The sequence below is a fragment of the Flavobacterium ginsengiterrae genome, from assembly GCF_039539785.1.
GTDB lineage: Bacteria > Bacteroidota > Bacteroidia > Flavobacteriales > Flavobacteriaceae > Flavobacterium > Flavobacterium ginsengiterrae.
On sequence record NZ_BAABDU010000006.1, the window covers coordinates 288,357 to 403,699 of the forward strand.

93 protein-coding genes, 4 tRNA genes and 1 other RNA gene (1 of these 98 only partly in view) are annotated in these 115,343 nt (G+C 33.7%); 57 read left to right on the forward strand and 41 right to left on the reverse strand.

Features of this window, described 5'->3' with window-relative positions:
- A protein-coding gene (locus ABD859_RS17450; protein ID WP_345145870.1) for a SusC/RagA family TonB-linked outer membrane protein crosses the window boundary here: on the reverse strand, positions 1 to 2,146 show its 5' portion. 1,142 nt of this gene lie to the left of the window's left edge; 2,146 of the gene's 3,288 nt are visible here — the first part of the coding sequence; its start codon is at positions 2,144 to 2,146; its stop codon lies beyond the left edge, outside the window.
- 243 nt (positions 2,147 to 2,389) lie between these two features.
- Between ABD859_RS17450 and ABD859_RS17455 the strand changes: the two genes are divergently transcribed.
- The 11 genes from ABD859_RS17455 to ABD859_RS17505 all read left to right on the forward strand — a co-directional run bounded on the left by ABD859_RS17455 (position 2,390) and on the right by ABD859_RS17505 (position 18,637).
- A complete protein-coding gene (locus tag ABD859_RS17455) occupies positions 2,390 to 3,139 on the forward strand; it encodes a DeoR/GlpR family DNA-binding transcription regulator (RefSeq protein ID WP_345145871.1) in 750 nt (249 codons plus the stop codon).
- Between the two features lie 137 nt (positions 3,140 to 3,276).
- Entirely contained in the window at positions 3,277 to 5,205 is a 1,929-nt protein-coding gene (gene nagB / locus ABD859_RS17460) for a glucosamine-6-phosphate deaminase (protein ID WP_345145872.1), read from the forward strand.
- A gap of 96 nt (positions 5,206 to 5,301) precedes the next feature.
- Positions 5,302 to 8,217, forward strand: coding sequence for an FAD-binding and (Fe-S)-binding domain-containing protein (locus ABD859_RS17465; protein WP_345145873.1), 2,916 nt, complete (start codon positions 5,302 to 5,304; stop codon positions 8,215 to 8,217).
- Positions 8,218 to 8,259: 42 nt separating this feature from the next.
- Positions 8,260 to 9,081, forward strand: a complete 822-nt coding sequence (locus ABD859_RS17470; RefSeq protein WP_345145874.1) for an alpha/beta hydrolase — start codon at positions 8,260 to 8,262, stop codon at positions 9,079 to 9,081.
- Positions 9,082 to 9,339: 258 nt separating this feature from the next.
- Complete coding sequence (locus ABD859_RS17475; RefSeq protein ID WP_345145875.1) at positions 9,340 to 10,821, forward strand: glycoside hydrolase family 10-like protein; 1,482 nt, start codon at positions 9,340 to 9,342, stop codon at positions 10,819 to 10,821.
- Between the two features lie 12 nt (positions 10,822 to 10,833).
- Complete coding sequence (locus ABD859_RS17480; RefSeq protein WP_345145876.1) at positions 10,834 to 13,338, forward strand: beta-N-acetylhexosaminidase; 2,505 nt, start codon at positions 10,834 to 10,836, stop codon at positions 13,336 to 13,338.
- 3 nt (positions 13,339 to 13,341) lie between these two features.
- Positions 13,342 to 13,977, forward strand: coding sequence for a serine hydrolase domain-containing protein (locus tag ABD859_RS17485; RefSeq protein WP_345145877.1), 636 nt, complete (start codon positions 13,342 to 13,344; stop codon positions 13,975 to 13,977).
- Complete coding sequence (locus ABD859_RS17490; protein ID WP_345145878.1) at positions 13,968 to 14,654, forward strand: serine hydrolase domain-containing protein; 687 nt, start codon at positions 13,968 to 13,970, stop codon at positions 14,652 to 14,654. Before ABD859_RS17485 ends, ABD859_RS17490 begins: the two co-directional genes overlap by 10 nt.
- A gap of 151 nt (positions 14,655 to 14,805) precedes the next feature.
- Entirely contained in the window at positions 14,806 to 15,945 is a 1,140-nt protein-coding gene (locus tag ABD859_RS17495; RefSeq protein ID WP_345145879.1) for an exo-beta-N-acetylmuramidase NamZ family protein, read from the forward strand.
- Between the two features lie 146 nt (positions 15,946 to 16,091).
- Complete coding sequence (locus tag ABD859_RS17500; RefSeq protein ID WP_345145880.1) at positions 16,092 to 17,492, forward strand: MFS transporter; 1,401 nt, start codon at positions 16,092 to 16,094, stop codon at positions 17,490 to 17,492.
- A 44-nt stretch (positions 17,493 to 17,536) separates the two neighbouring features.
- Positions 17,537 to 18,637 carry an acyltransferase family protein gene (locus tag ABD859_RS17505; RefSeq protein WP_345145881.1) on the forward strand — a complete coding sequence of 367 codons (1,101 nt, stop codon included), beginning with the start codon at positions 17,537 to 17,539 and terminating at the stop codon, positions 18,635 to 18,637.
- A 63-nt stretch (positions 18,638 to 18,700) separates the two neighbouring features.
- On the opposite strand, the gene pgl is transcribed toward ABD859_RS17505, so the two are convergent.
- The 4 genes from pgl to ABD859_RS17525 form a co-directional block, all read right to left on the reverse strand.
- Positions 18,701 to 19,417, reverse strand: coding sequence for a 6-phosphogluconolactonase (gene pgl, locus ABD859_RS17510; protein ID WP_345145882.1), 717 nt, complete (start codon positions 19,415 to 19,417; stop codon positions 18,701 to 18,703).
- Positions 19,401 to 20,930: a glucose-6-phosphate dehydrogenase gene (gene zwf, locus ABD859_RS17515; protein ID WP_345145883.1), complete on the reverse strand. Its 1,530-nt coding sequence runs from the start codon at positions 20,928 to 20,930 to the stop codon at positions 19,401 to 19,403. The genes pgl and zwf overlap by 17 nt, the downstream gene beginning before the upstream one ends.
- A 28-nt stretch (positions 20,931 to 20,958) precedes the next feature.
- Positions 20,959 to 22,368 (reverse strand): NADP-dependent phosphogluconate dehydrogenase, encoded by a 1,410-nt coding sequence (gene gndA / locus ABD859_RS17520; protein ID WP_345145884.1) that lies wholly within the window; start codon positions 22,366 to 22,368, stop codon positions 20,959 to 20,961.
- A 469-nt stretch (positions 22,369 to 22,837) separates the two neighbouring features.
- Complete coding sequence (locus ABD859_RS17525) at positions 22,838 to 23,233, reverse strand: helix-turn-helix transcriptional regulator (protein ID WP_345145885.1); 396 nt, start codon at positions 23,231 to 23,233, stop codon at positions 22,838 to 22,840.
- 322 nt (positions 23,234 to 23,555) lie between these two features.
- Between ABD859_RS17525 and ABD859_RS17530 the strand changes: the two genes are divergently transcribed.
- The 7 genes from ABD859_RS17530 (at position 23,556) to ABD859_RS17560 (ending at position 32,604) form a co-directional block, all read left to right on the forward strand.
- Entirely contained in the window at positions 23,556 to 23,732 is a 177-nt protein-coding gene (locus tag ABD859_RS17530; RefSeq protein ID WP_345145886.1) for a hypothetical protein, read from the forward strand.
- A 186-nt stretch (positions 23,733 to 23,918) separates the two neighbouring features.
- Positions 23,919 to 25,481 carry a thioredoxin domain-containing protein gene (locus tag ABD859_RS17535; protein ID WP_345145887.1) on the forward strand — a complete coding sequence of 521 codons (1,563 nt, stop codon included), beginning with the start codon at positions 23,919 to 23,921 and terminating at the stop codon, positions 25,479 to 25,481.
- A gap of 11 nt (positions 25,482 to 25,492) precedes the next feature.
- On the forward strand, positions 25,493 to 26,323 hold the full coding sequence (locus ABD859_RS17540) for a DUF6625 family protein (protein WP_345145888.1): 831 nt from the start codon (positions 25,493 to 25,495) through the stop codon (positions 26,321 to 26,323).
- 11 nt (positions 26,324 to 26,334) lie between these two features.
- Complete coding sequence (locus ABD859_RS17545; RefSeq protein WP_345145889.1) at positions 26,335 to 28,560, forward strand: peptidase domain-containing ABC transporter; 2,226 nt, start codon at positions 26,335 to 26,337, stop codon at positions 28,558 to 28,560.
- Positions 28,561 to 28,563: 3 nt separating this feature from the next.
- A complete protein-coding gene (locus ABD859_RS17550) occupies positions 28,564 to 29,856 on the forward strand; it encodes an HlyD family secretion protein (RefSeq protein WP_345145890.1) in 1,293 nt (430 codons plus the stop codon).
- A gap of 237 nt (positions 29,857 to 30,093) precedes the next feature.
- Positions 30,094 to 31,857, forward strand: coding sequence for a peptidase associated/transthyretin-like domain-containing protein (locus ABD859_RS17555; RefSeq protein WP_345145891.1), 1,764 nt, complete (start codon positions 30,094 to 30,096; stop codon positions 31,855 to 31,857).
- A gap of 117 nt (positions 31,858 to 31,974) precedes the next feature.
- On the forward strand, positions 31,975 to 32,604 hold the full coding sequence (locus ABD859_RS17560) for a hypothetical protein (RefSeq protein ID WP_345145892.1): 630 nt from the start codon (positions 31,975 to 31,977) through the stop codon (positions 32,602 to 32,604).
- On the opposite strand, the gene ABD859_RS17565 is transcribed toward ABD859_RS17560, so the two are convergent.
- A complete protein-coding gene (locus ABD859_RS17565) occupies positions 32,599 to 33,417 on the reverse strand; it encodes a hypothetical protein (protein ID WP_345145893.1) in 819 nt (272 codons plus the stop codon). The two genes, ABD859_RS17560 and ABD859_RS17565, sit on opposite strands and share 6 nt — an antisense overlap.
- Before the next feature lie 7 nt (positions 33,418 to 33,424).
- Positions 33,425 to 33,682 (reverse strand): HigA family addiction module antitoxin, encoded by a 258-nt coding sequence (locus ABD859_RS17570; RefSeq protein ID WP_345145894.1) that lies wholly within the window; start codon positions 33,680 to 33,682, stop codon positions 33,425 to 33,427.
- 377 nt (positions 33,683 to 34,059) lie between these two features.
- On the opposite strand from ABD859_RS17570, the gene ABD859_RS17575 reads away from it, so the two are divergent.
- Positions 34,060 to 34,290, forward strand: coding sequence for a hypothetical protein (locus ABD859_RS17575; RefSeq protein WP_345145895.1), 231 nt, complete (start codon positions 34,060 to 34,062; stop codon positions 34,288 to 34,290).
- Between the two features lie 53 nt (positions 34,291 to 34,343).
- Here ABD859_RS17575 and ABD859_RS17580 read toward each other — a convergent pair whose 3' ends face one another.
- From ABD859_RS17580 to ABD859_RS17600, 5 genes are read right to left on the reverse strand one after another with little or no spacing between them, the layout of a single operon-like run.
- Entirely contained in the window at positions 34,344 to 35,024 is a 681-nt protein-coding gene (locus ABD859_RS17580) for a hypothetical protein (RefSeq protein ID WP_345145896.1), read from the reverse strand.
- Positions 34,993 to 36,018 (reverse strand): hypothetical protein, encoded by a 1,026-nt coding sequence (locus ABD859_RS17585; protein ID WP_345145897.1) that lies wholly within the window; start codon positions 36,016 to 36,018, stop codon positions 34,993 to 34,995. Before ABD859_RS17585 ends, ABD859_RS17580 begins: the two co-directional genes overlap by 32 nt.
- 13 nt (positions 36,019 to 36,031) lie before the next feature.
- Positions 36,032 to 36,535: a Pycsar system effector family protein gene (locus ABD859_RS17590; RefSeq protein ID WP_345145898.1), complete on the reverse strand. Its 504-nt coding sequence runs from the start codon at positions 36,533 to 36,535 to the stop codon at positions 36,032 to 36,034.
- Between the two features lie 8 nt (positions 36,536 to 36,543).
- Complete coding sequence (locus ABD859_RS17595; RefSeq protein WP_345145899.1) at positions 36,544 to 36,765, reverse strand: DUF2188 domain-containing protein; 222 nt, start codon at positions 36,763 to 36,765, stop codon at positions 36,544 to 36,546.
- A 24-nt stretch (positions 36,766 to 36,789) separates the two neighbouring features.
- Positions 36,790 to 37,116 carry a YegP family protein gene (locus ABD859_RS17600; RefSeq protein WP_345145900.1) on the reverse strand — a complete coding sequence of 109 codons (327 nt, stop codon included), beginning with the start codon at positions 37,114 to 37,116 and terminating at the stop codon, positions 36,790 to 36,792.
- 239 nt (positions 37,117 to 37,355) lie between these two features.
- Here ABD859_RS17600 and ABD859_RS17605 point away from each other — a divergent pair, with 239 nt between their 5' ends.
- A complete protein-coding gene (locus ABD859_RS17605; RefSeq protein ID WP_345145901.1) occupies positions 37,356 to 38,435 on the forward strand; it encodes a helix-turn-helix domain-containing protein in 1,080 nt (359 codons plus the stop codon).
- A gap of 36 nt (positions 38,436 to 38,471) precedes the next feature.
- Here ABD859_RS17605 and ABD859_RS17610 read toward each other — a convergent pair whose 3' ends face one another.
- Together ABD859_RS17610 and ABD859_RS17615 are read right to left on the reverse strand one after the other, a co-directional pair.
- Complete coding sequence (locus ABD859_RS17610) at positions 38,472 to 39,065, reverse strand: hypothetical protein (protein ID WP_345145902.1); 594 nt, start codon at positions 39,063 to 39,065, stop codon at positions 38,472 to 38,474.
- A 121-nt stretch (positions 39,066 to 39,186) separates the two neighbouring features.
- Positions 39,187 to 40,098, reverse strand: a complete 912-nt coding sequence (locus tag ABD859_RS17615; RefSeq protein ID WP_345145903.1) for a hypothetical protein — start codon at positions 40,096 to 40,098, stop codon at positions 39,187 to 39,189.
- Between the two features lie 225 nt (positions 40,099 to 40,323).
- On the opposite strand from ABD859_RS17615, the gene ABD859_RS17620 reads away from it, so the two are divergent.
- On the forward strand, positions 40,324 to 41,097 hold the full coding sequence (locus tag ABD859_RS17620; RefSeq protein ID WP_345145904.1) for a hypothetical protein: 774 nt from the start codon (positions 40,324 to 40,326) through the stop codon (positions 41,095 to 41,097).
- Between the two features lie 135 nt (positions 41,098 to 41,232).
- On the opposite strand, the gene ssrA is transcribed toward ABD859_RS17620, so the two are convergent.
- Together ssrA and ABD859_RS17630 are read right to left on the reverse strand one after the other, a co-directional pair.
- Positions 41,233 to 41,630: a transfer-messenger RNA gene (ssrA, locus tag ABD859_RS17625) on the reverse strand.
- Between the two features lie 66 nt (positions 41,631 to 41,696).
- The gene (locus tag ABD859_RS17630) at positions 41,697 to 42,899 is read right to left on the reverse strand and encodes a serine hydrolase domain-containing protein (RefSeq protein WP_345145905.1); all 1,203 of its coding nucleotides are present in this window, start codon (positions 42,897 to 42,899) and stop codon (positions 41,697 to 41,699) included.
- Positions 42,900 to 43,139: 240 nt separating this feature from the next.
- Between ABD859_RS17630 and ABD859_RS17635 the strand changes: the two genes are divergently transcribed.
- Complete coding sequence (locus ABD859_RS17635) at positions 43,140 to 44,342, forward strand: NAD(P)-dependent oxidoreductase (RefSeq protein WP_345145906.1); 1,203 nt, start codon at positions 43,140 to 43,142, stop codon at positions 44,340 to 44,342.
- A gap of 132 nt (positions 44,343 to 44,474) precedes the next feature.
- Here ABD859_RS17635 and fumC read toward each other — a convergent pair whose 3' ends face one another.
- The 3 genes from fumC to arsC form a co-directional block, all read right to left on the reverse strand.
- A complete protein-coding gene (gene fumC, locus ABD859_RS17640) occupies positions 44,475 to 45,860 on the reverse strand; it encodes a class II fumarate hydratase (protein ID WP_345145907.1) in 1,386 nt (461 codons plus the stop codon).
- Between the two features lie 800 nt (positions 45,861 to 46,660).
- Complete coding sequence (locus ABD859_RS17645) at positions 46,661 to 49,129, reverse strand: TonB-dependent receptor (protein ID WP_345145908.1); 2,469 nt, start codon at positions 49,127 to 49,129, stop codon at positions 46,661 to 46,663.
- A gap of 93 nt (positions 49,130 to 49,222) precedes the next feature.
- Positions 49,223 to 49,567 carry an arsenate reductase (glutaredoxin) gene (gene arsC / locus ABD859_RS17650; protein WP_345145909.1) on the reverse strand — a complete coding sequence of 115 codons (345 nt, stop codon included), beginning with the start codon at positions 49,565 to 49,567 and terminating at the stop codon, positions 49,223 to 49,225.
- Positions 49,568 to 49,677: 110 nt separating this feature from the next.
- Here arsC and ABD859_RS17655 point away from each other — a divergent pair, with 110 nt between their 5' ends.
- Both ABD859_RS17655 and ABD859_RS17660 read left to right on the forward strand, forming a co-directional pair.
- Positions 49,678 to 50,631, forward strand: a complete 954-nt coding sequence (locus ABD859_RS17655; protein ID WP_345145910.1) for a CPBP family intramembrane glutamic endopeptidase — start codon at positions 49,678 to 49,680, stop codon at positions 50,629 to 50,631.
- 8 nt (positions 50,632 to 50,639) lie between these two features.
- Positions 50,640 to 51,689 carry an AMP-binding protein gene (locus ABD859_RS17660; protein WP_345145911.1) on the forward strand — a complete coding sequence of 350 codons (1,050 nt, stop codon included), beginning with the start codon at positions 50,640 to 50,642 and terminating at the stop codon, positions 51,687 to 51,689.
- A 168-nt stretch (positions 51,690 to 51,857) separates the two neighbouring features.
- On the opposite strand, the gene ABD859_RS17665 is transcribed toward ABD859_RS17660, so the two are convergent.
- From ABD859_RS17665 to ABD859_RS17675, 3 genes are all read right to left on the reverse strand, one after another.
- On the reverse strand, positions 51,858 to 53,072 hold the full coding sequence (locus tag ABD859_RS17665; RefSeq protein WP_345145912.1) for an RsmB/NOP family class I SAM-dependent RNA methyltransferase: 1,215 nt from the start codon (positions 53,070 to 53,072) through the stop codon (positions 51,858 to 51,860).
- 137 nt (positions 53,073 to 53,209) lie between these two features.
- Positions 53,210 to 55,189, reverse strand: coding sequence for a KUP/HAK/KT family potassium transporter (locus ABD859_RS17670; RefSeq protein WP_345145913.1), 1,980 nt, complete (start codon positions 55,187 to 55,189; stop codon positions 53,210 to 53,212).
- Positions 55,190 to 55,325: 136 nt separating this feature from the next.
- The gene (locus ABD859_RS17675) at positions 55,326 to 56,600 is read right to left on the reverse strand and encodes a hypothetical protein (RefSeq protein ID WP_345145914.1); all 1,275 of its coding nucleotides are present in this window, start codon (positions 56,598 to 56,600) and stop codon (positions 55,326 to 55,328) included.
- Between the two features lie 239 nt (positions 56,601 to 56,839).
- Here ABD859_RS17675 and ABD859_RS17680 point away from each other — a divergent pair, with 239 nt between their 5' ends.
- On the forward strand, positions 56,840 to 57,901 hold the full coding sequence (locus ABD859_RS17680) for a WD40/YVTN/BNR-like repeat-containing protein (protein ID WP_345145915.1): 1,062 nt from the start codon (positions 56,840 to 56,842) through the stop codon (positions 57,899 to 57,901).
- A 192-nt stretch (positions 57,902 to 58,093) separates the two neighbouring features.
- Here ABD859_RS17680 and ABD859_RS17685 read toward each other — a convergent pair whose 3' ends face one another.
- The 4 genes from ABD859_RS17685 to ABD859_RS17700 all read right to left on the reverse strand — a co-directional run bounded on the left by ABD859_RS17685 (position 58,094) and on the right by ABD859_RS17700 (position 60,818).
- Entirely contained in the window at positions 58,094 to 58,552 is a 459-nt protein-coding gene (locus ABD859_RS17685; RefSeq protein WP_345145916.1) for a sensor of ECF-type sigma factor, read from the reverse strand.
- A gap of 18 nt (positions 58,553 to 58,570) precedes the next feature.
- Entirely contained in the window at positions 58,571 to 58,984 is a 414-nt protein-coding gene (locus ABD859_RS17690; protein ID WP_345145917.1) for a hypothetical protein, read from the reverse strand.
- Between the two features lie 33 nt (positions 58,985 to 59,017).
- Positions 59,018 to 59,560, reverse strand: coding sequence for an RNA polymerase sigma factor (locus ABD859_RS17695; protein WP_345145918.1), 543 nt, complete (start codon positions 59,558 to 59,560; stop codon positions 59,018 to 59,020).
- A gap of 76 nt (positions 59,561 to 59,636) precedes the next feature.
- Entirely contained in the window at positions 59,637 to 60,818 is a 1,182-nt protein-coding gene (locus ABD859_RS17700) for an SRPBCC family protein (protein ID WP_345145919.1), read from the reverse strand.
- A gap of 348 nt (positions 60,819 to 61,166) precedes the next feature.
- Between ABD859_RS17700 and ABD859_RS17710 the strand changes: the two genes are divergently transcribed.
- Both ABD859_RS17710 and ABD859_RS17715 read left to right on the forward strand, forming a co-directional pair.
- The gene (locus tag ABD859_RS17710) at positions 61,167 to 61,547 is read left to right on the forward strand and encodes a nucleoside triphosphate pyrophosphohydrolase family protein (protein ID WP_281232461.1); all 381 of its coding nucleotides are present in this window, start codon (positions 61,167 to 61,169) and stop codon (positions 61,545 to 61,547) included.
- 151 nt (positions 61,548 to 61,698) lie between these two features.
- Positions 61,699 to 62,061: an Imm8 family immunity protein gene (locus tag ABD859_RS17715; protein ID WP_345145921.1), complete on the forward strand. Its 363-nt coding sequence runs from the start codon at positions 61,699 to 61,701 to the stop codon at positions 62,059 to 62,061.
- Positions 62,062 to 62,111: 50 nt separating this feature from the next.
- Here ABD859_RS17715 and ABD859_RS17720 read toward each other — a convergent pair whose 3' ends face one another.
- On the reverse strand, positions 62,112 to 63,182 hold the full coding sequence (locus ABD859_RS17720) for a branched-chain amino acid aminotransferase (protein ID WP_345145922.1): 1,071 nt from the start codon (positions 63,180 to 63,182) through the stop codon (positions 62,112 to 62,114).
- 310 nt (positions 63,183 to 63,492) lie between these two features.
- On the opposite strand from ABD859_RS17720, the gene mnmC2 reads away from it, so the two are divergent.
- Both mnmC2 and ABD859_RS17730 read left to right on the forward strand, forming a co-directional pair.
- Complete coding sequence (gene mnmC2 / locus ABD859_RS17725) at positions 63,493 to 64,158, forward strand: tRNA (5-methylaminomethyl-2-thiouridine)(34)-methyltransferase MnmC2 (protein WP_345145923.1); 666 nt, start codon at positions 63,493 to 63,495, stop codon at positions 64,156 to 64,158.
- Between the two features lie 166 nt (positions 64,159 to 64,324).
- The gene (locus ABD859_RS17730) at positions 64,325 to 64,522 is read left to right on the forward strand and encodes a hypothetical protein (protein WP_345145924.1); all 198 of its coding nucleotides are present in this window, start codon (positions 64,325 to 64,327) and stop codon (positions 64,520 to 64,522) included.
- A 28-nt stretch (positions 64,523 to 64,550) separates the two neighbouring features.
- On the opposite strand, the gene ABD859_RS17735 is transcribed toward ABD859_RS17730, so the two are convergent.
- Positions 64,551 to 65,498 carry a LysR substrate-binding domain-containing protein gene (locus ABD859_RS17735; RefSeq protein WP_345145925.1) on the reverse strand — a complete coding sequence of 316 codons (948 nt, stop codon included), beginning with the start codon at positions 65,496 to 65,498 and terminating at the stop codon, positions 64,551 to 64,553.
- A gap of 108 nt (positions 65,499 to 65,606) precedes the next feature.
- Here ABD859_RS17735 and ABD859_RS17740 point away from each other — a divergent pair, with 108 nt between their 5' ends.
- The 4 genes from ABD859_RS17740 (at position 65,607) to can (ending at position 68,991) form a co-directional block, all read left to right on the forward strand.
- Positions 65,607 to 66,086 (forward strand): Dps family protein, encoded by a 480-nt coding sequence (locus ABD859_RS17740; RefSeq protein ID WP_071638947.1) that lies wholly within the window; start codon positions 65,607 to 65,609, stop codon positions 66,084 to 66,086.
- Between the two features lie 133 nt (positions 66,087 to 66,219).
- Complete coding sequence (locus ABD859_RS17745) at positions 66,220 to 66,501, forward strand: hypothetical protein (protein WP_345145926.1); 282 nt, start codon at positions 66,220 to 66,222, stop codon at positions 66,499 to 66,501.
- Positions 66,502 to 66,581: 80 nt separating this feature from the next.
- Positions 66,582 to 68,231, forward strand: coding sequence for a SulP family inorganic anion transporter (locus ABD859_RS17750; protein WP_345145927.1), 1,650 nt, complete (start codon positions 66,582 to 66,584; stop codon positions 68,229 to 68,231).
- A gap of 124 nt (positions 68,232 to 68,355) precedes the next feature.
- The gene (can, locus tag ABD859_RS17755) at positions 68,356 to 68,991 is read left to right on the forward strand and encodes a carbonate dehydratase (RefSeq protein ID WP_345145928.1); all 636 of its coding nucleotides are present in this window, start codon (positions 68,356 to 68,358) and stop codon (positions 68,989 to 68,991) included.
- A 41-nt stretch (positions 68,992 to 69,032) separates the two neighbouring features.
- On the opposite strand, the gene ABD859_RS17760 is transcribed toward can, so the two are convergent.
- Positions 69,033 to 70,235 (reverse strand): LETM1-related biofilm-associated protein, encoded by a 1,203-nt coding sequence (locus ABD859_RS17760; protein WP_345145929.1) that lies wholly within the window; start codon positions 70,233 to 70,235, stop codon positions 69,033 to 69,035.
- Positions 70,236 to 70,345: 110 nt separating this feature from the next.
- Positions 70,346 to 70,873, reverse strand: coding sequence for a superoxide dismutase family protein (locus ABD859_RS17765; protein WP_345145930.1), 528 nt, complete (start codon positions 70,871 to 70,873; stop codon positions 70,346 to 70,348).
- Between the two features lie 214 nt (positions 70,874 to 71,087).
- On the opposite strand from ABD859_RS17765, the gene ABD859_RS17770 reads away from it, so the two are divergent.
- From ABD859_RS17770 to ABD859_RS17780, 3 genes are all read left to right on the forward strand, one after another.
- Entirely contained in the window at positions 71,088 to 71,525 is a 438-nt protein-coding gene (locus ABD859_RS17770; protein ID WP_345145931.1) for an META domain-containing protein, read from the forward strand.
- Between the two features lie 30 nt (positions 71,526 to 71,555).
- Positions 71,556 to 72,074 carry a DUF4251 domain-containing protein gene (locus tag ABD859_RS17775; protein WP_345145932.1) on the forward strand — a complete coding sequence of 173 codons (519 nt, stop codon included), beginning with the start codon at positions 71,556 to 71,558 and terminating at the stop codon, positions 72,072 to 72,074.
- A 94-nt stretch (positions 72,075 to 72,168) separates the two neighbouring features.
- A complete protein-coding gene (locus tag ABD859_RS17780) occupies positions 72,169 to 72,654 on the forward strand; it encodes a hypothetical protein (protein WP_345145933.1) in 486 nt (161 codons plus the stop codon).
- Positions 72,655 to 72,725: 71 nt separating this feature from the next.
- Here ABD859_RS17780 and ABD859_RS17785 read toward each other — a convergent pair whose 3' ends face one another.
- The 6 genes from ABD859_RS17785 to ABD859_RS17810 all read right to left on the reverse strand — a co-directional run bounded on the left by ABD859_RS17785 (position 72,726) and on the right by ABD859_RS17810 (position 81,577).
- A complete protein-coding gene (locus tag ABD859_RS17785; RefSeq protein WP_345145934.1) occupies positions 72,726 to 73,820 on the reverse strand; it encodes a glycoside hydrolase family 18 protein in 1,095 nt (364 codons plus the stop codon).
- 292 nt (positions 73,821 to 74,112) lie between these two features.
- On the reverse strand, positions 74,113 to 75,903 hold the full coding sequence (locus ABD859_RS17790) for an acyl-CoA dehydrogenase family protein (protein WP_345145935.1): 1,791 nt from the start codon (positions 75,901 to 75,903) through the stop codon (positions 74,113 to 74,115).
- Between the two features lie 237 nt (positions 75,904 to 76,140).
- The gene (locus ABD859_RS17795) at positions 76,141 to 77,322 is read right to left on the reverse strand and encodes a thiolase family protein (protein WP_345145936.1); all 1,182 of its coding nucleotides are present in this window, start codon (positions 77,320 to 77,322) and stop codon (positions 76,141 to 76,143) included.
- A gap of 90 nt (positions 77,323 to 77,412) precedes the next feature.
- Positions 77,413 to 79,803 (reverse strand): 3-hydroxyacyl-CoA dehydrogenase/enoyl-CoA hydratase family protein, encoded by a 2,391-nt coding sequence (locus tag ABD859_RS17800; RefSeq protein WP_345145937.1) that lies wholly within the window; start codon positions 79,801 to 79,803, stop codon positions 77,413 to 77,415.
- Between the two features lie 57 nt (positions 79,804 to 79,860).
- Positions 79,861 to 80,319 (reverse strand): MarR family winged helix-turn-helix transcriptional regulator, encoded by a 459-nt coding sequence (locus ABD859_RS17805; protein ID WP_345145938.1) that lies wholly within the window; start codon positions 80,317 to 80,319, stop codon positions 79,861 to 79,863.
- Positions 80,320 to 80,539: 220 nt separating this feature from the next.
- On the reverse strand, positions 80,540 to 81,577 hold the full coding sequence (locus tag ABD859_RS17810) for a helix-turn-helix transcriptional regulator (RefSeq protein WP_345145939.1): 1,038 nt from the start codon (positions 81,575 to 81,577) through the stop codon (positions 80,540 to 80,542).
- A 307-nt stretch (positions 81,578 to 81,884) separates the two neighbouring features.
- On the opposite strand from ABD859_RS17810, the gene ABD859_RS17815 reads away from it, so the two are divergent.
- Positions 81,885 to 86,180 carry a PKD domain-containing protein gene (locus ABD859_RS17815; protein WP_345145940.1) on the forward strand — a complete coding sequence of 1,432 codons (4,296 nt, stop codon included), beginning with the start codon at positions 81,885 to 81,887 and terminating at the stop codon, positions 86,178 to 86,180.
- A gap of 17 nt (positions 86,181 to 86,197) precedes the next feature.
- Positions 86,198 to 87,199, forward strand: coding sequence for a PorP/SprF family type IX secretion system membrane protein (locus ABD859_RS17820; protein WP_345145941.1), 1,002 nt, complete (start codon positions 86,198 to 86,200; stop codon positions 87,197 to 87,199).
- A gap of 110 nt (positions 87,200 to 87,309) precedes the next feature.
- Here the strand turns inward: ABD859_RS17820 and ABD859_RS17825 are convergent, their stop codons facing one another.
- On the reverse strand, positions 87,310 to 87,924 hold the full coding sequence (locus ABD859_RS17825; protein WP_345146270.1) for an HD domain-containing protein: 615 nt from the start codon (positions 87,922 to 87,924) through the stop codon (positions 87,310 to 87,312).
- Positions 87,925 to 88,227: 303 nt separating this feature from the next.
- Here ABD859_RS17825 and ABD859_RS17830 point away from each other — a divergent pair, with 303 nt between their 5' ends.
- From ABD859_RS17830 to ABD859_RS17890, 13 genes are all read left to right on the forward strand, one after another.
- A complete protein-coding gene (locus tag ABD859_RS17830) occupies positions 88,228 to 88,623 on the forward strand; it encodes a hypothetical protein (RefSeq protein WP_345145942.1) in 396 nt (131 codons plus the stop codon).
- Positions 88,624 to 88,791: 168 nt separating this feature from the next.
- A tRNA-OTHER gene (locus ABD859_RS17835) sits at positions 88,792 to 88,909 on the forward strand.
- 256 nt (positions 88,910 to 89,165) lie between these two features.
- Positions 89,166 to 91,406 (forward strand): hypothetical protein, encoded by a 2,241-nt coding sequence (locus ABD859_RS17840; protein ID WP_345145943.1) that lies wholly within the window; start codon positions 89,166 to 89,168, stop codon positions 91,404 to 91,406.
- A 358-nt stretch (positions 91,407 to 91,764) separates the two neighbouring features.
- Complete coding sequence (locus ABD859_RS17845; RefSeq protein WP_345145944.1) at positions 91,765 to 93,186, forward strand: RtcB family protein; 1,422 nt, start codon at positions 91,765 to 91,767, stop codon at positions 93,184 to 93,186.
- A gap of 424 nt (positions 93,187 to 93,610) precedes the next feature.
- Positions 93,611 to 93,925: a S24 family peptidase gene (locus tag ABD859_RS17850; RefSeq protein WP_345145945.1), complete on the forward strand. Its 315-nt coding sequence runs from the start codon at positions 93,611 to 93,613 to the stop codon at positions 93,923 to 93,925.
- A gap of 236 nt (positions 93,926 to 94,161) precedes the next feature.
- Positions 94,162 to 94,959: a TatD family hydrolase gene (locus ABD859_RS17855; protein WP_345145946.1), complete on the forward strand. Its 798-nt coding sequence runs from the start codon at positions 94,162 to 94,164 to the stop codon at positions 94,957 to 94,959.
- Between the two features lie 164 nt (positions 94,960 to 95,123).
- Positions 95,124 to 96,266 carry a hypothetical protein gene (locus ABD859_RS17860; RefSeq protein WP_345145947.1) on the forward strand — a complete coding sequence of 381 codons (1,143 nt, stop codon included), beginning with the start codon at positions 95,124 to 95,126 and terminating at the stop codon, positions 96,264 to 96,266.
- 180 nt (positions 96,267 to 96,446) lie between these two features.
- On the forward strand, positions 96,447 to 97,163 hold the full coding sequence (locus ABD859_RS17865) for a DUF434 domain-containing protein (RefSeq protein WP_345145948.1): 717 nt from the start codon (positions 96,447 to 96,449) through the stop codon (positions 97,161 to 97,163).
- A 1-nt stretch (position 97,164) separates the two neighbouring features.
- Positions 97,165 to 97,848, forward strand: coding sequence for a hypothetical protein (locus ABD859_RS17870; protein WP_345145949.1), 684 nt, complete (start codon positions 97,165 to 97,167; stop codon positions 97,846 to 97,848).
- A gap of 3 nt (positions 97,849 to 97,851) precedes the next feature.
- Complete coding sequence (locus ABD859_RS17875) at positions 97,852 to 99,222, forward strand: SDR family oxidoreductase (protein ID WP_345145950.1); 1,371 nt, start codon at positions 97,852 to 97,854, stop codon at positions 99,220 to 99,222.
- A gap of 4 nt (positions 99,223 to 99,226) precedes the next feature.
- A tRNA-Trp gene (locus ABD859_RS17880) sits at positions 99,227 to 99,300 on the forward strand.
- Positions 99,301 to 99,374: transfer RNA gene (locus tag ABD859_RS17885), tRNA-Gly, on the forward strand. It abuts the tRNA gene before it with no gap.
- 87 nt (positions 99,375 to 99,461) lie between these two features.
- Positions 99,462 to 99,535, forward strand: a tRNA-Gly gene (locus tag ABD859_RS17890).
- A gap of 106 nt (positions 99,536 to 99,641) precedes the next feature.
- Here the strand turns inward: ABD859_RS17890 and ABD859_RS17895 are convergent.
- From ABD859_RS17895 to ABD859_RS17910, 4 genes are all read right to left on the reverse strand, one after another.
- Positions 99,642 to 100,436 carry a sensor histidine kinase gene (locus ABD859_RS17895; RefSeq protein ID WP_345145951.1) on the reverse strand — a complete coding sequence of 265 codons (795 nt, stop codon included), beginning with the start codon at positions 100,434 to 100,436 and terminating at the stop codon, positions 99,642 to 99,644.
- Between the two features lie 4 nt (positions 100,437 to 100,440).
- Positions 100,441 to 100,731 carry a hypothetical protein gene (locus ABD859_RS17900; protein ID WP_345145952.1) on the reverse strand — a complete coding sequence of 97 codons (291 nt, stop codon included), beginning with the start codon at positions 100,729 to 100,731 and terminating at the stop codon, positions 100,441 to 100,443.
- A 341-nt stretch (positions 100,732 to 101,072) separates the two neighbouring features.
- Positions 101,073 to 101,732 (reverse strand): hypothetical protein, encoded by a 660-nt coding sequence (locus ABD859_RS17905; RefSeq protein ID WP_345145953.1) that lies wholly within the window; start codon positions 101,730 to 101,732, stop codon positions 101,073 to 101,075.
- A gap of 7 nt (positions 101,733 to 101,739) precedes the next feature.
- Entirely contained in the window at positions 101,740 to 102,369 is a 630-nt protein-coding gene (locus tag ABD859_RS17910) for a response regulator transcription factor (RefSeq protein ID WP_345145954.1), read from the reverse strand.
- A gap of 227 nt (positions 102,370 to 102,596) precedes the next feature.
- Between ABD859_RS17910 and ABD859_RS17915 the strand changes: the two genes are divergently transcribed.
- The 6 genes from ABD859_RS17915 to ABD859_RS17940 all read left to right on the forward strand — a co-directional run bounded on the left by ABD859_RS17915 (position 102,597) and on the right by ABD859_RS17940 (position 114,994).
- The gene (locus ABD859_RS17915) at positions 102,597 to 103,217 is read left to right on the forward strand and encodes a hypothetical protein (RefSeq protein WP_345145955.1); all 621 of its coding nucleotides are present in this window, start codon (positions 102,597 to 102,599) and stop codon (positions 103,215 to 103,217) included.
- Between the two features lie 172 nt (positions 103,218 to 103,389).
- Positions 103,390 to 104,679: a hypothetical protein gene (locus ABD859_RS17920; RefSeq protein WP_345145956.1), complete on the forward strand. Its 1,290-nt coding sequence runs from the start codon at positions 103,390 to 103,392 to the stop codon at positions 104,677 to 104,679.
- Between the two features lie 205 nt (positions 104,680 to 104,884).
- Positions 104,885 to 105,319, forward strand: coding sequence for a hypothetical protein (locus tag ABD859_RS17925; RefSeq protein ID WP_345145957.1), 435 nt, complete (start codon positions 104,885 to 104,887; stop codon positions 105,317 to 105,319).
- Positions 105,320 to 105,467: 148 nt separating this feature from the next.
- Complete coding sequence (locus ABD859_RS17930; protein ID WP_345145958.1) at positions 105,468 to 110,534, forward strand: DUF4132 domain-containing protein; 5,067 nt, start codon at positions 105,468 to 105,470, stop codon at positions 110,532 to 110,534.
- A gap of 21 nt (positions 110,535 to 110,555) precedes the next feature.
- Positions 110,556 to 113,660, forward strand: coding sequence for a DUF6493 family protein (locus ABD859_RS17935; RefSeq protein WP_345145959.1), 3,105 nt, complete (start codon positions 110,556 to 110,558; stop codon positions 113,658 to 113,660).
- Between the two features lie 5 nt (positions 113,661 to 113,665).
- On the forward strand, positions 113,666 to 114,994 hold the full coding sequence (locus ABD859_RS17940; protein WP_345145960.1) for an SWIM zinc finger family protein: 1,329 nt from the start codon (positions 113,666 to 113,668) through the stop codon (positions 114,992 to 114,994).
- Positions 114,995 to 115,343: the final 349 nt, after the last annotated feature.

Below are 115,343 nucleotides of genomic sequence, written 5' to 3' on the forward strand. Positions count from 1 at the left end.
TGCTTCCGCTGTTTATCCATGAAGGGTTTGTTGAGTTTAATATAGACAAGAAAGCATTGTTTCCTACGTTTTGATTTCCAATTGCTCCAATTGACGCGCGAAGTTTAAGATCGCTTAACCAGCTGCGTGTATTTTCCATGAATTTCTCGTTTACAATTTTATATCCTACAGATGCAGAAGGGAAGAAGCCCCATTGTTCAGTAGTTGGGAATTTTGAAGAACCATCATAACGGGCATTAAGTTCTAAAAGATAGATTCCGTTATAATCATAATTTACACGAGCAAAGAAACCGGCAATTGAATACGTTGTTTCTGTCGGATTTAAATCTTTATTAGCAGATCCTGAAACAAACTGCTCACCAACAGCAAGGTTAAATTCTGGTTTTGATTTATCTAAAAGTGTATTTCTTCTTGCATAATTACGAGAGAAATCCTGCCACTCTGAGTTAAAACCGGCTAAGAATTTAAAGTTGTGGTTTCCTAACTGTTTTTTGTAGTTACCATAAATGTTAACCACATTCGTAGTCGATTCAGATTTTGATTGTGCTACATAATCATTTCCTGCTTCAAGAGTTGCAGGTGTTGCAGTTTGAATTGTAGTAGCATCATAAGGCATTGCAGACCAGCTGTCCCAAGCCAGAAATTTACCACCGTTTTGTTTTCTGTTATAAGATTCATTTACACTGCTTACTTCAGCAATAATATTCAAATCTTTTGTAATATCGGCTGTAAATTTAGCGCTTAACCTATTATTACGTTTAATGTTTTCGTTTCGTGATGCATTAGATAAATATCCTCCTGCAGTACGGAAATTATATCCTCTGTAAGTTCCAAAGTTTGGAAAATACTGACCCCAGCGAAGTGCGTAACCAAAATAACCTCCGTAACTTGTATCATCCGTTCCAGAACCACCGTAGTAGTTAAAAGGCTGATCGTAAGTACTGTTAATTGTCATTACTTTGAAATCACCCGTAAGCCAGTCAGCTAATTTTGTAGTGAAACCCAAGTTAATGTTAGTTCTTTGTCTTTGTTCCTGATTTACTCTTAACATACCTTCCTGGCTTGCAAATGCAACAGAAGCAAAGAATGAACTTTTTTCTCCTAAATTACCTTGTGCAGATAAGTTATGAGTGGTTTGCAGCGCATTGCTTGCATATAATTCTTTGTTTGCATCCCAAACTCTGTAAAAGTAAGGAGTACCATTTTTAATTTCCCAGTCTTCACCATAAACCATTTCATTGCTGGTACGATTATTTGCATACTTTTCTTTCCAGTTTTTAATACCCGCAAGCAGAGTATTGTAGTTGGCACCAAAAATTTCCGGCACAGCACCATCTGTACGTGTTCCTGCGGCAACTAATCCGGGAATTTCTTGTGTTGGATCCAAAAATTTTAAAGTGGAAATAGGATTCGTAAAAGCCGTATTGGCAGTATAAGAAAATCTCACTTTTCCTTCGCCTGTTTTTCCTCCTTTAGTCGTAATAAGCACTACCCCAAAAGCCGCACGGGCACCATAAATAGAAGCCGAAGCCGCATCTTTAAGTACAGACATCGTAGCGATATCATTTGGGTTAATAAGAGATAAATCGGTTGGAACACCGTCTACTAATATTAAAGGAGCGTCAGAACCATTAATTGTACCAGCCCCGCGAATATTAATAGTTGCGGCACGGTTAATATTTCCTGAGTTAAAACTAACATTTACTCCCGGTGTAGTTCCCTGTAAAGCCTTACTTACGTCAGTAAGAGGTCGGCTTCCAATTGTTTTAGCTACGTCGATTGAGGCAACAGCTCCGGTTAAATTTGTTTTCTTTTGAGAAGAGAATCCCACTACTACAACTTCATCTAGTTTTGAAGTGCTTTCAGAAAGATTCACATTAATTTTTGCCTGTCCTTCAACTTTTACTACAGAAGTTTCAAAACCCATATAGCTAAAGGCAAGACTTCTGCCTTGAGCAACGCTGATGCTGAAGTTTCCATCAAAATCGGTGGTTGTGCCATTTGATGTACCCTGAATCAGGACAGTAACTCCAGGAATAGGAATACCGTCTGCTTTGTTTTTTACAGTTCCAGTGATTGTTTTTGTTTGCCCAAATGTTGCTTGAATGAACAAAACCAACAATGAAATAAGGAATAATTTTTTCATGATTATTTGGTTTTTTTAATGGTTGTTGAGCAAATATATTTATTTATTGCATACAAATGCAGTTTTATGTAAATTATTTTAAAATTTAACTTAAATAACGCAAAATAACGCATTTTTTATATGTTAATTTTTTCTGCTTTTATTTTTTATCGTTAAAAACGCAAACTATTGCAGTTTCTTACAAATGACCTGCTTTCAATAGAATTATTTGATATATTTGTGCTGAATTTTAACTTTTTAAAAATGCTGAAAGCCGAAAGACATAAATATATAATGACTAAGCTTGCTGAAGAACAGAAAGTTGTCACAACTGATTTGGCTTTGGCTCTGGACTTGTCTGAAGACACAATTAGAAGAGATTTAAACGAACTCGACAGCAAGAAGCTGTTGGAGAAGGTGTACGGCGGTGCGGTAGAAGTTAAAGAGAAATCAGCTGATGTTTTTGATATACATATTTCAGGCGAAGAAGAAAAAAAACAAATTGTAACCAAAGCATTGTCATTACTGCATGACGATCAGGTTATTATAATGAGCGGCGGAAGCACTAATTTGGTTTTTGCAAAACTTATTCCTTCAGATTTAAAAGCTACCATATATACATATAGTCTTCCAATTGCTATGCAGCTGTCTCAGCATCCTAATATTGATTTGATTTTTATTGGAGGCAAGATGCAAAAAAACGCAATGGTAACAATTGGTATGGATGTGATTCAGGTTGTATCTAAAATTAAAGCCGATATTTGTTTTATTGGAGCCAGCAGTATTAATATAAAACAAGGTTTAACAGAGGTTGGGTATGAAATCTCAATTGTTAAAAAAGCAATGATAGAGGCGTCTGACAAGGTTGTGTCGATGTTTTCGTCAAATAAATTAAATACCAAAATGCCGCATGTTGTTTGTGATTTAAAACAATTAGATACTATTGTTACTAATTTAGATCCGGAAGATGAAAGGCTTGAAGAATATAAAAAAGCAGGCGTTTTTATATTATAGTACATAAGCCTGATTAATGAATTTTGCGTTTTTTTGCGTTATTTAAATTTATTTTTGTTAAATAACGCAAAATAATGTAATTGTTGTGTTTTTTGTATATATATTTGTTAAAACTAATTTTAACTACACGATATATTATGAAAACCACTACTTCTTTGGCTTACGACATTCCGGGAAAATTTGAAGAAACACGATTTGAAAAAAATCATAATGTAATCTTTGAGAATTCTGCCGAAGCTTCAAAAAATGTCGCTCAAGAAATAGCTGAATTAATACTTTCAAAACAAGCAGCAAACGAATCTTGTGTTCTGGGTTTGGCAACAGGCTCGTCTCCTATAAAAGTTTACGAAGAATTAGTGAGAATGCACAAAGAAGAAGGACTGAGCTTTAGCAATGTAATCACTTTTAATCTGGATGAATATTATCCAATGAATAAAGAGAACCGCCAAAGCTATCATTACTTTATGCATCAGCATCTTTTTAATCATATCGATATTAAACCGGAAAATGTAAATATTCCCGACGGAACAATTGCTTTAGACGGTTTAAACCAATATTGCATTGATTACGAAATGAAAATAAAACAAGCGGGCGGACTTGATTTTCAATTACTAGGAATTGGACGTACGGGACACGTTGGTTTCAATGAGCCGGGATCGCACATTAACTCAGGAACCAGAATCATTACTTTAGATCACATTACAAGAGTTGACGCTTCATCTGACTTTAATGGAATTGACAATGTTCCTAAAAGAGCCATAACCATGGGAGTTTCAACCATCATGAGATCAAAAAGAATTGTATTGATGGCCTGGGGACAAAACAAAGCTTCTATTATTAAGAGAACTATACAAGGCGAAATAAGTTCTGATGTTCCTGCAACTTTTTTACAAAATCATCCCAACGCTACTTTCGTTCTGGACCAGTCTGCAGCATCAGAATTAACACGATTTAAAACACCCTGGCTGGTTGGAGAATGCATCTGGACAGAAGAATTAAAAAGTAAAGCCATTGTTTGGCTTTGTAAAAAAACAAAACAATCTATTTTAAAATTAACTGATAGAGATTATAATAATAATGGTATGTCAGATCTTTTAGCGCAGGAAGGTTCTGCCTATGATTTGAATATCAATATGTTTAATATCTTACAGCACACCATAACAGGATGGCCGGGCGGAAAACCCAATACAGATGATTCGCATCGTCCGGAAAGAGCCAATCCTGCAAAAAAACGAGTAATCCTTTTCAGTCCGCATCCTGATGATGACGTGATTTCAATGGGAGGAACTTTTTCAAAACTGATAAAACAAGGCCACGATGTACATGTTGTATATCAAACCTCCGGAAATATTGCCGTAACTGATGATGAGGCATTGAAATTTGCAGAAGTATGCAACGATTTTGTTGGTGCAGATCTTCCAAAAGACATCAATTTCAAATCAGTAATTGAGTTTTTGAACAACAAATCAGAAAATCAGATTGATTCACTTGAAGTCCGCAAATTAAAAGGACTTATTAGAAGAAGAGAATCGTATGCAGCAACAAGATACATCGGCTTAAAAGATGAAAACACGCACTTTTTAGATCTTCCGTTTTATGAAACCGGACAGGTAAAAAAGAACCCGCTTGGAGCCGAAGATATTGCCATTGTAAAAGAAATCATTGCCAGAATCAAACCGCATCAGGTATTTGCTGCAGGAGATTTAGCCGATCCGCACGGCACGCATGAAGTCTGCCTGAATGCTATTTTCGCTGCGATGAAAGAACTGAAACCCGAGAAATACATGGACGACTGCTGGTTATGGCTTTACAGAGGTGCATGGCACGAATGGGATATTCACGAAATCGACATGGCAGTGCCGCTTTCTCCATCAGAAGTATTGTTGAAACGCCATGCTATTTTATATCACCAGTCTCAAAAAGACCGCGTAATGTTTCAGGGCAATGATTCAAGAGAATTCTGGGTTAGGGCAGAAGACCGAAATAAAAATACAGCAGTTCTATACGATGAATTAGGACTGGCAGAATATGAAGCTATCGAAGCTTTTAAACGATTTGATTATTAATAAGGCTGTACGTTTTACGAATCTGACGGAGTTCTAAAACTCCTTCAGGTTTAAAATCAAAATCTCAAATTAACTACCCAAGCAATTACCAAATAAATGCCTGATTCTCTTCAATTACAACAATTATCTGATTCTTTAGAAGGAACACTTTTTTATGATGAACTTCATAAAAAACTGTATGCTACAGATGCTTCTGCTTACAGAATTATTCCCAAAGCAGTGGCAGTTCCTAAAACCGAAGAAGATATTGTAAAAATCATTCGCTTTGCTTCCAAAAATAATATTTCAATAACACCCAGAACAGCAGGAACTTCGCTGGCAGGACAAACCGTAGGAAACGGAATTATTGTAGATGTTTCTAAACATTTTACCAAAATCGTTTCGTTTGATGCGCAAAAGAAAACCGTAACGGTACAGCCGGGCGTAATTCGCGATGAATTGAATTTATTTTTAAAACCGCATGGCTTATTTTTCAGCCCGACTACTTCGACTACAAACAGATGTATGATTGGCGGTATGGTTGGGAATAACTCATCTGGAACAACATCAATACGTTACGGAGTTACGCGCGATAAAATTGTCGAGATAAAAGCCGTTTTAAGCGACGGAAGCACTGCTGTATTTAAAGATTTAACTTCGGCAGAATTTCTGGAAAAAATAAAAGGCGATTCTCTTGAAAGTAAAATCTACAAAACGATTTACGAGGAACTTTCCAATAAAGAAAATCAGGAAGAAATTATAAGAGAATTTCCAAAACCTGAAATTCACAGACGAAATACAGGTTATGCGATTGATGCATTACTGAAATCAGAACTTTTTTCGGGAACAGAAAATACCATCAATTTAGGAAAACTGCTTTGCGGAAGCGAAGGAACTCTGGCTTTTACTACAGAAATAACGTTAAAAGTTGATGATCTGCCGCCAACCAATAGTATTATGGTTGTAGCGCATTTTCATACCATTCACGAAAGTCTGGAAGCGGTCGTTACAGCTATGAAACATCATTTGTACACTTGCGAAATGATGGACGATACGATTCTGGATTGTACCAAAACCAACAGAGAACAGGCAAAAAACAGGTTTTTTATTGTGGGCGAACCCAAAGCTGTAATTATGCTCGAAGTGGGATCGCATATAAGTATGGAAGATGCAGAGCAACAGGCCGATGCTTTGATTAAGGATCTTCAGGATCATAATTTTGGTTACGCACTGCCAAAAATTTACGGAACCGATATTGATAAAGTAAACGAAGTTCGAAAAGCGGGATTAGGTCTTTTAGGAAGTATTGTGGGCGATGATAAAGCGGCTGATTCTATAGAAGATACAGCGGTAGAATTAAGTGATCTTCCTAATTATATTGCCGATTTTGCTGCCATGATGGAAAGCCACGGACAAAGTGCCATTTATTATGCACACGCCGGAGCAGGAGAACTGCATTTGCGTCCTAAAATTAATTTAAAAACAAAAGAAGGTTTACACCAGTTTAGAAATATATCTACAGAAGTAGCTCATTTGGTAAAAAAATACAGAGGTTCGTTAAGCGGTGAACACGGCGACGGAATTCTGCGCGGCGAGTTTCTGCCTTTTATGATTGGCGATAAAAACTATGAACTGCTCAAACGAATAAAAAAAGCATTTGACCCTAATACAATTTTGAATGTTGGGAAAATAGTAAATGCTTCTAAAATGGATGAAAATCTTCGTTTTGAAGCCGGAAGAACAGAACCGGAAATCAAAACAATTCAGGATTTCTCAGACAGTTTAGGAATTTTGCGTGCTGCAGAAAAATGCAACGGTTCTGGCGACTGTAGAAAATTACCGTCGGCGGGGGGAACTTTGTGTCCGAGTTACCGCGCCACCAGAAATGAAAAAGATACAACACGCGCCAGAGCCAATGCGCTTAGAGAATATTTAACCCATTCTGAAAAAGAAAACAAATTCGATCATAAAGAACTTTACAAAGTATTTGAATTGTGCGTAAGCTGTAAAGCCTGCGCCAGCGAATGCCCAAGCAATGTAGATGTAGCCACTTTAAAAGCAGAATTTTTATACCAATATCAAAAAGCAAATGGTTTTTCTGTGCGCAATAAAATCTTTGCTTTCAATTCAAAACTCAATAAGTTTGGAAGCATTGCACCATCAATAACTAATTTTGCAGCAAATCTGTCTTTGGTTAAAAAAAGCATGGGAATTGCTCCAAAAAGACAAGTACCGTTATTGGCGCCAAAAACCTTTAGAAAATGGTACGAAAAAAATAAAAAATCAGCAGAAACCAATTCATTTAAAAACGGAAAACTGTATTTGTTTTGTGATGAATTTACCAATTATTATGATGTTTCTGTTGGTATCGACGCCTATGAACTTTTGACTGCTTTAGGTTATGAAGTAATTGTTATTGAACATGAAGAAAGTGGAAGAGCATTTCTGTCAAAAGGTTTTCTGGAAGAAGCACAGCAAATTGCCAATAAAAATGTTGCCGTTTTTAAAGATTTAATTTCTGCAGAAGTTCCTTTAATTGGATTGGAACCTTCGGCGATATTAACTTTTAGAGACGAATATATCCGATTGGCATCAGATAAAGAAAGTGCCGAAAAACTTTCAAAAAATACATTTACAGTTGAAGAATTTTTTAAAACAGAAATCACAGCTGGAAAAATTCACGAAGGACAGTTTTCTGATATCGGAAAAACAATTAAAATTCACGGACACTGCCATCAAAAATCATTGAGTACCGTTGAAGCTTCTTTTGCGATGCTCAATATTCCAAAAAATAATACCGTTACTATTTATAATTCAGGATGCTGCGGTATGGCGGGTTCGTTTGGTTATGAAAAAGAGCATTACGAAATCAGTATGCAGATGGGAGAAGATACCTTGTTTCCAAAAATCAGAGCTACAGATGCCGGAACATCAATTGCAGCGGCGGGAACAAGCTGTCGTCATCAAATTTTTGACGGAACAAACAGAAAAGCGATGCATCCGGTTACGACTTTAAGAGATTGTTTGAAATAAGTTTCTCAAATTTGACTTTCTAACCGCTTAAAAAAAGATTTTATGAAAAACGCAATTTGTATTTTACTTCTGTCATTCACTTTTTTCTCTGCAAAAGCAGCTAAAATTGATACCATTCAGGTTTTTAGTTCTTCTATGAATAAGAATATTAAAACCTGTGTAATCGTTCCTGATAATTATAAAAAAAGCAAAAACAGATTTCCGGTTGTTTACATGCTTCATGGTTACAGCGGTAATTATGCATCATGGGCAAAAGATTTTAAAGAAGTTGGGAAACAAGTCGATCAATATGGTTTTATAGCAATTGGTGTAGACGGAAATTTTTCGAGCTGGTATTTCGACAGCCCAATCGATCCTTCTTTTAAATATGAAACGTATGTAGTTAACGAGTTGGTTCCTTTTATTGATAAAAATTACAAAACAAATTCAAGTAAAGAAGCCAGAGCTATAACGGGTTTGAGCATGGGCGGACATGGCGCTTTATACTTGTCGTTTAAACATCAGGATGTTTTTGGCGCAGCAGGAAGTATGAGCGGCGGAGTTGATTTTCGTCCGTTTCCGGAAAACTGGGATATCAAAAAACGTCTGGGTTCCATAACAGATTATCCGGAAAACTGGAATAAATATACCGTTACCAATATGCTTGATCTTGTAAAAGACAATCATTTAAAACTGATAATAGATTGCGGCGTTGATGATTTTTTTATGGAAGTAAACCGAGAACTTCATCAAAAAATGCTGGCACTAAAAATAAACCACGATTATATCGAACGTCCGGGAAAACATAATATGGAATATTGGGAAAATTCATTAAAGTTTCAATTACTGTTCTTTAATAATTTCTTCAGGGAAAATATAAAATAATAAAAATTTATGTGCTGCGATACGATTAAGCATCGCATAAAATTAGGTTGGTTACCTATCCTAACAGGTTGTAAAAGCCTGTTAGGAATTTTTTCAAACCAATTTAATTAAGATTTATTTTTTTTTGCCACAGATTAAAAAGATTAACACAGATTAGTATCTGCATAAAAAATCATTTTTAATCCTTTAATCTGTGGCAAAAAAAACGCAGCGGTTAATTTCTGCTAAAAACAACTAACTAACCAAAAAACAACGCTTATGAAAAACCTGAAAATTTTAATTCTCATACTGGTATTTCAAACCAAACTCTTTAGTCAGGAATCGCCAAAACGAGAAATGCGAGCGGCATGGATTTCTACCGTTGATAATATCGACTGGCCTTCAAAACCCGGATTATCAGACAAACAGATGAAATCTGAAATGATTACTATTTTAGATAATCTGCGATCAAATAATCTTAATACTGTAATTTTTCAAATCCGCCCAACTGCCGATGCGTATTACAAATCGACAAAAGAACCTGCATCACATTGGATTACAGGAACTCAGGGCGTTGCTCCGGGATTTGATCCGCTGCAATTAATGATTGACGAAGCCGGAAAAAGAGGAATGAATGTTCACGTTTGGCTGAATCCATATCGTGTTCAAAAAGACACTGTAAAAGAAGTACTCGCTAAAACCCATTTATATTTTAAAAAACCGGAATTATTTTTAACCTACGGAAAATCAAGATATTTTAATCCGGGTTATAAAGAAACCAGAGATTTTGTTGCTTCGGTTGTAGGAGAAATTGTTCGAAAATACGACATTCAGGCCGTACACATGGACGATTATTTTTATCCCTATAAAATTGCCGGACAGGAATTTCCAGATGAAAAAGCTTTTGCAAAAGAACCGCGTCAGTTTAAAGACAAAGACGACTGGCGAAGAGATAATGTCGATTTGATAATCAAACAAATTCGTGATACTATAATTGCCAATAAACCGGAAGTTGAGTTTGGAATTTCGCCTTTTGGCGTTTGGAGAAATAAAGACAAAGATGCTGACGGATCTAACACTGTGGCCGGACAAACCAATTATGACGATTTGTATGCCAATATTTTAAAATGGCAGAAAGAAAACTGGATCGATTACATAACACCGCAATTATACTGGCACATAGGTTTTGACAGAGCTAATTTTGAAGTTTTGGCAAAATGGTGGGCAACACACAAATACGGAGCAAATGTGTATGTAGGTCATGGCGATTACAAAATTTCTACAACAGCCAAAGAACCGGAGTGGAAAAGTCCCGATCAAATTGTAAAACAGATTGAAATGATCCGCACAATGCCTTTAATAGACGGTTCGATGCATTTTACGGCTTCGACTTTTCTTAAAAAAGGCGATACGCTCCGAAATCCGCTTATTCAAAAACCCTATAAATATATTGCCTTAACTCCAGAAGCAAACCGAATTATAAGGCTGAAACCGCAGCCGCCAACAAATGCTTTTATTGTTAAAAAAGGAGAAAAAGCAGTGCTGAGCTGGAAAGCAGAAATGTACGATAAAAAATACGTGATTTATAAATTTCCAAAAGGTAAAATAACTGATTTCTCTAATCCGACGAATATTTACTACGTAACATCCGAGACAAAATTAGAAGTTGCAAATCCGGATTTGGAAAACTATGTCTATGCCGTTTCTGCCTTAAGCCAGACACAAACGGAAAGCGTTCCAATCGAATTTTCAACAAAATAAAAATATAAAGAAATGAGAAAAAGTATTCTTCTAATTGCCATATTTCTAAGTTCACTGCCTTTTTTACAAGCCCAAAAATTAGATATAATTCCAAAACCTGTATCGATTCAGCAAAATGCCGGACAGTTTGTTCTGCCTTCACCATTAAAAGTTGTGGCAGATAAAAAGCTAAAAAATAGTATTGATTACATTTCTGCCAATATTTCAAAAAATACAGGAATAAATCCAGTTGTTTCAGTTGGAAAAAAACACGGAAAAAACACGATTTCATTTCTGGTTGATACCAAATTAGATCTTCCAAATGACGGTTATCAATTGGAAATAAATGAAAAAGGAATTTTTGTAAAAGGAAAAACGGCAAACGGTGTTTTAAACGGATTTCAGACTCTGTTACAGATTTGTTCTGCAAAAGAGGTAAAAAAAGGAACCGTTCCGTTTGTAAAAATAGAAGATTACCCTCGTTTTGAATGGCGCGGTATGATGCTCGATTGTTCGAGACAGTTTTTTGATAAACAAACCGTTAAAAATTATATTGACTGGCTTGCAGCACATAAAATGAATATTTTTCACTGGCATTTAACAGATGATAACGGCTGGAGAGCCGAAATTAAATCTATGCCAGATCTTACTTTAAAAGGTGCATGGAGAGGACCGGGAGAAGTTTTACTGCCATCTTATGGTTCTGGTGATAAACGTTACGGCGGTTTTTATACACAGGACGATATGAAAGAAGTTGTTGCTTATGCATCGGCGCGAGGTATTTCGATCATGCCTGAAATTGAAATTCCGGGACATTCGCGTGCTGTAACGGCTTCATATCCAGAAGTAGGATGTGCTATAACACAGGAACTTAAAAGTGTACAGGGAGAAGTGAAAAATGTTTGGTGTGTGGGGCGTGAAGAAAATTACGATCTTCTTGATTCGATTATTAGGGAAATTTCGGGACTTTTTCCATTCGAATATATTCATGTGGCAGGAGACGAAGTTAATCGTGCCAATTGGGAACATTGTCCGAAATGTCAGGCTTTAATGGCGAAAGAAGGTTTTACCGATAGTTTTCAGCTTCAAAATTATTTCTTTAGAAGAGTTCAGAAAATAGCCGATAAATACCATAAAAAAACCGACGGCTGGAACGAAATTTTAAAAGGAGGAGAAATCGATCCGAATACTTTAATTTCTGCATGGCAGGGAATCAGTTACGGAATTGAATCGGCAAAAAAGGGATATCAAACTATTATGATGCCGGGACAATATACCTATTTTGATATGGCACAATCTGAGACTGAACGCGGTCATCGATGGGCAGCTATTACAGATACTAAAAGAGCCTATTCGTTTGAGCCAATTCCAAATGATGATTTAACGCCGGAAGAGCAAAAAAATATAAAAGGTGTTCAGGGGGCTTTGTGGAGCGAATATCTGGATCGTCCGGCAAGAATTATGGAATATCAAAGTTATCCCAGAATCAGTGCGTTATCTGAAATTGGATGGACTAAAAAAGAAGATAAAAACTGGGATGATTTTTACGGAAGATTAACTCACAGCCACTTAAAACGTCTGGCTGATATGGGAATTGCTTTTAGGGATTTTCCGCCTTCGGCAATTTATCAAAACGGAATTATTACCGTAACACCGCCTTATGAAAATGCGGTTGTGCGTTATGATGCACAAGGAAATGAACCAACAAGAAATTCGCCTTTATATTCCAAACCAATCCAGACAAAAGATTACGAAAACTATTTGTTCCGTACTTTTTTTAATGAAGATATTGCAAGTCCTGCGGTAAAAGTAGAAAAACTGCCTGTAGCAGAATGGAGCACTTCAACAGCAGAAATTTTAACTATTTCTAAGAATATTTCAGAGCATGTAGATAAAAACGGCATTTGGTATTTAACTTTTACGCCAACTGCAGACGGAGCTTCAAACGGCGCTATAAGAACGGTTTCGCTTTTTGAAAATGATAAACTGATTCAAACTTTCCCGGAAGAAAAAACGTTGAAATCAAAGCCTCGTCTACGATTTGTAATTCAAAATTACAATGAAAAAAATACGTATCGTTTAAATTTTACGGTTGAAAATAAAGAGGCCAAAGAATCTTCGGCTAAAGTCAATTTTAATTGCTCACCGTATTTAGAACCGCAGGTAAAAGTAACATCATCGATGGTCGAAAATCCGAAGTTTCCAATTGCAAATTTAGAAGATTACAATATCGAAACCTATCTGCGTACCGATGTGGCGTGCGCTAATGGAGACTGGATTTTATACACATTTACAAATCCTGTAGTTGCATCTAAAATTGATGTTTTAACCGGAATTCCGCATCATCCAAGATTCATTGTAAACAATGGTTATGTTGAATACTCATATGACGGAATCGATTTTATAAAAGGCGATGCCTTTGATTATGGAAATGCTTCAATTTTTCCAAAACAGCCTGTAAAAGCGGTTCGAATTCAAATTACAGGAACCAATAATGAGCCTTTGATGGCAGGACAGGACTTAAAAATTAATCCATAAATTATGAAAAAGATACTCTTTAGCATCATCATTATTTGTTTTGTTTTTTTTTTTTTGGGTATGAGTTTTTATTCGTCTAAAAAAATAAATAGTGACGGCAACAATAAAGAAAATGAAGCCTACATCGATTCGATGATGCAGAATGCACTAGAAAAAGGCTTTTTTCCTGGAGCGCAAGTTATTGTTGGTACAGGAGATTTTAATTTGATTTCTAAGAATTACGGTTTTCATGATTATACCAAAAAACAATTGGTAAAATCAGAAGATGTTTTTGATTTGGCTTCGATGTCTAAAGTTTTAGGAGCGACATTGGTAACCATGCGTTTGGTTGGCGATGGAAAATTAAAGCTTAAGGACCAAGTTGGTGAAATTGTTCCGATGTACAAAAACACAGCGATTTCTGATTTGACGCTTTTTGAATTGCTAACACATACTTCTGGACTAACGCCAAGCATTACTTTTTATCAAGCATTGCTTTCTACACCAGATAATTCGCCTTTATTGAGCAAGGAAAAATCAGAGCAATATGTTGAGCCGTTTGATGTTATGTATGTCAATAAAATATCGTTTACGATTCAAAATATCTTGCTTTTGAACCGAAAGAAAATTGGGTTCAGATTTATAAAAATATGTGGCTGAATCCAGAATTTTATCCATCGGTTTATGAGAGAATTGCAAAAGCAAATACCAATCCGAGAGGGAAATATTTGTACAGCGATTTAAACTTGCTTTTGGTGAAGCAAATGATAGAAACTAAAACAGGAAAGAAATTAGATCAATTTACAAATGAAATTTATATGGAATTAGGCATTTCAAAAATTGGATATAATCCGCTAAAATGGACTTCGATTGATAATGTAATGCCCACTGAAGTAGATAATCTTTTTAGAAAAGACACTATAAAAGGTTATGTGCACGATGAAGCCGCAGCGATTTTTGGAGGCGTTTCCGGAAATGCAGGCTTATTTGCTAATGCAGAATCGATTGCTGTTATCTGCAAAATGCTGATGAATAACGGAATTTATAAAGGAAAACAAATTCTTAAAGCCAATGTTGTAAAAGATTTTACAGATTCTCCTTTAACAAAAAACGGCATTTATCGCGGTTTAGGTTTTGATAAAAGAAAACCAGACGAATTTTTTACTAAAGACGATTTCGGACATACTGGTTTTACAGGAACGTTTTTCTTTATGAACAGAAACACCAACCGATTTTTAATTATTCTGACAAATCGTGTAAATCCAACGAGAACCAACAGATTAATGTATAAAGACGATTTTAGTGCCAAAATCTGGAAGCAGATTAATAAGTATTAACAGCCACAGATTAAAATGATTTTCACAGATTTCTATTTTTATTTTGCCACGAATTGCACAAATTTTCCCGATTGATTTGTGTTAATTAGTGTAATTCGTGGCAAAAAATCATTTGAATCCTTTTAATCTGTGGCAAAAAAATATAATCGATATGAAAAAACTAATCCTAATTTGTGTTTTAATAACAACAGTTTCGTTTGCACAGATAAAAACCGGAGCGCAGAATTACACTGAATATCTGCCTTTACTAAAAGGGAAAAGAGTTGGTGTTGTAACTAATCAAACCGGAATTATTGACGAGAAAACCCATTTAGTTGATTTTTTGGTTCAGAAAAATATCAAAATCAAAACCATTTTTGCTCCAGAACACGGATTTAGAGGCACCGCCGATGCCGGAGAACATGTATCTGACGAAATAGATGCAAAAACAGGTTTGTCGATTACATCACTTTACGGAAAAAATAACAAACCCACTCCAGAACAGTTAAAAGATATTGATATCATGGTTTTTGATCTTCAGGATGTGGGCACAAGATTATATACTTACGTTTCTACAATGCACAGAATTATGGAAGCCTGCGCAGAGAATAATGTTCCGCTGATTGTACTGGACCGTCCAAATCCAAATATTGCGATTGTCGACGGTCCGGTTTTGGACATTGCTTTTCAAAGCGGTATCGGGATGCATCCAACACCTTTGCTTCACGGAATGACTTTGGGAGAAGAAGCGAAAATGATTAACGGCCAGAAATGGCTGAAAAATGGCGTTCAGTGTAAGTTAACAGTAATTCCGTGTTTGAATTATGACAGAAAAATGAGTTACAGTCTTCCGGTAAGACCTTCGCCAAATTTACCAAATGATCAATCGGTTAATTTATATGTTAGTTTGTGTCTTTTTGAGGGAACAAATGTCAGTATGGGGCGCGGTACAGAAAAACAGTTTCAGATTTATGGTTCTCCGTTTCTGCCAAAAGGGAGTTTTGCTTTTACGCCAAAACCAAATTTTGGCGATAAAGATCCGCTTTACAACGGAAAAGAATGTTATGGAGAAGATTTATCGGCGATTCCGAAAATTAATAGACTCGAAATTAAATGGCTTATTAAAGCCTATCAGACAACAGCCGATAAATCTAAATTTTTCGACAAAAGAAAGTTTTCGATTAGAGCCGGAAATGAAAAACTGCAACAGCAAATTGAAGCCGGAATTTCTGAAGAAGAAATACGAAACAGCTGGCAGGAAGGTTTAAAAAACTTTAAGAAAATGAGAGCACCGTATTTAATTTATCGTTAAAAAAGCATTTGTCAAATGGCAATTAATAAATAGGCCGAAATGTTTTTTGTACCTTTATTTTTAAGATGAAAAGAAGGTTTTGTATATCCGGTTTTCTTCAAAAAAAATAAAGAATTAAAAAGCGTTTCGGCCTAAAAACAAAAATAATGACAGAAGAGCAAGATAATCAAGCAATAAAAAAGGTATTACCTGTTATTTTAGCGACTTCTATTTTTATGCAGATGCTCGATTCTACCATTTTAAATACTTCACTGCCATCTATTGCCAGAGATCTGCACGAATCACCCCTGGATATGCAGAACGCGATTATTAGTTATGTTTTAACGTTGGCGCTTTTTATGCCGGTAAGCGGTTTTTTATCGGATAAATTTGGAACCAGGAAAGTCTTTATTATTGCTTTGGTTTTATTCAGTCTTGGATCTTTATTTTGTTCTCTTTCTCAAAACCTTATGCATTTAGTTTTGGCGAGAATTGTTCAGGGAGTGGGCGGAAGTTTAATGACGCCTGTAGGAAAGCTGGCTCTTATTAAAACATTTCCAAAAAATGAATTGCTCAAAGCGATGAATTTTGCCATTATTCCCGCGCTTATTGGTCCCGTTTTAGGACCATTAGTAGGAGGTTATATGGTTGATTATTTATCCTGGCACTGGATATTTTTAATCAATATTCCGTTTGGACTTATCGGTATTCTTTTAAGTTTAAAATACATGCCCAATTATAAATCAAAAATAATCGATTTTGATTTAAAAGGCTTTTTCATATTTGCTGCGGCTTCACTTTTATTATCTATTTCGCTGGAATTATTTGGAAACACAGTTAGAGTTTCGCCGGTTTTAATGATTTTAATGTCGGGATTTTTAATGCTGTATTGGTATTACCGTCATGCTTCAAAAGATAATAATCCCATTTTTCCGCTTAACTTATTTCAGGTACGAACATTTAGAGTGGGTATCGTTGGTAATTTGGCTACAAGGCTCGGAATTAGTTCTATTCCGCTATTATTACCAATGATGATTCAGATTGCTTACGGACAATCGGCAGTTGTATCCGGATGGATTGTGGCGCCAATGGCTCTCACGGCAATGTTTGGGAAATCTGCGGTAATTGGTATTCTGAATAAATTTGGATACAGAAAAACGTTAATGGTCAACACGTTTATTATTGGAGCTTTAATTTGTTGTCTGGCTCTTCCTTCTATTCATACTTCTATTTATTGGTATGTTCCTATTATTGCGATATTAGGGTTTTTTAACTCCATACAATTTACTTCTATGAATTCTATTTCTATTGCTGATTTAAGGCAGTATCATACCAGCAGCGGTAATTCGCTTATTTCAGTTAATCAACAGCTGGCTATTGGTTTTGGTATTGCATTTGGTCTGTTGGTTTTAAAAGTTTTTCAGGGCGATGTAAAATTGATTCACCACGAAATTCATAATGCTTTTAGATATACTTTTTTAATTGTAGGTTCGCTGACTATTCTTTCCGGATTCGTTTTTAGAAGATTACATTTTAAAGACGGAGATAATTTAAAACCAGCTAATTAATCAAAAATATAATTTAACTTAACCAGTTTACATTAAAAACTATAATGACTACAAACAATTCTTCTGTTACTATTTTACAAACCAAACAACATTTTGATATTTTAGACGGCCTTAGAGGCGTCGCCGCTCTTGCCGTTGTAATTTTCCATTTTATGGAATGGATTTTTACCGACCCTTCAAAAAACTTTATCGGACACGGATTTTTGGCTGTGGATTTCTTTTTCTGTCTTTCGGGATTTGTAATTGGATATGCTTATGATGATCGTATTGCCAAAATGGGACTTCGCAATTTTTTTATTTCCAGAATTATCAGGCTTCATCCGCTAGTTGTGGCAGGTTCTGTATTAGGACTGCTGGCATTTTTGTTAGATCCTTTTGGCGGACATCTAGAATTATACAGCACAGGAAAAATTATTCTGGCTTTTGTTTGTTCGCTGTTTATGATTCCTTTACCTGTAATTGCTGATCGTGCTTTTAATTTATTCAGTTTTAATGCTCCAGCCTGGTCATTATTTTGGGAATATATTGCTAATATTATGTATGCTTTTGTACTGTACAGAATTACACGCAGTTATCTTGTGATTTTAACTATACTTTCTGCTTTTGCGATTTGTTATGTTGGTTACAATTCAGGAAATCTGGTAGGAGGATGGAGTGGTCCTACTTTTTGGGATGGCTTTGCCAGAATATCTTATTCTTTTTTAGCAGGACTGCTTATTTACCGTTCAAACTGGATTATTAAAAATAAACTAGGTTTTGGAGGACTTTCAATATTATTGTTATTGGCTTTTATAATGCCTTCTTCAGAATGGAACTGGCTTACAGAACCTTTAGTTGTATTGTTTTACTTTCCGTTGTTAGTGGCTTTGGGTGCAGGATCTGTTTTAAATCCTGCGCTGAAAAAGATTTGTGTGTTTTCCGGAAATATTTCATATCCGCTGTACATGACACATTATGCCGTTTTATGGATGTTTGGAAATTATTATACCAATTATAAACCTGATAATTCGCAGTTAACTTTTATTGTAATATCAGGGGTTATACTGCTTGTTGGATTTGCTTACATTGTAATGGTTGTTTATGATATTCCGCTGAGAAAATATCTAAATGATAAGAGAAAAGCAAAGCTGGCAATGAATAAATAATGAAATAGAATAGAGTAAAAAGAAATAAAAAAGTCCGAAAATAATTTCGGACTTTTTAGTTTTTTAATTTGTGCCTGCCGCACTTTTATCAACAAGAAAGAGCAGTTCTCCAGATTCTGGTTTAATTAACTGCATTGGATAAAGTGAAGGATTATAAGCTCCGGTTGTAACTTCTTTTAAAGCGTGCGTTTTTTTCTCTCCAAAAGCTACTACAACAATTTGTTTTGCTTTGTTAATTAACGGTGCAGTAAGTGTTATGCGGTGCATTTTTTGAGGAGCTAAATAATAAGCATCAACCCATTTGGTTTGTTCGTTTAAAACAGCTTCGCCTGGGAAAAGAGAAGCCGTGTGGCCGTCATCGCCCATTCCTAATAAGATAAGATCAAATTTTCCTTCTTCTCCTAAAATTTTACGAATTGATTCTTCATACGTAACAGCATAATCTTCTGGTGTTACACCATCTTTATACATTTCGAAAATGTTTTCTGCCGGAATAGGAACGTGGCTCAACAATGTAGAATAAGACATTTTTGCATTGCTTAAATCATCGTTAAGAGGAACCCAGCGCTCGTCGCCCCAAAAAATATAAACCTTGTTCCAGTTTATTTTGTTTTTGTAAAGATCAGAAGCCAATAACTTGTAAATTCCTGCCGGAGAAGAACCTCCTGTAAGAACGGCTGTAAATTTCCCTTTTTCGGTAATTGCTTTTTCCGCAGCGGCCACAAAAAGATCGGCTGCTTTTACATTAATTTCTTCTGTATTATTATAAATCTGTATCATCTGCAAGTTCTTCTTTTGTTTGTGTATTCGGAATCCATTTGTGTCCCTGACGAGCCAATAATTCATCAGCTTCTTCAGGTCCCCAGCTTCCTGCTTTGTAATTAGGGAAATTAACAGGAACTGTGTTTTTCCAAACCTGCTGGATTGTATCAATAGCATCCCAGGCTTCTTCTACCTGATCCCAACGCATAAATAGGGTAGGATCACCCAATAATGCATCGGCAATTAAGGTTTCATAAGCTTCCGGTGACATGGTAGAGCAGGAGAAATAATCAAAAATCATTTCTGCTGGTCTTAATGAAAGTGAAAGTCCCGGTTTTTTGGTCATAAACTGCAGTTTAATGTCCATAGCAGGCTGAATATTAATAATCAGTCGGTTTGGTGTCATGCCTTCTTTTCCATAAGAAAATGAAGAATGCGGCACCGGTTTAAACTGAATAATAATAGATGATTGTTTTTCTTCCATTCTTTTCCCTGTGCGCAGGTAAAACGGAATTCCCTGCCATCTCCAGTTATCCAGATAAATTTTCATTGCTACATACGTTTCTGTATTAGAATCTGGAGCAATTCCTTTATCCTGACGGTATCCCGGAACTGGTTTTCCTTTTATAGTTCCGGCATCGTATTGACCTCTTACAATATAGTGGTCAACTTCTTCCGGTTTAATGCGTCGGATAGATTTTAAAACATCGGCTTTACGGTTACGAATATCATCTGCGCTTAAAGAAGCCGGAGCTTCCATGGCAGTCATACATAATATTTGAAGCAAATGGTTTTGAATCATGTCTTTTAAGGCACCAACGCCTTCATAAAAACCGCCTCGTTCTTCTACGCCCACTTCTTCTGCAACGGTAATCTGAACAAAATCAATAAAATTACGGCTCCACAATGGTTCAAACATTGAGTTTCCAAAACGGAAAGCCAAAATGTTCTGAACGGTTTCTTTACCTAAATAATGGTCGATTCTGTAAATCTGTTCTTCTTTAAAAGTCTGCGAAAGCATTTCGTTTAATTCAATCGCCGAAGTTTTATCGTAACCAAAAGGTTTTTCAATAATAATGCGGTCTTGTTTTGGATTTTCGGCAAGACCAATTTTCTTCATATTACTCGAAATAGTAGAAATAAAAGAAGGTGTTATTGAAAGATAAAAAAGACGATTGGCTCGTTCTCCAAAAGCTTCGTCGAAATTTTTGATCTTTTCGTTTAAGCCTAAATACGATTCTTCTTTATCGATATCAAGACTATGATAGGTTATATGAGAAAGAAATTTTTCTGTTTGTGGATCTGAATTTCCTTTTCTTCTCGAAAAATTATCTAAATTTTCTAAGACATAATTGCGGAAATCTTCATTGGTTTTTTCTGCTCTTCCAAGAGCAATAATCTGAAACTTTTCAGACATACGTCCGTCAAGATACAGATTTTGAAATGCGGGAAAGAGTTTTCTCTTTGCCAAATCTCCGGTTCCTCCAAAAATAACAATGATTGTTGGATTTTTTAGTTTATTTTTAGTCATTGTGTGTAGTTGTGTTGCTTTAAGTTGTTTATTCAGCCCATTGTGTGTGGAAAACACCTTCTTTGTCAGTACGCTCGTAAGTGTGCGCTCCAAAGAAATCACGCTGTGCCTGAATTAAATTTGTTGGCAGATTAGCAGATCGGTAAGCATCAAAATAAGCTAACGAATTCATCAATCCCGAAACTGGTAATCCTTTTTGAACCGCAAATTGAATAACAGTTCTCATTCCTGACTGGTTTTCTGTTAGTTTTGAAGCTATTCCAGAATCTAAAAGCAAGTTTGGTAAATCAGTTTTTGCAACAAATGCTTTTCTAAAATCTTCCAGAATTGTAGCACGAATAATACAGCCTCCGCGCCAGATTTTGGCAACCGTTTCCAGATTTAATCCGTAGTTATATTCTTTAGAAGCAGTATGAAGCTGTGCTAAACCTTGTGCATACGTAACTACAATAGAAAAGTATAATGCAGATTTTAATGCCGCAATGGCTTCGTTTGTGTTTACGTTTGTTTCAGAAGTATTCCATGGTAATTTAGAAGCCGCTTCGATTCTTTCAGGTTTTGTTTTAGACATATCGCGCATGTTAACCGCAGCGTCGATAGTAGGAACCGGAACTTGTAAATCCATCGCGTTTTGCGAAGTCCATTTTCCTGTTCCTTTAGATTTTGCCCAGTCTGAAATTTTATTGATAAGAAGACTTCCGTCTTCGTCTTTTTGTTTTAAAATTTTTCCGGTAATTTCAATTAAATACGATCTAAGATCATCGGTCTGGTTCCATTCTTCAAAAGTTTTTTGAATCGTTTCATCATCCAGATTATAACCTCTTTTCATCAGGTCGTAAATCTCAGAGATTAACTGCATAATTCCATACTCGATACCGTTGTGAACCATTTTCACATAGTTTCCGGCAGAACCGTTTCCTAAATATTCTACACAAGGTTCTCCTTCAACTTTTGCTGCAATAGCTTCAAAAATTGGGCGAAGTCTTTCGTATGCTTTCTGGTCGCCTCCCGGCATCATAGCAGGACCAAATCTTGCGCCTTTTTCGCCGCCAGAAATTCCCATTCCAAAAAAGTGGATTCCTTTTTCAGATAATTCCAGAAATCTTCTGTCGGTATCAGTAAAATAAGTGTTACCGCCATCGATTATAATATCGCCTTTGTCTAAATGCGGTAATAAACTTGCAATAGCGCTGTCTACAGGTTTTCCGGCAGGAACTAATAGCATAATCGCTCTAGGCTGCTGAATAAGTTCTACAAAATGTTTTACATCTGTAGTGGCTTCGATGGTGTGATTGGCATCGGCTTCTTGTTGAAGAGAGTTGACTTTTTCGGTATCTAAGTCTAAACCTGCAGCCGCAAAGTTATGGCTGGCGATATTTAAAAGCAGGTTACGGCCCATTACGCCGAGTCCTACAATTCCAAAATCAAATTTGCTCATAGTTTTCAATTAACTAAATTATTAGAAGAATATTTTTTCCGAAAAAAAGTAAGAAAAAAATCAGTAATAATTTTTCAGTCAGTTCTTTGCGGAAAAATAAGTTTGTTTCAATCTTACTTTTTAAGATCGACCGTGCTAAGTTAGAGAAAAATGATGAAAAACTAGGGGTAAAATAGTCCACTTTTAGGGGTTTGTTGTGATACTTTATAAGTATAAAAAACACACTTATTTTGCAGCCGGCGTATTTTAAATGTAAAAAGTGTTGTTCGTTATTTTTACAATTTATTGCCTGAGAGAATGGACTTACTTTCTCAAAAAAATAATAAAAAATCAAAAGAACACTTATTACGCATGTTAATAAAAAACAGATGCCTCATAAAAAAAAGCCTGTAAACTAAAAATTGATTACAGGCTTTTTTCTAGAGTTGCTTATGCTTACTAAATCATTAATTATGTTTTTAAAGTAACATTATAATGAGAATTTTTCGAGTTGTGATTTTAGATATCTGTTTTCATACTCTAATCGTTCAATATATTTTTTCATTACATCGAGTGTAAAATTATTATAGTCATTATTCTGCTTATCGGGATTAATGGGGCTTTTTTCACTATTTAAGATATAGATACCGTCTTCGGGTTCATAAATTGCTTCCATATTTGTTCCTAGAATTTTTGCGAGACTGTGCCATTCACTTTTGGTAATCTTTGTTATACCAGATTCTCTGCGACTGTACTGTGATTGAGTCATTCCTAATAGATGCGCAATTTCTTCCTGCGTCTTATTTGTCTCAATTCGTTTAGAAATAAGTTTTTGTTTAATCATAGAGGTATTATTTGATATTTTTCTTTTTTGGGGTTCTCTCAAAACAGCGCTTTTTCTTGTGGTTTTTCTGACTTAAAGAGGGTGGCAACTTAAAAAATTTTATTTTATCCAAGAAAAAAATCGTAGGATATATAAGATAAAAAAGCACTACAAAAACACATCAAACATTAGAAAAATATTAAATATGTCAGAAATAACATATTTTATGCTGAAAAAAGCATTGTAAGAGAAATATTTAAATTTCAATTTTGGAAAAAATGTAACAAGTGTTAATTTTCTAATGATTTGTGCGCAGAATTGTTTGTTAAATTTTAATACTACATTTTTTAAATAGCTTTATTAACAATAACAAAAAAATCAGATTATGAAAACTCAAAAAATGAGCCTTGCTAACGCACAAGGAAAATTATCAAGAAACGAAATGAAAACAATTATGGCAGGAAGTGGATGCCCATCAGGATCTTTTCCTTGCTATTGTAATAGCCAATTTGTAGGATGCAAAAGCAGTGTACAAGATTGTCTTAGTGCTTGTCCTAGATAATAGTGCATTAACTTGTAAAGTTAATATTTAGTAAAGTGTTTAAATAATTTTAAACGTTTACTGATAATTTAAGCTATAAGCACTATTTAACAATTTTGCTTATAGCTTATTTAATATAAATACATCAGGTAATCACTGGAAAAAATGCTGTTAAATACTCCTTGCCACACAGAAATATAAAATTTTATGAATGAAGATTTTAATTACCTTTTTCAATATTTAGAAAAAGAAAATATAGTTATTGATAAATCTGAATTTGATTTTCAGATACAATCACATCCGGAGTACCCAACTTTATTATCTGTGGTTGATACTTTAAGTTTTTTTAATGTAAAAAATGGTGTTATTCAGGTCGATTTTACAGAAATTGATGCTTTGCCGGATCATTTCATTGCACTGTTAAATCTGGGACAGCAGCAACTTTGTTTTATAGAAAAAAAAGGTGAAAACTATATTTTTAAAATAGGAAACAATACAACTGAAGAGTATACGCTTAGGCCTGAAATGTGGAGCGGTTTTATTTTATTATTAGAAAAATCAGAAAATGAAATACCTCCTGTAGTTTCTGTATCTAAAAGTAATTTTAACTGGGTATTGCCAGTATTGTGTTTGGTTTTCTTTTCTTTTTATTTGTTTTATACACCTGTAAATTTAACGGCTAAATTATTTTTTGTTTTTCCTGCTATTGGAATTTTGTTTTCTATTGCGGCACTCAAGGATTTATTTGGAACAAAAATAAAACTGCTCAATAGTTTTTGTAATATAACTGCATCTACGAGCTGTTCTACGATTGTAAATTCTAGTAAATGGAAAATTTTCGAAATCGTAAATTTTAGTGATTTAAGTGTAGTTTTCTTTACGTCTCAATTAGTAAGTTTTTTTTCGTTGTTACTTCTGGGTGATATAGGAACCTATTTTTCAATACAAAAAGTACTGCTTTTAGCAGCAATTCCTGTTCTGGTCTTGTCTTTATATTTTCAAAAAACTGTAGAAAAAAAGTGGTGTCCAATTTGTCTTCTTATAATGGGAGTCATACTTTTTGAATTGGTTTATTTGTTTGCATTTCAAAATTCAGCTTTGGTTTTTTCTCCGGTTTCTGTCATTGTTTTTGGATTTGTTGTACTTACAGTAATTACCATTTGGATTTCGCTTAAAGAAATACTTACCAAACAAAAAGAATTAAAGGAATATCAACTGAAAGCCATTCGATTTGAAAAAAATTATGATGTATTCAGGAATTCTCTGCTGGCAAAAGAAAAAACCGAGATGATGCAAAGTCCATTGATATTTGGCAACAGAGAAAGTGCAACAAAAATTGTCCTTATATCAAACCCTTTCTGCGGTTATTGCAAAGATGCTCACACAGTTATAGAAACTATTCTGGAGAAATATTCAGATGATGTACAAATAGAACTTATTTTAAAAACAGATTTGGAACGAGAAGATGAAAATTCTGTAAAACTATTTAGAAGTCTGGTAAATATCTATATGTACGAAGGTGAAAGCAGTTTTTTAACAGCACTTCAGGCATGGTTTGAGAATACAAACCTGACAGCATGGTTTGAAAGATTTCCTAGAAATATAACATCAGAATTTGATTCAATGTTTGATTCTCAATACAAATGGTGTGAAGAAAATGATTTTAATTTCACTCCGGCTATTTTTATTAATGGCTATGCATATCCGCGAATGTACGATAGAAAAGTACTGCCGTTTTTTATAAAAGAGTTTGTTGAAGACGAGTTTTAAATATTGAGAAAATGAAATCATTAGCTATACTAACATGCTGGTATGGAAAATATCCGTGGTATTTTCCATACTTTATTCACTCCTGCACATTTAATCCATCTGTAGATTTTTATATTATAACAGACAATACAGACTTCATACCCGGAAAACCGGAAAATGTGATTATTATATATAAAACAAAAGAAGAAATAATTGCCAGTGCTTCTGCAAAATTAGGCTTTACTGTCAATATAGACGATCCGTATAAACTTTGCGATTTTAAACCAGCGTATGGTTTCCTGTTTCCGGAAATTATAAAAGGTTATGATTTTTGGGGGCAGAGCGACCTGGATATTATTTATGGAAATGTCAGGGATTTTATAACAGATGAAATGCTCGATAAGTTTGATTTTATCAGCGTGAGACATGATTATACAACAGGGTGTTTTGCTTTATACAGAAATAATGAAGTTATGAATACTTTTTTTATGAGAAGCAAAGACTACAAGAAAGTGTTTTCTGATTCTAAGCATTATTGTTTTGACGAATGCAGTTTTGCGTGGGATGCGCTGACAGCCGGAATTTCTATTTTTGATTTAGAGACCGAAGTTGAAAGTTTTACGCATCTTATTAAAAAAGCAGAACAGGAAAAGGAAATTGAAGCTCATTTCGATTTTATTCTCCTTGAAGGATTAACCGGCAGAATAACTTTTGATAATGGAAGGATTTACTATAAAAATCAGTTTGAAGGAATAATGTATCATTTGTTTTGGTTTAAAAAAGATTACATACCCGAAAAAACACAGAGAAAAATTCCAGGCAAGTACTATTTAAGTAAAACCAAAATTTATCATTCAAGATAAGTACAGAATAAATGAAAAAATTAAAAAAGTTTCCGAATTTTAAACAGGATGAGTCTAAAGACTGCGGACCAACCTGCATAAAAATGATAGCTAAATATTATGGAAAAACTGTCAATATTCAGGAACTTCGTGATTACAGTGAGACAAATCGAGGCGGAAGTAATTTATTATTATTAAGTGATACTGCCGAAAAAATAGGGTTTAGGTCTATAGGTGTTAAGTTAAGCTTAAAAAGGCTTGATGAAATGCCTTTGCCTTGTATTTTGTTTTGGGAAAACTGCCACTATGTTGTGCTGTATAACATCAAAAATAATTTTTATTATGTTTCTGATCCTGCAATGGGTCTGGTAAAATATTCGAAAGAAGAGTTTTTGAAAAACTGGATTGGAAACAATTCTAATGAAACGACATCAGAAGGAATTGCTTTATTCTTAGAACCCACGCCAAAATTTTATCAAAGTGAATTTGATGCGGAAGAAAGAAATACACTAGGATTTTCATTATTAGCCAGATACATACTTCCTTACAGATCTTTTGTTGTACAGCTTGTTATTGGCTTAATTGCAGGGAGTTTTTTACAGCTTATTTTTCCGTTTCTAACGCAGAGTATTATAGATATTGGTGTACAAAACAGAAGCATCCATTTTATTTATTTAATTCTTTTTGCCCAGTTATTTCTGTTTTTTGGAAAATCAGCTTTAGAACTTATCCGCAGCTGGATACTGCTTCATCTTTCTACGCGAATAAACATTTCGCTTATTTCGGATTTCTTTATTAAATTAATGAATCTTCCCATTTCATTTTTTGACGTAAGAATGACAGGGGATATTCTACAGCGTATCAATGATCATCACAGAATAGAGCGTATCTTAACGACTTCATCATTAAATGTTTTGTTTTCTACCATCAATATGGTAATCATGGGAGGCGTTTTGGCTTATTATAATATCCAGATTTTTGTGGTGTTTTTCCTTGGGAGTTTCTTTTATTTTCTCTGGATGGCACTTTTTCTTAAAAAAAGAGAAGTTCTGGATTATAAGCGTTTTTTTGAAATAAGTAAAGAGCAAAGTAAAGTTATTGAACTTGTAAACGGCATGCAGGAAATAAAACTGCATAACGCCGAAAAACAAAAACGATGGGGCTGGGAATATATACAGGCAAGGCTTTTTAGAGTTTCTATGAAAGCATTAGTATTAGAACAAACACAAACAGTAGGTTCAAACTTTATTAATGAATTAAAAAACATTATTATAATTTTCTTTTCTGCAAAACTAGTTATCGACGGTTCTATTACATTGGGTATGATGCTGGCAATCAGTTCGATTGTTGGAAGTTTAAACGGCCCTATAACACAGCTGATTGATTTTGTGAGAGAATTTCAGGATGCTAAAATATCTATGGGACGTTTATCTGAAATACATCAAAAAGAAGACGAGGTTGAGCAGGAAAAGAACCAGACTCATGATGTTCCAAAAGATTTTGATATGATTCTTACTAATTTGTCATTTCGTTACACAGGATCAGATACTCCGGTTCTTAAAGATTTAAATCTTATCATACCAGCCAATAAAATAACGGCTATAGTAGGAACAAGCGGCAGCGGTAAAACAACTTTAATGAAACTGCTGTTAAAGTTTTACGAACCGGATAAAGGAGATATAAGTCTGGCAGCAATAAATGAAAACGCAATTTCTTCGACATCATTAAGCATAATTTCACAAAAAGCATGGCGCGCCAACATTGGAACGGTTATGCAGGAAGGATTTATTTTTAATGATACAATCGCAAACAATATTGCAGTTGGAGAAGATAGGGTCGACAAAAAAAGACTGCTCTATGCTGCAGATGTTGCTAATATAATGAGTTACATTAATGAACTTCCTTTGGGATTTAACACCATGATTGGTTCTGAAGGAGTAGGAATGAGTACCGGACAAAAACAAAGACTTCTTATTGCAAGAGCGGTTTATAAGAATCCGGAAATGTTGTTTTTTGATGAAGCTACTTCGGCGCTTGATGCTAACAATGAAAAAGAAATTATGCAGAAGCTGAACCTCTTTTTTAAAGATAAAACAGTAGTCGTTATTGCACACCGTTTAAGTACAGTAATGAATGCAGATCAGATTGTAGTTTTAGACAAAGGGAAAATTATAGAAATAGGAAATCATACCACGCTTGTAGAGCAAAGAGGAAATTATTTTGAGTTGGTAAAAAATCAATTACAACTTGGAAATTAAATTATGGAAGAACATATTACACTAGAATTAAGGAGTGAAGAAATCCAGGATGTGCTTTCAAAAACACCCAGCTGGATGATTCGATGGGGCACGATTTTAATATTTATCATAATCGTTATACTGTTTTTTGTATCCTACATTATACGATATCCAGATGTTGTACGTACCGATATTATGATTACAACCAATATTCCGCCAGAAAAATTAGTATCTAAATCATCTGGGCGTATAGAAGCTATTTTAATAAAAGATAAAGCCATTGTAGAAAAAAATACTACACTTGCCGTTATAGAAAATGCGGCGAATTACAAAGATGTTTTTTTACTAAAAAAAATCGTAGACGAGTATAATATTAACGATACAAAAAAAGAATTTCCTTTTGCTTTAATGAAAAATACGCAATTAGGAGAAATAGAAAGTGCTTTTGCTCTTTTTCAAAAAGATTATGAAGTTGAAAAATTAAATGAAAACTTACACCCTTTTGATGTAGAAAATAAAGCACAGATTTCTGAAAAAACGCAAATTAAAGAAAGGTTAGAAATACTTCTTCAGCAAAAAGTAATTAATGAAAGTGAATTACAGCTGCAAAAAAATGAAATTGCCCGATTTGAAATTCTTTTTAATAAAGATATTATTTCGGCTCAGGAAATGGAAACCAAAAAACTGAGCTATTTGCAGGCTCAGAAAAATTATAAAAACTTATTGTCGTCGATTTCCCAATTAAAATCGGCTTTGATCGATAATACCAAAATGGGACATAATGTGCGTATAAACAGCACTAAAGAAGATGTGAATTTAAACCGAAATATGGCACAGTCTTTTTATCAGCTCAAAAAAGTAATAAAAGACTGGGAGCTTGTTTATACACTGAAAGCATCAGTAAGCGGGGTTGTAACGTTTTTACAGGTTTGGACAGAAAATCAAACCATTAATATAGGCGATAATGTTTTTTCGGTAATCCCAAATAAAGAAAATGGTTTTATAGGAAAAGTAAAGGCAACGGCCTTAAATTCAGGAAAAATAAAAGAAGGACAAGATGTAAATATAAGACTGGCTAATTTTCCCGATAGAGAATTTGGCGTTTTAAGAGGCAGGATTCTTAATATTTCTCTTGTTCCGGATACAGAAGGCAAAATATTATTAGATGTTTCACTGCCAAATGGTTTGGAGACTTCATATAAAAAACAAATACCATTTCAGCAGGAAATGAAAGGAAACGCCGAAATTCTAACAGAAGATCTAAGACTGATTGAACGAATTCTATATCAATTCAAAAGCATTTTCGAGCAGGTTTAGTTTTTCTGCTTATTTTATATTTTATAAAAGGCCTGTAAACTTAATGTTTACAGGCTTTTTTGTTGATTGTTGATATCGCAGTAAGAAGAAAAAACACATTAAATATAAAAAGTATTTATCTTTGATTGAATATTTAAAATCAATTATTCGATCATATTTTAGAAGTAATTCAGGAAACATTTATGATAAAACCGAACATACAAACAATCAAATTCTGTCAGAGTAATTTCTTCTTATATGCCCAGTAACATCAAGTTTATTTTTACACCTGTTTTATTGCTGTTTATTTCGGGTATTTTTTTTAAAGTAAATGCTCAGTCTTCATTAGATAACGAAATATCTCTCCAGGCAGATAAGAAACCATTAGGCACTATTTTAGACTTAATGGAAGAAAAAGGAAATTTTCGATTTGCGTACTATGGCAAATTGGCTGTAAAAGACAGTATAGTTAGTATTCATGCTGATAAAACAACTATACGCGGCGTTTTAGACCAGCTTCTGGGCAGTCAGTACGAATACAAAGAATCGCCGGGATTTATTATTGTTCGTTATGCACCTTTAGAACTTTCTCTTGTAGTGGAAAAAAATAACAGTTCCAGCGATGGACAGCAAATAGTGAGCGGTTATATTATAGATCTACAGACAAACAATCGTATCGAAAATGTGAGTGTACTCGAAAAGAATGTTTTGCAATCTACACTAACCAATAAAGACGGAGCATTTGAACTTCGGTTAAAAAATGCCTCTCAAACTATAGAACTTACAGCCGTTAAGGAAAACTACAAAACGGTGACTATGATGTTTCTTTCTGAAATTAAAATTCAAATGGGAAACAAAAAGTCGTCATCGGATTATATTGATGGCGATTTCTCAGCAATTGAAAGATCAGGAATTGGACGTTTCTTTATTTCTTCCAAACAAAAAATACAATCGCTCAATCTGGGAGGATTTATTTCTAAAGTTCCAGTTCAGGCTTCTTTAATTCCGAGTATCAGCACACGCGGTATGATGAATACACAGATTGTCAATAATTTTTCTTTAAATGTTTTAGGAGGTTACAATGCCGGCGTTCGCGGGTTAGAAATGGCAGGACTTTATAATATTAACCGTATGAATGTCGAAGCGCTTCAAATGGCGGGAATATTTAATACCGTTGGAGGATCTGTAAACGGCGTTCAGCTGGCCGGAATCTACAATAATGTTTTTGGCAATCTTAACGGATTGCAGATAAGCGGTATTCATAATAGTGTAAAAGGCTCGCAGATTGGACTGCAAATGAGCGGTATTTATAACAATGTTTATAAAGATTCAAAAGGACTTCAGGTAGCGGGGATTCATAATACTGTAAACGGTTCTCAAAACGGATTACAGTTTTCGGGTATTTATAATATTGGTAAAGATACAGTGCAAGGCGCTCAAATTGCGGGACTTTTTAATTATGCCAAAGAATTAGACGGCGTTCAGTTTGGATTAGTAAATATTACCGATTCGCCTTCCGGATATAGTCTTGGTTTATTAAATTTTAAGAAAGGCGGTTATAAAAAAATTAGCATTACAAGTAATGAAATTTCAGATATAAATCTGGCTGTAAAAACAGGAGATAATAAACTCTATACTATTTTAATGGCCGGAAGAAGCGAACGAAGTAATGAAGAAAAACTATTTTCTTTCGGAATTGGAGCAGGAAAAAATATTTCGCTGGGGAAACGTTTTACGTATAATCCAGAGTTTAGCACGCAATATCTCTATTTAGGGAATTGGGATGTTTACAATTCCTTATCGAAGTTTGATTCTTCCTTTTCTTTCCAGTTATGCAAAGGTGTGGCTATATCCGCTGGACCTTCTTTTAATCTCTATTGGTCTGAGAAAAAAGATAAATACGGTAATATAAATACTTCAACATTTGTTCAGGATCGCACCAAACGCTATAACATTATTAATGATAGCAGTAAAGATATTATTGGCTGGATAGGGTGGAGTTTTGGATTGACTTTGTTTTAATCATAAAAAAAGCGGAAAAAGTTGTCTGTTTCTTAGTAGCTTTGGTTTCCTGTGTTCTTTTATTTTGGTTTTAATTTAATTCTTTTTATTAAGTATATTTGATTTAAAATCAGCAATATGGAAAACGTGTTAACTAATATTCTCAGCTATTCAATTGTTCCAACTGTAATTACTTTAATCATTACAAAAATAACTGAGGGAAGAATTCAAAGCTCATTTGACAAAAAGCTAGAAAGCACCAAAAAAGAACATGTCTTAGAAATTTCAAAATTTCAAAGTGAATTGGATTCACTAAAGACAAAGGAAAATTTTAAATTCACCAAATTACACGAGGAGCGTTTTAAGGTATTAAAAGAGACTTACGCATTACTAAATAAGACTAGAAACGATTTAGGTCTTTTCGTTGCAGAAATTAAGCTTATCCCAAACAATACTACATTTGAAAAAAACGAAGAAAGATTACATATGAATTTTATAGCTTCAAACGAAGAGTTTGTAAAATACATAGATGATAATTTAATTTTTTTTAGTGATAAACTTGAATCAATGCTTGCAGAGTTTTTAGAAGAATCTTTTCAAATTTCTATCGATTATAAGCCAAATCATCCTGTTAATAAATTAGTATTTCCAAATAGAGAAGTTAAAAAGAATGCGGTCTCATCTTACCAAAGACTTAACGACAACATTCAACCTATTATGATTGCCATAAGAACAGAATTTAGAGAACTTTTAGGAGTTAATTTATAGTTTTTTCTTTTCTTCTTCTTTAAATATCTCACTCAGTTCTAAAATATAAATTTTCTCTTCATTTTCTTTTACTGTTCTATTGATATTTTTAGTGGAGGTTATTTTATAAAACAAATACTTATCATTAAAGTATAGAAATTCACACTTTGATTTTGGAAATTTTTCACTTATTCGCCTGTCTAACTTTTCGACGTTTACAAAATTTTTAGTAATTAAAAAGTTGTTATGAACTTCTCGAAAGATATTAAGGGTAATAAGTAATGATATACTTGCGAATAAGAACTTAATAGTGGGCAAATCTTTTACTGTTTCAACCTTATTGCTATCATACAATAAATCCATCGAACTGAAAGAAGAACTTAAGATTACTACTGCAAATATTATATATAGATAAAATTTACCTAAATCACCATTAATGTTATCAAAGTATTTTAATGAAATAACCCAGCTTAGACCTAATAATATGGTCAAAAGGAATATGATTTTATTCAATTTAATAAATTCCTGAAAAATTTCTTTTTTATTTTCTGAGTGCTCATCTTCATTGTAAATTGATCGATTATTCTTTCCTACATTATAACCTAAAATCATACTTATAATCATTGGGACTACTGATGCAAGAATAGACATAAGAATAACCAAACCATCGGGAACAATTTGCGAAATTGAAAAAAATCTAATATATGGAACTGATATATTCATTAATTCGAACGCCTGCCATGCACCGCCAATAAATGCTGGAATTATTATTAGTACACTTAGATTTTTTTTTATGAATGTCCCAATGCATTTTACCTCTGTAAGAAAAATCATTTTATGTTTACGGGGTATTAGTTAAATCATAGTTTTTTTGTAATCTCATAAAATGGTCTGAACTATCTCCATAATTTGAAGCAATGTTAATTGCAATTTCCGAAGAAATAGGAATAAGACCTTTAAATAAGTCTTCAACAGCCTTAGGAGCTATTTTTATAGATTCTGCAATTTGTCTAATAGATAAATTGCGACCTTCAATTAATTCCATATGAAGAATTTTTCCAGGATGAACTAATTTCATTTTTTGATTTTTATCAGTCATATCTATTAAGTTTTTTAAGACAAATCTAAAAGATTTTATTAGATTTATATTTCCAAAATTACGATTATTTTTCTCTCATAACTGTAAAACATTTATTTAATAATTAATAAGTTAGTGTATTTGTTTATTAATGAATTTATGAATAAATATAAAAGTATAATTGTATAGCCTTAATTAAATCAATTCTTTACTATGGACAAATATGAAACTCTAATGGAGGAATATTCAGATACGGAGCTATTCAAAGAATTTATTTTATGGATATTTCATTTCCCCAATGGAAAACTAATAAGGGATTATGAACAACTGCAACTGAATTTATATCTGATAGTATTGATTTTTTAAGCCAATGTAATTTAGAGGAACGAGATGATTTATTGAATAAAGAATCTTTAACTCACATATATCTTAGTGTAGCTGAAGATTATGAGCGTTATAAGACGCAGTATCAATCTATTTTTTTTGCCAATACTTTGGAAAAATTTACTACCGAATTTGAAGAAGAATTAGAAGATGAATATTTAACTGATTATAGGTATAATGATCTATTCGATAATTTTTTAAATAAAGAATTACAAAAGATGACATATGATTTTAAAGTTGAATAAACGGCTAATTAACAATGAAAAATTAGAAAATCTTTTGGCTCATTTTAAAGATTTTAATCATAGGTTTTAATTATTGTTAAGTCTCTTTCAATTGTTTTTTTCGGTGTTGCTCTGAGGAAGTTTGCAGCATTTAAATGACAACGTTTTAACTTCTTCATTGAGCCACAGTAGCAAAAATGATTTCTGCGTGGTTTTCGAAAAGAAAGATAAGTTTCTAAAAATTCTTTTATAATATCAATATTGTTGATATCAAGTAGTGTTTTGTAAACCTGCAATGTTCCCTTATCAGCATGATCCCATTCTTCTAAATTCTGAGTAATTCCAGTTTGTTTTAATAATATCCATGAAAAGTATTTTGGTAAATAATACTCTAGAACGTCGTATAGCCTTACCTCTCCACACGAAAGTTTATTAATAATATAACTATGGTCGAGACAAATAACACCATCTTTACTAATATGATAATCTTCATGTCTTTCAATTTTATTATCAGTAGAAATTACGATAGGAAAAGTGTTCGGATATTTTTCGGCTACAAGTATTTTGATTTCAAAAGACTCAATTAGTTTATCACTGGAATTCTTAAGAAAAAAATTGCCACTAAATATGTAGAACCCTCTTGCTTTGCCATCATAGCGTAAGCCCGGATGTGAATTTAAAGTGGCAATTTTATCTTCTTCAAAATTCCGTATCTTAAATTTTCTATTCGAAGTAAGGTTTGTAATTGTTAACATTTTGCTGTAAAAAACCGATATTTTCTTGAATATTTGCTGTGCTTCTTTGTGAATTTTCTCTTAAAATTAGATTTCCTTCACTATCTTGATCTATCAACGGATGATTTTTTAAATACCTTTCCCAATTAAAATCATGTTGTTTGTATCTAAAACCTTCGTCTGGTATTTCATAAATATATTGCTTTTCCTCACCATTTGTTTTGTAAGGTTTATATTTAAAGTAATCGGCATGGGATGTTTTTCGATGCAATATATGGTCTCCTACAACTATGCCATTGCTTTCCGCTTGAGCTTGCATTTTACAAGATAAGCTAGTATGTAAGCTTGTAGTAGTTACTTCGCTGCAGTCTCCTATACCTGCATCATGCCATAAGGTGGCATCATCGTCTCCAAAATCAATTCCTATTCGAGTATATATTCTGCTTACTCCTTGTTCATCGAATAGGTTTTTTAAATCATTTTTCACGAAATAATTAACAAATGAAGCTGCAAGTAGAGCATTATCAACTGCAGATTGCTTTGAAGTATTTTTCCCGCCAAAATATACCATCAATCCATCTCCTTGTAATCTATGAATGTACCCATCAAAATACCAGCATGTATGAATTGCAGCTAATTGTATCGTTCGGCAAATATTTGCGACTACGTCTGGAGAATATTTTTTAAATAGACCAGTTGAATTCCTTACATCTATAAACATTGAAACTATATAATGATTTTCAGTGTCTCTTGTTCCTTTTAAATTATTAAAACTTGGATGAGCACCTAATTTTTCATGATATTTGGTTTCGTAAGGAGCGACATTGTTTAAAGCGTTTAAGCTTTTAAAATCGACTTCGCTTTTGCTTCTGTCTAACCATCTTAATTGAGGTTTAGAAGAGAAACTTTCGTTTACTGCTTGCATTCTAATATTGCCTCCAAGATTATTCTTTTTGTCTTGCTTTAGGTAGTTAGCAATATCGTCAGCGTAATTTTTATAAAGTTTTTGATTCATTTCTAATTTATTATTATGTTAATAGTTTAATGCCGACAATTATAACACAAATGAAACAGCCGCCGAGAAAGTAGGTAGCACTTCTTAATCTGCTAAATTTCATTTGTAACCCTATTGCTAGTAAATGTGCTTGTTGCACATAATCTTCATAAAGTTTTGTTTCAGTAGTACTGTCAAAGATTTGCTTAAAACTGGTAAATGATATGTTAGCAATGTTTCCAAAACTTAATTGTGAACCATTAACGCTGTCAGCTTGTTTATTTAAGTATGGTATGATTGACCATAGTGTAAAAAATATACTTGTTAAACAGCAAATTAGGGCTATCCAAACAAAAAACATTATATCAAATCGATTTTGAATATCCTGTTTAATACTATAATAGCCTGTAATCATTCCTCCTAATAAAAAAGTATTAAGCGTTAAGAATAAATTTCCTTTATTATTTACGCTATCAAAATAATGATCGTATCTGTCGATACTATGCTTTAAAACTTCTATTTTATCTTTGATGTCCATACTCTTTACTATCCTTTAATATCTCTTGGATCGTTTCCGTAACTGTCTTTATCTCGGATTGTACCATTTTTTCTATGTACAACAAGTTCTGATTGTTGGTTTTTTGCTATTTCACGAGCTATGTCAATAGCTTCTTTCTGTGTGTTGGTAATTTTGGTGTATTTTTCGTTTCCTTCTCCTTTTATTGCCCATTTGTCTTCTTTTGGAACAACATGTTGATTTTTTCCCATTGGTTAATTTTTGGTTGTTAATAATTATGATAAATCTTCTATTATAGCTGTTGGTGCATTTCTCTTTGTGCTTTCAATTCCTGCGTCTCTATTATAAACATTAGAATACATTTCGCTAGTGCCTAATATCGCTCCGTTACCAGCAATTTGGTTAAAATATGGTTGTCCTGATATTGATGTTTTTCTCTGAAAATTTTGATCAGCAACATTAATTTTACTACTACTTATACCGTTCAAACAATTTTGCTTGGTAGTGTATTCCTCACTAGTTATTAAATTCTCTCCGTTTGTTGCTTTAAGAGTCCATCTAAATTGACCACTCGAAGTTCTTCTGATTTGGTACTTTCCCATTTATAATTTTTTTAAGTTGTTAATATGAATGTGACAGTTACAAAATGGATGCCATTTAGTATGTTTGTCTACCAAGTGTTGTAAACTATCGATGAAATGCTTTATTGTGTCAAAATGTCAGAATATCAGACGCTTTGCGAATGTGAAATTGTGTCACAGTTACATATTTAATTGTTAAAATGTCATAAAAATTTAGATTTTGTCTATTTTAAAAAGTACTTTTGTGAAAAATTACAGAAATGAAATCGAAATCTTTGTTTGCAGAAAGATTCAAATCTGCTCGGATGATGAATGGTTTTTCATTGCAAGATGTTGCAGATGCTCTTGATGGTCAGCTTTCCCGCCAAGCATTACACCGCTATGAGAAAGGAGAAGTTGTTCCTGACGAGGATAAAATAAACATGCTAAGTAAAGCTCTAAGCGTTAATGCTGATTTTTTTTCAAGGAATACAGTGATTGAATTAGGAGAGATAGAATATCGTCTTAATGCTAAAATATCGCAAAAAGATGAAGCTATAATAAATGAAACAACGAAGGAATATCTTTCTCGTTATTTAGAATTGGAAGAGATCTTAGGTTTTGATACTACATTTATAAATCCGCTTGAAGGTTTTGATATTATAAAATCTTACGAGCAAGTAAATGAGGCTGCAAATATTGTTAGAAATGTTTGGAGTTTGGGAACAGGAGCGATTTTTAATGTAGTTGAATTACTAGAAGATAAGAAGATAAAAGTTGTTAAACTAGATGTTGCGGATGATTTTGAAGGTTTGCAAACCTGTGTTGCATATAACGAGGGCATAAAAATTCCTGTTGTAGCATATAATATTAAAAAAACTAATAAACCAGATCGTATAAGGCTGACTCTTTTACATGAACTTGCTCATTTAATTTTAAAATTTGAAGAAATTTCACACGCTCAAAAAGAAAAATTTTGTTTTCAGTTTGCGGGAGCAATGCTTTTGCCAGAAACTACAATAAAAGAGGAGCTGGGTGATTTTCGAAATAAATTATCTATGAATGAATTAGGTAATATAAAAATGCAATATGGTATTTCTATGCAAGCAATTGTGATGAGAGCTAAAGATTGTAAAATAATAAATGAACACTACACTAAGCAATTCTTTTTTTTATTTAAACAAATGAATTGGCGTATTGATGAGCCTTTTGATTATAAAGGTATGGAAGAAAGCCATAGATTTGAACAACTACTTTTTAGGGCCTTAATTGAGAATCAGATATCTGTTTCTAAAGCATCTTTATTAATGAATATGTCTGAAAGTGATTTGAAAAATAAGTATCAATCTATGTTTATATAGTTTTCAAGATTTTCAAATGGAAAAATTAAAATAAATTTATAAAGTTATTTTACGTAGTCCAAGTTTTTCCCTAAATTTTCCACCTACATATTTTTTTAATTCTATCTGTGTTATTTTATCTTTAACCATGTTAATTTCATCAATATATTTTGATTCAAGATCATCTACTAATTTTGATACATTAACCTGTTGAGGAAATCCAGTTTTATATGAATCAATGTAATATTCTCTTTTATTGCGATAAGCTTGCGTAGTAAGATCTTCGATTAAATGTGTAAATGCTAAGATTTCAATCTTTAAATCTTTTTTTAAATAGGCATTGGCTAATACATTAAGTCTAAAAATTTTTGAATAAGTATCTAGGTACATATTTACCTTTTCACATTCATTTCTATAATCAAAGTACTCCTTTCTATATTTTTCTCGATAATTAGGTATTCGTTCGCTTGAATATCTTGAGAGATATAAATAAAGCTCATGGAGTGTAGAATATCTGCTATAAAGTGCTATCGTGAGTTCGTAGATTTCTTCTATTTTTCCTATCATGATCTGCTTTCTATTATCTCGAGACGATATAATAATTGCAACAATTGAAATTATTATAGCACAGATTGATATAAATGTTTCCATCAGAATTAATGTAGATTTTTTAATAATTAAAGAGAATACTATTTACTTGCTCTTTAATTATTTCTTTCATTGTTAAAAGGCTTGATTATGAATTGAGTTAGTAATTAAAAAAGTATTTAGATTATTGGGTAGGTCGCATTCCCATATGAGGAACTTTGAATTCTTTTGTGTATCCATCGCCCTCAGTACGGAAATTAATATTCATCGGACTATCTGGATATTCTTTACTCCAATTATCGTCAGTAAGAATCTCCTGATCAAATACGATTCTGTCATTTTGAATTTTTGGTTCAAATATTACTTTTCCGATTTCATTCTTAAAATATCTTTTTGGTAAAGCTCTTACTTTATTGTACAATTCTTCCCATGCAATTGTGCTCGGTGTTTCAATTGCCTTAAAATCTATTTTGTTGTTATGTGTTGCAATGTGTATTTTTAAAGTATCTAATAGAGATTTAGAAATTTCATGAATTAAATAAAAAAAGTTTTTTGCTTCCCTGTAGAAAGAGATAGGATAAATATCATTGTCAGCATTTAATTGAGCTCCTGTTCCGTCGTATGCTATTAGATAGTAGCCAAAAACTTTAAATTCGCCTGTATCAATTGTTATGTAGCCAGCAAAATTACTTGTATGCTTAAATTTATTGTATAGATATTTCAAATTTGATATATCATTTTGAAGAAGGTTTTTTAAGTCATTTGAACATGAGTAACCATTTTTAGTTATCCATTTATCTATAAATTCTTTCTTTTTTAGTGGATTGCGACCATGGCAGAAGCAAGCTAATATTTCATAACTTGAATCATAAAATTTAAAAAAGTCATAAAGTAAAACTCTAAATTGTTCTCCAATAGCTTCAATATCTTCAGTTTCTAATAGATCAATAAACTTATTGAGGCTTTTTGTGACATATAAAGAAGCACTGTTATAAATTCCTCCTGGATGACGTAACTTGTTTTCATTACTAAATGTGTCTTCAATACTTACACTTTTCATGTAATTAATAATTTCAGGTTTAAAAATTGATTCCATGCTCTGGCTTTTTAATTAAAGTTTGTCTTTTTTTAATTTAGAATTAATGAGAGAATGTATCTCTTTGTTATAATTTTCATCATACACAAATAAAAAAAAAATGTAAAGAATCTACAATGCGCAATTATACTTGTTTTATATTTCATATCATAAAATCGTATATCCTACAAGTTTAATTTAAATAACTAATATGTATATATTTACACTAAAAATAGATTAAAAGTTATGAGTAAATATTATTGGAAAAATAGGTGGGTTACTGTGGCTTACGAAATCAGAGTTGTTTTTATAGTAAGTTTCTCTCTGATAATAATTGTAGAATTTGGATTAAGTTGGTTTAGTGCCTTTAATGAATTTTTCTTTAAGTTTGGGCAATTTATACTAAAGCTTAGCTACTCTTTTACTACCGCATCGATCTTCTATTTTTTAGTACAACATATGCCTAAAGAGAGAAAAAGAATTAAATTACATGGTCTACTCAGTTATAAAATTTATAATATAGAGTCACAAATAAACTTACTGATAAAAAACTTATTAGGAAAAAATGTTTTAGATAAAATAGAGGAAATTTCTCTGTTTAAATGTTCGAATTTACTTTCTGTTTTGTTAGTAGATCAATTAAGAAGTGTAGATGATATTTATACTAAAGGAATCTATACAAATGAAAAATATTTTATCTTATCAGTAACTAATCTATTAAATGCATGCGATGAAGTTTTGGAATATAATGAATATGTTGATACTAAAGTAGTTCATAGGATCTCTAGAATTAAGTCAACTTGTGAGAAAATTTTAAAATTAAAAATTTATCATCAAAATTTGAATTTACGTAAATACGATTATGATTTTTATAACATTATTCAAGATAATCTTGAATTGAGAAAAGCTGTGCAAATCTATTCAAAGAGTTATTACAAAGAAAGTAATGAACTTAATGTGACCTATCACAAAGGTAAGGATGGAGAAGATTTTGAGGGGGATGATATAATACATTCATAATCTTTTAAAATAATGACCAGATTGATTTTAATGATTGTTGTTATAATCTAAAAAAATATTAACAGAAAAAAACATCAACGAAATTGTCAACCAAAAAAAACAAAAAGCCTGTAAACAAAGAGTTTACAGGCTTTTTTGTGGAGTCGCCGGGAATCGAACCCGGGTCCAAACAAGCAACTAAAGAGCTTTCTACACGCTTATTTCCTGATTAGATTTTCGATGTTAAGCTAGGCCAGAAACAGCCACCCAACACTTATCTTCTTAATTTTCGAAACCCACCCGAAGCTCATGGATATCTAGGTTTATTTTTACGGTTCCCCTGAACGGAACGCCACAAACCAAGGCTTTCCAGGAGAATCCAGCTTCCCTACCTTGTAGAGACGTGGCGCAATCGTACTATGATTCGGATTATGCAGCTAAAGCGTAATTATTTTCGCCGTGTAAAAGTTTGAGATCTTATATTTACGAGCAAGGTCTCAATGCTCGACGTGCTTACTGTTCAATTCGACTCGCTGTCAAAACCAGTCGACCCCAAAAATAAGTCTGCAAATTTAGAATATTTGAAATTACTTTCTGCTAAAATTTTCAGAAAAATTTTATTATTCTTCGTCTTTAAAATTAAATGGATAATCTCCAAAAATTGGCGCCAGTTTACGCACTGCATAAGTGTTTCTTGTCATCTTATTAGAAAGGGCAATAATAGTTACGCCTTCATTCATCAAAGTAATGTAAGATGAGGTGTTTCCGTGCCACCAGCCATTATGGAAATAATAATTCTGTCCCGTTTCCCAGTTAATCATTCTAATTCCTAAACCATAATTTTTTGTTCCCTTGCGCTCATTGCTGTAGCCCTTGTAAACTTGTTTTAATAATTCAGGTTTTAAGAAATCCGGAGATTGTCTGGCTCGGTCAAATTTTAAAAGATCACGAGCAGTCGAAAAAATATTTTTATCTCCGTAAACATTGTCCAGATAATCAAAACCTATTTCAACACCGTTTCCTTTATACGAAGGAACAATTTTTTTTCTGTCTTTATCATCATCAAAAACATAGGTATGCGTCATTCCAAGAGGCTTAAAAATCATTTCATACATAGCTTCTTTATAACTCAAACCTGTAATTTTTTCAATAATCAGCGCCAGCATGGCATAATTAGTATTGCAATAGCTAAAACGCGTTCCAACTCTTGATTCTAAACCAACATCTTTTGTAGCCAGAATATCCAGAATATCTTTATTGGTTAACTGATTGTGTCTGTCCCAAACTGATTTATCATGATCTGTAAAATAAGCATAATTACGCATTCCCGTACGATGCGTTAAAAGCATACGAATGGTGCATTCTTCATACGGAAAGGTTTTTAAAATCGTATTTACCTTTTGGTCTAAATCTATTTTTCCGGCATTTACCAGTTTTAAAATCGCAGTAGCCGTTAATACCTTACTAACCGAAGCGATTTGTACAGGCGTTTCGGGAGTAATTTTTGTGCCTTCATTTTTATTGGCAAAACCATTATATCTTTCAAATAAAATTTCTCCATTTTTGGCTACCAAAAAACTTCCGTTCATGGTATTGTTAGGCCAGTTTTTATTATAAAAGTGATTTATTCTGCCTACTACTGAATTTTTATAAGCCTGAGAAACTTTTGGTTCTGAGGCTAATGGTTTCATTCTGGGTAATGTATCTTCGACTTCGGGAGTTGTATCTGTTGTTGTTTTTTTGTTTTGACCACAAGAACTTAAAACTAGTATAGAAAAAAGTATTTGTGGTATCTTTGTTTTTTTAAGGAAAATCATTTGCATCGTTCTTTAAAAACAAATATATCGAATTCAATTTTGTTGTTTTCTCAATTTAAGGGGCTTAAAATGCTTCTTTTTAACATTGTTTTAACATGGCTTTTTCTTAGATGTTTGTTTTTCAGGTTTTAACCGTTTTGAAACATTCTAAATAGAAATTTTGAAAGAAAATTTTAACTATATTTGTTATATTTGAAACAAATACGATTCAAAAAGTTATATTATTTAATATTTAAATTTATTTAAATGAAGTTTGGAATTATAAAAGAAAGAAAGAATCCGCCGGACAGAAGAGTTGTTTTTTCTCCAAATGAGTTAGCAAAACTTAAACAGCAATATCATGAAGCATCTGTTGAAGTTGAAAGTTCCGATATTCGAATATTTTCTGATGAAGATTATAAAAATATGGGTATTACCGTTACCAATGATGTTTCGGACTGCGATGTTTTATTTGGCGTAAAAGAAGTTCCTGTTGAAAATTTAATTCCAAATAAATCATATTTCTTTTTTTCGCATACCATAAAAAAACAGCCCCATAACAAAAAATTACTTCAGGCAGTTTTAGAAAAAAATATCGATTTGTATGATCACGAAACTATTGTAGATGCGCATGACCGCAGATTAATTGGTTTTGGCAAATACGCCGGAATGGTAGGTGTATATAACGGAATTCGAGCTTTTGGACTTAAATTTGAATTGTTTAAACTGCCAAAAGCAGAAACGCTTTCTGGAAAAGATGCTTTGATTGCACAATTAAAGCGCATTACAATGCCTGCCCTTAAATTTGTTGTTACCGGAACAGGAAAGGTGGGAAGCGGTGCCAAAGAAATTCTGGATGCAATAAAAGTAAAAGAAATCACGGTCGATAATTACCTTACAAAGAAATATACACAAGCTGTATATGTGCAGCTCGATGTTTTAGAATACAATAAACGCATCGACGGACAGGTTTTGGATTTTAAAGATTTTGTAAATCATCCTCAGGAATATGTTTCAGATTTTGAAAGATTTACAAAAGTATCTGATATTTATTTTGCGGGGCATTTCCATGCCAATAATGCACCCATGATTCTGACTAGAGAAATGCTAAATGCAAGCGATTGTAAATTAAAAGTTGTTGCCGATATTTCCTGCGATGTAAATGGCCCAATTGCCTGTACAATTCGTTCATCTACTATTGAAGAGCCTTTATACGGCTATTTTCCGTTTGAAGATAAAGAAGTTGATTTTTTTCACCCCGCAGCAGTTGCTGTTATGGCGGTTGATAACCTGCCTTGCGAAATTCCAAGAGATGCCAGCGAAGGTTTTGGAGAGCAGTTTATGGAACACGTAATTCCTGCTTTCTTTAACGGAGATAAAGATGGAATTTTAAAACGTGCAAAAATTACAGAAAACGGAAAACTAACAGAAAGATTTAGTTATCTGCAGGATTATGTAGATGGGAAATGATTTTTGTTTCAAGTTTCATGCTATAAAAAAGGAGAAAATTTTAATTTTCTCCTTTTTTAATTAATAGTCTAGTCTTGTCCGTTTGTGTTTTTAACATGAAACATGAAACATGAAACATGAAACAAAAAAGACTTATACCATCTCCTCAGGTTTCACCCATGCATCAAAATCTTCCGGGGTTACGTATCCTAAACGTACGGCTTCTTCTTTAAGAGTTGTTCCGTTTTTGTGTGCAGTTTGAGCAATTTCTGCAGCTTTATAATAACCAATTTTAGTATTTAGAGCGGTAACCAGCATTAGTGAATTATCTACTAATTCTTTAATACGTTTATGATTTGGCTCGATTCCTTGTGCACAATGTTCATCAAAAGAAACACAGGCATCGCCAAGTAAACGTGCCGATTGTAAAAAGTTAGCTGCCATAACTGGTTTAAAAACATTCAGTTCATAATGTCCCTGCATACCGCCAACGGCAATTGCCATATCATTACCAATAACCTGAGCGCAAACCATTGTTAAAGCTTCACATTGTGTTGGATTAACTTTTCCAGGCATGATTGAAGATCCCGGTTCATTTTCTGGAATATGAATTTCGCCAATTCCCGAACGAGGTCCCGAAGCCAGCATTCTGACATCGTTTGCAATTTTGTTTAAAGAAACAGCCAGCTGTTTTAATGCACCGTGAGTTTCTACAATAGCATCGTGCGCGGCAAGAGCTTCAAATTTATTTTCGGCAGTTACAAACGGATGATTCGTGAATTTTGCAATATATTCAGCTACTTTTACATCGTAGCCTTTTGGCGTATTCAATCCGGTTCCTACTGCTGTTCCGCCCAAAGCGATTTCAGATAAATGGGCTAATGTGTTTTTTAAAGCTTTTATTCCAAATGCCAATTGAGCTGCATATCCTGAAATTTCCTGTCCAAGAGTTAAAGGTGTCGCATCCATTAAATGCGTACGTCCAATTTTTACAACATCTTTAAATTCGGCTGCTTTTTTTACTAAAGTTGCGTGCAGTTTTTCAACTCCCGGAATTGTAGTTTCTACAACCATTTTATAAGCTGCAATGTGCATTCCGGTAGGGAAAGTATCGTTTGATGATTGAGACTTATTTACATCATCGTTTGCTTTGATGAATTGCTCGCCTTCGCCAATTTCAAAACCTTTTAAAACCTGCGCTCTGTTTGCAATTACTTCATTGACGTTCATGTTACTTTGTGTTCCTGAACCTGTCTGCCAGATTACAAGCGGAAACTGATCGTCTAATTTTCCTTCCAGAATTTCATCGCAGACAGCAGCAATAGCGTCTCTTTTTTCGATTGGCAGAACCCCTAAATCATAATTTGCATAAGCGGCTGCTTTTTTTAAGTAAGCAAATCCTACTATGATTTCGTGCGGCATTGATCCTGAATTTCCAATTTTAAAATTATTTCTGGAACGTTCTGTTTGTGCACCCCAATATTTATCGGCTGGGACCTGAACTTCGCCCATGGTGTCTTTTTCTATTCTGTATTTCATTATGTTGTATGTAAAAATGTTATTCGTAAAATATGAAATGTCTAAATTTAAAATTGAACAGAGAGTGTCTTAGCCCTGATGGAAGCGGCATCCTTTTTGTTTTTTCTTTAAAAACAAAAAGATACAGCGGACAGCAGGTTTATGCTCCTGAAAAATATTCTGTTTCTTTTAGACCTCTTTATTTATGCGGATTTTGTGCTTGAAAAAATCCTTATTTAAAATGAGTATAAATATACACATAAATGTTATTTAACGAAAATTGATTTGGATTTTATTGGCGAGAAAAAAATATATACCCTACATTTGTCGTAACATTCAAAAATTCCGGAAAACATGTTTGAATTTTCACAGTACTTAGGCTTTTTACTTTTCTTAACCATACTAACTATAGGGTTTTGGTTAATGTTTTTCTTAGTTGGTTTCGTATCTTACTGGGTTACGGGCGCTAGCTGGGAAATGATCAAAGAGAAAAGAGCTAAAAAAAGACAAGAAGAACAATCTATTTAATTTTAGATTGATGTCATAAAAAAAGGACCCGTTTTACGAGTCCTTTTTTTTATGCTAAAAAAAAAAGAAATTCCAAATTCCAAATTCCAAAACTGGAAAATCAAAAAATAGGTTTTGAATTTTAATTTGACTGAACTTATTTAACCAGAAAGGTTTTTTTAAGACCTGTCCGGTTTCTTCATGAATAAGGTCTATTTTTAGATCATAAAAAAATCCAAATCCCAATTGTAAAAATTGGAATTTGGATTTTGAATATTGAAATTTGGAATTTCTCTATTGTAATTTAAAAATGTTTATCCGGGAAAATCACCACCGCCTTCACCGCCACCTTCATTTTTAGGCTGAGCATTTCTGTCTCTTTCACTTTTTGGTTTGTTAAAACGATAAGTGAATGATAAATTAAACTGACGTTTACGGAACTGCATTTCGCTGTATGATTTTTGACTTTCGAGAGTAGCATCATTTTGAAGATATGTATATGATCTCATGATTCTTGAATTGAAAATATCACTGATATTGAAAGCAATAGTCGCTTTATCTTTTAAAATATCTTTGCTTAAAGCGGTATTCATTGAAAACTGATCAAGGTTTTTTCCTTGTGCTGTTTTTTGTTCACCATTATAAGTTCCGTTTAACTGCCAGTCGATTTTGTATGGCAGCGTAATTTTTGAACTCGCTCTTGCGAACCAAGTGTTAGCTTGATTGTCAAGATTTTGAACTACTACATTTCCGTTTGTATCGGTATAAGTGTTCTCTCCGGTTGTTTTTACATTGTAAAGATTGAAGTTACTGTTTAGTTTCCACCATTTAAACGGCGTGTAATTAAATGTAAATTCGAAACCATATTTTTGCTCTTTTCCTAAGTTAATAGGACGGCTCAAAATAACCGGAATTCCGTCTACATTATCACCATTTGGAGTTCTCACAAAGCTGAAAACATCTTTTGTGTTTTCAAAATATGCCGATGTGGTAAAGGTTACTTTTTCCCATCGTTTAATATATCCTACATCATATTTGTCAGTTAAAGAAGGATCTAAATCAGGATTCCCCTGAAAAATATTAATGTTGCTTGAATAGTTAAGCGCCGGATTCATAAAACGTCCTCTTGGTCTTGTTAAACGTTTACTGTAGCTGGCAGTTAAGTTGCTTTGATCTGAAATTTCATAACTAATAAAAGCACTAGGGAACAGGTTATTGTATTTCTTGGTATTAAAAATACTGTTGTCTAATAAGTTTACCTGAATATTGGTGTCTTCCCAGCGTAAACCAAATAAATAAGAGAATTTGTTTACTTTTAAACCATATTGAGCATAAAGCGCATTGATATTTTCCTTGTATTCTAAAGTATTTGATTTGTTTGGATCTTTAACGTAGTTTTCATCGGTTACGTAATATTCATTATTTAAATCTCCAAAACTTCCTTTATAACCAGCTTCAAACTGACTTCCTTTTCCTAATGGTAAAACATAATCAGCTTGTAATAATACCTGCTTTTGCACCTGATCGTTTAAAGTTGTATTAAAGTTTGGCGATGCAGTAATAATACCATCACTGTCATCAGTATTTCTTGAAACCGATAAATCGGCAGTAAGTTTGTGACCTTTATCGTTGAAGTTTTTAATTAAATTTGAAGTAAATTCTATGTTTTCACTTCCAGTATCAGTATTATTTAAACGATAAGTTGATCCTGTAAAAGCACGGGCAGCATCAAAATTATTATAGTTAATCAGATCTCTGTCATCTCCGGTATTTTTCTGGTAATTAATAGCATTAGTCCAGAATGTAGTAGGTGTAAGCGACCATTCTACTCCAGCTCTGGCGTTGAAACCATCTCTGATTCTTTTAGTATCACGATCTTCATCTAAATAGCCTTTTGGAGATCCGTCGGCATTATAATAAGAAGTATTTGTTAAACCACCGCCTTCGTTAGTTCTGTAGTTGTAACCGGCAGTAGTAAAGTAGTTTAATTTTTCTGTTTTGTAATTTACGTTGGCACTTACACCATACGTTTCAGGAAGTCCTGTTGAAGCGATAAAAGTTCCGTTAAAACCTTGGTTTTTCCCTTTTTTAAGAACAATATTAATGATTCCTGATCCTCCTTCTGCATCATATCTTGCAGACGGATTGGTAATAACTTCTACTTTTTCGATAGCATCTGCCGGTAGCTGGCGCAGTGCTTCGGCAACATTTATAGCTTGTGAAGGTCTTCCGTCAATTAAAATACGAATGTTATCACTTCCTCTTAAACTTACGTTTCCTTCAGAATCGACAGAAACCGATGGTACATTGTCTAAAACGTCGCTTACTGTTCCGCCTTTTACAAGCATATCCTGGCCTACATTGTAAACTTTTTTATCCAGTTTTATTTCTACTGTCGATTTTTCGGCACGAACTACAACTTCATTTAGCTGTGCGGCATCTTCAGATAAATTAACAACGCCTAAATTGGTGTCGTCCTGAATGCTTTTTTGTTTGATTTCAGTAGATTTAAATGAAATGAATTCTACTTTTATGTCGTAAGTTCCCGGTGCAACTGCAACTTCAAATTCTCCTTTTGGGTTGGTTATACCGCCTGCAATAACTTTTGTATCATTTGGAGCCATTATCGAAATAGTTGCATATTCCAGTGGCTGTTTTGTAACTTTTTCGAAAACTTTTCCGGTAACCTTAACCTTGTTTTTACCGGGTGGTCCTTGTTGGGCATAGTTGTAAAAGCCTGTAAAAAACAGCACAAGCATTACAGCAAAATTGATTTGTTTCATTTTTTTCTGGTTTCTTTTTCTTTTTAGACGGCAAATGTACCTTTTGGTTTAAAGAGAAAGATCACAAAAAAATGTTAACAGTCTATTTTAGAATCAGTCTAAAAAAGATGCGACTTTGTCTAAGTCCCGTCCAATAATGGCTTTTCCGTCTTTTACAACAATAGGTCTTTCAATTAAAATAGGATTATCAGTCATGGCCTGAATGATTTGATCATCGCTTAAATCTTTTCCTTTATAATTCTCAATCCAGATTTTTTCTTTAGTTCGAATTAATTCTGCCGGTTTTAGATTTAATTTTTTAAGAAGTTCTCTTAAATCATTAAAAGACGGCGTTTCTGTTAAATAAGGAATTATTTCATAGTCTTGTTTTGTTTCTTCAACAAATGCCAGACAATTTCTTGATTTTCCGCAGCGTGGATTATGGTAAATTTGTATCATTTTCTTATATTTAAAGTCTGCTAAGGTAAAATTATTAAAAGCAAACATTTTTGTAACAGCAAAAATAGGACTTACTGTTTAAATTAAAATCTCATTTTAAAACTAATTATATGTTTTTAGAACAAGGAATTAAACCCGAAAATAAATTTTGGAAATATCTTATAGGATCAGTTTTTATTATAACAGCTTCATTTATTGGTCAAATTCCTTTTTCGGCAGCAGTTCTTCTTAAAAATTTCCAGGATAAACAAGGTTTTCCAACAGACAGCGATGCCGCATTAAAAATATTCGAACCTAATCTGACTTTGTTTTTGGTTATGATTTCGTTTGTTTTTGCTTTTGCCGGAATTTATTTTGTGGTCAAATATCTGCATAATCAAAGTCTGCTTTCGGTAACAACATCGCGTCCTAAAACAGATTGGAAAAGAATTTCTTTTTCGTTTATAATATGGTCAGTTTTCTCGATTATAAGTTTTTCTATACTCTATTTTCAATCTCCGGAAAAATTTGTGTGGAATTTTAAACTTATTCCGTTTTTGATTTTGGTTGTAATAGGTACGCTTTTAATTCCTATTCAAACCAGCACCGAAGAATATGTTTTTCGAGGCTATTTAATGCAGGGATTTGCTAATCTGGCCCGCAACAAATGGTTTCCTTTACTAATGACATCTGTAATATTTGGTTCTATGCATATTATGAATCCTGAAGTAGAAAAAATGGGATATGTAATTATGGTGTATTACATAGGAACCGGATTATTTCTGGGAGTGATTACATTAATGGATGAAGGAATGGAACTGGCTTTAGGCTTTCATGCCGCTAATAATCTGGTTGGTGCTTTACTGGTAACTTCAGATTGGTCCGTTTTTCAAACCCATTCTATTTTTAAAGATATGTCGGAGCCTTCTGCTGGCGTCGATGTTATTTTACCGGTCGTAATTGTATATCCAATTTTGTTGTTTGTGTTTACCAAAAAATACAAATGGACAAACTGGAAAGAAAAGCTAACCGGAACAATTGATGAAAAAAGCAATGAAACAGCAGAATTTTTAAACTTAAATTAAAATATATCATGCCAAACTTAACTCATAGAAACGTACATAATTATTTTAAGCTGGACGGCTACCATTTAAACGCCGCAGATTTGTGCCGAATAGGCTATAGTTTTATAAAAGAAGGCGATCCGTACGAGCGTTCGATTGGTGAATTTTTTCTGGATTGGTTCGATAATAAAGATTATATCGAAATGACAACTTCTGGAACTACAGGACTTCCTAAACTGGTTCGGTTAGAAAAGCAAGCCATGATTCAGTCTGCTTTGGCAACTGGAGATTTCTTTAGTTTAGAGCCGGGAAATAAAGCTTTGTTATGTCTGCCAACACAATTTATTGCCGGAAAAATGATGCTTGTGCGCAGTTTAATTTTAGGATTAGAATTGGATGTTGTTTTACCAAGTACAGAACCTTTGGCATACAATAACAAACAATATGATTTTGCGGCAATGGTGCCTTTGCAGGTTCAAAACTCAATTGAAAAGCTCGGAAATATTAAAAAACTGATTATTGGCGGTGCAAAAATAGACAGTGCTCTTGAAGAAAAATTACTGCCAATACAGAAAACTGAAATTTACGAAACGTACGGAATGACCGAAACCATAACGCATATTGCAGCAAAAAGAGTAGGGGAAACCGCTTTTTCAATTCTGCCGAATGTTAAGATCGAAAAAGACGATCGAGGTTGTTTGGTTATTTATGTGGCTTCGATTTCTGATGAGCCAATTGTAACAAATGATTTGGTTGATTTAGTAAATGAAAATCAATTCGTGTTTTTGGGAAGAATCGATAATGTAATAAACAGTGGCGGCGTAAAATTAATTCCTGAGCAGATTGAGGCAAAACTAACGGGAAAAATTGCTAACCGATTTTTTGTAACGGGAGTTCCTGATACCGCTTTAGGAGAAAAATTGATTTTGGTAATTGAAGGCGAGAAATATGATTTTTCGGCTGATTTTTTTGATGTTTTAGGAAAGTTTGAAAAACCAAAAGAAATAGTTTTTGTGCCGAAGTTTAAAGAAAATGAAAACGGTAAGTTACTGCGTAAATCAAGCTTTAAAGCGGTATAGTCCTTACGGGACAAGTTTCAACGTATTTTTATTAATCTTTAATCTCTAGGAAATATTTAAAAACTCCGTTAGGAAATAAACGTTGATAAATATTAAATTCTAAAAGTAAAAATCCCAAATTCCAATAACTCAGATTGGGATTTGGGATTTTAAATATTGGGAATATATTTATTTTTTACGTTCCATTAATGCCATGTAAAATCCGTCAAAGCCAGATTCTGAAGCCAATAATTTACGGTCTTCTACAAGAGTAAACTGCTGTCCGATTTCGGTTTTCAGGAATTTTTGCACCTGCTCCTGATTTTCAGAAGGAAGTACAGAACAAGTTGCATAAACTAATTTTCCGCCTGGTTTTACAATTTTAGAATAGCTTTCTAAAACTTCGCTTTGAACTTTACGAATGTTATCGATAAATTCCGGCTGTAATTTCCATTTAGAATCCGGGTTTCTTTTTAAAACACCTAATCCGCTGCAAGGCGCGTCAATTAAAACACGATCAGCTTTTTCGTGTAATTTTTTGATCACTTTTGTGCTGTCAATAATGCGGTATTCAATATTAAAAGCACCATTTCTTTTTGCTCTTAATTTTAATTGTTTCAGTTTGCTTTCGTATAAATCCATTGCAATTAACTGCCCTTTATTTTCCATTAAAGAAGCAATATGCAGTGTTTTTCCGCCGGCACCCGCACAGGTATCTACCACCCGCATTCCTGGTTTAACATCAAGAAAACCGGCAACTAATTGTGAATTAGCATCCTGTACTTCAAACAAACCTTGTTTAAAAGCATCTGTTAAAAATACGTTGGCTCTTTCTTTTAAAACCAATGCCTCAGGCTGATCTTTTAAATATTCTGTTTCAATATTTAAATCCATTAAAGTGTTTCTCAGGCTTTCTTTAGTTCCTTTAAGCGTATTGGTTCTTAAAATAACTTTGGCAGGCTGGTTTTGAGCTGCAATTTCTTTTGCCCATACTTTTTCGCCTAGTTCTTTTGATCCTAATGCATCCATCCAGTCCGGAATAGATTCTTTTACGGCTCTTATTTTTGAAAGTTCATCAAAACGTCCTTTGATTTTTCTTTCAGGAGTTCCTTCCAATTGTCTCCAGTCTGGAATAGGATATCCTCTTAAAACTGCCCATACGGCAAACATTCTCCATAAATTATCTCTGTCGTAAGGTTCTTTTACTTCAGCAATTTCTGCATATAAACGTTTCCAGCGAACAATTTCATATATCGTTTCAGCAACAAACTTCCTGTCAGAACTTCCCCAACGTTTGTCTTTTTTTAATGCTCTTGCTACCACTTTGTCTGCATATTCTCCTTCATTGAAAATAGCATTCAAAGAGTCGATGGTAGTATAAACTAAATTTCTGTGTAATCTCATTTTATTAATTTGAAGTGCAAAGGTACTATTAATTGATTGAAAGTTAAATTTTTAATACTGATTCTTATTTTGACTTTCATTAAAAATAAAAAACACCCTTTTTTAGAGTGTTTTTTTATTTTGAAATTTTTAACTTTTTATTCTTTAGGAACAATACGGGTTAATCCAATATTTTCCGGAGCATGAAGCACCATTGGAAATTTCTCTACTTTAACCGAACTGCTGTCCAGACCAAAAGCTCTTTCTTCAGACAAACTCAGTTTTTTAATAAAGAAATATGAATTCATGATAATATTTTCGTGCCATCTTAAATCGTTGTCGTTTGATAGAAATTTCTCAGACAATACAAATTTAAAGTCTCCAATAATATTGTTTTTGTTTAATGATTCGTAACGGCTGGTTATATCTACTTCGCCTCGTTTTACCATATCGCGGATAACTTCTCTAAACATTAAATTGATTTTTGTAGGCTCTCTAAATCCTAAGTTAAAATCGATTCTGTAAATATCATCTTTAGCGATTTCAGTAACTTTATATTGTGTTTTATAAGGTTCTGTAAGAATGTTTACGTGTACAAACCAATAAATATCGGCTCTTTTTGGACGTTTTTGTAAAATTGAATAAATTACTTTTTCCTCAAGTTCATCAACACGATTTGCATTGGTCATATATACTAAATGCGTCGCGTATTTCGGAATAGATAAATCTTGGCTTAATTCTACTAAAACCTGCTTGTAATCGTCAATTTTAACCACTTTCGTGTAGTTTTTGTTGATTTTCTTAGCCAGGTACCAGATTGTCATTACAGAAATCAACATACTTGCAATGATTAATGTAACGTAACCACCTTCTGCAAATTTTGTAATGTTCGCTATAAGAAAACTAAATTCGATTAGTAAATATATCGTAATAAGCGGTACCATAAAATACAGTTTTACACGCTTCATGATTAAGTAATAATTCAGCAATATGGTTGTCATAATCATACATAAAATGATTGCCAAACCATAAGCGTGCTCCATATTTCCTGATTTTTCGAAGTGCAGTACAATGCCCACACAACCAAAAAATAAAAGCCAGTTGATAGAAGGAATGTATAATTGTCCTTTAACTTCTGTAGGATATTTAATTTTTACTTTAGGCCAGAAATTTAAACGCATTGCTTCGTTGATCAAAGTAAATGATCCGCTGATAAGCGCCTGAGAGGCAATAACTGCGGCTAAAGTTGCGACTATAATTCCAAAAGGTAAAAACCAATGCGGCATGATTAAATAAAATGGGTTTCCGTTTTCTCCACCCAATTGTTGTAATGTGCTTCCTTCGTGGTGAATTAAATAGGCAGCCTGACCAAAGTAGTTTAATACCAAAGTAGTCTTTACAAACATCCAGCTGATTCTTATGTTTTTTCTACCGCAGTGTCCCATGTCAGAATACAAAGCCTCGGCTCCGGTTGTACATAAAAATACAAAACCAAGTACAAAGAAACCATCGGGATGTACAGAAAGCAAATGGTAAGCGTAGTAAGGATTTATCGCTTTGACAACTTCAGGAAAGTGTAAAATTTGTATAAAACCTAAAGTTCCCAGCATAGCGAACCAAATGAGCATCATTGGTGCGAAAAACTTTCCAACAAGTTTGGTTCCAAATTGCTGTATCGTAAAAAGAACAAAAAGAATAGTAATAACGATACCAATAATGGTTTGCGTTTTCATTGTTGGGTAAAATGCCCTGATTCCCTCGACAGCAGATGAAATTGAGATAGGCGGTGTAATAATACCGTCTGCAAGCAGTGCACTTCCCCCAATAATGGCGGGCACAATGAGCCATTGAATTTTAGTTTTTTTAACTAAAGCGTATAAAGCAAAAATACCACCTTCGCCATGATTATCAGCGCTTAAGGTGATAAGAACATATTTTATTGTAGTTTGTAATGTTAAAGTCCAAAACACACATGAAATACCTCCTAAAACAATATCTGCATTAATCGTATGGTCGCCAAGTATGGCTTTCATTACATATAACGGAGAAGTACCAATGTCTCCGTAAATTATCCCTAATGTTATCAATAAACCCCCAATAGACAACTTACTATGTAAGTTTTTATGCGATGCGCTCATGTATATTTTTAATAAAAGACGGTTGCAAATTTACTGTTTTAAAACAAATTAGCAGCAATAATAATTAAAAAGATAAAAAAAAGCACAATCCCCAAATTGTGCTTTTAATTTTAAGTAAAAATTGAAATATACTTAGTTATCCTCTTCTCCCGCCTCCTCTAGAATTTGAACCGCTCTCTCTTTGCGGCTGGCTGCTTCTTGACTCCTGGGTTGCACGAGGAGATTCAGAACGCTGTGTATTTTGAGATCTTGGTGAATATGATCTGTTTTCTGAGTTTCCTCTGTTTTCAGAATTGCTTCTTGAAGATTCCATTCTTTGAGGTGCAGATGCAGGTCTATTCGTGTTTACTCTGTTTTCAGAATAGCTTCTTGACGGCTCACTTGTCTGTGAAGATGTTCTGTTAGTATAATTTCTGTTTTCTGAATTTCCTCTTGGGGCAGTTGCAGCAGAAGAATTATTTCTTCCATAATCTGTTCTTGGAGTATTTTCAGTTCTTGGCGTGCTTACTGCAGCCGAATTTTCTCTGTTAGTTACACGGTTTGTATTGTAACTTCTATTAGTATTTGATCTGTTTTCAGCATAATTTCTGTTTTCTGTAGAAGAACCTCTTCCTGAATTCGATCTGTTAGTATTGTATGTATTTTGAGATCTGTTATAATCTCTGCTTGCTGTTCTTCTTTGGTCTAAATCATATCTGTTGCTTACGTTAGCATGTCTTTGAGAAAAACTGTAGTTTGGTCTCATTCTTTCATAACCATAAGAACGTCTTGTTTCGTAGATAACAGGAGCTCTGTAACTTCTTCTTGTGTTTACATAGTTGTAGCTGTTATGAACGTTAATACACACATTGATGTTGTTTCTGTATCTGTATACAGGGTAAGGTCTCCATGCAGTGTAATATGTTGGGTAATAACCCCAATACCATGTAGAATAGTAAGGTCTGTAATTGGTAACCCAAAATGAAGTATAAATTACCGGAACAACATTATAAACAGGCTCATAAATATAGTTATCACCATACAAATAAGTGTTACCTACAACCTGAACGCTTACTTTGTTGTAGTTATCTCTTTCTACATCAATTGTAGCTACATCCTGATAAACATCACGGTCTAAAACTGCTTGTATAATTACAACGTGAGTTCTGTCTTCTACAGACTCAATAACACGTAAATAATCAACTTCATTATCTCCATTTAAGTCAAGGTTAGAAATTTGATATTTAGGATCATTTAATCTTCTTTCAAAATCCTGAAGATTTGCAGATTCACCAAACATAGAAGCAACGGCTCTTAAATCTAAATTATCGCTTATATCTGAATTTTTTGCATACACCGTAGTTTGATTTTGTGCGGCACAAGAACCAAAAACTAATGCTGTAAAGGCTATTAAAAGTAATTTCGTTTTCATGATAAAATCATATTAAATTATTTGTATTTGAAGATATCCAATTACTGTGCCATAAATTTATATGTGAGCTTTATTGAAGTTAATTATCATGTTTTCAGCGGGTTGTTGTTTTGTTGAATTTGTACTTAAGTTTAATTGAACAAAGAACAGGTGACAATTATTATTTTCTGAAAAAAAACGAAACCTATTTGAGATGTTATAAATAATCGTATTTTAGCAGGAAACAAATTTTAATTTATATGAAAAAACTGATTTTATTTTGTAGTGTCTTTGTTTTCTTAATGTCTTTTACTTCATTTAATTACAACAGTAAAAAAACATTTTATGGCGGATTTACCTCTATGACAATTGATACTTTATTTAAAGATAGAATCAGTATTAGAGCTATTGTTGTAGATAAAAATAAAATTTGGTACGGCGGTGATAATTCTCGTTTTGGTTTTTATGATTTAGATAAAAAAGAAAAGTTTGAAGAACACATTTATCGCGATACGCTTAAATTAGAATTTAGAAGCATTGCTCAGACTTCTAAAGATGTTTTTTTGCTGAGTGTTGCTAATCCGGCTTTATTGTATTCTGTTTCAAAAAAGGACCACAAAGTTAAACTGGTTTATAAAGAAGTGAATCCGAAAGTTTTTTACGACAGCATGCAGTTTTGGAATGATAAAGAAGGAATTGCTATAGGCGATCCAACCGAAGATACTTTTTCGATAATTGTAACCCGCGATGGCGGCGAAACTTGGACGAAATTATTATCAGATAAACTGCCTACAAATGCAAGCGGAGAAGCCGCTTTTGCAGCGAGTAATACCAATATAGTAATTAAAGGAAATGATACCTGGCTGGTTTCAGGCGGAAAAAAAGCACGTGTTTTTTATTCCCCTGATAAAGCAAAAACATGGAAAGTAGTTGAGACTCCAATTGTTCAGGGAAAACAAATGACAGGTATTTTTACAGCAGATTTTTACGACTCTAAACAAGGTTTTATTGCCGGAGGCGATTATGATTATCCTGATAAAAAGATAAACAATAAAGCGTTTACTAAAGACGGAGGAAAAACCTGGGAATTAATAGGGCAGGAAATGGGCTTTGGTTATGCTTCATGTGTGCAGTATGTTCCGGGAGGAAATGGAAAAGAAATTATCTGCGTAGGTTCTGAAGGAATACAATATTCTCAAAATGGAGGCGAAAACTGGACACAGCTTTCTACAGATTCAAAGTTTTTTACAATTCGTTTTGTAAACAGAAATACGGCAATTGCGGCCGGATATAATAAAATGGTCCGTCTTAATTTTAAATAAAAATTACTCTCGATAGATTAACCGCAAAGTCCGCAAAGTTTAACTAAGCTTTGCGGACTTTGCGTTTTTTCTTTGCGCTCTTTGCGGTTAAATCTTAATTATTTATTGGTATTAATAAAAAAATAAGAACCCTAAATAATAAAGTAAGTATTATTATATAGGGTTCTTATCGCTGTTGTATTGTAATGGCAATTAGTTTTTGCCTGCTTTATCACGATATTGTTTTAACAATTTTCGGTTAAAATCATCTTCGGATTTTTTAAGCTTTAATATCTTTTTGGCCGGAAGTACTTTCTTAACGTTTGACATGAATTTCTCTCTTAAAAGATACAATTCTTTATCTGTGCTTTCAATTTGAGATAATAATACTGCGGCTTCTTTTTCTGAAATAGAATTCAGATTATCATCATCAAGTTTACGCAGATAGGTTTTCATTTTGTCATGACGCAATTCAAATTGTTTATCGTCGTATGCATTGTAAATAGGCCAGAATTTTTCTGCTTCTGTCGAAGTAAGTTCAAGTTCTGTAGTCAAAAATGAAACTTTAAATGCCTTAACTTTTTCACGCTTTTCATCAATTTTATCATTTTGAGCATAAAAGGATAGAGTTGCTAAAAACAGAATTACCGTTAATATATTTTTGATTTTCATATTTATATAGTTTTGTTTTTATTCTGAAATTAAATTTTCAATATTTGGATTTGTTGCCAGGATATCTTCCAGATCTTCTTCTTCTAAAGCAACATTTTTATTTAGTTTGTCGATGTCTTTTGTATCTAATTCTTTAATTAAATCATATTGATTTAAATTTGACTGATATGCCAGATAGGTTTCTAAAGTAGATTCGTCGAGCTCTTTCGATGCCTTGTAATAATGATTTGCCGTTGGAATTAAAAAGGCAATAAAAATTGCGGCCGCGGCTGCGATCGAAACCACTTTTTTTCGTTTATAAAGAGGAATTACGTTTACTTCTCTTTCATTTATCTGTTCTAAAACTTTTGCCGAAAAATTATCATAATAATGATCAGGGGTTTTAAAGCCTGTTTTTATTTTCGGTTCGTTTTCTAATTTAAATTCTTTCATAATGTCTATAAGATAAGATTTGCTATAAAAGGTTTAATTTGATGTAACATATAACTCGATTTTTTTTACCGCATGATGATAGGATGCTTTTAATGCTCCAACCGAGGTTCCCAGAATATCTGCGATTTCTTCATATTTTAGTTCTTCAAAATATTTCATTTTAAAAACCAGCTGCTGTTTTTCCGGCAGTGTAATAATTGCTTTTTGAAGTTTGATTTGAATTTCGTCACCATCAAAATAAACATCAGATTTTAAATTTTCGATTGTTTTATTTTGTAAGTCTACTGAAGTTATGCCTTTTAATTTTGCTTTCTGATTTAAAAAAGTCAAAGCTTCATTTGTTGCAATTCTGTACATCCAAGAAAAGAGTTTGCTTTCTCCTTTAAAATTTTTCAAGTACTGAAATACCTTTACGAAAGTATTCTGCAAAACATCGTCGGCGTCATCATGATTCAAAACAATGTTTCGAATATGAGAATACAACGGTTTCTGATAATCAGATATAAGTTTTTGAAACGCTGTATTTTGCGTTTTAGGATCTAATAATTGTTGTATAAATTCCTTCTCGTCGATCAAACTTCTTGATTTATCAAACTTTATAATCAGTTAGAATGAAATTTATATAAAAGGTTTAATCAACCTTCAAAAAAAATTAAAATTCAGACTGTTCTTCTTCCTGTTTTGGAGCAGGAGTAGTAGGTGTAGGTGTTGTAGGTTTTGGTGTAACCGGTTTTTGTACTGCTGGTTTTGCAGGAGCTGTTTCGGTTTCTGATGAATAATCAGGAGTAGTAACAGGGGCAGAAACAGGTACAACCTTTGGCTTAATTGGGAAGTAAATTTCGGTAACTAATTTAGACGGACTTTTTACATCTAATTTGCTTACTTCTAAAACTTCTAAATGCGACCAGTTTAATTCTGGGATTATTTTTTCGTTATTGATATAAGCCGTTGTTTTTGCAATTGCTTCATTAGTATGCGAATAATCACCTTTTAAAGTTGTTTTTACGGCATCAAATGCATTTAATTTTCCAGATAAAATATCGCTTCCTGAACTTATAGAGATTTCTTTGTTTATAGGTAAACAAATAGAAATTTTAGCTAATCCTTTTGCCGTATCGTAAGTATGGTAAATAATAAAAGGTTTTCCGCTTGAACTTAAACCATTTGCTTCGCTAAACTGAATAAGTTTTGGAATAACGATTCTGGCATTTTTATTAATTTTTGGAATTTCACTTGTAAAAGTCTGCTTGATGTAAGGTGTTTCATTTTTCTTTACAACACCATTTACCTGTACTGCATAAGTTTTAGTTTCGTAATCTAAATTTTTGTCAATATTAGCAAGGCTTTTTTCGTAAATAGTTCCAATAACTTTATCAGAACCTCCGTTTAGAGCGGCATAAACTTTAAATAGAAAACTCATAGTTCCTTTTGCTTTCCAGGTAACTTTCGTTTTTCCGCCCAAAGTGTCTTTAAAAGTCCAGTTTACATCAGCTTCTGTGCCGTCATATTTTATTTTTTGCTCAATGCTTTCTCCTTCTTTTGTTTTTAAAGTAACGGCATTTCCGGTTCCTTCATCGCCAGACCAGTAAAATGAACCTCCGCTGCCGGAAGTTTTACTTGGAAAAGTAAATTTTAACGATGGATCTTCAACTGCCCACGATTCAAAATCTTCGTAGTTTCTAAAATCATTTACATAATTATATACCGCTGCTTTTGGCGAATTGATTACTTTACTTCTTTCAACAGAAAAAATCCCTTTTTGGGTTGCAACAAAAACGGTAAGAGCAATTAAACTTAATAATAGTAAAAGGAATAAATATTTTAGAATCTTCATTGGTGCAGGTTTTGCGTAAAGTTATAAATTTTATTGCGAGTCTAAACTAATAACTAAAAATAAAAAAAATGATTGTATTATCTCTTTAAAAAGATTTTGATTACAAAAAGGAGTGCTATAAAAAGCAAAAATACAAGAAGTACCTTATAATTTCCTTTGTAAAAAACTTTATGAAGTTTAAGATCTTTGCGATAAGCGAAAATCATTACGATTACAAATGCAATAAAAAAACAGATCCCGAATATTATTTGTCCTTTGCTAAACATACTTAAAAATTATTTTCGGCAAATTTAGAGAATTGTATACGATTTGCTGCTAATTTGCGGTCTCATTTAATAGAATAAAAACATGAAAAAACAACTTGATGCGGTTACTGAATTTCATACTGCTTTTAAAATAGGTCATAGCCAGTCCCCAATTGCTGATTTGGGCGAAACTAAAAAACTGCTTCGTTATAATTTAATGAAAGAAGAAAATGAAGAATATCTGGAAGCGGTTCAGAATAACGATTTAGTTGAAATTGCTGACGCTCTTGGTGATATGATGTATATTTTATGCGGGACTATTATTGAGCATGGTTTACAGGACAAAATCGAAGCTGTTTTTGATGAAATCCAGCGCAGCAACATGAGTAAACTAGGCGAGGACGGACAGCCAATTTATCGTGAAGACGGTAAAGTAATGAAAGGCCCAAATTATTTTAAACCTGATTTTTCGAAGTTACTATAAAATTTGATAGTTAAACCCGACAGGTTTTTAAAACCTGTCGGGTTTGTGTCATAAGTTTTTTTGTTTCAATTTATAAAATGATATTTTTTTAAAAAGTTTTTATTTGTAAGTTTAATCCCTTTTTTTACAGTTAAACGTTTTGAAATTGAATATGATAAAATTAGAACTTTATTCAGCTTGTGTAGATGGCTCGGTAAATTTGCGTAAATGGCAGCCGGAAAATGAAAATGTTATTTCAAAGCTGATTAATTTAGAGATTGGTGTGAAGAATAAAAAAGGCAGTGATTGTTTTACAATTAACTTGGCGACACCTGATGGGCTTAAATTGTTACTTGCAGAAACAGGATTTGTAACAAAAAGATCATTGTTATTGGTTGAGAAATATAATTTTGATGAGATTTGGTATTCGCTTGAAAAAATAATTACTTCGTGCGAAGATGACAGCTGGCCTTTGTGTGTAGAGAAACTTAGGAAATATTTTGATTGGGAATATGATAATTATAAAGAAAAATAAAACCCGATAAATGAAAATCTATCGGGTTTTGTTTTTATTGAGGTTTTGGATTATTGCACTTTAACAGTCCATCCGTAAGTATCTTCAGAAAGTTTATTTTGAAGACTTGTTAGTTTTTCTTTTAAGAATGAAGCGTATGAATCTTCAAGAGGAGTTAATTCAAAATATTCATCTTTGTATGAGAAACCTTTAATAACGCTGATAACAGCTGCAGTTCCTGCTCCAAAAATTTCTTTTAATGATCCGTTTTTAGCAGCTTCAACTAATTCAGAAACAATTACTGGGCGAACTTCAACATTCAATCCTTCTTTTTCTGCCATTGCAATTAAACTTTTTCTGGTAACACCATCTAAAATTCTTTCGCTTGTTGGTGCAGTCAATAATGTATCGTTAATTCTAAAGAAAACGTTCATTGTTCCTGCTTCTTCCAGTTTTGTATGCGTTGCATCATCTGTCCAGATAACCTGCTGGAAACCATCTTTGTTAGCAAGATTAGTTGGGTAAAACTGCGCAGCATAGTTTCCTGCAGCTTTAGCAGCACCAATTCCTCCGTTTGCAGCACGGCTGTAGTGTTCAGCAATGATTACTTTTACTTCACCTCCGTAATATGCTTTTGCAGGAGAAAGTAAAATCATAAATTTATATTCGTCAGATGGATTTGCGATAACTCCGGGACCTGTAGCAATCATAAAAGGACGAATGTACATACTTGCACCGTTTCCTCTTTGAATCCATTCCTGGTCGATTTTTAATAATTCATTTAAACCTTCCATGAAAATATCTTCAGGAACTTCCGGCATTGCCATACGCACAGCAGAATTGTTGAAACGTTTGTAGTTTTCATCAGGTCTAAACAACCAAACATCATTATTTTCATCTTTGTAAGCTTTCATTCCTTCAAAAATTGCCTGCCCGTAATGAAAGACTTTAGAAGATGGATCCATTAAAATTGGAGCATAAGGCTTAATGACCGGAGTCTGCCATTGTCCGTTTTTGTAATCACATTCAAATAAATGGTCTGTAAATACAGCACCAAAGCTTAAGTTTTCAAAGTCTACAGAGCTTATCTTAGACGATTCAGCTTTTCTGATTTCAATTTTGCTTGTTTGAGTTGTACTCATAATTATGTAAAGTTTTTATCTAATTTGTATTCTTACTACATGAAAATCTAATGTAATGATCTGATGAAGAATAGGTTTTACTGAATGCAAAATTACGGAAAAATATATAATTTACTTGGTAAAACTGCATTAATTCCTGCATTTGACTGAGATTTATTTATCTTATAATAAACCTAAAATTTTAGCGAAGTTTTATAAAGAATTTATGAAAAAAGGATCGTTTTTTAAGGCTTTACGCATTTGTTTTGATTAAATTTGACTAAGAAAAAGAACTCAAAATCAATAAAACTTCATTATAAAATTCGAAATTGTGAAAAGAGAAATAATTAAAACGCTAGATGGTTCAACCACAATTCATTTGGAAGAATGGAATGAGAGTTATCACTCCAAACACGGCGCAATTCAGGAAGCAAAACATGTATTTATAATGAATGGTTTATCGCTTTTTGAAAATAATGCGGTGTCGATTCTTGAAATAGGTTTTGGTACGGGTTTGAATGCTTTTATTACTTTTTTAGAATCTGAAACGAAAAACCAAAAAATTGATTATGTTGGAGTAGAAGCTTATCCGGTTAATGCAGAGGAAGTTTTAGCCATGAATTACGTTGCTGAGCTGGACGCATTGGAATTTGATAAGATTTTTGAAAAAATGCATAAATGTGAATGGGATGAGAAATGCGAAATTAGCAGCCGTTTCTCGTTAACCAAAAGGAAACAATTTTTTGACGAAATAGACGATTTTGAAATTTTTGATTTGATTTACTTTGATGCCTTCGGATATAGGGTCCAGCCGGAGCTTTGGAGTACAGAAATTTTTCAAAAAATGTACAATAGTTTAAAACCTAATGGCGTCTTGGTTACTTATGCAGCCCGCGGAGTTGTTAAAAGAAGCATGATTGAAGTTGGATTTACGGTCGAAAAGTTAGCTGGCCCTCCTGGAAAACGAGAAATGTTTAGAGCCTTTAAAAAGGTTTAAATGAGTTATTTAGAATAGTTCTATATTGATTTATACGCAGTAAGAAAACGTATTCGCTGCTAAAATTTTTAAAAAAATAAGTTAAAAATGATAGCTGTGAATGTTATTTGTTTACATTTGTTGCGAGTTTAAAAATATAGATAACCCCCAAAAATCTTATTTTATTATGTCAAAAATGATGTTTGATTACACGAAATCAATACTTGAGAGAGTTAGTTTCGATCCGGTACTTTTCTGCAAAGAGTTAGAAAAAGCTATCAAAACCCTGTTACCTTACGAAATGGAACAATTACAAGAGTGGCTGTTAAGTTTTGTAATCGAAAAACCAGAATTAAAACAAAGTCTACTACTAATTAAAGGATAAAAAAAAGGAGTCAATTTGACTCCTTTTTTTATGATTGCTTTTTTTGCAGCGGGCTGATGATTTGAACATTCTGAAAAACAATTGCGCCTTTTACGACGCCGGCAATTGTAGATCGAATGGCATCAATAATCTGCATTTTTAATTCGCTTTTTGGATAAATCAAACTTACCTCACGGGCAGGTTTTGGTTCCTTAAAGTTTCGAAGTTTCAGTTTATCGGATTCTTTTAAGTCTAAGGTGTGCAAGTACGGAAGTAACGTTGTGCCCAAACCTTCATCGGCTAATTTTATTAAGGTTTCAAAACTACCGCTTTGAATCTGAAAATTATTTTGGTCGACATCTGTACCATTTTTGCATAAGTTTAAAATTCCGTCTCTAAAGCAATGTCCGTCTTGCAAAAGCAGAATTTCATTAATATTTAAATCTGCGACTTCAATCTCTTCTTTTTGAAAACTGTGATGATGTTCCGGAATGTAAGCTACAAAAGGCTCAAAGTATAAAACAATTTCTTTTATTTTTTCGTCTTCAAGAGGCGTTGCGGCAATCGCAGCATCCAGATGTCCGTTTTTTAATTTTACAATAATTTCATCTGTATTAAGCTCTTCAATTAACAACTTAACTTTTGGATACTTTTTAATGAAATTATTTAAAAACATAGGTAAAAGCGTTGGCATAATGGTAGGAATAATTCCTAAACGAAATTCACCGCCAATAAAACCTTTTTGCTGCTCTACGATATCTTTAATACGATCTGCTTCGTTTACAATATTTTTAGCCTGATTTACAATCTTTTGTCCAATATCTGTTAATTGGATTGGTTTTTTGCTTCGGTCAAAAATTAAAATATTTAATTCTTCTTCAATTTTCTGAATCTGCATGCTCAATGTTGGCTGGGTTACAAAACATTTTTCTGCAGCAAGAGTAAAGTTTTTGTGTTCTGCAACTGCTAACACATATTGTAATTGAGTTATCGTCATTTTGATAGTAAATTTTGATGCAAAAATAAGAAAATATAATTTTTAATTATATAAATTTTTTGAAAGTTACTTTAAATTTGTAGTAAATTAGTGTAAAAAATATCGATTATGAAAACAAATATTTTAGGATTACCTGTAAAAGAGTCAGAATTGTTAGTAAAAGAATTAAATGTATTATTGTCTAATTTCCAGGTTTACTATCAGAATTTAAGAGGAATTCATTGGAATATTCGTGGAAAACGTTTCTTTGATCTTCACGTTAAATTTGAAGAATTATATACAGATTCACAACTAAAAATAGATATGATTGCCGAAAGAGTTTTGACAATAGGAGGAACTCCACTGCATACTTTTGAAGATTATATCAAAAATAACAAATTAACGGTTGGAAAAAATATTTCAAACGACGAAAAAGCAGTTCAGCTGATTGTAAATTCATTATCTGATTTATTAAAAATTGAAAGAGAAATTTTAAATAAATCTGATGAAATTAACGATGAAGGTACAAATTCTATGATGAGTGACTTTATTGCAGAGCAGGAAAAAACCATTTGGATGATGAATGCCTGGTTAGATGAGACTTTGTAATAAGTTGTTTGTTAATGTGTTAAAAAGCAGAATGGTTGAATTACATCATTCTGCTTTTTTATTTTTGTTAAAATTGTATAAAAATTTTGGCTTAAGGCTTTGATTTTATTTGTTTAACGTTATTTTTGTTTCGATGAAAATACTTGCACGCATATTATTATTCATATTTATTGCCTTCTTATCGACCCCAACAATTGTTCAGGCGATAAAGAAAGGAAATAATACGTGCGTGTCTTTTAGTATTGCCGAAGAAGAAGTTCATAAAGAACTTAAAAATATAGTACATCCTGTAATTTTAGAACATGAAGTACTTATTCCTGTTTATATTGAAAAGAAAACGATAGTTTCTGAAAACATCGTAAAATTAGATAATATTTCTCCGAGCATATTTGCTCCACCTCCCAATTTAGTATAATACTTCCGATTATTTGAAAAGAAACTGTATTTGAAATAAATGCAGCCAATCTTTAATGTATTCATTTTTAGTATTGTATTATGACAAAAAAAATCAATCTTTTTGCCAACCTTAAATCTGATTTTGCTTCAGGTTTAGTGGTTTTCTTGGTCGCTCTTCCGTTGTGTTTAGGTATTGCAATGGCTTCTGGAGCGCCGTTATTTTCTGGAATTATTGCAGGTGTTGTTGGTGGAATTGTGGTAGGTTATTTAAGCCAGTCGCACATCAGCGTTTCTGGACCTGCAGCTGGATTAACAGCTATTATATTAACCGCTATTACTGATTTTGGCGCTTTTGATGTGTTTTTATTGTCTGTATTTATTGCAGGAATAATTCAATTAGCATTAGGATTTTTAAAAGCCGGAAGTATATCTAATTATTTTCCAACTAACGTAATCGAAGGAATGCTGGCGGGTATTGGAATTATTATTATTCTAAAACAAATACCGCACGCTTTTGGTTACGATGCTGATTTTGAAGGTGATCAGGCTTTTATTCAAAATGATGGAAGCAATTCATTTTCATTTCTTTTTGATGTCTTAAATCACATTCATTTAGGAGCTGTTTTAGTTTCGGCAATTTCACTTGTAGTTTTAATTTCATGGGATAAAGTTCCGTTTTTAAAGCGATTAAAATTAGTTCCGGGTGCACTTGTTGCTGTAATCTTAGGAGTATTATTAAACGAATTTTTTATATCTACAGGAAGCTCCTTGGCAATTGCAAAAGAGCATTTGGTTTCTTTGCCTGTTCCAAAATCTTTTGATGAATTTAAGTCTATTCTAATAGTCCCAAATTTTGCTGCTGTAACAAATCCGCAGGTTTGGGTTGTAGCAGTTACAATTGCCATTGTTGCTTCTATAGAAACGCTTTTATGTATTGAAGCTTCTGATAGAATGGATGTTCAAAAACGTTATACAGATACTAATGTCGAGCTTAGAGCACAAGGTGTTGGTAATATTATCAGTTCACTTTTAGGCGGACTTCCAATGACATCTGTAGTAGTTAGATCATCGGCAAATAATAATGCGGGTGCAAAATCAAAAATGTCTACCATTATTCATGGTGTACTTTTATTAATAAGCGTTTTGTCGATTCCTATGATTTTAAACAAAATACCATTGGCAACTTTGGCAACTGTTTTAATCTTAGTAGGATATAAATTAGCGAAACCAGCAACCTTTATGCATTTCTGGGAAAAGGGAAAATACCAGTTTATCCCTTTTATTGCAACTTTGGTCTTTGTCGTTGCGACAGATTTGCTTAAAGGAGTTGCTTTAGGAATTATTATTAGTATCATCTTTGTATTAAGAGGAAACTTAAAAAGAGCTTACAATTTCAAAAAAGAAGAATATGAAGACGGCGATATTATTCATATCGATTTAGCTCAGGAAGTTTCATTTTTAAATAAAGCTGCGATTAAGCAGACACTTGCCGATATTCCTGAAAACTCAAAAGTTGTTATCAATGCGCATGATACTGAGTATATTGCACATGATGTACTCGATTTAATTCGAGAATTTAAAGAAACTCGTGCTATTGATGAAAACATCAGAGTAAAACTTACAGGGTTTAAAGAAGCTTATGAATTAGAAAACACTCCTGAAAATAATAACCATGTTACCATTGAGCATTATTATGATGTTGCCAAAAGGGCTTTGGTGAAAAAAGAAGGAGTTAAAGAAAATTTTTAAACAAAATATATTAATAAAGATATTTATCAGGTTTGAGAACTATCAAAATTTAAATAACTTTACAAAAAATAAAAGTGTTTTTGATATGCTTAAGCATTGATAATACCAAAAAAAAACTAAAAAAATGAGAGAGTTTTATAAGCAGATACTTGAAAACAATAAAAAGTGGGTAGAAGATTCACTAGCAAAAGATCCTAACTATTTTGCAGATTTAGCAAAAGGACAATCACCGCCATTATTATGGATTGGATGTTCTGACAGCCGTGTTCCTGCAAATGAGATTATTGGAGCAAAACCAGGTGAAGTATTTGTACACAGAAATATTGCCAACATGGTAGTTCACTCTGATATGAATATGTTAAGTGTGCTGGATTATGCAGTGAATGTTTTAAAAGTAAAACATGTTATTGTATGCGGACACTACGGATGCGGAGGTGTAAAAGCCGCTATGGGAAATCAGTCTGTTGGAATTATCGATAACTGGCTTCGTCATATTAAAGATGAATATCGTTTACACGATAAATACCTAAATTCAATTACTGACGAAACAGATCGTTTTAATGCATTTGTAGAAATCAATGCAAAAGAGCAGGTTTATAACTTGGCAAAAACATCAATCGTGCAGGGAGCTTGGAAAAGTGGGCAGGACTTAATGCTTCACGGATGGGTTTACGGTTTGAATTCTGGTTTTGTAACGGATTTAAATGTAACCATTAGTTCAAACGAAGAACTAGATCAGGTTTATCAGCTTGATCTTTAATAGATAAAAAAACGCCCTTTTGTTAAAAGGGCGTTTTTTTTTTATTCGTTTTCGTCTAAATTCTCATTAAATGCAGATGGAAGCATTGTTGGAATAAACTTTATTAATATCGGGAGAAGTAAACTGCCGCCCGGAAGTAAAAATATGGTCAGTGACGGGATTGTTTTACAAATGTCTAAAAGCTGTTTTTTAACCTTTTTCTTTTCTTTTGCATCAAGATCTCTTGTGGTAGAGTAGGCTAATAAAACCATTAATTCCTTACTTTGAACAATTTCCTTAATTAATCTGTTTTTGTTTCTTACAATCAGTTTTACAACGCTGTGTGTCATTTGATCGTAGAAATGTTTAACCGGATTTGAATAATTAAAGTACGGAATTTTCTTTTTGTGTGTCGTAATAAAAGTATGAGTTGTATCTATACTTTTGGTTACAAAATCATCGCCCACATTCATCATCGAACCTAACGAATATAAGAAATAAGATTCTTCATTTTCGACAACGCCGTCACTCCACAAAGCCATTCCGGCCATGTCAATTAAATAATAATGCTCCAGTTTGTTTTTGAAATAATCTAAATGCAGTGTTTCTAAAGTTTCAACCGTAACTTTAGAAAATTTAGAATAGCGTATAGAAGCTTCAAAAAGTTTAATTAATAAATCGTCGTGCTGCGATTTTACTGTTTTGGTTTTTAAAGCCAAACCTACGATTCCTAAAACCGTTTCTTCAATACGTTTTAAATATTTTTCAGGGATTTCGCCGTGTTCCAAATATTGTCTAAAAGCTAAAACATCAATAAACAAAAGTGCATTAGTAACTAAATGCGAAAAGTTTTTACTGATGATGCTGTCGTTTGTCTGCACTCTTTCATCAATAATAGATTCTAATGAAAGAGAAGGGGTATCTTTTGGAAGTAACATTTTAAACAAATTAAATCCTTCTGGATTCATCTGCTTATAAAATTTTAGAACTTCGGTGATAAAGTTTCTGGGTTCAGAGTTTTTTTTCTCTAAACAAAAAACATGATAAAGGGTGTTTAATAAAGCGACTTTTGAAATTTCGGTCTTAAACCAGCCTTTTATTGGTATAGGTATCTGCGAATCGATTGCAATGATATGGCCGTAAATAAATCCGGTTTCTCTAACTTTATAGTAAAACGAATCTGTAGTTTCAAAAGGAATTGCCTCTGAAAACTTTTGTTCACTAAAAAATTTATCTATCCAGCCGTGTGCTGATGGGTTAATCATTGCATTAAATTTATAGCTGCAAAGCTATATCTTTTTCTTGTTACAGAATATATTAAAATAAAATAACCACTAGTTTTTTGTGAAAAATAGTGGTTATTGTAATTTTTTGCTTATTTAATGATTCCTGCACAAGCTGCTCTGCCTCCTGCATTTCCTGTTGGCTGCGTCGTAAAGTCATCTGTACCCTGATGAACAATTAACCCTTTGTTAAGAATATTTTTAGTTTCATCTTCACAGCCAATACACCATTCGTCAGTAGTTAAAGTGATTGATCCGTTTCCTTGCGCATCTGCAGTAAAGTTTCCAATGTCACCTTTGTGGTATTCACCAACGCCCCATTTTCCGTGTTTTTTGAAGGTTGGATTCCAGTGTCCGCCTGCTGAACTCGCATCTGGCGCGCTGCAATCTGCTTTTTCATGAATATGTATGGCGTGAACTCCCGGCTCTAAACCAGTCATTTTTGCTGTAAAAGTTACTTTTCCGTTTTTTTCAGTAAAAGTAGCAGTTCCGCCCACTTTACTATTGCTTTTTGGTTCTAATGCTACGGTTAGTGTTTTAGCATCGTTTGATTTTGTATTAGTCTTACAGCCAACTATTAAAGCTGTTATTATAGCGAAAGATACGATTAGTTTTTTCATAAATACGGGCATTTTAAATTAAAGATTAAGTAAATTTAACATAAAATAACGGAATACTTTAACTCTAAAAGTTAAAAAAAAGTCAAACTATACTTTATAATTTAAGATCGATAAAGCACAAAACACAAAATTATTGCTTAAATTCGTAAGGGTTTTTGTAGATATTTTCTCAAAATAAGCTTCTCTAATTCATTCATATTTAATACTTAATGTTATGATGAAAAAGATTTTTACTTTAATTTTTGCCGGTTTGTTATTGCTTTCCTGCAACGCTTCTAAAACTATAAAAAGTGATACTGTTTCTAAACTTGACGGCAGTTGGGAACTCAATTACATTACCGGACCACGGATTGCTTTCGATGGTTTGTATCCAAAGAAAAAGCCAACAATAATTTTTAATACAAAAGAGAATCAGGTTTCTGGCAATAACAGCTGCAATACCTATACGGGAAAATTGTTTGTTAACGGAAATAAAATTGATTTTACGCAGCCCATGGCGGTTACAAAAATGATGTGTATGGACGGACAACAGGGCGAGCAGACGTATATGGGCACGCTTCAAAAAATAACTTCATACGATATTACTGATGATGGTAAAACTCGCAATTTTATTTCGGGAGATATTGCCATGATGAGATTTACAAGAAAATAAAATTTCAGATTTTAATAAAATTGAATACAGATGAAAACTAAATTGTTCATTTTGATTGCCTTATTCGGCTTTTTGAATTTTTCAGCCTCAGCTCAGGAAAAAACGAAAAAAGAATTAAAAGCCGAACGTGAAGCACAGAAGCAAAAAGAAATTGAAGCTTTAATAGATTCTAAAAATTTTGTTTTCGAGGCTCAAAAGGTTACACCTCAAGGCGGACGGCTTATAAATTTAGATTATAATACCTATTTTTTAAAGTTTAATGCCGAAAATACTACAGCTGATCTTCCTTTTTTTGGAAGAGGTTATAATATTGGCTACGGAAGCGAAGGCGGAATTAAATTTGAAGGAAAACCTGAAAATATAAAAGTTGAGAAAACGAAAAAAAACTATACAATCAAAACATCTGTTAAAGGAAAAGATGATGTTTATGATTTAATGCTTACTCTTTTCTTTAATGGCAGTACTTCACTTTCGGTTAATAGTAACAATCGTGCTCCAATTTTTTATGATGGGGTAGTAAGTGCTCCAAAGAATGATAGCAAAAAATAAATTTTAAGTTCTCATTTTTTATAAGTTAAAATATTGAAATTCAGTATTTTTTAGAATGCATAATTATTTAGAAACAAATTTAAAAATCAAAACTATGAAAAAATTAAGTCTTATTTTTATTATGGCATTTGCCGCGTTTTCATCTTATGCACAATCTTCGTTTAAAGAAGATTTAGAAGTTTTACAAAGTATTTACGGAAAATCAAAAAGTGATTTAGTAAAACAATACATGAATTTATCTGATGCACAATCTGCTGCTTTTACAAAGGTTTACGATGATTATGAAGTACAGCGTAAAGCTCTTGGACAGACAAAATTTCAATTAATAAATGATTATGCAGCCAATTATGAAACCCTTACAGATGCAAAAGCAGATGAACTGGCAAAAGCAACTTTAAAAAATCATATTGCTTATGAAAAATTGTACTGCAAAACATACAGCAAAGCCAAAAAGGCAATAGGATCTATAAATGCAGCTAAATTTATTCAGATGGAAGTTTATCTGCAAACCATAATTCGATCAGAAATTTTAGAGGCGATTCCATTTATTGGAGAATTAGATAAATCCAAAGTTCAGTAAATCTTCTTTATCGATATAAAAAAAGGCAGTTATTTCCAGAATAACTGCCTTTTAATTTTATTGCAAAAGATTTATTTAGCTGTTTTAACTTTGTAAATCTCATTTACCATTCCATCTCGGAAACTGTCAAGAGTAAGTTCCCAGAACATAATACCGCCTAGTTTTTTCTCTTTTACATATTCTGTTTTAGCTTTTATCGATTTAAGATCGTCAGACGTTGCAAAAGTTTTGGTTGTTGCATTATACCAGTATGGAGCCTGTGCTTTTTCGTCGTAGAAATATTTCCATCCGTTTACTTCCGTATAAGTTGCGGCAAAGTTTTTGAAATCAACACCCTGAATATGCTCACCAGCCTGATACAAACCGTTGTTGATATTTTCTACATTTTGCCATGTTCTTGAATAAAAAGCGCCTCCAATTACTAATTTTTCTGCGGGAACACCTTGTTTTAATAAAAACTCAACAGCTCTGTTTGTAGATTCTTCTTTTGGATTAGTGCTGTATAATGGAGTATGGTGTCCTGTAACTTTAGAATATCCGTTTACTAAATCATAGCTCATAATATTAATACGGTTTACTAATGGTGTTACTGCTTTCCAGTCGATCGACTCGTCAAGATATTTTTGGAAACCTCCCGCAGCAAAACTCAATTCGTATTTTTTACCTAATGTTGAGCGTAATATTTTTAGTAATTCTGTAAAGTTAGGTTTGTCAACAGCTTGATATAAATGTCCAGGAAGTCCTTCAATTGCTGGATATTCCCAGTCAAGATCTAAACCGTCAACTTTAAAATAATCGCTTACTTCTTTTACAGATTTAGCAAATTTCAAACGTCCCTCAACTGTTGAAAATGCATTTGAACAAGGTTCGCAGCCACCCCAGCCGCCAAGCGATAAAATAATTTTTAATTGTGGGTTTTTAGCTTTAAGCGAAACTAAATGTTTAATTGTAATAGAATCTTTAGCAGAATCTACGCTTAACTTACCATCTTTTAAATGACAAAAACTAAAAATAATTTGATTTAATTTACTGACTTCATATTCGTCGATTAATTTAGAATCGCCTGTGTAGTAAGCAATAATGTCGAATTTTTTATTTTTCTGCGCAAAAGTAGTTGTGGATAGAATGCAGCAAAATAAAAGTGCAAATAGGTTAATTTGTTTCATTTTATGTTTTTTGAAGTTTTAGAACGCTAAATATAAAGCAATGATTTTACATTTTTGCTAGTATAATAGCGCTGTAAGCTAATTTTAACGAATATTTTGCAAATTGCTGCAAAAATATTGCGTGACATTTTGAACCATATAAGTGATATATGTTTAATTAGTGCAAAGTAGTTTATAAAACTTTTTAAAATAAACTTATATCTTATATGGTGAAAAAACAAAAAAAATAAACCCGCACAGTTTCGGACTTGTGCGGGTTTAAACAAATTAAAAGCTAAAAACTATTTTTAGATTAGAAGCAGTATGAGTTTTCTGCAACTAATTTTTCTGCAATTTTCTCTCTTAACGCTACCACATTTGGCAGGTTAGTGTATTTTGTGAAACGTTTAAGTCCCATTAACATCATACGTTGTTCGTCTCCTTCTGCGAAAGAAGCGATTCCTTCTTTTCCTCTTAAGTTTACGATATCGACTGCTTTGTACAAGTATAATTTTGCCATAGCGATTTGCTCCTGAACTTTATCTTCACCTTGAGATTTAGCTAATTTCTCAGTTCTCAAGATAGTACTTTCAGCCATGTAGATTTCGATTAAGATATCAGCAGCAGCCATTAATAACTGTTGGTGAGAATCTAAATCCGGACCGTATTTTTGAACAGCACTTCCGGCAACCATTAAGAAAACTTTTTTCAGGTTAGCCACGATTACTTTTTCTTCTGAGAATAATTCAGAGAAATCCGGAGTATCAAAAGATGGAATTCCCATTAATTCTTCCTGAACTTTCATTGCTGGTCCAAGTAAATCAACGTGTCCTTTCATTGCTTTTTTGATCAACATACCTACAGAAAGCATTCTGTTGATTTCGTTTGTACCTTCGTAGATACGAGCGATACGAGCATCTCTCCAAGCACTTTCCATCGGAGTATCTTCAGAGAATCCCATTCCACCAAAAACCTGAATTCCTTCGTCAGAACAGTTTTGAACGTCCTCAGAAACTGCAACTTTCAAGATAGAACATTCGATAGCGTATTCTTCAACACCTTTTAATTCTGCTTCTTGGTGAGAAGTTCCTTCTGCTTCACGAGCAGCAATTCTATCTTCGATATCTTTTGCAGCACGGTAAGAAGCACTTTCTCCAGCATAAGCGCTAGTTGCCATTTCAGCTAATTTTGAACGGATTGCTCCAAAAGATGAAATAGAAGTGTTAAACTGAATTCTTTCATTAGCATATTTTACAGCGCCAGAAGTAACTCTTCTTTGAGCATCTAAACAAGCAGCAGCCAATTTAATACGACCAACGTTAAGTGCATTCATGGCGATTTTGAAACCATTTCCTCTTTCAGATAACATGTTTTCAACTGGAACTTTTGTTTCGTTGAAGAAAACCTGACGAGTAGAAGAAGCACGGATTCCTAATTTATGCTCTTCTTCATTCATAGAAATTCCGTTTGACGGATCGTTTTCTACGATGAAACCTGTAATATTTTTATCATCTCCAATTCTAGCAAAAACGATGAAAACGCTACAGAAACCTGCATTCGAAATCCACATTTTTTGACCTGTGATAGAGTAGTATTTTCCGTCTTCAGATAAAACTGCTTTTGTTTTTCCTGAGTTTGCATCAGATCCTGCGCCTGGTTCTGTTAAGCAATAAGCTCCAAACCATTCTCCAGAAGCCAATTTCGGAACGTATTTTTTCTTTTGTTCTTCAGTACCGTAAAGTGTAATTGGCATTGTACCAATTCCGGTGTGAGCTCCAAAAGCAGTTGAGAAAGATCCAGTTGCTCCAGAAATGTAATCACAAACCAACATTGTAGAAACGAATCCCATTCCTAATCCACCATATTCTTCTGGAACTGCAACTCCTAAAAGTCCAAGTTCTCCAGCTTTACGCATAGAAGCTTCTGTATATGCATAATCTTTCTTTTCGAAACGATCTTTATGTGCCCATAATTCTTTGTCTACGAACTCTTTTACAGAGTCACGCATCATTAACTGCTCTTCTGAGAAATCTTCTGGAGTAAAGATGTCTTCGCATTTTGTTTCTTTTACTAGGAATTGACCTCCTCTTGTTTTGTCGCTCATGACTTATGTTTTTTGTTTAGTATAGTTTATTTATGATCTAAACGTCTGTTTTGTCATTTCGACGAAGGAGAAATCTCCGCAAGTAGCTCTACAAAGATTATCAGCTATGTGGAAAATCGTCGCGGAGATTTCTCCTTCGTCGAAATGACAAACTAAACGGTTACTGTGTTTAATTCTTATTGAGTTCCTCGTTCGTCGAAATGACAAACTGAACGAATACTTTCTTAATAATATCTTTTATAATACTTCGTAAATCCCCGCAGAACCTTGTCCAGTACCCACACACATAGAAACGATTCCGTATTTGTTTCCACGACGTTTCATTTCATCAAATAACTGAACAGAAAGTTTTGCTCCAGTACATCCAAGAGGGTGACCTAATGAAATGGCACCACCATTTACGTTTACGATATCAGGATTTAAACCTAACTCGCGAGTAACGGCTAAAGCCTGAGAAGCAAATGCCTCATTCAATTCGATTAATTCAATATCGTTTAAAGTTAATCCAGCTTGTTTCAACGCTTTCGGAATAGCTTTTACAGGACCGATACCCATAATTCTTGGTTCCACTCCAGAAGAAGCAAAGTTTACTAATCTTGCGATTGGCTCAAGGTTTAATTCTTTTACCATGTCTTCGCTCATGATTAAAACGAAAGCAGCACCGTCGCTCATTTGAGAAGAGTTACCAGCAGTTACACTTCCGTCAGCAGCAAAAACCGGTCTTAAACCTGCTAAAGCTTCGATAGAAGTTCCGGCTCTTGGACCTTCGTCTTTATTTACAACGTATGATTTTGTTTCTTTTTTACCGTTTTCGTTAATGAAAGTCTGCTCAACTGTAATTGGAACGATTTGTTTGTCAAATTTTCCTTCTGCCTGTGCTTTCAAAGCTTTCATGTGAGAGTTGTATGCAAACTCATCCTGATCTGCTCTTGAAACGTTGTATTGTTTCGCTACCGCTTCGGCAGTTAAACCCATTCCCCAATAGTAATCTTCGTGACCTGCAGCGGCAACTTTATAATCCGGAGTTGGTTTGTAACCTCCCATCGGAATATAACTCATACTTTCTGCACCACCAGCAATGATACAATCTGCCATTCCAGACTGGATTTTAGCCGTTGCCATTCCGATTGTTTCCAATCCAGAAGCGCAATAACGGTTTACGGTAACTCCAGGAACGTCTTCTACTTTTAATCCCATTAATGAGATTAAACGACCCACGTTAAGTCCTTGTTCTGCTTCTGGCATTGCATTTCCAACCATAACGTCGTCGATGCGTTTTTTGTCAAAATCAGGCAGTTCATTCATCATAAACTGAATGGTTTCTGCAGCCAATTCATCAGGACGTTTAAATCTAAAAACTCCTTTTGGTGCTTTTCCTACCGCTGTACGGTAAGCTTTAACTATATATGCTGTTTTCATTTGTTTTTGTTTTTTTAAGATTATAGAAAATAGATCATAGAAAATAGACTTCAATGTCCAATCTATATTCTATTCTCTTTATTCTATTTTCTAGTTTCTCAAAGGTTTTCCTTTAGTTAACATATACTGGATTCTTTCTAAAGTCTTGCGTTCTGTACATAAACTCAAGAAAGCTTCTCTTTCGATATCTAATAAATATTGTTCAGAAACTAAAGTTGCTTCAGATAAATCTCCACCCGCCATTACGTAAGCCAGTTTGTTTGCGATTTTCTTATCGTGCTCAGAAATGTATTTTCCAGCTTCCATTTGATCGGTTCCAACTAAGAACATACCTAAAGCTTGTTTTCCAAGAACTTTAATATCTGTTCTTCTAATTGGCTGTGTATATCCAGCTTCAGCCATTAACAACGCATGTTTTTTAGCTTCAGCAATCTGACGATCTTTGTTTACTACGATAATATCCTTTCCGTGTTGTAATAATCCTGTGTCAAAAGCTTCGTAACCAGAAGTCGAAACTTTAGCCATAGCGATCGTTAAGAAATACTCTTGAAGAACATTCAGCTCAACATCATTTTTACGGAATAAGTCTGAAGCTCTTAAAGTTAATTCTTTAGAACCACCACCACCTGGAATTACACCAACTCCAAATTCAACTAATCCCATATACGTTTCAGCTGCAGCAACCACTTTATCAGCATGTAAGCTCATTTCGCATCCACCGCCGAACGTCATTCCGTGAGGGGCAACGATTACCGGAATTGAAGAATAACGAACACGCATCATTGTGTCTTGGAACAATTTGATAGCCATATTCAACTCATCATATTCTTGCTCAACTGCCATCATGAAAATCATTCCGATATTTGCTCCAACAGAGAAATTCGCAGCTTGGTTTCCAATAACTAAACCTTGGTGTTCTTTTTCTGCTAATTCAATTGCTTTATTGATCGCAGAAAGAACGTCTCCACCAATTGTATTCATTTTTGATTGGAATTCTAAGTTCAAAATTCCATCTCCTAAATCTTGGATAATTGCACCGCTGTTGCTCCAAACTTTTTTGCTTTCGCGAATGTTGTTCAGAATAATGAATGAATCTTGTCCTGGAACTTTAGTCTGAGATTTTGTTGGAATATTGTAGAAATACGTAGCGCCTTCTTTTACAGTGTAGAAACTGTCACTTCCAGAAGCCAGCATTTCGTTTACCCATGCAGCTGGCTCTAAACCTTCTGCTTTCATGATTTCAATTCCTTTGGCAACACCAATTGCATCCCAGATTTCGAATGGACCATTTTCCCATCCAAAACCAGCTTTCATAGCGTCGTCAATTTTGTATAATTCATCTGAGATTTCAGGAATTCTGTTTGAAACATAAGCAAACATTCCGGCGAAACTTTTTCTGTAGAATTCGCCCGCTTTGTCTGTTCCTTTTACTAAAACTTTAAAACGATTAATTGGTTTGTCGATAGTTTTAGTTAATTCAAGCGTTGCAAAATTTGCTTTTTTTGCAGCGCGGTATTCTAATGTATCTAAGTCTAAAGAAAGAATGTCTTTATCTACTTTTTTATAAAATCCCTGACCGGTTTTAGAACCAAGCCAGTTGTTTTCCATCATTTTGTTGATGAAATCCGGAAGTTTAAATAATTCGTGCTGTTCGTCGTTTGGACAGTTTTCGTAAATACCATTCGCAACGTGAACCAAAGTATCCAATCCAACAACGTCAACCGTACGGAAAGTAGCCGATTTTGGACGACCAATTACCGGACCAGTTAATTTATCCACTTCTTCAATCGTTAATCCCATTTCTTTTACAAGGTGGAATAAACTTTGAATTCCGTAAATACCAATTCTGTTTCCAATAAATGCCGGAGTATCTTTAGCAACAACCGAAGTTTTTCCTAAGAATTTAGATCCGTAATCCGTTAAGAAATCAAGAACTTCTTTTGAAGTTTTTGGTCCAGGAATAATTTCAAATAATTTTAAGTAACGCGCAGGGTTAAAAAAGTGAGTTCCGCAGAAGTGTTGTTGAAAATCTTCGCTTCTTCCTTCGCTCATAAAATGAATCGGAATACCTGAAGTATTAGAAGTAACCAAAGTTCCCGGTTTGCGGAATTTGTCGATTTGTTCGAAAACTAATTTCTTAACATCCAAACGTTCAACCACAACCTCGATAATCCAATCAACATTGGCAATTTTTGCCATATCATCCGTCGTATTTCCAGTCGTAATTCTACTTGCAAATTTCTGACTGTAAATAGGAGAGGGTTTCGATTTTAATGAGTTCGCCAAATGGTCATTTACCAAACGGTTGCGAACGGCTTTGCTTTCAAGCGTTAATCCTTTTTTAGCTTCAGCTTCTGTCAACTCGCGAGGTACGATGTCAAGCAGTAAAACTTCAACACCAATATTGGCAAAATGACAAGCTATACCTGAACCCATAATTCCGGATCCAATTACAGCAACTTTTTTAATTGTGCGTTTCATAATTTGTTACTTGTTTGTTTTTTGCAGTTTTCGAATTATTTCTTGTCTTATGAAATGCTATTCGTTTTCTGCGTTTTCTGTTTGATTAAATATGTTTTTGTCGTGAATCAATTCATTAATGATTTCCGAAACTTCGATAAAATGGCTCAGTTTTTCGTCTGAAACATGTTTTCTAACGGTCTCATTAAACTTCAGGACAGTATTTTTAGATAATTCTCTTTTTTCTTTTCCAAATTCGGTCAGATAGATCAAAACACCTCTTCCGTCACTTGGATTTTTTTTGCGAACAATCAAACCTTTGTCTTCCATTGATTTTAAAGTTCTGGTAAGGCTTGTGGCTTCCATTCCCATTCGTGGTCCCAAAGCTGTTGACGGAGTTCCTTCTTCCTTGTCAATACTTAACAGAGCAAATCCGGTTGCCATTGTAGCATCGTATTTTGCAGCCTCTTCATTATACATTCTAGAAACAGCCTGCCATGTTGCTCTCAAAATATAATCTATCGTTTTGTCTTTCATAGGTAACTATATCGATTTCAAATATAATCAAAAAATACTATGCATGCATATAATTTTTTAATAAATTTTTGGTTAGTTAAAAAATCCCTTTGATTTCGAGGGTTTTGTGGTTTATTTATTTTGAAATATACTATTCTTTTTTTAGATTTTAACAATTTAAGTAAGGTAAAAATCTATTTGTGATATTTATTTTGGTTTTAATTCTGGATTATTCAAAAAATTATATGTTTAATTCAGTATTGTCTTTCGGTTCATATCTCGAAATTGCATTTTGAAGAATTTTTTTCATACGATTTCGTAAACCTTCAGGACGTAAGATTTCAATCGAATCGCCAAAACCTAATAAGAGTCTTTCCATTTCATAATTAGGCATAATAAATAAGTGAATTATAATGCTGTGATCGTCATTTTCTTTGATTATTCTCTGAGATGGATGTAATGGTTTTGTCAATACATAAGGCGCATTCGAAGCATCAATCCAAAGTTCGATACGTCTGGGCTGTAAACCAGAATTTACCGTGACACCAATAATATCTTTATAAAAGGTATCGGCATTAAAATCTTCTTCTATATAAGGAAGGTTAAAATCGTAATCTATAGAAACGATTCTGTCCAAAGCGAGATTGGTAATGGGCTGGGATTGTTTTTTCTTTCCAATTAAAAACCAACGGTTGTTAAACTCTTTTAATATAAAAGGATGAAAATGAAATTTCGTTTCTTCTCTTGATTTAAAGGATTTATAAGTAATTATCAAAACCATTTTTTTGATAATGGCCTGATAAATTTCGTCCAGATAATGAAGGCCTTTCAGATTTTCATTTTTATCCAGATAAATAACGGGTTTGGTATGCGATTTTTCAGAATAGATTTTATCTTCTAAACGCTGTAAGATATCCGATACATCACTGAATAAAGAGAAATCTTTAAACTGTTTTAACATCGAAACCGTTTCGGTTAAAACATTCATATCGGTTTCCGTCAGCGGAATATCAGTTATCGAAAAATCTTCGTCGTCGTATTTATAATACTTTTTATCGTAAACCACGATTGGCGCATTATAGCCGAGTTTTTCACTACGCATCATCTGAATATCCATCTGAATGGTTCGTTTGCTAATTGGAATTTGTCTGCCCTCATATTCTTCTAAAGCCTGAGAACAGCATTCGATTAAATCTTCTAATGTCCATTGTCTGTATTTATTCTGCAGACATTTATCAATGGTTTTGTAGCGAATTAAGGCATTTTTGTTTTGTGACATAGCTATGCAATTTGATGTCGATAAAGTTTATTGGAAAAATAAATTTATGACAGAAATAATAAATCTGAGATAAAAATACACTTTTTGATTTTACTGCGTAATACGACTGCGTAGATTAAATTTTACATTTTACAGAAATGAGTATTTATACTATTTTTTTGTTAAAGAAAATCATATACATTTACCGCCTCAACCTGAAAATTACTATATGGGGAAACTTTACTTTCTACAATTAAACCTTATCTTATTTATTACTTCCTCGGTTTATTCCTTTAATAACAAAAAAAATAATAATCGAACTCCTGAAATGTTTACAAATTGGGTTGTTCCTCCTACAGTAGATTTTGTTTTTAGCAATAATAATGCTTGTTCCGGAACGCCGGTAACTTTTAATGCAACGGTTACTGGTGCAGCTCCTTTTACTTATAAATGGGATTTTGGAGACGGAAGCAGTTCTACGAATACAACACCAAGTCACAGCTTTACGGCACTTGGCTGCGGGGTGCAAAGTTTTAGTGTAAAACTAACCGTAACTGATGCTAATGGAGAAACGAATACTGTAACCAAAACGGTTGATGTAAAACAAAAGCCGGATTTAAAGTTTACAGATTTAAATGCTCCGGGATCGAGTAAGCCATTTGAGCGATGCGGTGATAACAATTCAAATCCAAAATATACTATTAATGTCGGAAATGCTTCTAATTCAGTTGGGTGTATTACTTCCTACAATGTAGATTGGGGTGATGGAAATTCAGAAACAAATGTTACGTTTCCAAAAACTCATGAATATCAAAGATTAGGTGCTTTTAATATGGTCATTACGGCTTTGGGTACAAATACATGCAGTAATGCTATTACGTATGTAGTTAAAAATTCGAATAACCCGCTGGGAGCTCTTATTGCACCGGGAAATACGACTAATTTATGTACGCCGGTTCAGCCTATGGATTTTGCTATTGGATCATGGGGACTTAATCCTTCAGATACAAGATATTATGTTGATTATGGCGATGGCGCTACGATGAGTTATACTCAGGCACAATTAGAAAGTTCTGTTTATTATAATAACTTAAATCCTCAGGCTTCACAAAATTTTCCTATTCCTCATACTTTTACACGATTTAATTGTCCGTCAGGAAATACAGTTCGTTTAACAATAACAACATCTTGCGGAAGTACTTATTTAACAGCCGGACCTATCATTATTTTAGATGTGCCTACAATAAGTTTTAATGTAAACAATATTATTTGTGCCAATACATATGCGCAGTTTTACAATACAACAACAGCCGGATATACTAATGACTGCAGTACTTATAATGTCTATACTTGGGATTTTGGAGACGGAACTCCAGTGTCAAGAGAAGTAAATCCTTCTCACGTATATACAAGACCAGGGAATTATACTATTAGACTTTCTGCACAAACGCCCTGCGGTATTGGGACTTCTACAACAAGAACAATTTGTGTGGAACCAATTCTAGAACCTAATTTTACTTTTGGGAATGCTTGTGCATCTACGAATCTACAGATTACGAATACAACCAATGCCAGTTTAGGATGTGGTACTGAAAGATATTATTGGGAGGTTACTTATTATACGGAAGGTTTTTGTGGAAAAGAGACTGTACCTGGATCAAACAGAGGACAATGGAATTTTGCCAATGGTACATATTCTAATTCAAAGGATCCGGTTTTTAATTTTATTATGCCGGGAACCTATTACGTAAGATTGACTACCGTAAATTCATGTGGAATCGAAAGATCAATTACTAAAACAATTGACGTAAAGAAACCGCCTGTTATTACACTTGAGCCAATATCTGATTTTTGTAATTCAGCCACAATAAAACCAGTTGCAAAAGTAGAACAAACCTGTTCTCCTGCCAGTGAAATTACTTATTTGTGGAGTTTTCCGGGAGGAACTCCTTCTAGTTCTACCTTGCTGGATCCGGGATTGATAAACTATACGACCAGCGGGAATTATCAGGCAACATTCACCGTTACAAATAGTTGTGGTCCTGTGTCAAAAACGGTTAATTTTTCAGTTAATACTGTTTTATCACCAATCATAACACCAAAAACGGTGCAAATTTGTAGTGGTAATACTTTTCAGGTTACTCCCTTTACAAACGGAACAGATAATGTACCATCAGGAACCACGTATGTCTGGTCAACGCCGATTGTTTCTCCTGCTGGTGCCGTAAGCGGAGCTACCGCGCAATCATCGCCAAGATCAAATATCAGCCAGACTTTAACGAATAATACGAATACTCCGGCTACCGTAACCTATACCGTTTCGCCAATTTCTGCAGTTTGTCCGGGACCTAATTTTACAATTACTGTAACGGTTGATCCATTAATTAAAGTAGTTGAAACCATAAAAAACGGAACTTGTTTTGGTTCAAACGATGGTAGTATTACCATTTCTGTAGCTGGTGGTATTCCTTTTGCGACAGGAAATCCGTATACTTTTTCATGGACTGGGCCTAATGGATTTACTAGTACAGATCAAAATATCTCGAACTTAAAACCAGGATATTATAATTTACAAGTTATTGATAACGGAAGATGTCCTTTTACAAAAAGTTATTATGTCAGCGAACCCGGTAAATTTCAGGTTACAGGAGAATATAAAAATGATATTACCTGTTTTGGTTTAAATGACGGAAGAATTAGTGTGCCAGTATCTGGCGGAACCCAGCCTTATACTTACGTCTGGACAAAAAACGGTAATCCTTACTCTGCAAATACCGGAAATCCAACGAATTTAGGACCTGGTGATTATAATGTTAAGATTACAGAAGTAAACTCTTGCGATGTTCTTAATAGAAGTTTTACGATAATCGAACCTCCTTTATTAAAGCTTTCTTATATAAGTCAGGTTGATATTTTATGTTATGGATATTCAACCGGTGAAATCAACGTAACAACTACAGGAGGAAGAGCAACAGAAATTTCTCCCGGTATTTTTAATTACAGATACAGCTGGACTGGTCCAAACGGATATAGAAGTACAGTTCAAAATCCAAGAAATTTAGCCGCGGGAACTTATAATTTAACTGTAACTGATAATTCAGGCTGTACCGATAATTTGCAGGTTATTTTACTTCAGAATCCTGAAATAAAATTAGATTATACCAAAACCGAAATAGCATGTTATAATTATGCCGATGCATCGATTACTATAAATAATATTACAGGTGGGGTTCCATTTGCAACTGGTGAACCATATATTATAAAATGGAGCAATTTAGGATCCGGACGTGTACAAAATAATTTATCAGCCGGAACTTATGTAATTACAATTACAGATGCTTTAGGCTGTCCAAAAGTATTTACAATAATTATAGACAATGCACCAGTATTTACCATAAAACCAGATGTAAGGCAGATTTCTTGTTTTGGTCAGAAAGATGCGCATATCCGTTTAAATCTAGTGGGAGGTAAAGCCCCTGTTCGTCTTGTTTGGGATGATGATGCAACAGCAGGAGTTGAAAGAAATAATATAGGACCGGGAAAATATTCGGTAACAATTACTGATGCGAAAAATTGTATAATCAAAGAGTCATTTACAATTGTAGAACCTTTATTGTTAGAAATAAAAGGAGAAGTTTCTAATCCTTTAGATTGTGCTAGAGCTGATACCGGAGCAATTAATCTGGTTGTAACCGGAGGTACGCAGCCTTATAGTTACAGCTGGTCAAACGGCGCTAAAACAGAAGATTTAGTAAACCTTGTTCCAGGCAAATACACTGTTGTTGCAACAGATGCTAATGGCTGTAAGCAAACTGATACATGGACAATTACACGATTTGATCAGCTTACACCAACAATTGAAGTTTTAACCGATTTTGATTGTGAAACCAAATATGTCAAACAAACCTTTGTAGGACATGTAAAAGGAGGAATTCCACCTTATACCTTAAGCTGGTCAGACGGAGTGATTTCCGGAACTAATAATGAAATTATGAATACCGAAAATAACGGTTTGGTTATATTTAGAGTGACTGATAGTTTCGGTTGTAATGCAGAATTGGCATATAATGTTAACACACCAGTTTTGGGTACGGCAAATTTCTCAACAGGTTCGTATGGAAAAGATATGTATGACTTATATTCAATTTACGATCCGGTAAAATTTACCAATCTGGCAACCGGCGACTTTACATTGATTTCATGGGATTTTGGAGACGGAAATTTTTCAGATGAAGAAAATCCGCAGCATATTTATACTCGTGTAGGAACATATACAATCAAACAAACGGTTACTTATCCATTTGGCTGCCAGTATTCTTATTCAGCAACAATAAAAGTCGAAAAAGGATACAGCCTTATTATGCCAAATGCCTTTACGCCAAATAATGATGGATACAACGACACATTTGCTCCTGTATTTTTAGGATTATCTGACATAACACTCGATGTTTTCGATACCTGGGGTGCTGTAATATATTCAGAATCCGGAACAAATATTAGAGGATGGAACGGCAGGGTTAAAGACATAGAAGCAGAAAACGGTAATTATTATTATAAAATCACCTTAAAAACCTTCTACAATCATACAGTAGTAGAAAAAGGTGCATTCACATTAATTAAATAAGCAGCAGAAATAACAAAATGAAATTAAGACTATATTTTATAATAATAATCAGTTGCTTTTTTACACAAGCAAGAGCCCAAGATCCAATTTTTACACAATATTTTTTAGTACCGCAGACATTAAATCCGGGGTTTACCGGATTTACAGAAACTACTTCGGCAGGAATCATTCACAGAGAACAATGGCCGGAACTAGACCTTAGAATCGATACAGACTATGCTTTTATTAATACCTGGAGCGAAAGCCTGAATAGCGGATTAGGAATAAGTTTTTTAAATCAAAGAGAAAATATAAGCAATTATAACTTCTCAGAGATCAATGCAAATTATGCTTATCGAGTGAGATTAAATGACGAATGGGAATTTAGACCCGGTATTGAAGCAGGATTTGGATTAAAATCTTTTGCTTTTCAGAATTTATTACTCGAAGATCAAATCAACATTAGAACCGGAGTAATCAACACCAGTTCTATGGACCCTATGTTATTAAACAGAAGAGCGACTTTTTTTGATGTGTCGGCAGGTATGGTTTTTAACACAGATGATATTTGGATTGGTTTGTCTATGAAACATCTTAACAGACCTAATATTTCGTTTAGTTCAGAAGGAAATGTGCCTTTAAACACCTTCTTTTCTTTAAGTGCCGGTTACGAATTTCTCGTAATTGACTATATAGATGTATTGCTGCTTCCGTACGAAACCAAGTTTTTTGTAACCTCAAATTATATGCAGCAAGGACGTTACAATAGGTTTGATTTAGGAGCATCCATCTTATTTGAAAAAATATTCTTTGGAGCAACAGGCGTGACAAATCCGGCAAAAAACGGAGCCAATGGCGATTTGTTAACCTCAATAAACCTTATGACAGGTTTACAGTACGAACATTTAAGACTAGGATTTTCATACGATTTAAATACTACCAAAATAGGAAAGACAGGTGGCATTTACGAGTTATCATTAACCTACCAGTTTGATTTGAGTAGAAAATGTTTCGGTTGTCCAAATTACTCAGGCAAATAAAAGATTTACATTTACCATAATTTGGGCGTGTCCCTCCGGGTCGGGCTGTACACTATATCTTTTGTGGCGAACCACGCCACAAAAGGATATCGTTCCCATCCCTCACGCGTTTACGTTAATAAAGAAATCTCCTTTTCAATATTCAGCCTCGCCTTATCTTCATATAAAACTCTGAATTCATCCGTTTGAAAGATAAATTCATATTCCAGAAAATGTTTCAAAGCTTTTGCACGTCCGGGTTTGTAGAGAAAATCAGGATAAATGCGATATTCTTTTCGTATTTGCTCAAAATAGATTTTATAATCTTCCCAGTCTTTCGCAAGGATTTTTAAATCAAAATCGATTAACCAATTAATGTCTTCGTTTGTGTTATGCGCGTGAAGCTGTGTTGCACAAATTGCATCAAAAACTAACGGTTTATTTATTGAGCTTTTTTCACCCAAAACAACCAAAGCATATTCGGCACTTTTAAGTTCATTATCCTTTTTTGAAGCCGAATACACAAAATCATGATAAAAAATAGAAAATAATATTTCGTTCGGATTTTGAAGCCGATCAGAATAGATTTCAAAACTGGCAATCATTTCTTCTAAATGTGTTAGATTATGATAATGCCTTGATTTTTTGGAATATGCCTTTTCTAAATTTTTCCAATTCTGCTGAATTTCATTCTCTAAAAAACCAATAGTAAGAAGTAGATCAGTATAGATTTTATTTAGATTCATCATGTTTATTATTTAAAGCTAAAGAGAAAACTCTGGAGGAGTTCAATATTTATAGCCAATTTACAGAATCGAAATTAAAGCTCCAGCGGAGCGACATTTCAGTTTTTATATTTAAAAAATAAATATTTCACCCCGCTGGGGCTCTTTCTAGACATGCTAATAAAAACTATAAATATGCCGTCCCTCTGGGACTTACAAGTTTATATTTAATTAATATTTACTCAAATTTAAAATTCTTTTTTTACTGCGCAAAATAATTGCGTAGTGGTTTTGAAATCTTTGTCATGTTAAAACAACGCAATTATGAGAACTATTAAAATTTATTGCAAAGAATGTAAAAGTGAGATAACTTCTGAGCTTACAGAAATATCTGAGTCAATGTTATTTTGGGATGAAAATGATCAGAATATAATTCAAAAAGGTAAATTTTCATTTTTAAAAAATCAGGAATCAAATAATAAAAGGATAATAGTTGCTCTTGATGTTTATAATTTAAAAAATCATAGTGATATAAATAGATTCGCTGGATGCTGCGGAAGTGATGGAGGAAATGGTCTAAATAAACTTTGCTTGAACGGACATGAAGTGGCAACCGAAGTTTCAGATTGCTGGACAGCTCACTATGTAGAATTTGATTGCAATAAAATAATTATTGAAGAAAAGATTGATAATGATACTTACAAAGAATTTAAAATATAATATTTTTTACTACGCAGAATAACTGCGCACTAGTTTTGAAATCTTTGTTCAAGAAATAAAACAAATGTTCATAGAAATAAAAATACTAAATAAAGCAGGTCAAGTTTAAGTTACTTCTAAAAACCTTTTGATGATTTATACTTATACCATTATCTCTTTATTTAAAATGAAGCAGTAGCTCAGCGGTTAGAGCAGGTAGTTTTGAAATTATCCCTAAAAGGTCAATCCAAACTTACTTCGTACACTTCTAATGTCCGGGTCGTGGGTTCGAATCCCACCTGCTTCACTATTAATGGTCAATTAAAACTTACTTCTTAGGTTCGAATCCTAACTTCTGAAAGGAAGTTGCTGGTTATAAAGTTTTAAAATCATCATCAATAAAAAATGAAGGTCAAGATTAACTTACTTCTTCGGGGAAACCCGCTCACCATTTAGTCCAGTTAATCAATTATCATCAAATTTCAGGTCAAGTGTTTCTTACTTCAAAACTCTTTTAGGTAGAACTCAGAAACGCAATTATCTAAATTTTTAAAATTAAAAAAATGAAAACAAAAGAATTATTAAAAATCAGTTTACGTCAAAATGCAATTTTCATTCCATCAGAAATGATTTCGAATGATATTAAAAATTTATCAGGAACAACATCAGTTTTAGCAGCCAATGTTGCAAAATTGGGATATACATTTTCTGAGACGTTACTGCACGCTTTAAATAATGTCAGCCCAAATTATAAAATAGAGATTTTAGAAGTCTTAAGAGAAGTTTTAGGAACCGATAAAAACTGGACACCATTGGTAAAAGAATGGAATGTGCCAACAGGAGAATCTGTTGTAGATCATATTATAACGTATTTTTCAAATATTTTCCAGACTAAAAACGGAACAGTTTTACAATGTGGACATACCATTCCAGATAATACTTTTCCATTAGAAAGATACAACGGCTGTCCGTTCTGCGGAACTCCGTTTGAATTTGGTAAATTGGAAAATATCGGTCAGGGAAGCAAATTAAAAGTGCTTGAATTGTGGAATGAGAAAAACTTAAATGATTTCTATATTTCATTATTACAATCTAAAACCGCATTAGACGCAACTCAGGTTGATAGTTTAAAAATAGTAATGAAATATTTGGCTTTGCCGAAAACAGATGTTGCCATGAAGGAAACTTTAATGCTGGTAATCGATCTTTTGATTGAAAACGGTAATGAAGATCTGGCATCTCAATTTTTGAAAACACCAACAGATATCTTGCGTTATTTGTGGTATAAAAACACAGGTTTATTGCAGATTATCGAACCAAAAACGATCATTAAAAGAGCGTCTAAAAACAATCAGCATTTTCATTATGTATTAGATACGAGTGTACAGGCAAAAGTGGCATCTCAAAAAGATTTGAAACTTAAATATTCCCGAAAAGAATGTTTAATGGTGGCAAACTGGTTGAATAATATGAATATGGATGTTGAGGCGATGTGCGAAATCATGCATCCAAAAAGAGGAATGTGGGTTCGTTTTATCCGTGCGCTGCGTTTGGCAGAATACAGCAAAAGAAAAGGATTCGAGAAATTAAATTTTTTAATGGATGTATTCTATAACCAAGTGTATGATGTTTGGCAGAGCAAAGTAAATTCGTCAAGATTAAAATTTGATGCCGATAAAACATTTGCATTGTTAAAACAACGTCCGGGATTATTTGCACGTTCCTTATTTTCGAATATGCTTTGGTTTGGAGCCGATGAAACAATCGCACATTTCGAAGAAGTGATCGATAAAGTTCCAGCAAGATTGGTGTTTACTTTAAATATGTATGCACAAAACTATTTTGATGTAAACATGCAGAGAAGTGTGAAACCTTTGGGTGGAACAAACAAACGTATTGGATCAAACCAATTATTGAAGTTGTACGATGATGCGCAGTTGGAAACCATGAAAAATCAAATCGAAGACTTGACTATTTTGGCTATGAAAAAACGATTTGCGTCGGTTTCAAACCCAAATAAAACGATTTATATCGATCCGCAATTGTACAATATGCCAGTTTCGATTGGTGATAGAAGCGAAACCGTTCAGGATCTCCCAGTTGCTTTAATGGGAACACGTTTCCCGGTTGAAGGAAACGAAGTGCGATTGTTTATGCAATGGGGTAAAGATCTTCTAGCGCAGCATTTGGATATGGATTTAAGCTGTCATATCGCTTACGAAGACCGTTCAGATATGTGTTCTTTCAGCCGATTGACGACTACAGGTTGTCAGCATAGCGGTGATATCAGAAGTATTCCAAATAAAATTGGAACGGCTGAATACATCAATATCAACATCGACGAATTGGCGAAAGCTAAAGCAAAATTTGTAACTTTTACTTGTAATGCGTACAGCAACGGAAGTATCACGCCAAATTTGGTCGTAGGTTGGATGAACAGCAAATATCCGATGAAAATTTCGGAACGAACAGGTGTTGCATACGATCCGTCGTGTGTAGATCATCAGGTTCGTGTGACGCAGAATGTTGCCAAAGGTTTGGTTTTTGGAGTGTTGGATGTAGCCAAAAGAGAAATTGTTTGGTTAGAGATGACTTTCGGAGGTCAGGTCGTAGGAGGTTTGGATTTCAAAGGAGTTCAGGCACTATTGGCAAAATTGAGCAGTAAATTGAATATTGGTAATTTATTAGAACTAAAAGCGGAAGCTCAAGGTTTAACGATTGTCGAAAACGAAAATGCTGATGAGGTGTACAACGCGCAATGGGCTATGAACGCTGCTGCAGTGACACAGTTGTTAATAGATTAATTAATTTAGAAGTGACAAAGGGGCATAGTTGCAAAGTGCCAAAGGTTTTGTAGAGGCGCACTCCTGTGCGTCTTCCGCAAAGCGAGGAAAAATTTAATCTCGCAAAGTCGCGAAGTCGCAAAGTTTTCCCTCGCAGATTGAGCAGATTAAGGAGATTTTAAAAATCATTTTAATCCTTTTAATCTGTGGCAAAAAAATTATTGAAATTAGTGCAATTTGTGTCAAAAAAACTTTGCTCCCGAAGCCTCGGGACTGCGACTTTGCGTGAGATTTTTCATTTGCTTTAAAGAAAAAATAATCTACGCAAAATAACTGCGCAGTAGTAAACAACCTTTGTACTATCAAAATAAAACAAACGATGAAAACACAAATAAACGGTACAGATATATTAGAATTAGGATTCCCAGAAGGAAAAATAATTGGGATTGCCTTAAAAATAAACAGCAAAAGAAACGGATTTACCCGAGAAGAAATGATCGAGAATTATAAAAACGTTCTAGAAGCTCCAGAAAATTATATAGACGATAAAGTATTCAGCAAACTGGCTGTGGCTTTAATCGAAAAGTCGAATGAAAAACCAGAAGATTTTATTGCTTTAAATCAAAATCCGAATGCGTATTCTGCTTACGGATTAGATCATATCGAAGACGGTGCCAGAAAACAAATGGAAGTAGCAATGAAACTTCCTGTTACAGTTGCAGGCGCATTAATGCCAGACGCGCATCAAGGTTACGGATTACCAATTGGCGGTGTTTTAGCTACCAAAAACGCTATTATTCCATATGGTGTTGGAGTTGATATTGGGTGTAGAATGGCGTTGTCGGTTTATGATATTCCGGAAGATTTTTACTTTGAAAACGAAGCTAAATTCAAAAAAGAATTAATTGCCAATTCGATTTTTGGAGCGGGTCACGGATTTCACGGTCAATACAAATCAGATCATGCGGTTTTGGAAAATGAAACTTTCAATATGAATCCGTTTGTGAAGAATTTGAAAGATAAAGCCTGGTCGCAATTAGGTTCTTCGGGTGGTGGAAACCATTTCGTTGAATTCGGAATCATGGAGTTTGCGCAAGACGATGCTGTTTTAAATATCCCAAAAGGAAAATATGTTGCTTTGTTAACGCATTCTGGTTCACGCGGAATGGGTGCAACGATTGCCGGACATTACACTAAAATTGCCAAAGACGAATGTAAACTTCCAGAAGTAGCGAGAAATTTAGCTTATTTGGATATGAACTCACAATTGGGTCAGGAATACTGGCTGGCGATGAATCTTGCAGGAGATTACGCTTCGGCTTGTCACGAGATTATCCATAACAAAATGGAACGTGCTTTGGGAGCGACGATTTTAGCGAAAGTCGAAAACCACCATAATTTTGCATGGAAAGAAATCTGGAACGGCGAAGAAGTGATCGTACATAGAAAAGGAGCCACTCCAGCCGGAAAAGGCGTTATGGGAATCATTCCGGGATCTATGACCGCACCGGGATTTTTGGTGAGAGGAAAAGGCGAGGAGAACGCCATAAACTCTGCTTCGCATGGAGCAGGAAGACAAATGAGCAGAACTCAGGCGATCAAAAACATTACACAAACCGAAATGAAATCAATCCTGAGAGATCATGGTGTTACGCTTATCGGTGCAGGTCTTGACGAAGCACCAATGGCGTATAAAGATATCAATCAGGTGATGGAAGCACAACAGGATTTGGTTGATGTTGTTGCCAAGTTTACACCAAAATTAGTGAGAATGGCAGATGATGGAAGCAAGGAGGACTAGTGTTCAGTATTCAGTTTTTTAGTGTTCAGTCTGTTGGTCATGTTACAATGTAGAGGCGCACTGCAGTGCGTCTCACGCGAAGTATGTTTCACGCAAAGTGAATAAAATATAAAATCGCGCAAAGTCGCGAAGGCGCAAAGTTTTATTTTTAAGTAAGATTACATCGTATTGTATGTCATCCTGACGAAGGAAGGATCTCCACGAGTAGCTCGACAAGATTGACATACGTTGCGGAGTTTCTTGTGGAGATCCTTCCTTCGTCAGGATGACAAAAAATGAGAAAAACTTTGCGACTCTGCGCCTTTGCGCGATTAATTCAACACAAAGAAAAAATAAACTTCGTGCCTTAGCGCCTTAGTGGCAAAAAAATAAATAACCGTTCCAAGAGGCAAAAAAAACTTAGAACCTTAGAACCTTAAAAAAAATGAACAAATATGAACGGCTGAAAACAGAATTAGAAACAGTCGGAAATGGAAAGATGAAAGCGTTTGGAGATTCAATGCTTCCGATTTTAAAAAACGGAAGTCTGCTGACTTTCGAAAAAAGCGATAATTACCAAATAGGAGATATTGTATTCTGTAAAGTAAAAGGCCGATATATTGACGCCCATAAAATCATAAAAACAGATAAAAATAAAGGTTTCCTAATCGCCAACAACCACGGATTCGAAAATGGCTGGACCAAGATTATTTACGGAAAAGTAATTCAGGCAGAGTTTAAGAATCAGATAATTTATTAATTAGTAACAAAGAGGCAGAGAAACAAAGAGGCAAAGTTATTATAGAGGCGCATCAATGTTTTTTACGAAAAGTATTCTCTCGCATTTCAAGCAGATTTCGTAGATAAAAATCATTTTAATCTGTGGCAAAAACTTTGTGCCTTAGCGCCTTAGTGGCAAAACAAAAAAAAATAACCGTTCCAAGAGGAAAAAAGCTTAGAAGCTTAGCCTCTAAGAACCTTAGCAACTTTAAAAAAATGACATACATAGATATCGGGATTAATTTGACAAACAAACAATTCCAAAACGACATAGACGATGTTGTACAAGACGCGGTAGATGCCGACGTTACCCAAATGATCCTCACGGGTACAAGTGTGAGGAACAGCGAAGAATCGGCAAAGATGGCGAGGCAGTATCCGGGTGTGCTTTATGCCACGGCGGGAATACATCCGCATGATGCGAAGAGTTATGATAATCAGAGTATTTCGAGGCTTCGGAAATTATTAGAATTGAAACATGTGGTTTCGGTAGGCGAATGCGGACTCGATTTTGACCGTGATTTTTCGCCCCGAAACAAACAGGAAGAATGTTACAGAGCCCAGCTCCAATTAGCGATAGAAGTACAGAAACCGTTGTTTTTGCACGAAAGAGATGCTTTTAGTTCGTTTATGAATATCACAAAAGATTATCTGCCGAAACTGCCCAAAGCCGTTGTGCATTGTTTTACGGGAACTTTGTCCGAAGCCAAAACCTATCTCGATAACGGATTTTATCTTGGTTTTACGGGAGCGATTTCAGACAGCAAACGTTTCGCACATTTAAAAGAAGTCATTCAGTACGTACCGCTCGACAAAATGATGATCGAAACCGATGCGCCGTTTATGCTTCCGAAAAATGTACCCAACAGCCTTTTGAAGAAATACCACGAACGCCGTTGCGAACCTGCTTTTCTGCCTTACGTTGCGGGAACCATTGCACAGTTTAAAGGAATTGCTTTGGATAAGGTTGCGGAGGAAACGACGAGGAATGCTAAGAGGTTTTTTGGGATTTAGAATAAAATATGAGGTGTAAAAGTTTGTAGGTTAGTGACTCAGGAATAAAATAAAAAATATATGTAATTACTTACATTGTAGTTTTCAATTTATTTATATTTGAAAGCAATTATGATGAAAATATATTCTAATAGAATACTAATCTCAAATTTTAATAACATAAAATGAACATTCAAAAGAACGTATTAATCTTATTTTCGACAGTATTGCTAGTACTGTTTTCTTGTAAAGAAGAAAAGAAAACCAAGCATAAAAAGAGCATTAAAAAAGAAGTTGCAAAAGCTGAACCTGAAAAAAAAGAAATCGAAGGAAGAATTCTAGAGGAGGCTCAAAGCAATTTTCTGAAACAATTGGTAAAAGAAGAAATTGGCGAGCAAAAATATGATGATCTGCAAATAGAAAAAGCGCCTTATAGTATTCATTTCCCTAATGATGGAGATCCATATTCTGTTGAGTTTGATATTATAAAAGAAAAGGATTTTAATAACGACGGAATTATAGATTATGTAGTGTTTAGAGACTCAAATGGAATGTTGGGAGGAAATGCAAATACAAACCAGGATTATATCTATTACATCATGAAAGATGAGGTCAATTACAAAGAAGCGCATTCTATTCTGGGTTATGCACCATTTTCTTATAATATAATTGACGAAGCAAAGTTTGAGGAAGATAAATTTAAAGTAAAAATCACTCAAAATTTTAGAACGTATAGTACTCAGGATCTAAAAACAGCTTCTTTATCTTTTATTTATAAAGATGGAAATTTATATGAAGAATCGTATTTGTCTGATTGTAAGCTCGCACAGTTAGAATCTAAAACTATTTTTAATGATATGCCCGAAGTAACCAAACGTATTCGAAGCATTGAAATGCATAATTACTGCGAAACTATTGGTGAAACGTATAAAAAGAACGATAGGTTTATTCATGCTGAACTAGAAGGTTGTGACAACCTATCACTGACTTTTGATACCGATTATATAGTCGAAAAAAGTAAGCTGAAAAATGCTTCGTTTAGAAAGAATACTACTTTAGAACTTTTAAAATTTTTATCGGCTAATACTCAGTTTTCGGAAGAGATCGATGTGATGATAGAATATTACGAACAAAATCCAGTAACCGACAAATCTATAGAAACGGTAGAAGGATATAGCTTTAGAGTATTAATTCAGCAGAATGACCCAAAGAAAAACGAACTTCGTTTTTTAGTGCAGCTTGAAAAAATTGATAATCCGTATCAAAAAGAAAATTGGGAAATCGCAACCCGAAATAAAACCGCTCCACCTGAGAATGAAGATTATTGATTTTCTGCTACATAAGTGGGAACTATTGCGCAGTTTAAAGGAATTGCTTTGGATAAGATTGTGGAGGAAACCACTAAAAACGTCTTTAATATCTAGTAAAAATCCCAGAGGGATGATATATTTATAGAAAATAAAGATTAAAGGTAATTAAGCTCCAGAGGAGCGACATATTTTTACAGCATGACAAATCTCAAAAACAGAGGAAAAGAAGCCAGCGACGATGCTTTGTTTGGAAATGTAAAAATGCAGTTCAAACTAAAAGAAGCCGTAACCGATATGCACTATTTTTTGAGCAGAGGTTATGGTGAAAAAGCAACTTTGGTTTTAGTCGGAAACCGTTACAGACTCAATGCACGCCAGCAACAAGCCGTTCGTGGAATGAGTGCTTCTCAACAGCAGATTGAAGACCGAAAAGCAAAAGAAATTGAGAGTCAGGATTTGGAAGGGAAAGAGATTTGTTTTGACGGATTTAATGTTCTGATTTTACTCGAAAGTATTTTATCAAACGCTTATGTTTTTAAAGGACAAGACGGTTTTATTCGAGATTTGTCAAGTGTTTATGGGACTTATAAAAAAGTAAAGCAAACTTCTGAGGCTATTGAATTGATTACTGATTTTTTTAGAAAAGAGAAAATTAAAAAAGCACTTTGGTTATTTGATAAACCTGTTTCAAACAGCGGAAGATTAAAACAAATGATAGAAGAAACCGCTTCTACACATCATTTAAATTGGGAAGTACAATTGGTTAATAATCCCGATAAATTAATGGCTGAAAGTGATAGCATTGCTGTAACTTCAGACGCATGGATTTTAGATCATGCCTCTTCAAATTTCAATTTGATGGAATATATGCTTTCGCAAATGAGTGAAAAAGAAACTGTAATTTCTCTTGAATAAAATGAAACCCAATCTCTTTAATGAAATAAAAGCCGTAATTCCTGATCTTAATCAAGATTGGAAAGAAAAATATGCTGTGTTTTTAACAGATGAAAATCTGCATCTTTTTTCTAAAAACCTGATTTCATTCTACAATCAGAAAACAGAAGTTGTGAGACTGCCTTATTTCAAAGACGAAATTATAGTTTCAGTTCAGGAAGCTGTTTCATATTTCGAAAAAGTGCTGGAAGACTTTTGGAATGATTCAGATGAAGTTCAGAAGAGTTTAATTCAGGCATTCGAAAAAACACCTTTTGAGAGTATATTACTTATTTTAGGACAGCGCTTAACCCCAGCTAGTGTTCGTGACGAAAACGGAATTCCGCCAGCAAAAAATATTCTTTTAAAAAGCTGTTTTTTGCCTTATAATAAAGAAATTTCAATAGCTACGAGAGCTTGGGAAAAACATGTGGGAAGAAATAAAAACAGTATTTTTGGAGAAATAAAAGGAAACACATTCCAGAAAAAAGAAAAAGTAGAAAAACTCATAGAGCACATTATCGTTCATAAAACATGGTGGAATATTTTTTACCATTACAAACATGGTTTGGTTTACGAAATAAGAGTAGAAAATGGACAAGGTTTAAGATGGTCTGCTGATGGAAAAAAGTTTATCGGATTTTTAGAAGATTTTTTAGAGGAATAAAAAATGGAAACAGAAAAAAAATATATTTTTAGCAAAGAAGAGTGGCAGACTTGTCTTAGAATTTTAGAATCGCTCAAAGACAACCCGTTAGAAAATCCAGATAATGATTTATTCGCGGGTTTGATTACGAAGATCCATAAAAATGCTAAAAAGAACTTGCGCAGTGTAAGTTATTCTTCTAAAAAACAAGAAGATCTCCAAGTAAGTTTGAGTGCTACTTTGGTTTCAAAAGCATTAAATGGAGAAACTTTATTTGCTGAAAAAGAAAATCCAGATGAACAGCAGTTTGTAAAATTGAATTTACCTAAAAATTGTTATGCCTGCAACCGCTCTTATAAATTAGCACATAGTTTTTATACAAGACTTTGTCCAGAATGTGCGGAAGAAAATTATGAAAAACGTTTTCAAAACATTGATTTAAAAGGACGTAACGTAATTCTTACTGGCGGACGTGTAAAAGTGGGCTTTGCAACTGCTTTAAAACTTTTACGAAATAATGCAAATGTTGTGCTTACAACTCGTTTTCCTGCGCTTGCTTTAGAACAGTTTAAGCAAGAGAATGACTTTGAGCATTGGAAAGACAATTTGATAATTTATGGTCTGGATTTAAGAAACTTAAATGCTATAAATGATTTTATATCATTTTACAAAGCCAAATTCAAGAGTGTAGATATTTTAATTAATAATGCAGCACAGACTATTAAATATACAGATGAATATTATCAGCCTTTAATTCGAAAAGAAGAGAATCTTTTAGATCTATTTTCTTCAAATAAAAAGTTGATCGCAAATAAAACTCCAGTTGCAGGAGAAGTAAAAGCATTAGAATATGGTTTTGAAGAAAAGACAGAATTAGCACTTTCACGTTTTGGACAGCCAGTAGACAACCGCGAAAAAACAAGCTGGAATTCGACTTTAGAAGAAATCAGCATGTATGAATTGGTAGAGGTAAATTTGATCAATCAGATTGCGCCTTATTTTTTAATAAAAGAACTCAAATCGTTGTTTTTAAATTCAGAATTTAAAGAGCGTTTTATTGTAAATGTAACTTCGTCAGAAGGAATTTTCAGTTACACCAACAAAACCATTTTTCACCCGCATACCAATATGACAAAGGCGGCGCTGAACATGATGACACTAACATCTGCCAAAGAATTTGCCGAAGATGCCATTTTTATGACCAGCGTAGATGTAGGCTGGATTTCGACTGGAGCAAAAGAAAGTTTACGAAAAAAACAATTTGAAGATGGATATATTCCGCCGTTGGATTCTGTAGACGGTGCAAGCAGAATTTTAGATCCAATAGCGCAAGGAATCAATGGGAATTGTATATTTGGCGTCTTGTTAAAAAACTACAAAGTTTCGGCTTGGTAATATAGCAGGATAGTAGTTTAATTGGAAAAACATTCCCACCAAAGGAAAAGTTTTGGGTTCGAGTCCCAACTATCCGCTAGGGTGTTAGCTCAATTGGAAGAGCGCCTGCCTGCCCGGCAGGAGGATGCAGGTTCGAGTCCTTGCACACCCTTTTTAAGATTCAAAAGTGCAAAGATCTAATCTTGGTAATTATTTATTAATTTACCTTTCTTTTGTAATAAATCCAAAAACAAAAACAAATGGTGTTAGTTCAATCTGGAAGAACGTCTGTCTACCATGCAGGAGGCTGCGGGTTCGAGTCCCGTACACCATACTTTTAAATTTTAGATACTGAGAATTTGCGGGGTATTTTTTATCTAAAAAAAGATTTTAAACAGGAAATCACAACTACTTAATTTGCCCAAAAGCACAGAAAAATTCTAATCTTGTAACGGATACACAAACAACAATTGCAGACCGTTTTGAGAAGGAATAACTTTAAAAGTTCCATTTATGCCTTCCATTCTTAAAGACATATTGGTCATACCGTTTCCTTTTTGATAAGCGTCAGATAGTCCAATTCCTTTATCAGAGATTGTAATGCTTAAAACAGCTTCACTTTGTTCAAATGCAATTAAAACCTCATTTGCCTGGCTGTGTTTGTATATATTATGTACAGCTTCTTTAACGGCTAAAAAAAGATTTCTTCGGGCTTTTACAGATAAATTAGTTTCTTTTTCAATAATATTCGAATTCAATTGAAACGTAATGTTGGTTTTATCTAAAAAACGTTTGACATACAAACTTGTATATTCTATAAAATTTCCAACAGTATCATTTTGCGAATTCAGGCTCCAGAGAATTTCCCTCATGGCGAGATTCATATCTTCTGAAGTTGTTATAATCGCTTCCAGATCTTCCGAAAAACTTTCTTCGGGCATTTTATATTTCAAAAACTCAGCCTGAAGTTTTATGGCCGAAATTCCGGCGCCTAAATCATCGTGCATATCCTGAGAAATACGTTCCCTTTCCAACTGAATTGCTTTTTGACGTTCTAATTCTTTTTGCAGTAATTGGTTTTGAAATTCGCTTTCTTTAAGTTGGTTTTCCTGTTGCTGAATGAGCTGTTTTTTATTGTAAATAAAAACAACCATAATGATAAAGCATACTAAAAGAAGCATCAAAATGATGGCAATAATATAGGTTAGTTTTATTTCTGGGGGCAGTTGTTTCATTTATTTAGGTTTTTGCGATTCTTTCATATTTTATCAAACCTTTGAAAAATAACAGATACATAATGCAATTTATTCCATATAGAAATTCTCTAAGTAAAATCAAGAATTCTTTGTCTTCAATATTTAAAAGATCTCTAGGAATGACTCTAAATATAAAAAAACAACTCCAGAGTAGTAAAGCAGTTGAAATCCAAAAATTAGGATCATCAGTAATCTTATCCTCAGATGTTAAAGTTATTTTTTGCAGAAACCACAGCATGCTGTATAAAATATAAAAAATAGGAAGTGCTGTCATTAAAACAAAACTTAGAGTTTGTTTTAGAAAAAACGATATTGGAATAATGCTTATTAAAAGAAAACCTGACAGCAGGTTCACTTTTTTTCTTAGATTTTTTTGGAACGATAGGTTATAGTAAAACCAAAAAAACAGAATACAAAATACGCAGTAAATATCATATTGAATGCTCAGTTCTGATTTTGGATTTATTAAAAGAATTATCCTGGAACCCAATTCTACAAGAAAAGTAACAAGGAGATATACAAACAAATAGTTCTGGCAGGAAAGATTAAATTTCCTAACCAAAACTATTGATTTTAACAATGTTAATAGTAGTATTATTTCATAAATGTAATTCATTAAGGTCTAAGGTTTCCTAGATCGTAACCGTCTCCCTGATCGTACGATGCTTTTCTTTTATTAAATAATACATGAACACAAAAAGCAATTCTTTTATCTCTTTTTGTAAAATGGGCTGAAAGGCTTGGATTTATATTGTTAGGACTGTACTGAAACATACTTAATTTTAAGCGATCAATATTAGGATAAGAATTTTTCATTTCATGTAAGAAACTATTAATGTCTTTTAGGGGATATGAAATTAAAGTATCTTTTTTATTTTCAGGATGAGTAGGTAATTTAGATCCTATAGCTTCCATAAAATCATTTTTCATGTCTCTGAAATCTTTCTTTACTATAGAATCATTTTCTAAAATATATAAGATATCATCGTCAATACGATTATTTATTTTAATTGGGCATTCTTCATTATCTGAAAAAGATAAGCCTAGATTTAACGATGTACCTTGTTGAATAAAATAAAATTTGCAACAAAGCTTGTCTTCATTATCTGAAAGTATCTCTTCAAATATTTTTAAATCTATTAAAAAGCTTTCAGTTAATCCTGCAATGTTTAATTTTTTATAGTTCTCAATAAAATCATCTTCTATTTCCTTATCAATTTTTTTTATGAAATCAATTCCGTCAATTTTTTTCTGGTTTAATTCTTGTGTGTCCATAGTTTTCTTAGTTTTTGGTGTTAAACTTATTAATAGCTTCAATTTTGTTGCTTACTTGTAACTTTCTATAGATATTGCCAATGTGTTTTTTAATGGTGTCGATGGTGACATTTTTTTTATCGGCAATTTCTTTATAAAGAAGCCCCTGCGCCAGCAGTTCAAGAACTTCTTTTTCGGTTACTGTCAGTAACAATAGGGTTTGTACCTGTACTTTTGTTTCCTGAAAATGTTGTAAAACACGCTTTGCAATTGCAAAACTCATAGGAGCGCCGCCTTTATGTGCTTCCTGAATCGCCTGAATTATCTTGTCCAGCGGATCTCCTTTTACAAGGTAACCGCTGGCACCAGCGCGAAGTGCCGAAAATATTTTTTCGTCGTTTTCAAAACTCGTGCACATAACAAAGGTTGTGCCCGGCATTAATTCGGTTAGTTTAAAGACTATATCAATACCTGATAAATCCTGCAGCTGAATATCCATTAAAACCACGTCTGGTTCTAAAGCTTCTAATTTTTGCAGCGCATTTTTACCATTAAAAAACTGAGCCACGCATTCCATATCATGTTGAAAATCGATGATATTTTTTAAGGCCTGATTGTAATTCTTATCATCTTCTACTATGGCTACTCGTATTTTCATGGCGTTACATTTTCTTTTACAAAGTTGTGCAATAAGTTCATTGACCGCAATTACCCTTTTGGGTGATATTAGAAATTAACTCAAAAAAAGACAAATGGTATTTATGGAATAAACTTACAAAAAATAATACACGAAATACAAAAAATAAAATATCACCCAAAAGGGTAATTGATTGATATACTGTTCTCAAAATACATTTGAAATGTTAACTAAAAACATTAGAAATCATGAAAAAATTAATTGTCACAATGTTTGTTTTTTTAATTAGTATTAATTTAATAAAAGCGCAGGATAAACCAACTAAATGTGAAAATTCGGTAACATCTTTTGATGCTAATATGAAAGGTAAGATTACGAGTCAAGTAAGAACGGCTCATCAGTATTATATCTTTAGTAGTGACCCGAATGCCGGAAATACTTATGAACAAAGAACTTCAAATTTGCAAAAAGAAATAATTAAAACTTTTCAAGCCTTTATGAAAGTTCGAAGAGAAGAATATAGAAAGACAAGGTGTTATTATTATAAAACAGATTGGAATAAGGGAGGTAATAGCAGCTATAGAACCTTAACAGTTCAGCCTGGATTTTATTTATTGACAGCAACATTAAAAAGAACAATGAATGGAGATTGGAAAAAGGGACCATATTGGCAGCCTAACGAAACTTCGCCAACCTCAATAAGATGGAAAACCGGAGGGCATAGGAGAAATGAAACATTTGTTGATATTCAAGCTATTTATAGAGAAGATTATATTAAAACTACTATAGTAAATGAACTAAATCAAGCAAGAAAGGAGCTTAATGACTTAGGAATTCCTACAGAAATCCCTCCATTTTTAGAAGAATAAAATTATCATCTAATAACAGAACTTAAAATTGTTTATTAGTGAAACAAAATGCACAAAGTCTAAAGGTGATTTTGTGCATTTTTAGTAAAATACAATATCACCCAAAAGGGTAATTGATTGATATACTGTTCTCAGGATACATTTGAAATGTTAACTAAAAACATTAGAAATCATGAAAACAACCTTATTTTTTTATTTTTTATTCTTCGGAATAATTGGCTATAGTCAAGTGAAAACTAAAGTCATAGTAGTTGATTTAGGAACTCCGCATAAAGAGACTATCCGAATTTGTGAAGATATATCATGCACAACTCCTGACAAATGTAAAAGCAAATGGCTTTCGATAAAAGCAAGAGAAATGGTTTCAATTAAATTAACTAATATAAATTCTGTAAGATATACTTATAAAATTGATACAAAAAACATTTCCTTCTATGATAAAGAAAATCAGGCAAATGAAGTATTTACAGGAGCTTTAAAAGAAGCAAATAAACTAAGCGAAAAAAATATAACGCAAATGGCTCTAAATCCCTTATCTATAGCTGATATTTCTGGAAATAATAAAAGTTTAAACGCTGATATATCTAATTTGAATAATAATGTAGATCTTTTGTATACAACTTTGAAACAGAAAACTGCACTTGAAGAAAAAGACTATTTTAATGAAAGAATATTATTGCTTGATGAGGCTAAAAGAATATATGCAGAGAATGATGCTTTAGTAAAAGATTTGGAACGATTTATTGGAAAACCAAAATATTCGGCAGTAAAAACTGAATTAGATCAAACCAAAAAAGAAATTGAAAAGACAATGAAAGAAATTACACAAAAATTCTATACTATAGAATTAGTAGTTTACACATTGCCTGTTGATGTCCAAGGTAAAAATATTGATGCTCTAGAATTTAGATTGCATCGTACCGATAAAGAGACAAAAGAAGAAGATCTTAGTTTTGCTTCAACTCCTTATAATATATGGATTAAAGGAGGTTTTAAAATCGATGTAAGTGCAGGAATTTTTGCAACTTCATTGTTTGATGACGAATTTGATAAACGAGATGATCCAGCAATTGCAGGAAATAAAATCATTACTTTAAAAAATGGAGGAGATTATGATTTAGCGTTAGGATCAACTATTAATGCTTATGTGAGGCTGAATTCTTGGGTAGTTCCCACAATTAATTTAGGTGCAGTATTTACCCAAAATGAGAAAATACAAATATTGTTTGGCGGCGGTGTTATATTAGGAAAACAGGAACGTATAATTTTAACTGGTGGTATATCTATGGGGAAAGTAAATAGAATTGCCGATTCTTATAATGTTGGAGGCTCGTATAATTTAGGAGATTCAGGAGATGTTCCCACCCAGAATCAGTTCAAATTCGGCCATTTTTTTGGGATAACTTATAATTTATCCAAAGTTAAAAAAATCAGTCTCGATAAAGGAATCGAACAAAACTAGATATAGAGACTTTCTATTTTGGTAAAAGAAATTATTCAACCAATAAAAACTCAAACCCCGCAAATACCAATTTGCGGGGTATTTTTTTGTCTTTAAATCGTACTTTTAAATCGTAAGATTTTTTAACTTTTAAAAGACATTCTTTTAAGAAAAAATCGTTTTAAAATTCTTACATTACCGCCTCAAAAAATAAAAGCCAGTAAAGATGAATATAAGCATCTCAGTTAAACAATTAGGAAAAAAACATCCGTTGCTTCAGGAAAAAAGTATCGCTTTGGCCATAGAAAATCCTGTTATTACCACACAAAAAATCATAGAATCTATTGTAGATCATCAGGTACAATTGTTCCGTTCTTCGTCGTTTGAGTTTGAAGACGAAGACAAAATCCATCTTCCCAAAGAAAATTACCTTCCCATTCTTACCGATACCGGAAAAGTTGGTTTCGGTGCGATTTACAATCACAATCAGGTAGATGTAGCAAAAGCACAGGAAAATGCAATCGTAGCGTTTGAAGATGGATTGTATGCCGTTTTCTATGGAGACGATCAACTGGAAACACTTTCAGAAGAAATCGATTTATCTCAAAATAAAAACCTCACGTTTATCAGGCTGACTTTCTTGGCGGGGAGTTACTGGTGATTAAATTCCAATTTTTAAAATTCCAAATTCCAATTGCAATGTCAATATCAAAAATCAATTGCAATATCAAATCAAGATTGGGCGCAATCAAGATAATCTAAAATCTACAGTCTAAAATCTAAAATAAAAACAATCTAAAATAATACCCATGACGATAGAAGATCTTTTAAAAAGTAAAGCAATCGAAAATCCGATTAAGAGATTTAAAAAAGAACTGGAAGAAATTGTAAACAGCAATCTGGTTACTAAATTATTTTCTGGATCAAAACTGAAAAAAGAAGTGGCAGAGTTTGGTCTCGAACTCTTGAAACTTCAGGACAATTATTACAGCAATTATATTTCGCTAGGTTCTAAAGAAGCCGAAAAGTTTGCGACTTTGGTAAAAGAGAACATCTGGGAAGATAAAAATTACTACGATTTACTGCTTTACTTTTTTGGCGAAGAAAATGCTTCGTACGTAAAAGAAGCCTGGAACAGACTGCCTCAAAAAATGTATCAGACGGGTTATTCGCGAAGAGCTTTTAGAGCGCCGAATCATAAAAGTTATTTACTTGTAAATCAGATCAATTTTCTGCGTTCTCTGCTCAACGGACCTTTCAAATACAATTATCAGGATAGCAGTACTTTTTATTACAATTTAAGTATCGAAGATGAAATTCGTTACGATACAGAGATTTCAAATTCGATCAATAAATTCATGGTTTGGTCTTCGGCACTCGATGCTGAAAAAGAAGGGCTTTATCAATTGTTTGAAGATATTATTTTCAATAAAGATACACATGGAAAAGTATCCAGAAATATCATCAAAGCACTTTTAAACAGCGAAAAACAACAAAATTGGGAGTTGGTAGAAAAACTGCTTTTAGCTGCACAACGTCAGGAAGGTTTGCGCCAGACTATTCTCGAAGCTTTAGACGAAACGAGTATCGGCGCTTTGCAATACATGATTAAAGTGCTTATTGATAATAAGCTAACGCGTTTTTCATCGGTTGTAAGAGCAATCGATACGTGGACAGGTTTAGGCTGGGATTCTGAAAAAGAAACGACCGTTCGCAACATTATCGAGTTGGCTTCGGGTTATTTTTCAAAACCAGAAACAATTCCAACTGGCGTTAAAAGCAAAAACAATAATGAAGTCTATATGGCGCTTTGGGTTCAGGGCGTTTTAGATGTGGAGAAAACCGTTCCGTATCTGCACGAATTATTAGAAAAAGGTTCGGTCGAAAAGAAATCTTTGGCGCTGAAATTTGCAGGAGAAACCAACGATCCGTACATCGAAATGCCGTTGTATTTTAAAGCTTTAGGCGACGAAAATCTACAAGTTTTGGCTTTTGCCGTTCCTAGAATGAATATGTTGCTGGAAGCGAATACAAAATCGAAATTCTATATCGAAAACGCGGATTATCCGAACTTCTTTGATAAAGTGTACAATCTGGCACAAAGCATTACCGAGAAAGAAAAAACTTTTGAAGGAAAGGTGTTTTCTTGGTTGAATGTAAAGTTTGAACGTGATACACTTTATGCTTCGGCCATTAATTTGGTTGGCGATAACAACGAAAGATTAGAAGCGGTTTTACAGCATTTTGAAGGTTTCTCAATCAATTTAAGAGAGAAACTGACCAGAAATTTATTGGGAAGTTTTTATAGTTATTCGTACTACAGTAATCAAAACAATCAAACCAAAGCAGAACCAACTGAATTCCAGAGAAATTTTGCCTTACGTATTTTAAAAGACAGAGGAGAATCTCTTGTGGCTTCGGCCGTTAATGTTTTAAAAGATTTGAGTTTAACAGAAGAGGAACTGGCGATTTTTCAGGAAATGTTTAAACGTAAAAATTCCAATTTAAAGAAAAACCTAACGTCGATTCTAATCAAACAAGAAGATCAAAAAGTAGTCAATTTTGTGGATCAGACCATAGAAAAAGGCGATTTAGAACAGCGTATGTCTATGTTGGATGTTATGTTGCAACTTCAGAAAAACAACAAACTGACGGATAAAGTAAACGACTGGGTTCAGGATTATCTGAAAAGACCAAAAATTACGGAAAAGGAAAGCAAGTTTATAGAACAGTTAGAACCGTCTAAAAAGCAAGATTTATTAAGTGCAGAAAACGGTTACGGATTTTTTACGCCAAACGAAATTTCAGCTTATGAATTGCCAAAACCAAAAACAGATTCGTTATATGCAAAAGCGATAAAAGAACATCAATACGGTTTTTCCAAATCGATGTCGCATATTAAAGACGAAATTGCGAAGCTTTATCAATTGTTTGAAGAAAACAGAAATTATGAATACGAAATTGAAAACTACGATAACAGCAAATCGAGTGTTTTATTGGGGAATACTTTTAGTCAATTAAAAAATCTCAAGGACGATAAGAATTCAGAATTAGCAGCAACTAATTATCCGTTGTATGAAGTTTGGGAAAACTGGTTTACAAAATCGGGTCTTGCTAATAGAGATTTGTTTTTGATGACAATGGTAAACAATTGCGATCGAAAAATCTGGAGAGATTTTCTGGAGAAACATGTTTTTTATTATAAAGAATTATTGCCACACCAAAACAAAAGAGGTTACGATTGGGATAATGCAATCTTGAATATTCTAAACGCATTGCAAATAAAATATGCATTTGAAGAAAAAGCCGATTTCTTAATTGATGCTTGCAGTACTTTGTATGCTAATCTTCCAGAATCTGTAAAAGAGTTTGAATATGTACCGGGTAAAAATGAGTATTATTACAACAATGACAACGGAAACGGCTGGCAGAACCAAGGTTTCTTTGATATTTATCTGAATAAAATTGGTTTAGTTGATTTAACAGAAGAACAAAATGCCAAGGTTTGGAATTTGTACAGATGGAGACAATTGAACGGTTTGGAGAAAAATATCGCGGTTACAAAACCACCAATTCATTTGTATTGTGTTGCTTTTGAACAAAAATTAATTACCGAAGGCGAATTGTACGAAGGTATTTTAGAACCTGAAAGAATTTCGGTCTTAACCAGCGAAACCAAACATTACAGACATTTTGGAAGCGAAGATTTAATTAAAAAGTTTCCGTTTTTGGTTCCGATGATTGATAAAATCAGAGAAACGTTTTTGGATGTTGAGGTGAAACGAGGAGATTCTAATACAACTGTAACGCATTTGGTGCAGAGTTTCCAGAAGATTTTTGGAGCCAATCGTTTGGCCGAATTGATTACCGCACTCGGAAAAGCAAGTTTGTACAAAGGTTATATCTATTCGTGGAGTTACACCGATTTAACGAAACAAAAATTATTTAGTTTCTTATTGAAAAGATGTTATCCGTTAGCAACAGATACTCAGGAAAGTTTTAATGCTTTAATTAAAAAAGCCAAAATCTCTGAAGAAAGACTAATTCAGACTGCAATTTATGCACCTCAATGGCAAAAGTTTATCAGCAGTTATTTGGATTGGAATGGTCTGGACGAAGGAATCTGGTGGTTTCATGCGCATACCAAAACGGCATCTTATAGTGCTGCAAATTCAGAACTGGAAAGTGAAGCAGCAAGATTTTCGACTTTAGACCTGCAAGATTTTAAAGATGGAGCAGTCGACAAAGATTGGTTTACATCGGCTTACAAAAAATTAGGAAAAGCAAAATGGGAACTTTTATACGAATCTGCCAAATATGTAACAGACGGAAATGGTCAAAGGCGTGCGCGATTGTATGCTGATACGATTACAGGCGATTTGAAAATTAGAGAAGTAACGGCAAAAGTAAAAGACAAACGCGATCAGGATTATTTAAGAGTTTACGGATTGGTGCCTTTGAGTAAAACTAGTCCAGAAAAAGATATTTTATCTCGTTACGAATATTTACAGCAGTTTAAAAAAGAAAGTAAAGAATTTGGTTCGATGAAGCAGGCGAGTGAGGCTTTGGCAATTCGTGTAGCTTTAGAGAATTTGGCGAGAAATGCGGGATATCCAGATCCTGTTCGTTTGACATGGGCGATGGAAACGAAACAAGTTCAGAATATTTTGTCTAAAGAAACAGAAATAAAACTAGATGATATTACGGTAAGTCTTGTAATTAATAAAGAAGGAAAAGCCGATCTGGTTACTTTTAAAGGTGATAAAGAAATAAAAGCGATTCCAGCCAAATACAAAAAAGACAAAGGCATTCTGGAATTAACCGCTTACAGAAAAACGATGCGTGAACAATGGACACGTTCGAGAAAAGGTTTAGAAGAAAGTATGATTCGTGGAGATGAGTTTTTATTCGCAGAAATGCAAAACCTTTTTGAGCATCCGATTATTTCGAAACATCTGGAGAAACTGGTTTTTATTTCTAATGACAATCAGATTGGTTTTTATGTTGACGGGAATCTGATTTCGGCTTTGGGAGAAATGATTTCGCTAAACGAAAATCAGACTTTTAGAATTGCGCATTGTTTCGATTTACATAAAAACGGCGTTTGGGTTGATTTTCAATCGTATTGTTTTGATAATAAAGTGCAACAGCCGTTTAAACAGATTTTCAGAGAATTGTATGTTCCAACGCCAGACGAGTTGAAAGAAAAATCAATTTCAAGACGTTACGCAGGTCATCAGGTTCAGCCAAACCAAACTTTGGCATTACTGAAAACAAGAGGCTGGAAAGTAGATTACGAAGAAGGATTGCAGAAAGTTTTCCATAAGGAAGGCTATCAGGTAAAAATGTATGCCATGGCCGATTGGTTTTCGCCAGCAGATGTAGAAAGTCCGACTTTAGAAACGATTGAATTTCATTCGTTAAAGGATTATAAAAACATTGCTTTTGAAGATATCAATCCGAGGATTTTCTCAGAAGTAATGCGCGATATTGATTTGGTAGTAAGTATTGCTCATGTTGGAGGTGTAGATCCGGAAGCAAGCCATTCTTCTATCGAAATGCGAGCGGTTTTACTAAGAGAAACATTGCGATTATTTAAAGTCAAAAATGTGGAAATTAAAGAAAATCATGCGATCATAAAAGGAAAACTTGCAGAGTATAGCGTGCATTTAGGAAGTGCAGTTGTACACCAAATGCCAGGTAAATATTTGTCGATTTTACCAATTCATTCACAGCATAGAGGACGTTTGTTCCTGCCATTTGCAGATGATGATCCGAAATCGGCTGAGGTAATGTCTAAAGTTTTATTGTTTGCTAAAGATGATGAAATTCAGGACCCGACTATTTTGAGTCAGATTGATAAGACATATGTTTAGAATATAATTGATACTAATATAATGAAAAAAAGTCTCAAATACATTGATGGAAATTCAGATAAATTCTGGGAAATAAACGTGACAGGATTTGAATTTACGGTTAAATACGGTAAAAATGGAACCGCAGGAACTTCGCAGACAAAAAGTTTTGCTACAGACGAAGAATGCCTGAGAACCGCCGAAAGATTAGTAAACGAAAAACTGAAAAAAGGATATTCTGAAAGCGGAGAAGTTACCGTGGCTTCAAAACCTAAGTCGGTAAAAGGTGCTGGCGTTGCCGCTGTTTTAGAGGAATACGACGCTATTATCAAAGCAAAAGATATCGATTTGATGCTTCCTTTTTTAAAAGAAAATTCAAAAGGAAATATCGAAGCTTTAAAAAAGCACATCAAAAAAAATAAAAAATACTGGACGCAATACATCGATTTATCAAAAGAACCGGAATTTCTAAAAAAGAATAAAACCAATAACAATTGGGGTTCTTCGTGGGGAACAAGAGGCGATCATAAACAAAAAGAAATTATTACCCTGAGCGGCATTGCCTTGTTTGACAAAGCCGATATTAATTCGTGGGATGAAGCCCTGCAATTATTAGACGAAGCCGATATTAAACCCTATGTATTGGAAACCTTATTATGGGCAAAACCAAACTGGCTCGAAACTTTTATTCTCGAAAAAGTAAGAAGATCAGACTGGCTGAGTTTTAATTACCATATTCTGCGTCAGTTTGAAGAACAGGGATTAATACAATTCAATCCGGAATTGTATGCTTTATGTCTTGCCAATACCAACGAATGGCGTGCGAAAGTAAAAACCAGAGTTTTTATTGCCAAGGTTTTAGAAGATAAAAAAACGTATCAAAGAGATATTCCAGAGCTGTTTAATTACGAAACTATTCTGCATAATATTTTCTTTAGAGATAACGACGATCAAAAATACGATGAGTTCAGCACTTGGGCCATTATTTACAAAGAGTTATTAGACCAAAAAAAGATGGATCGCGCTTTGTTTTTCGAAAACGCCATCCAGATTCAAACCAAAGAATGGAATAACAACATTAAATCGTTTTTTAGAAAAAGAATCGAAGAATTTAATGCCACAGAAGACGAACTAATCTTATATCAGGAAAATATATTTTCGCTTTTGCACAATGCGTATCCGCCAATTACGAGTTACGGAATCGAATTGGTGAAGAAAATCTACACGCATCCAAAATTCAAAACCAAATCATTTTTAGAATGGCTCGAGCCAATGATGATGCGAAGCGACTGCAAAGCGGGAATAAAAAGCGCTTTGCCAATTTTAGAAAAAATAAGCAAAGCCAATCCGAAGTTAAATAATCAGATTGCATCCATAATAGCTGATATTTATGTAATCGCCGATTTAACGCTGCAGGAACGCGCAAGTAAAATCCTTGTAAAATTAGCTTCCGCAAAAGATAAAGTTTTAAAAGAAAAACTGTCTTCGTATACTTCATTAATGCAGGGGAATATCAAATCTGGTTTAAGTCAGTTTCTGGATGAAGAGGCATTAACTGATGATAATTCTGGTTTTGAAGAATATCAGTTTGAAACTAAAAAAGAATCGCTTTTAACCGAAGAAGTAACTCTACCGCAGGATTGGAACGAAATTTTGTTTCAGTTTGGAAATTTCATTGCATCAGAAGAAGTTTTGGATACCGAAATTTTGATGAATACTTATATCCAGCAAAGAGATTTATTTCCAGCCGATTACAGCGCGCAGTTGCAGCCGTACGAAAAACAGCTTAACAAACACTATTTTGAAAGTGTTCATAAGAATTACATGAAATTCTTTTTGTCTCAGAAAATTGCCAATATAAAGAGCAGTTTTGATACTAAAAACGGACATTATCTAAAAATAAATACGCTTACTTTAATCAAGCCTTTGTTAGATAAAGTACAGCAGAAAATAGAATCCAATTCGAAACTGCCAATGCTTTCTTTCCCAAGTCATAAACCATATTGGGTAGCTCCAAAAGTTTTAGTAGAAAGAATAATTGCGTATCAAAAAGCTGGTGAAGAAATTGACTCTCTGGATTTAGCGATTGCAATTGCCAGAATGCCAAGAGAAAATACCGAAGAAGCTATTTCGTTATTAGATCAAATCGAAGGCGAAGTAAAAGCTTTATTGTCGTTTGCGTTAGGCACAACTAATAAAATGGAGATTACTTCAGAATCGTTAGTTTCTAAAGCTTTGGCTGCTTTAGGCAAAACAACAAAAGAAAGCGGAAAACTGTCTTTATGGGCAGTTACAGCAAGAACATTTTATCCAGACGACACATTTGCCGAATTTGAAAATACCTATTTAAAAGAAGTTCCGTTTGTGGTTTCGCCTTTCCAAACCGAATTTTCGTTTAAAGAAAAATGGAACGAATGGAAACACTACAAAACCGGAGAAAGAGAAAGATCGCCGTCGTGGTATGAACTTCGTTTTGAACTGCCTCAATACACCAAAACGCCAAATTATTTATTATACAGTCTCGATATTTACAAAAGATCAAACAGCTGGGATTATAATTTAAACTACGCCGGAAATACCTTTTACTGGCACAGTTTAACGCCGCAGAATCCAGATGCTTTGGCAATGACTTTATTAAATAACTGTATTATTCCGGATGGTTCTAAACCGGAATTAAGAGGTTTTATTGATGTTATAAACAGACCTGAATTTAGATTTTCTGAAAACGTTTTGTTTTTATTCGCACTTTGTTTCTTTCAGGAAAAGAAAGACCTGCGTTTATTGGCATCTGAAACTTTAATTAATTTAATCGAAAAACAAGTTATCGATATTGAAAAATTTGCCGAAAAAGCCGCTTTTACAGCCACAGGAAAATACGGCGCTTTTTCAAGATTAACAGACGGTATAATTGCTTTAAAAGATATTTCGCCTTTGCATAACAGCGCGTTACTGCAGTTTTTTAATGCTTTCTTTGCTAATCTTGATGTAAAAGAAAAGCTGCCGACAAACTTCAAAAAAATGGTAGAAAATTATGTCGATGTTTTAATCAAAACCAATCAAAAACCATCAGAAAAAGCCATCGCATTTTTTGAACAATGGAAAGATAATGCTTCGCTTAAATCGTTGATTAAGCAAATTTTAAAATAAAGAAAATGACAGATTTAGAATATAATTATAAAGGAGTTTCGACTTACAGCAAAACAAAAGGTATTAATAATCTCGTTTTGGCACATCAAACCGAAATAGAAGAAGTAAACAATATTCCGTGTTTTTTCTGGGGAAGTCTTACAGACCCGTATGTTACGGCAAAATGCTGGAGTACGATTGCCAAAGTCGTTCGCTCAAGTTTTGGACCAATTCCGCCAAGTCTGCGCGATCCAATTGTTTCTGCCGGATCAGAAAGGCTTCGTTTTGAAGGATTTTCTTCCTGCAACGGCGTTTACGTACGATTAGATATGAAACCCGAAGCTGTAGACGGCGAATTTATAGCAAATGGGACAACAAACGTCGATTTTAACGATCCAATGCTGAATGCTTTAAACGCCATTCAAAAAAACGAAAAAGTAACCTTAGCTGTTGGTCAACAGGATGTTCAGGTTATAACCAGCAAAGCAAAAGTAGTAGAGAAAAAAGTTACACTGCCGCCAAGATGGATAAAAGGTTTAACGAGCGTTCAGTTGTATTTAGCTGATATGGATTTGAAATTCGAACTTAATAAAATTCAAACCATTCAGTTATTTCAAAGTCTGCCAAAGGGAAGCGTAAAAGGCGATTTCTTTATTACAAAAAGAGCTGGAAAATTTATGTTTTCGACTTTAGCAACTGCCGACAGTGTTAGAATTGGTGGTGTACAAAGACTGCGTTTGTTAGAAGGAATTCTTTCAATAGTCGATAAAATCTTCGTTTACGAATCATCAGATAAACAAACCTGTTCGATTGTATGCGAGTTTGGAAAAATGCAGTTATTAATGGCATTTTCTCCAGATTCTTATCGCGGATTTTCAGGAGAAGGAAATGTACTGGAAACGATGACTGAAAATTTGCCAATGGAATGGGTTTATGGTTTAAATAGTTTGCTGAAATCAAACGAAATGTTTGACCCAACAATGCTTTCTATAGAGAATGATATTGATTTTGGAACGATGGATAATCTGACTTCTAATTTATCTTCAATGGGATTGTTAGGATATGATTTAAGTGAAAAAGCACATTTTTACAGACGTCTTCCGTTTAAAACAGAAAGAATTTTGTCTTTAAATCCAAGACTTAAAAATGCCAAAAAATTAATTGATAATGAAGAAGTGGAAATTACAGAACGCAGAGCAGATTATATCGAAGCAAAAGTAAAAGGCTCAGGCGTGGTGCATAAAGTAATAATCGACAGTAATTCTCAAAAATGTACCTGCGATTGGTTTACGGCATATCAAGGAAAAAGAGGAATCTGTAAGCATATTTTAGCAGTAAAAATGACCATTTCATAAAAGGGGAAAATGTTTGTTTTTTAAAATTTTTAACAAATTTTGTTAAATTGTGAAATAAAAAGCTACATTTGTTCCCGTAATTAAAAATAGAAAAATACATATGACACTTTCAGCAGCAAAATATTTTGACCATTTAGCAGGATCACTTCCGGCTAAAGTATCAGGATGCAATATGTATTTTTATGAAATTAGAATGTAAAATTTAGAGTCAAACTCATCATAAAATAGAAAAGCGTCCTCAAAGTAGGACGCTTTTTTTGTTTAAGATACTTTGATTTAGAATAAAAAGCACTTCGACTTTGCTCAGTGTGACAAGAAAATGATAGAATATTACAACGTAACTAAAAAA

Bases quoted from the DNA above. Each gene is read 5' to 3' on its own strand.
- ABD859_RS17455 (WP_345145871.1), top strand. From the start codon at position 2,390: ATGCTGAAAGCCGAAAGACATAAATATATAATGACTAAGCTTGCTGAA.
- nagB (WP_345145872.1), top strand. From the start codon at position 3,277: ATGAAAACCACTACTTCTTTGGCTTACGACATTCCGGGAAAATTTGAA.
- ABD859_RS17465 (WP_345145873.1), top strand. From the start codon at position 5,302: ATGCCTGATTCTCTTCAATTACAACAATTATCTGATTCTTTAGAAGGA.
- ABD859_RS17470 (WP_345145874.1), top strand. From the start codon at position 8,260: ATGAAAAACGCAATTTGTATTTTACTTCTGTCATTCACTTTTTTCTCT.
- ABD859_RS17475 (WP_345145875.1), top strand. From the start codon at position 9,340: ATGAAAAACCTGAAAATTTTAATTCTCATACTGGTATTTCAAACCAAA.
- ABD859_RS17480 (WP_345145876.1), top strand. From the start codon at position 10,834: ATGAGAAAAAGTATTCTTCTAATTGCCATATTTCTAAGTTCACTGCCT.
- ABD859_RS17485 (WP_345145877.1), top strand. From the start codon at position 13,342: ATGAAAAAGATACTCTTTAGCATCATCATTATTTGTTTTGTTTTTTTT.
- ABD859_RS17490 (WP_345145878.1), top strand. From the start codon at position 13,968: ATGTGGCTGAATCCAGAATTTTATCCATCGGTTTATGAGAGAATTGCA.
- ABD859_RS17495 (WP_345145879.1), top strand. From the start codon at position 14,806: ATGAAAAAACTAATCCTAATTTGTGTTTTAATAACAACAGTTTCGTTT.
- ABD859_RS17500 (WP_345145880.1), top strand. From the start codon at position 16,092: ATGACAGAAGAGCAAGATAATCAAGCAATAAAAAAGGTATTACCTGTT.
- ABD859_RS17505 (WP_345145881.1), top strand. From the start codon at position 17,537: ATGACTACAAACAATTCTTCTGTTACTATTTTACAAACCAAACAACAT.
- pgl (WP_345145882.1), bottom strand. From the start codon at position 19,417: ATGATACAGATTTATAATAATACAGAAGAAATTAATGTAAAAGCAGCC.
- zwf (WP_345145883.1), bottom strand. From the start codon at position 20,930: ATGACTAAAAATAAACTAAAAAATCCAACAATCATTGTTATTTTTGGA.
- gndA (WP_345145884.1), bottom strand. From the start codon at position 22,368: ATGAGCAAATTTGATTTTGGAATTGTAGGACTCGGCGTAATGGGCCGT.
- ABD859_RS17530 (WP_345145886.1), top strand. From the start codon at position 23,556: ATGAAAACTCAAAAAATGAGCCTTGCTAACGCACAAGGAAAATTATCA.
- ABD859_RS17535 (WP_345145887.1), top strand. From the start codon at position 23,919: ATGAATGAAGATTTTAATTACCTTTTTCAATATTTAGAAAAAGAAAAT.
- ABD859_RS17540 (WP_345145888.1), top strand. From the start codon at position 25,493: ATGAAATCATTAGCTATACTAACATGCTGGTATGGAAAATATCCGTGG.
- ABD859_RS17545 (WP_345145889.1), top strand. From the start codon at position 26,335: ATGAAAAAATTAAAAAAGTTTCCGAATTTTAAACAGGATGAGTCTAAA.
- ABD859_RS17550 (WP_345145890.1), top strand. From the start codon at position 28,564: ATGGAAGAACATATTACACTAGAATTAAGGAGTGAAGAAATCCAGGAT.
- ABD859_RS17555 (WP_345145891.1), top strand. From the start codon at position 30,094: ATGCCCAGTAACATCAAGTTTATTTTTACACCTGTTTTATTGCTGTTT.
- ABD859_RS17560 (WP_345145892.1), top strand. From the start codon at position 31,975: ATGGAAAACGTGTTAACTAATATTCTCAGCTATTCAATTGTTCCAACT.
- ABD859_RS17565 (WP_345145893.1), bottom strand. From the start codon at position 33,417: ATGATTTTTCTTACAGAGGTAAAATGCATTGGGACATTCATAAAAAAA.
- ABD859_RS17570 (WP_345145894.1), bottom strand. From the start codon at position 33,682: ATGACTGATAAAAATCAAAAAATGAAATTAGTTCATCCTGGAAAAATT.
- ABD859_RS17580 (WP_345145896.1), bottom strand. From the start codon at position 35,024: ATGTTAACAATTACAAACCTTACTTCGAATAGAAAATTTAAGATACGG.
- ABD859_RS17585 (WP_345145897.1), bottom strand. From the start codon at position 36,018: ATGAATCAAAAACTTTATAAAAATTACGCTGACGATATTGCTAACTAC.
- ABD859_RS17590 (WP_345145898.1), bottom strand. From the start codon at position 36,535: ATGGACATCAAAGATAAAATAGAAGTTTTAAAGCATAGTATCGACAGA.
- ABD859_RS17595 (WP_345145899.1), bottom strand. From the start codon at position 36,765: ATGGGAAAAAATCAACATGTTGTTCCAAAAGAAGACAAATGGGCAATA.
- ABD859_RS17600 (WP_345145900.1), bottom strand. From the start codon at position 37,116: ATGGGAAAGTACCAAATCAGAAGAACTTCGAGTGGTCAATTTAGATGG.
- ABD859_RS17605 (WP_345145901.1), top strand. From the start codon at position 37,356: ATGAAATCGAAATCTTTGTTTGCAGAAAGATTCAAATCTGCTCGGATG.
- ABD859_RS17610 (WP_345145902.1), bottom strand. From the start codon at position 39,065: ATGGAAACATTTATATCAATCTGTGCTATAATAATTTCAATTGTTGCA.
- ABD859_RS17615 (WP_345145903.1), bottom strand. From the start codon at position 40,098: ATGGAATCAATTTTTAAACCTGAAATTATTAATTACATGAAAAGTGTA.
- ABD859_RS17620 (WP_345145904.1), top strand. From the start codon at position 40,324: ATGAGTAAATATTATTGGAAAAATAGGTGGGTTACTGTGGCTTACGAA.
- ABD859_RS17630 (WP_345145905.1), bottom strand. From the start codon at position 42,899: ATGCAAATGATTTTCCTTAAAAAAACAAAGATACCACAAATACTTTTT.
- ABD859_RS17635 (WP_345145906.1), top strand. From the start codon at position 43,140: ATGAAGTTTGGAATTATAAAAGAAAGAAAGAATCCGCCGGACAGAAGA.
- fumC (WP_345145907.1), bottom strand. From the start codon at position 45,860: ATGAAATACAGAATAGAAAAAGACACCATGGGCGAAGTTCAGGTCCCA.
- ABD859_RS17645 (WP_345145908.1), bottom strand. From the start codon at position 49,129: ATGAAACAAATCAATTTTGCTGTAATGCTTGTGCTGTTTTTTACAGGC.
- arsC (WP_345145909.1), bottom strand. From the start codon at position 49,567: ATGATACAAATTTACCATAATCCACGCTGCGGAAAATCAAGAAATTGT.
- ABD859_RS17655 (WP_345145910.1), top strand. From the start codon at position 49,678: ATGTTTTTAGAACAAGGAATTAAACCCGAAAATAAATTTTGGAAATAT.
- ABD859_RS17660 (WP_345145911.1), top strand. From the start codon at position 50,640: ATGCCAAACTTAACTCATAGAAACGTACATAATTATTTTAAGCTGGAC.
- ABD859_RS17665 (WP_345145912.1), bottom strand. From the start codon at position 53,072: ATGAGATTACACAGAAATTTAGTTTATACTACCATCGACTCTTTGAAT.
- ABD859_RS17670 (WP_345145913.1), bottom strand. From the start codon at position 55,189: ATGAGCGCATCGCATAAAAACTTACATAGTAAGTTGTCTATTGGGGGT.
- ABD859_RS17675 (WP_345145914.1), bottom strand. From the start codon at position 56,600: ATGAAAACGAAATTACTTTTAATAGCCTTTACAGCATTAGTTTTTGGT.
- ABD859_RS17680 (WP_345145915.1), top strand. From the start codon at position 56,840: ATGAAAAAACTGATTTTATTTTGTAGTGTCTTTGTTTTCTTAATGTCT.
- ABD859_RS17685 (WP_345145916.1), bottom strand. From the start codon at position 58,552: ATGAAAATCAAAAATATATTAACGGTAATTCTGTTTTTAGCAACTCTA.
- ABD859_RS17690 (WP_345145917.1), bottom strand. From the start codon at position 58,984: ATGAAAGAATTTAAATTAGAAAACGAACCGAAAATAAAAACAGGCTTT.
- ABD859_RS17700 (WP_345145919.1), bottom strand. From the start codon at position 60,818: ATGAAGATTCTAAAATATTTATTCCTTTTACTATTATTAAGTTTAATT.
- ABD859_RS17710 (WP_281232461.1), top strand. From the start codon at position 61,167: ATGAAAAAACAACTTGATGCGGTTACTGAATTTCATACTGCTTTTAAA.
- ABD859_RS17715 (WP_345145921.1), top strand. From the start codon at position 61,699: ATGATAAAATTAGAACTTTATTCAGCTTGTGTAGATGGCTCGGTAAAT.
- ABD859_RS17720 (WP_345145922.1), bottom strand. From the start codon at position 63,182: ATGAGTACAACTCAAACAAGCAAAATTGAAATCAGAAAAGCTGAATCG.
- ABD859_RS17730 (WP_345145924.1), top strand. From the start codon at position 64,325: ATGTCAAAAATGATGTTTGATTACACGAAATCAATACTTGAGAGAGTT.
- ABD859_RS17735 (WP_345145925.1), bottom strand. From the start codon at position 65,498: ATGACGATAACTCAATTACAATATGTGTTAGCAGTTGCAGAACACAAA.
- ABD859_RS17740 (WP_071638947.1), top strand. From the start codon at position 65,607: ATGAAAACAAATATTTTAGGATTACCTGTAAAAGAGTCAGAATTGTTA.
- ABD859_RS17745 (WP_345145926.1), top strand. From the start codon at position 66,220: ATGAAAATACTTGCACGCATATTATTATTCATATTTATTGCCTTCTTA.
- ABD859_RS17750 (WP_345145927.1), top strand. From the start codon at position 66,582: ATGACAAAAAAAATCAATCTTTTTGCCAACCTTAAATCTGATTTTGCT.
- can (WP_345145928.1), top strand. From the start codon at position 68,356: ATGAGAGAGTTTTATAAGCAGATACTTGAAAACAATAAAAAGTGGGTA.
- ABD859_RS17760 (WP_345145929.1), bottom strand. From the start codon at position 70,235: ATGATTAACCCATCAGCACACGGCTGGATAGATAAATTTTTTAGTGAA.
- ABD859_RS17765 (WP_345145930.1), bottom strand. From the start codon at position 70,873: ATGAAAAAACTAATCGTATCTTTCGCTATAATAACAGCTTTAATAGTT.
- ABD859_RS17770 (WP_345145931.1), top strand. From the start codon at position 71,088: ATGATGAAAAAGATTTTTACTTTAATTTTTGCCGGTTTGTTATTGCTT.
- ABD859_RS17775 (WP_345145932.1), top strand. From the start codon at position 71,556: ATGAAAACTAAATTGTTCATTTTGATTGCCTTATTCGGCTTTTTGAAT.
- ABD859_RS17780 (WP_345145933.1), top strand. From the start codon at position 72,169: ATGAAAAAATTAAGTCTTATTTTTATTATGGCATTTGCCGCGTTTTCA.
- ABD859_RS17785 (WP_345145934.1), bottom strand. From the start codon at position 73,820: ATGAAACAAATTAACCTATTTGCACTTTTATTTTGCTGCATTCTATCC.
- ABD859_RS17790 (WP_345145935.1), bottom strand. From the start codon at position 75,903: ATGAGCGACAAAACAAGAGGAGGTCAATTCCTAGTAAAAGAAACAAAA.
- ABD859_RS17795 (WP_345145936.1), bottom strand. From the start codon at position 77,322: ATGAAAACAGCATATATAGTTAAAGCTTACCGTACAGCGGTAGGAAAA.
- ABD859_RS17800 (WP_345145937.1), bottom strand. From the start codon at position 79,803: ATGAAACGCACAATTAAAAAAGTTGCTGTAATTGGATCCGGAATTATG.
- ABD859_RS17805 (WP_345145938.1), bottom strand. From the start codon at position 80,319: ATGAAAGACAAAACGATAGATTATATTTTGAGAGCAACATGGCAGGCT.
- ABD859_RS17810 (WP_345145939.1), bottom strand. From the start codon at position 81,577: ATGTCACAAAACAAAAATGCCTTAATTCGCTACAAAACCATTGATAAA.
- ABD859_RS17815 (WP_345145940.1), top strand. From the start codon at position 81,885: ATGTTTACAAATTGGGTTGTTCCTCCTACAGTAGATTTTGTTTTTAGC.
- ABD859_RS17820 (WP_345145941.1), top strand. From the start codon at position 86,198: ATGAAATTAAGACTATATTTTATAATAATAATCAGTTGCTTTTTTACA.
- ABD859_RS17825 (WP_345146270.1), bottom strand. From the start codon at position 87,924: ATGAATCTAAATAAAATCTATACTGATCTACTTCTTACTATTGGTTTT.
- ABD859_RS17830 (WP_345145942.1), top strand. From the start codon at position 88,228: ATGAGAACTATTAAAATTTATTGCAAAGAATGTAAAAGTGAGATAACT.
- ABD859_RS17840 (WP_345145943.1), top strand. From the start codon at position 89,166: ATGAAAACAAAAGAATTATTAAAAATCAGTTTACGTCAAAATGCAATT.
- ABD859_RS17845 (WP_345145944.1), top strand. From the start codon at position 91,765: ATGAAAACACAAATAAACGGTACAGATATATTAGAATTAGGATTCCCA.
- ABD859_RS17850 (WP_345145945.1), top strand. From the start codon at position 93,611: ATGAACAAATATGAACGGCTGAAAACAGAATTAGAAACAGTCGGAAAT.
- ABD859_RS17855 (WP_345145946.1), top strand. From the start codon at position 94,162: ATGACATACATAGATATCGGGATTAATTTGACAAACAAACAATTCCAA.
- ABD859_RS17860 (WP_345145947.1), top strand. From the start codon at position 95,124: ATGAACATTCAAAAGAACGTATTAATCTTATTTTCGACAGTATTGCTA.
- ABD859_RS17865 (WP_345145948.1), top strand. From the start codon at position 96,447: ATGACAAATCTCAAAAACAGAGGAAAAGAAGCCAGCGACGATGCTTTG.
- ABD859_RS17870 (WP_345145949.1), top strand. From the start codon at position 97,165: ATGAAACCCAATCTCTTTAATGAAATAAAAGCCGTAATTCCTGATCTT.
- ABD859_RS17875 (WP_345145950.1), top strand. From the start codon at position 97,852: ATGGAAACAGAAAAAAAATATATTTTTAGCAAAGAAGAGTGGCAGACT.
- ABD859_RS17895 (WP_345145951.1), bottom strand. From the start codon at position 100,436: ATGAAACAACTGCCCCCAGAAATAAAACTAACCTATATTATTGCCATC.
- ABD859_RS17900 (WP_345145952.1), bottom strand. From the start codon at position 100,731: ATGACAGCACTTCCTATTTTTTATATTTTATACAGCATGCTGTGGTTT.
- ABD859_RS17905 (WP_345145953.1), bottom strand. From the start codon at position 101,732: ATGGACACACAAGAATTAAACCAGAAAAAAATTGACGGAATTGATTTC.
- ABD859_RS17910 (WP_345145954.1), bottom strand. From the start codon at position 102,369: ATGAAAATACGAGTAGCCATAGTAGAAGATGATAAGAATTACAATCAG.
- ABD859_RS17915 (WP_345145955.1), top strand. From the start codon at position 102,597: ATGAAAAAATTAATTGTCACAATGTTTGTTTTTTTAATTAGTATTAAT.
- ABD859_RS17920 (WP_345145956.1), top strand. From the start codon at position 103,390: ATGAAAACAACCTTATTTTTTTATTTTTTATTCTTCGGAATAATTGGC.
- ABD859_RS17925 (WP_345145957.1), top strand. From the start codon at position 104,885: ATGAATATAAGCATCTCAGTTAAACAATTAGGAAAAAAACATCCGTTG.
- ABD859_RS17930 (WP_345145958.1), top strand. From the start codon at position 105,468: ATGACGATAGAAGATCTTTTAAAAAGTAAAGCAATCGAAAATCCGATT.
- ABD859_RS17935 (WP_345145959.1), top strand. From the start codon at position 110,556: ATGAAAAAAAGTCTCAAATACATTGATGGAAATTCAGATAAATTCTGG.
- ABD859_RS17940 (WP_345145960.1), top strand. From the start codon at position 113,666: ATGACAGATTTAGAATATAATTATAAAGGAGTTTCGACTTACAGCAAA.